The sequence below is a fragment of the Paenibacillus sp. J22FR83 genome (assembly GCF_059691955.1).
Genome location: NZ_JCAUAM010000012.1, coordinates 57,672 through 173,014 on the forward strand (window position 1 = coordinate 57,672; position 115,343 = coordinate 173,014).

The following is a 115,343-nucleotide window of genomic DNA, read 5'->3' on the forward strand; positions in this document are numbered from 1 at the left end:
GGATTGTCATACCCAATAATTATAGACCCTTCAGTTAATGTTAGCATCTTCAGAATGGGAGCTATCGTGCGTAGTGGAGGCAGTTACCCTCCGATTCAACAACAATTTGTGACAAATTGTTATGGAAGTTGTGGATTTGCAAGTAAGTCAAAAAACTCTGGACAATTTGTAAATTCAACTGGGGTAATACAGTGGGATACATCAAGTATACCAAAAAGCGCTATGGTCAATTCAGCTACATGGATAGTACAAGGAATTGGATATAATGGTGATCGTGATAATAGATTATTAATTCTCGAGTGGTATAATCAATATTTTGAAGGTGCATACACAACTGACGCAAATCCGAGTGCGAATTTGATTAATATATATAACTTTTCCGGCACAACAATTGGTCTAGGATTAAATAATGCTAGTGGATTTATTAATAAATCGGGAATTACTGGGTTACGCGCCACGATAAGCGGCGGTGCTCCATATTCAAGTAATTATGTAGATATATTAAATAGTAATTTAAGTATAACCTACACTGACACAATTGTTGTTGATAATAATCCACCAACATTCGATGGAGTTGCTTTCCCACTTTCTGTGAGTCTTAGTAATGGTTTTTATGATTTACTGATCTCTGGCGTTAAAGATGCTGAATCTGGAGTCAAAGCAGTCAGTGGTTATACTCGATCTGAAATGGCAGGAACCGCTTGGGCTTACGATTCAGCAGTGAATTTAGGAAATGGAACTTGGAGAATGACCGCTCAGTTTAGTAGATTCAATAATAATCCAGGTAAGTACATTAGTTATTTTGAAATTATTGACAATAATTTCAATGTAACTAGATCTCCTGAATATGTTGTATATGTAGTTGATATTAGTGTTCCTTCTATACCTAGTAATCTCAAATCAACAGAACAATCAGCAACAAAAGTTAGTTTGACTTGGGACCCATCGTCATCAGTATCGGGAATAAAGGAGTATCGTGTTTTTAATGGATCCAATTTCATTGGTACTTCAACAACTACACAATTATTAGTCACAAATCTTACCGATAACACGTCATATAATTTCTCAGTTCAAGCAATTAGTAATTCAGGAGTTCAATCTGAAAAGTCTGCACCCATCACTGTAATGACAAAAAATATAACACCATTGAACTTATGGTCCAGATTACAAACAAAAACATCGATTACACTTTCTTGGGAAGTGACAAACCCTGAATTAGTATCTGAATATGAGGTGGTTCAGGATGGAATTTCTATCGGTAAAACCACCTCACAAGAATATGTAGTTAGCAATCTAGAAGAGTATACAGAATATTCATTTTTCGTAATGTCAAATGAAAAGGACACAAGTTATTTTTCACCTCCGAGAAATTTATTAAAAGTCAAAACGTTGGATGAGACTGCACCCACTGAACCTACAAATTTGGGTTGGACCCATATTACGGATACTAGTATTGACTTAAGTTGGACTCGTTCTTTTGATGAAGATTCCGGTGTTAAAAGTTATCTTATAATTAATAATGATATCGTAGTAGGCGAAACAAACTTGACAACATTTACCCTTAAAGATCTCGAGCCTGCAAGTTGGAATGCGTTTAAGATTAAAGCGAAGGATTACGCTGGTAATTTAAGCGAAAATACTTTGAGTTATTCAGTTTTTACTTCTGACTACACACCTCCAAGTCCTCCTATAAATGTACACATAATGAATAGCAGTAGCGATTCAGTAACAATTGCTTGGGACCCCTCCGAAGATAACAATAAGTTTGGTGGTGTTCCGTATTATGGCATTTATATTAACTCAGTTTATTTAGGTATTGTAACTACTAATTATGCAACAATTACAAATATGTCGGAATTTGCTACATGTGATATTCAAGTAATAGCATATGATTCTTCTCTAAATATATCTAAAAAAAGCAATTCAATTAAATGGGGTAATGGAGCACGCTAAACGAATATTATTTTAAAGGAGACGACTAGAATGCGATTGTTACGGAAATTGATCATTTTCATAGTTATAGTTGCAATGTTATGTACCTCATTTAGCTTTGCATATGCAGCACCTGTAAATGCCAGTGAAGCAAAATTATTAGATCTGGAACTCAAAGCTCTACCTATTAAACCTGATAAATCAATAAATGAGAATGTAGAAAAAAAAGAAGCAAAAGATAAGAAAAAGTATATCGTTTCATTTAAAAAGGAACACGATTCATCGACCTTTTTAAATAAAAATTCTAATAGTAAGAGAAAGAAAATAACTTCAAACCTAATCAGTGCTGAGCTTGATGAGAATGAATTAAAATCATTGGTGAGCGATAGTAGTTTAGATTTTTTTGAGTTAGACTCCTCTGCTCAAGTCTCGGAAATTAAAGAAATAGAATATAATGTAAATGAGACAAGTAGTAAAGAACAGTTTCCTTGGGGAATAAAGATGATTGGAACCGAATTAATTTTAAATAAGTATAGAGCCCCCAAAATAAAAGTTGCAGTAATTGATACTGGAATCGCCCCACATCCTGATTTAAGAATATCTGGTGGAATAAGTTTCTTGGACAATTCAAGCTACGATGATGATAATGGACATGGTACACATGTTGCCGGTGTTATTGGAGCCCTTCAAAATAATATAGGAGTAGTGGGAGTAGCACAAGATGTGGAGTTATATAGCGTCAAAGTGTTTGACTCGAACGGACAAGGTAATTACAGTAAGATTATTCAAGGTATTCAATGGGCAATAAATAATGGAATAGATATAATAAATATGAGTTTCGGTGGAACTAATTATAGTCAAGCACTTCATGATGTCATTAAAGATGCTGATAAAAAGGGTATACTTATGGTTGCTGCTTCTGGTAACCGGGGAGTAGGCAATGAAACTGAAACATACCCTGCATTATTTCCAGAAGTAGTATCTGTTGGAGCTGTGGACGAAAGCTCTAAAAGAGCTCAATTCTCTAGCACTGGAAAAGAAATTGATCTTGTTGCACCTGGAAATAATGTTTTAAGTACCATTCTTGATGGGAAATATGGATTAATGTCTGGTACATCTATGGCAGCACCACATGTTACAGGTGCAGCAGCTGTTGTGTGGAGTAACTTTCCCAACTACACTGCCTCGGAACTTAAAAATAAGCTGTATGAGAGTGCCGGTAAATTGGGAAATGTCGTTGAATATGGTAATGGAATACTTAACGTTGCGAGAGCTCTAGGAGTGCTTCAACAGGAAAATCAAGACGTATCAGCGTCTGGTCCTGAGATAAAGCTAGTTGAAGGTGAAAATAATCCAAACATCGAGACTGAATATGATGTTTTTTATCAAGAAATAAGTAAGTTACTGAGAAAGCTTACGAAAATTAGTGATGCCATTGAAATCGATACTGAAAGGGAATATTTATTAGCACAAATTATCGAGAAACGTGACCTGTTAGATAAGCTAATCGAAACAATTAAGACTGCAAAAAAATATAACGATTTGAATAATCTCTTACAGGATTGTGTGAATATTTCATTAAAATACAGAAAACTACAAAGTGATGATGGGTTTATTGATGAAGTATTCCTTGCAAGCGCAAATCCAAAAAACTTTACTACTACTCCTGATTCTGAAAAAACAGCAATTTTTAATAACAATGAATATCACGTATATACATTTAAGGCAGACAAGAGTGGTCAAATTAAAATTTCACTAGATAGAACAGCATATTCCAAATTAGAGTTTTATAGTAAGAATGACGGGAAATTGTTATTTGAATCGTCTTCATATGCAAAAGGAAAAACTGAAGCCTTCCCCCAAGTTGTCGATGGTTTCGACTATGAGGTGAGAGTTAAACCAACTGAGGAAATTGATAGTGCATCAAATTATACTTTTTCTATTAGTGATACATATACCCCATTACCGAGAATTAGTAATATTGAAATAACTCGCTATAATGGAAACAGTGTAACATTAAAGTGGGGATCAGTTCCCGGAGCGAAATCTTATAATGTGGGTGATAGAATAACAAACAGTACCGAATACACAATTTATATGGATTCAGGTACTACTCTAATAACCTTCCTTAGTGCAAACGACAGTGAGGGGCGTGCGGGACAGTCAGTTTTCATTGCAGTTGGTACAAACCACTCTACGCAGCCAATATCAGTGAATCAGTCTGTTAATCTCAGCGAGAATAATGCGCAGTCAAGACTTTATAAATTCATACCTAGTGTATCTGGGTCTTATACTTTTGAAACTAGTCCTTATGATGGCACAGGTGCTTCTAATGATACAGTTATAGACCTGTTTTCTGATGAAGCTCAGTATAATTTGTTGTCAACGAATGATGATTTAATGGTAGGGAATCGTTTTTCAAGTGTAAGGTATAATTTAATAGCGAATACACCTTATTTCGTGAGAGTTAGACCTTATTATTTTTCAATCTCACACAAACTATATTGTAGTTTTAAAATAAGTTCGGATACACCTAGACCTGTTGCAGGAACTATTTCCCCCGACCAGCTACTTGATGTTTCAGTCGCATCGAATAATGCTAACATTTATAAATTTACACCAACGGAAGATGGCAGCTATTCTATATACACTATGCCTTTGAACAACGTTGTCAGTGATACAATGCTAGAAATTTATGATGATCCTAATTTAAAAAACAGAATTGACCAAAATGATGATAGTAATGATATAAAATTATCATATATACGAAAAAAATTAAATGTTGGGTATACTTATTACATTTTAGTAAAGGGAGCATCAAATGAAGCCATAAGCACCCGATTAGGAATCGTAAATACCCCCGAATGGTACTACACTACGGTAATAGATCGACAAGGAATAAGTAAAAGAGTTTATATTTCGAATTTTGATGAATATGCAAGAAACCAAAAAGCAATCATTATTTCAGATAATAACTCTCTTTTAACTGAATACCAACATTACAACAGTGGTTGGACAGTAACGAGTAGATATGCTTATAATGGAGGGATTGATCATCCATCAAATGTAGCTGCTCTTTCAATGGATGAGAATGAAGCTAATATAAGCGGTTTTTGGAGTAATCTTAAAGAACTTGACTTTCAGGGTATTGTTGATGATATTTGTAATGATATTTTAAATAAAGTTAATTTAAAAACTAGCGATTTTCAGGAAGAGGACGATTTATATTACTTTAATCAAGGAATAATGGTTGGGGTTGATGACCATTTATTTTCAGGCTTTTTTGGGGAACATATATTTGATTTTGATACCTATGAAGATGAATCCTTATATTTAGCAGGTCATATTCTAGTTGGTATTGCATCAATAACCACATGGGCAAGTGCAGCAACTGGATCGAAGATAGCATCTTATGCTGCACAGGCTACATCAATAGCTTCCGGTACTGTTGCGGTTCTATCGGCTGCTTCAGTGGCAGGTTCACCCGCGTCAGTTCCTGCTGCTGGAATTTCAATTACAGCTAATCGTGCTAAAGTAATTCTAAAGGCGGTATCTGTATTCGCTACAGTAAGAGCGGGTATATCAACTGAAGTGTTGCTATCAACTAACGGAAAGTTACAAAATGCACCCAAATATACTTACTCAAATAAGAGAGATAATTTAATTAAAGAATATGGAAAGTTCCCACAAGACGGAAATAAATACCATGCACACCATCATTTCCCGAATAAATTCAGAAGTTTCTTTAAAAGTGTTTTTGGATCTGATCAAGAAATTCATAAACCTAAGAATTTAGATTGGATTGAAGCCACAAAACATCTACGTGATAAGTCAGCTTTAAATACAGAATGGCAAAATTATATAAATGCTCTTAATGGTGTGACGCCAACAGTGGCGGAGGTACTTGCAAAAGGAAGAGAAATCGCTAAGAAATTCGGATATTTAAACCGATTCTGAAAGGAGTTAAATATGAAATTCTTTTATGTATCCCTTAGCCAAGGGAACAAGCCAAGGTTTGCTTATGGTACAGAGGTTGCAGATTTGGGTAATACTGAAGAAATTGACTGTTCTGATTGCAATAGGCAATGGAGAAGGTCAGTCGTACCAGAGACATATGAAGTCGCACTAACAAATACTAACTATCCAAATTTTTTATCTACTTATAAATTTCCTCTTGTTTTAGAAAAAACAAGTCATCTTATGCGTGAAAACCAAATTTCCGGGTTTTCCACTATGTCTTTTCCGGTAATTTCTACTAATAATTTAACAATAGAGCAAAGGAGATATATACGTGAAACAGGGATAAATGTTAAGAAAATGGCAGATAATCCCCCAGTTTACGAGAGATTTGATATTGTTTCTACCGTTCACTTTCACCCTAGCTCAAATGTGGTTACAGAGGATTGTAATAAATGTAGCTACAAAAGAGCATATTCACCTGGTAATCAGGTTGTAGATTCATTTACTTCATTTAAACTTGACTTATCAACTTGGAATGGCAATGATCTTTTTAGAATCCCCTATTTTTGGCCAAAAGTGATTTATTGTAGCGAACGTTTTTTGGATTTTTATCACGAAAATCAACTCGTTGGTCTAGCATTTGAAGAAATTGAAGCAATTTAGAGTTAAAAGATTTCTTGCAATATCAGTCATGTAACAAGAATATGCTACATGATACTTAGCTTGAACCTGTTGAGAAAACCTCAACAGGTTCATTATCATAATTATTACTTCGTATATCCGATGCTCTGGTGTTATAAGATTATCCCGATTTTTCAGTGGTGGAATGTCCAAAGACGTAAAAATTCGGGTATTTCAGTTTCTATGAACATGCGATAACTCTCAACGACTAATCCCCCTTTTGTCCTTCAAAAACATTATAGACACTTAGCAGCGGTTCTTAATCGAGTTTCCCATATCTTCAAGTAGAACATACGCAAATGCTGGAAACAGCTTCCTCAGCCCTAATAAAATGGCAGGATTAGTTTCACTGCTCAATATGTGGTACATATCAAAGAATTTGCTGTGCCTTGTGGATTTGAATTCCAAGTAATCAACATGTGCCTTTTCTATATCAACAGAAACCACTGGAATATCCATATATGCACCTAACTTCAAAATCAATATATTCTGATTATACTAGGGACTCAAATTCATAGAAAGAGCCTGCAGCTGCAGCTGGTCTTCCTCCATCTCGCTTCTTAATACATACTCTAGCAGCTCTTCCTGCCGGGCTTGTCCCATGCTAAGCCGTTACAATGACAAAATTTTAATAGGACTCTTATATTTCGATTGCTCATGGCTGAGGGGATTTCGAAGTATAGATCCCGAATGCCGAGGCTACATAACGGCTGTATATCAACAAAGCAAAATTCAAAATGAAAGAGCCGAGAGGATTTATTTGAATGAAAGATCTACCATTACGGAGAAGCAAGCTCGTTACAACGTTTTGGCCGAGATCACTTGTTGTAAGTCCGAAAGGAAAGACGGCCATGATCAGCTCTCTAGGTAAATGGTTTCTTAATCAAAAATGCGGAGGGCTAGTTCTATTAATGATTACGAAGTACAAGAGCCGCGGCTGAAGTCCTTATTAAAAGTAAAGAAACTGCTCTTGCCTCCAGATTTCCGCCCTGAACAGACGGGATATTAGAGAAGTTACAAAAAAAGGATATTCAACTCTTATTGAAAAACATATTATCCCGGAAGTTGGGCGTATTAAGCTAGTAAATATTAACGCGATGACCATCGAAAATCTTTTAAGTACAATCGAGGAGAAGGGATTATCTGAAAGTTTTAATAAGAATGTCTTTAAGGTGATTCATAAGGCACTGGCTGATGCTGAGTTGAAGTTGCTAATTCCACGTAACCCTGCTGCGCTCGTATCGAAGCCTAAAGTTTCAAAGAAAGAAATGGCTCACTGGAGTCCAGATGAAGCCAGAGTCTTTTTAGCCGCGACATCCAATCATAGACTAGCAGTAATTTTTGTACTTGCGCTACATTGCGGTATTCGCCAAGGGGAGATACTGGGATTAAGAATGTCTGACATCGATCTACAGAATAAGAAGATATACATTCGCAACATTTTAAACTTCAAAAGGGAGCTACAAGTTGGAACTAAAACTGCAGCTGGTACACGCTCCATCTCAATATCATCATTTGTTATAGACTCTATCAACAAAAGAATTCGTATCATCGCGGAAGAAAAGCTACACTCTGGTGACAAGTACAATGATGAAGGTTTTCTTATAAGCACAAAGTATGGACGTCCTCTTCCTAAACATGATTGTCATAAGCTCTGGAATCGATTGCTTGATAAGACTGAAATGAGAAAGATCCGGTTCCACGATCTCAGGCATACCTCAGCATCAATTTTACTAATTTTAGGAATTCATCCGAAAATCGTACAAGAAAGACTCGGTCACACAAGCTATAAAATAACTATGGATTTATATTCCCATCTAATGCCTAATATGCAATCTGATGCATCAAATGCTTTAGAAAACCTCTTGAAATAACCTTTAGTTCCCCTTCTCATCCTAGATCATTAACATTTTCCTTCACTCTGATTGGATAGGTACGTACTATCTCCACAATCACTTTCAAACAATCGCTACTTAATAGATCAGCATCATAGACATACCCTTCTATGTATTGCGTAACTTTTTTATGAGAAACTCTTCTGTCTCCTGGTTTTCCATGCACGCAGCTCCTTACCTGTCACTATTAGATGTTGCTTAATTTCCCCAAATAGAATAATAACAGTCTAATTGAACCTGTTTTAATCAACTAACTGCCAAAACTAATCTGCTATAAACCATCATTACAAAAGGATAGAGGTTACAAACAAGGCTTTACAGGAGTCCTTACGACTTGCCAGATAATTTTTCAACCAGACCTTGCATCGAGAGTCTACCAATACCGATATAAAGAACCACCCCGTGAAAAGTCACGGGGTGGTTCTTTATACATATATTATCTAGTAGCAACAAATTTTATTACTCTATATTTACTTAATAAGCTGTAATCCTCTCTGTTAGGGTTACCCCAGAAAAGAGCCACATTTCTAAGCGGACTGAAAGTAATACTTGGTTTACCATTAATACCCACAATTGAAGGAGTCTTTCTTAGATCTTCCCACTCCCATTCCCCCCCAAAAGTATGTATTATTAATTGACCTAAATAAGCACTAGCTCCCATAATATAATCCCAGTCTTCAGTTAATAGCATTGCCTTTCTTTTAAGCAGTAAGCTTTCAACAATAGATATGCTCGCTTCTTCAGATAAATTTAATTCAAACTCTTGAGCAAATTTGTAAGCCACTTGTTTAGGATTATCCAGTAATTTCCTTCCTAACTCTTCTGAAGGACAAAGATCTGGTATGCTTAAAACTTCAAGCAGAGGAATTGCTTTCTCGATCAGAACGTTGGTTAATTCAAAAACGATATCCGCTAGGGAGTTTTCATCGGAGTACTCCCACCATTCCTCCACTCGCTTTTCTAGTTGATTAGCATAAATAGGGGTATTAGGGTTAAGAGATGTTCTAATGTCAAACCTTAGAGCAGAAAAGTGATTACTTTTTTGGAATGTAATAAACTGCTCTATCCCACTCACTTCTCGAGTATATCTCCACAGAACTGAAGCCAGTTTACCCTCAAACAAAAATCCATGTTTAGTCTTGCTCCAGCAATCCTTTCTAGCACATTCTTTATTGAAAACCTATTCTTTGGTTGAATGTCCATTTAGCTATACCCTCCATTTTAACACACTAATGTGTGACAATTCTAATCAACCCTGGAATAGCGGGAGCGCCAGCTCCATCTGATACAACAGTTATTAAACCCCTAGAGCCACTGCCCCTGCTACAGCTGCAATGGTTTGGACAGCTTTCCAATCTATTTCAGACCTCTTCGACCTGTTCAATGTAACGCTAAAGCGTTATTTAGGGTATATTATTCAAACGTATTTGTGCGTACAAACTAATTAACAAAATCTTCACAGAGGTATGACATAGGTTATATGTGTTATATTTACAGCGCTAAATTCATTCCGCACTAGGTGGGGTCTATTTGACTAGCCGCCACTCTTACTCTATGAGCGGTTATTTTTTGTTATTAGCGATACAGCGGCAGACAAAAAGAAACCACCCTACGATGGTTAGTCGCAAAGGTGGTAATTTGTATGAAATTCATATCTACAATTCTTCCATCTTCCATTCTAATACACTTATTTTCTCACAATTAAAGATATCTAAGATATCCTGACAAAACAATTTTAGCTCATCAACTTCATTATCTTTTTTAATCAACTTTATTTCTGCTACAAATCCTTTTTCAGCAGATTTAAAGTCAATTAATCTAAACGGCTTCACGTTCTTACCACTCTTAGGGTATGACCAATTAGTTATAAGATTAGGAAGATTTCTTATATGATATCCATCTAACTTTTGATCTATTTTTACCATAACCTTAATTGTAGGAGAATGCTTAACCTCAAAATATGTTGGAAAATACAACTGGTTAATATCATCGAACTGCATAGCCATCCTCCTTTCATCAATAGCCTGGGGATAGTTTTCCACCCCATGGAGTCATTTTTAATAATAATCTAGCTACTACATATGCCGCACCTACTGTAGTTAACCCTTTTATACCTCCATCCTCATTTTGATAATATAAAGAATAATTAACCTCTCCATTTGCTGGAAATGATACATTCATCTTAACATTACCAAATACAGTTACACCATTGATTGGATTAAACATATCCCCTTCGACTAGATTCCCTGCCTTTTTATAAAGTTCTAACTGTGGCTTTGGATCTTCTCCATTTAATGGTTTTACTTCCCAAACTTTATTTCCTAAAACGATATCGGCTTTATAATCCCCTTTGCCTTCCCCTGCTGGTTTACTAATACTTTTTTCTAATGTTGCAGACTTTCCATATTTATCATAAATTGCTTTTGCAGCTTGTACTTGCGCAATTTCATGAAAAGGAACAAATAATTGACGGAAATTTGCCTCTGCATCAGCAAAATCTGAGAATTCAGGTATAGCAGCAGAGAGACCATTAGCCCCAAATACTAAAAGTGATGCATTAGCAGTATTGTAAGCATCCTTATTGTAACCTTTAGAAATCAAATTAAGAGACCATGCATATGAGTGTCCTGTTGGGTCAGTACGAGTCAACGGATTATTCTCCACATATGTATACAAATTCAAACTCAGCGGATTATCAATCCGCCCCTCATACGTATCCTCATTTATAAATCTACCAATAGTGGGATCGTAGTACCTTGCCCTTAAGTAATATAGACCTGTTTCTTCATCGTATTGTTCACCTGCATACCTGAATGAGTTCTTTACACCCTGGGCTTCAATCTTATTTAATATATTACCCCACTCATCATATTGGTAGCTATTCTTTACAATACCATTGGTATCTACTATCTGAACAACATCTCCATGACCATTGTATACATAGTAATACTGAGTTGTTGTAGTACTACTACGATCGATTTTTACTAATAAACGGTCTGGCCCCCATACATAATTGGCTTTTACTACATTGTTAGTATCAGACTCCGCAATTACTTTATCCGAAGAGTTATACGAATATCTGACCGTTTCAATAGGGGACTCCTTTTTTATACGCATTCCTTCTTGGTCATATTGAAAACTTGTCATACCTGCCGCATTCACAAATTGCGTAAGACCATTCCAAACATTATATGTGTAATTAACATCACTCATTTCTATACTATAATGGCTGTCCGACAATGTTTTACGATTTCCTCTTGTATCGTATGAATACGTTACTCTATTACCATTCGGTCGATAAATTTCGGTTAGGCGGTTTAGCTTATCATAATCATATGTTGTTTTTCCTGTCGCATCTTCCACCGACTTCATATTTCCATTTGCATCATAAGAATAATTATACTGGGAAATTATCTGCGATCCTTTGGTATTAGTAATACTGAGTAATCGGTTTATTTGATCGTATGTATAATTAGATTTTAAATATGAATTGTCACTTAATTTAGGATAGGTAACAGATTCTAAATTACCTTTTGGAAAGTATGTATATTTAGCGTATTGACTATCGCTAGTTGCCGGAACATTTTGACCATCTGTTTGCACCTTATCCAATCGACCTTTGTCATAGGAATACTTGGTAATATAAGCAAAAGGATCTTTTTCACTTATTATTCTCCCCAATGTATCATACTGGTTGGTAAGTGTGTTGGTATATCCCTCATTTGTAACTGACTTGGTTCTTAACAGCCCAGTTGATGTATAGCTATATTGCAAAGAACGAAGCAAACTATTTCCATTGTTAATGTACTCTTCAACTTTTGTTGCTCCAAAAGGACTATTGCCATAGTAAGTCTTAAAGCTACTACTGCCTCCTATATCTGAAGCAAATTTCTGGCGTCCCCATTCATCATTAAGATATTCAAAAAGAATATGATTGGGGTCAGTCCTTCCCGTGACTTGCCCTAAATCATTGACTTTAAAACTTTCCTGCACACCTGCTTGATTTGTTTTTATTTTTAAATTCCCGACTTCATCATAATCCTTTCTTTTAAACCAAGTCTTTTCTTCATCCCCTTGTTGAGAACTGTTCAATTTTCCTAATAGATTATAATTATACTGAGTTGTTTGAAGCTTAGGATCAATAACCTTAAATAATCTGTCCATTTTATCGTAGACATATTGGATTAAATTACCATTAGGGTCTATATAACCCACCATGTTACCAGCGATATCATATTGATACGATTCTGAAACTAGATTAAGTGTTCGATTAGGAAAATTAGGATAAGCAGCTCGCGTTTTAAGTTTACCCCACTGGTCGTAGCTTGTGTCTAGCAAATTTTCTTTAATAATTACAATCTTTGATCCAATGCTGATTGTATCCAAGTTTGGTTGGGAACGATAAGAGGCTACATTAGCATTAGCAACAAAAAAGCTAGACGTTTTGCGTTGATACAAATCTCGATCAGTGTGATACACATTCCCATATTCATCGATATTCTCCGATATGCTTCCCCAATCATCATATTTTGCAGATTTAGTATTTCCTTGGTCATCAATTACATTGATAGGACGACGTAAAGAATCGTAATGGTACTGCGCTTCTTTAATCCAGATTACGGGACTTTGATTGATATCTGCAAATTGTTGGTAAATGAGTTTTCCAAATGCATCGTAATACACGTACCGTTCAGAATACGTTTCAGTAACGTCTTGATTGAAGCTTGCATCGTGATATTTAACATTTGTATATGTTCGGACTTTAGTGCCAACAAGATTCTTGTTCTCTGTATCAAAATTGGAATCAGTTGCATTAGAAGTGTATTCTATTTTTTGCTCTGTTGAATACGTAACCGTATCAGCACCCGTATAGTTTGGCATAACGGTAGAAGTTAATCGACCTAAGTTATCATATGAATATCTTTTCAGGTGATTACTATTATCCGTTTCGGTATTGATTACATTAAATAACAAATCGTACGTTTTATTTACCTCAGTTGAAACAAGTGCCCCGGTATCATCAGTGTAGAACTGTTTGATTGTTGTCGGGAAAGTTTTTAATCCAGTTAGAGCATACTTGGTTGTCGTCTTTGCTTGTTTATTATTTTCCAATGGCTTCGTAGCGTCAACCTGAAAAGTCCCATCCAGTAATGTTGAATACACAATACTGGTGGTTTCTCCAGCAGAATTCATACTAGATTGGAGCCTTCCATCCGTTGTATAGGACGAAGATTCGGTTAGTAGTGTAGAAGAATTCTGATACCACTTTTTCGAGGTAATAAAGTGATACGTTGGGTGATATTCATATGTGGTCGTATATTGTGCTTTTTTCACACTATCATTTATTTCCGTAAGCGTAATTGGTTGGGTAACTGTTTCTAAGCCGCCCCATGGAGTATATGTCTGATCGACGTAAAGCACATTGCAAGAAGTTCCATTTATTGCACATGTGTCCATTTCCACTCTTTTTGGTAGAAACTTAAACCTCGAGTCAAACGTCATGTTCTTTGTGATTTTCTTTTCACCATTATTTGCAGTAGTTTGTACTTGAATTTGTTGTTTTTGTCCATTAAAGGTTGTTTGAGTTTGCAAATTAGTAGATACAATCTTCGCAGTAGTATTGAACGAATACGTGCTTGGTAAACTATCTGGGTTTGTATACGATGGATAACCTGTTAAGTCTCCAAAGTATGTGTACGCTATTTCATTTTGTTTTATTGTCGCTTCATACCATGAACCATTATTTCTAAGTTCTTTATCGTAGCGCGATTTAACACGGAATGCATCATAAAGTCCACTACTGCCTAGATTTCGCAACAAACTTTCATATTCAAAATATGAAACGGAGTTTGGATAGGAAACCTTTGTAAGCGTTTCTTGATATAGCAAAGACGATGAAGAGGATAATACTTTACTATTGAAATCAAATCGTTGGGACCGCTTCTCATAGTCATAATAGACACTATATTCTTCCGGAGTTCCCACAGCGTAAGTGGTACGCCAAAGTTTGGGCTCATTTTGACCATTTACAGCTTCTCTGAGCTTTGTGTATTTAATTTTAAAAGAGCGATTAACATTCAACGGGTCTTGAATAGTTACTAATATCTGATCGGTCATAGTCGCTTGTCCATTTATGCTTTCAGAAACATTGTTTGTATAGTTGAAAGAAACAACTCTGCCTATACTATCTACAATCTGATTAATTTGTGGATATGAAACTCCATTAATCGTTCTGTTTGTATGTGTAAATTTAATTTCGTTCCCAAACCGATCTTTGATACCCAAAATACGCCCATCATCAGCAAAATATGTCTTTCTTTGATCACTGGCAATGAAAACATATGCTGAGATTTTCTGACCGTTTGTATAGCTCCCATTGTCTTGAAGAAATTGAACATCACTCCCCTGGTAATCAACTAGATTACTTCCACCTAGGGCAAGATTAATTTGGTAACTTCCCCCATTGCCATCATGAAAGTATCGATAAGTTGTCCCGTTTTCATTTTGAATTTGTACGGAAGGGAATGTTAGCGACCATCCTGCACCTAAATCAAACCTAGAATGAAGATAATTATCTTGCGAAACTTGGTTAGTGACTGTATATGTGACTCCTGTTGCATATACAGGACCTGAGTCAGCCCTATAAGCACAAATATAATACAAACTCAAACAAGAACCTAAAGAAGAATTTAAAGAGTTGTTCATAAGTTCTTCTGTATCATATGCTCCAGTTCTCATGTAATAAGTGTGGGCCCCGCTATTATATTCAGCCTGTGAACTGTATCCCCAGAGTTCAAAATAGTAACCAGTACCTATTTGATATTGATATGGAACTGCAGTAATCTGTACACGTTTACTTCCTATTTCTGATTGCGATGAATTATATATCTTACCAATTGAAAGATCTAATCCATCCTTACCCAACAAATTAAACTCTCTTTGCTTTAACGTTAAGGATCCAGATTGTTGATCAACAATTTCCTCCATCTGATTGCGATCTTGATACTCAGCTTTATATGTTTCATTGACAAGACTTGGTGTAGTTAAACCATTAAGTACACCTTCCATGTCTTTATCTATATCAGCAAAAGCCATACTAAATGATGAGAAAAAGAGCAGAACACTTAAGGTAAAAGTTTGCAAAAAACCAATAAGTGCTTTCATTATTTCTTAACCTCCTGTACAGTGTTGCTGTATACAACATTCTCAGATTTTATTTGAGACTTATCTAATTTTTTAGTATCTATTCTGGAAACTGCATAATCCAACTCCAGCACCTCGTCTTCGATTTGATTTATGGAATCTACTCCTGAAGTTTCCATGGTCTTAGCTGACCTTGATTCAATTTTCTTTTGCATGAGTACATCTTCTAGGCCCTTTTTACCGTTCTTTTTATAATTAGCAATTACTTCCTCAATAGAAGTTTCATCTACAAGTTTATCTAACATTATCCAAACATGGAATTGGCTATCAATGTCTAGATTTTCATTTTCGATTTTCTTTGCTCTAGTTGTGTTTAAAGGTTTGTACTTTTCTAAATATGTACGTTTCTTATCATATTTAACATCTGATTCGATTCGAGCCCACTCTTCACCTGACTTGCGTTTATCTAAAAGAAGAACAGGCTCGACGCCAAATTTATTCCCAATATCTACCGCTTTAATTATGTCTTCGATAGTATAGCCATCCTTGAACAAGTCAGTAATTTGTTCTTGTGTAAGGGAAAACTGTGGGGTCTGACTTCCAAATTGGATACTGTTCGTGATATATGTCATAGCCGACTGAGCTACGGACTCCTTTATTGTGGTTACTTCCGTTAATGCTGGAACAGGTGCATATACTTGAGCAACAATTGTAGTTTCAATTGCTCTTTGTCCCATTGTTATTGTACTAATTTTATTAACTGCTTCTTGGGCAAAACCAGAAGAAACAAAACTTGATAATAACAGACCAGCGCATAATGAAATAGCGATAAATTTCTTGTGATTCTTCATTTTTTAACCTCCAAGTGTGATAATGATTCTAAACCTGAATAAATTTCTAGGATTAACATCAACGCTTTACGAATGATGCAATGCAGGATTCGTCATTTACTTCGTGATCATTCCTATCTTTGTTAATTATTTCCTGTTACTCAAATAATACTGATAATCTAAATGTTTTATTATGTTCTTAATTTTCTAATACATAAAAACCTCAAAGTTGGTATTTGCCTTTCTCTTACTAATAAAGTTTCCATTTTTGTCATACAGGTATCTCTTATAATTAGTTCCAAAGGTAGGAAAGTTGTTATCAGGAGGGCTAATTATACCCATAAGCTTGTTACTAGCATCATATTTATAAACAAACGGTTTAACTAGATTCACAGAATATTCCAATACATTAGTGGATAAAGAATAAAAGTCGTAGTTAGTTGCACTTCTTATTCTAAAACTATAAATCTCTCCGGCATTTAACGTTATCGTTGTATTTAAACTACCTATCACCGTTTTAATGACTACACCATTATTCAGTACCTCAAAGTGATTAACTGAATCCAAATTTGTTGGGCTATCCCATTCAAGATACATTGTATTACCATTTACAACATATCCTCTTAAATTTGTTGCTCCATACAAATCTTCCATATAAACATCAATTTCATTGGAGTTAAGGCCGAAAGTACCATCTTTTAGTAAGGGGCGAACTTTAAATTTATATGACATATTTCGTATATTAGGCAAATCGGTTATATTTACGCTATTTAGAATTGTACTTCCGATGTAATTATCATTTAACAAAATCTCGTAATTACTTATCAAGGATTGATTTGCTGCCGGCGCCCATGTTAATGACACAATTGGTGCATGAAACTGCCCATATGTTACATTTGCTTGTAAGTTGCTAGTATTCGTAGGGGTTGGGTTATAAGTTATTTCTACAGAAAAATTATTAGTAAACGAGTATAAATAGTCACTATAGAAAACAAACCCGTAAATCTTTCCGTTTGGACCAAGAATGTTAGTTAAAAACGAGTTATTAATGATTGCTTCATTTTGATTGCCATCAAAAGAATTAGTTTCTGCAATCCAGCTTACATTTAGCCCTTCTTCATCAGGAGAACCACCTCCAATATCATTTGAATACTCTTGTTTTGCCGCAAACACCTTTGTCGGAAAATTTTGTATAGATACACCATTATAGGAACTATTGGATACTTTCACTTCTACAATTGATGACACATCAAAGTTATCCGTATCTACGACTACAGTATTTAAAGAATCGTATGGAGAAAATACGTGATAAGTTGTTGTCGGATCAATTAGTAAAGGATACTCTAAACCTTGATCATCTAATGTAATCTCTAGCAAATAGCCTGAACCTACTTGGACAATATTTGTTTTTAATTTATCAAAGTAGCGCTGATTGTTTTTAGAATCTTGAACCCACATTCTCGGAATAACAAATATTGTTTTATTATCCTTATCTATAAAATTAATGGTACCATCATCTTTTTGGATAGGACTCAAACTATTTGCCTCTATTTTAAAGTTAATTTTTTTAGGAGCTGAGTTTGAATTTAATAATAGATCCATTTTTAATTCGTTATTTAGAACATGGTATCTTAATGTTGCTGCATCCCAGACATTATTAAAATCAATAGTATTTTTATACACACTAGCCGATACCGATTTTTCAGTAATTGGCACGTAATTTATTGAATATTTACCTTCTGATATTGTTGTTGAAGCATTTGTTGTACGAAATGTTACGGAGGAGTCATTACGAATATTTCCATACACATTCTCGTAAATTCTTGTAATATTATTTATTTCTTCTTTAATACCGCTAGTATTTGTAGTTGCAGAATTTACAACGGTTAACGTATTATCATCATTTAAGTATGTTTTGCTATCTTTAGTGCTCTTAGAATATATTTCACTTACTCTTTTTCGTTTCTTCTTGATAACATTTACATTCTCACTGTTTTCTTTCAAATTTAGGTTATCAACTATAATTTCTCCTTGATTCGCCCTCGAGCTAAAAACAGTAGGCATTTCGCTTGCATTAAGGTTATAAGTATTGATAATAGATAGAAAAAAAATGATAGTCGTAAAAAATGTAACTATTCTTAATATTTTCGCCATGATAGTCTCCTCCAAATAAATATATGAGTCATCTTATTGCGATAAAAAATTTTACTCAAAGAAATAGCATTCTATTCTGATAAAAACACTTATATTTTGACACTACTCATAAAACATCAGTACTACGCAGATCTAAGTTAACATCGACTCTCCTCCTTTTAAATAAGTTCATTCCAACATTATCCAATATAACTCAAAAGAGATGTTTGTTTTTTTTTGTTTTTGTAAACAACTGTATTGTTCTCTACTTGTCAAGTTTTATTTTAGCGAATAGAAGCCACTAGCAGAAAATTAAAATGTTAAATATTACGAATAATAGTTAATTAAATAAAGGGTAAGCTTCGCTTACCCCAAAACCCAAAAAACCTATAAATTCTGGTGGAAAAATAATTTTATCTTTATTTCATTTTGGAATACTGAAAAAAGTGAACAGATCTACAGTTGAAACTGTGATCCCCTCACTTGGTGATTAAAAAAGTTCTTCTGGGTTAACTCTGGTCATATCGAGGAAGAAAGACTTCGTTCTGGTAATAAGTATAATGGGGAAGGTTTTCTTATATGCACAAGTATGGACGTCCTATTCCTAAGCTCTGGAATCGATTGCTTGATAAGACTGAAATGAGAAATCCGGTTCCACGATTCAGGCATACTCCAGAATAAATTTTACTAATTATACAATATAGGCTCGGTCACACAAGTTATAAATAACTATGGATTTATATTCCCATTTAATTCCTTTATGCAATCTGATGCTTCAAAAGCTTTAGAAAACCTCCTGAAATAACCTTTAGTTCCCCTTCTTATCCTATAGTTTGCCGACCAAAAACCGACCAATGCACGTTTTTTTGGTGTTATAGCCCCTTCTGACCATCCACAAACCCTTATCTACCAACGGTTTCAAACACAGACAAAAAAAAGGAACCCAGCCAACGGGGCCGGGTTCTAAAAGTTTATATTAAAAAGGGGGTCTTGTTTATTATATTACCAAGTGAACATTATGGAACCATAACAGGAATATTTCATTTCTGTTACAAATTAGAAAACGCTTTATATTCTAATTTGCTGTCTCTGGTCTCTCGTCTCCGTTCCACTCCTCCCCCACCTCACATTCAAATTCCTCCCCAATTCCAGTTGCACGTTTCCCCCAAGTGGCATATACTAAGTATATACTAATTAGAATAATTCTAAATAAGGAGGAACCCTATGAGCGTCGAGTATGACTATCATCATCTCCACCATGTGAAAGAACAAAGTAAGTCAAGAAAAACCCTGTGGGTCACCCTCATCTTAACGGCATTTTTTACCCTGGTTGAAATTATCGGTGGGGTGCTTTCGAATTCCCTTGCGCTATTATCCGATTCGGCTCATATGATTTCAGATGTCTTTGCGCTTGGCCTGAGCATGGTCGCCATCCAACTTGCTACGCGTCAGCCCAATGCCCGCTTCACATTCGGATTCCTGCGTTTTGAGATTGTCGCTTCTTTTCTCAATGGATTGGCGCTTTGCATCATCGCATTGGGCATTTGCATCGAAGCCATCCAGCGTGTCCTTCACCCCCAACCGATCCAATTGGGACTCATGCTGGGCATTGCCTCGATTGGTTTCGTCGTTAACCTCGTGCTCACGTTGGTTCTCCATAACAGCGTCAAGGAGGAAGAGAATCTGAATGTACAAAGCGCTCTCTGGCACTTTTTCGGAGATTTGCTAAGCTCGGTTGGTGTCATTATTTCGGCGATTGTTATTTATTACTCAGGTCTTCTCTGGTTCGATCCGTTGATTTCAGTTGTGATTGGGGGCATTATTTTTACAGGTGGGGGCAAAATCATTCGAGAGTCCTTCATGATCCTGATGGAATCCGTCCCTGAAAAGTTTAATCTAGACGAAATCCGCTCTGTGATCGCAAAGGTTGAAGGCGTAGAAGATGTCCACGAAATGCATCTCTGGGCCGTCTCGACCGACCATTATTCCCTGACTGCGCACGTGTTTATCAGTCCTAACATTCAACCCTTTTGCGTTATACTCGCGATTAACGAGACGCTGAAAACCAAGTATGGCATCGAGCATGCCACGATTCAAATCGAACACGCGGACATTAATCCGCACGGGGAGTATGGGAAAGATTTTCTGCGGCAGCAAAAGCAGCTGAAACAACAAAATCACACAACCGTCTAAACGATCGCTAATGATCGCGTTAAAAACAAACAAACCGTTAACCACCTTCCCAAGGTGACTAACGGTTTATTTCATTCTGCGTAGAGTTACGCACAACCATCTCCATATCAATGAGCAAATCATGCTCATTCCTCTGAGCCAAGTACGCATCCAGCTCCTTCGCGCTTTCCTCGTCGATTTCCTCACCCATCTGCCGCATCAGAAAGGCCGCCACCAAACGCGTTTGCAGCTCGACTGGCATCTCGAAGCTTGTAATAGAAGGAATGCTCGCCTTCGCAAAATGCTCATTATCCATCCCTATGAACTGTATCTCTTCGGGAACACGGATGCCGCGCGCATGACATTCAGCAATCAACTCCAGCGCCAGCGCATCGTTGAACGTGTAAATACCGATAGGCCGCAACTCACCGCTCACACGCAGTGCCTCGTCCAGTATCCCAGCCACACCCAACTCTCCAGCATCCAAAAGCGCATGCACCACCGTCTCCGCACGGTCACCTAGTCCCGCTAGAAATCCCTCGATGCGCTGCTCGTTCGCGCCCATTCCCTTACGTCTTCCCGCATAGAAAACAGCTCGGCAACCATGCGACAGAAAATACTGAACAGCCTGGCTCGACGCCTTGGCAAAATCCAAATTCACAGCAAGCTTCGTTATCTCATTCGGCCAACCCCAGCCATTAAAGATGACAAGCGGCGTCCCCTCGCCCACTAATTGCTGGGTAGAATGCATGCTGATCGCCAAGCCATGTGAAACTAGTCCGTCTACGCGTCGTTGCAGTAAATGCTCAATATGCCGCGTCTCCACCTCAGGATCCATGCCCGCTGCCGAGAATACAGAAAGATGATACCCGTAGCTATGAAACCTCTGCTCCAGCTTCTCAGCAAATCTGCCATAATACCCGCCAAAATGCGGGAGAATCAATCCTAACTCATTCGAGCGCCGCCGACTTAAATTCGTGGCCATAACGTTCCGGCGATAACCTAATCGTACAACGGCTTCTTCTACTTTACGGATGGTCTCCGGTGACATCGGAACCTTCCTACGGTTAATAACATTCGACACCGTCGCAATGGACACACCCGCCTCAGAGGCAACATCGACGATGGTAGCTTGTTTACTTTTTTTCATCCCATACCCTCATTCTTGAAACGCTTAAACTAATTGTAGCTAGAAGGGGATTGCTCGTCAAATCTCTGTCCCATTGTCGAATGACTGTTGCTGCTATAGGGTAAAATGAATAACTGGAAAAACTCCACCTAAATTCCCGATTTATTTAGGAAAATTGGGATTAGATGGATTTTATGTAGGTAATTTTTCCATTTCTACTGTTTTCGAGCGAAACATTTCTAATTAGCTGTACTTTTTCCATTTATCTCAGTAAATACCGATTATCATCTCCAAATAGCTGGATAATTTCCAGTTATTTCGCCATCCCATCTATCTCATCAATACCACCGATTAAACAAGCTGCGCTTTTTTAAATACTCCCCAACAATACCAAGCACAAAAGGCACCACAACAGAGTACCCTGCCATGCCTATAGCCCTCGCTCCTCTTACTCGTCGTGATGCCCAATCAATGAAATGATCTGTTTCTTCAGCTTCACGAACGCTTCCGAATCCTTCACATCCTCCACGTGCCGCAGCCCGCGCGGAATCGCAATCTCACTGCGAATCGTGCCAGGATGCGCCTGCATCACATACACTCGCTGCGATAGGAAGATGGCTTCTTCGATATCGTGCGTGATGAACACAACCGTCGTTTTCTCCTTCTCCCAAATGCGCAGCAGCAGCTCCTGCATAGCGTTCTTGGTTTGCGGATCCAATGCGCCGAATGGTTCATCCATGAGCAGCACATCCGGATTATTCGCCAACGCTCGCGCGATTGCGACCCGCTGCTTCATCCCGCCTGAAAGCTCCTTCGGCAAGGACTTCGCGAACTTATGCAAACCGACTAATTCCATGAAGTGGTCGGATATGGCCCTCTTTTCGAACAGGGGAACACCCTTCAACGTCAATCCGAACTCGATATTCTCTCTGACCGATAACCATGGGAATAACGTATAGCTCTGAAAGACCATCCCTCTGTCCGCGCCAGGACCTTCAATCTCATGCCCATTGATGCTCAGATCCCCCATCGTCAAGGGCTCTAAGCCAGCAATAATGCGTAGCAAGGAAGATTTTCCGCAGCCGGAAGGCCCGACGAAGCTGACGAACTCATGCGCATCCACGTGAAAGGACACACGATCCAGGGCTACGAATTGTGACTTTTTCGAACTGTACACCTTCGTAACCTCAGCGGCTTCGATTTTCCGCACACCAACACCTGCAATTGTCCCCTCAGAAGGCACGTTGCTGTAATCTAGGTTCAATGCTTCCATCTTAACGCCCTCCTTCCAACCATGGGAAAAACCGTTTATGACAATAAGCAAATGTGCGATCCGTCAATAAGCCCAGCAAACCAATCGCAATAATGCCTACAAAAATTTGATCCGTGTTCAAGAACCGCTGCGCCTTCATAATCGAAAATCCAAGACCACTGCTAGCCGCAACCAGTTCGGCAACAACTAGATAAGTCCACGCCCACCCAATGATTAACCGCAGCGTGTTCATTAAATCTGGAAGCAGTGCAGGAATCAGCACCTTCTCAATGACTTGCCAGCGTTTCGCACCGAGTGTATATGAGGTCTGCAATAAATCATTCGACACCGACCGCGTATTATCTGCAACCATCAGCATCAATTGGAAGAAACATCCCAGGAAGATGACAAGGACTTTCGCCCACTCGCCGATCCCCGCCCAGACCATGATTAAGGGAATGAACGCCGTCGCAGGCATATAACGAATAAATTCAGTAGGTGGTACTAGGATAGCTTCAGCAAACCGATACGTACCCGCCAGAATCCCCAGCGGTATTCCGATGAGACAAGCAAGCAAGAATCCACCGCCCACTCGGAAAATACTTATCCAAACATTTTGCCAGAACACGGGGTTCTGTAATTGAATCCCAAACTGCCGGAGCACCTGATCCGGTGTGGGTAGGAAAGTTCGATTGACCAAATTACCATAGCTCATCATGCTCCAGAACAGCAACACTACCGCAATGATAAGCACGACACCTGACAAATATGATTTACGGCTAATTTCACCTCGTATGGCAAACAAAGTGGACTTGCGTCTTTTTTTCACCAGCGTTTCCATCTGCAGCACTCCCCTTCAGCCTTTACTTCTTACGTTCTTTCATGACTTCCTCCACAAAATGACCATCTAAGAAGGTTTCCGCTTTGGGAATTGTGCTCAGCATATCTAAGCCTTTCAAGAATTCGGCAGTCTTGCCTGACGTAAACGCAAGTGATTCGTAGGAATCCCCTTTGGTGAAAGCTTTGATGTTATCCTCCAGTTGGAAAATCTTCACGCTGTCCACGCCAGCTTTGTATTCATCAATCGGCGTCTCAGCCGCTTTAGCCATAATTTTCAGTGACTCTTCTGGGTTCGCTTTCCAATAATCCAAGGCATCGAACCAAGCGTTAATGATTTTCTTCACATCGTCTGGGCGATTCTTCGTAATCTCTTCTTTAAACACGAGCAAGTCAGGAATCAATCCTGGTGTATCCTTGGATGAGAAGAGCAGTTTCCCTTTCCCCTCTTGGATGGCTTTGTTTAGGAATGGCTCCCAGAGTACGGCTGCATCTAGATTACCCGCAATGAATGCCGGCCCAGCATCGTTGACTGTCATATTCGTATACGTGACATCTTTCTCTGCTAATCCTGCTTTCTCAAGCGCTGTCAGCATTAGAAGATGATCAACCGTTCCAAGCTCCGTTGCCACTTTCTTGCCTTTCAACTCTTTCAAAGAGTTAATGCTTGGCTTCACGACAACACCGTCGCCGCCGTTGGAATTATCATTCACCAGCACTGCTTTCAGCTTAATGCCTTTGCTTGCCGGAGCTAATGTATCGCTTAACGTTTGACTATTCGCATCCACTTTCCCTGAAGCTAGCGCAGATAAGGAGTCGCTATATACAGGGAACCAGACCAGATCGACATTCACGCCATTTTTCTCAAAAAAGCCCTTCTCCTTCACGAGGTACCACACGAACCAACCCGGCCATGGACTAAGCGCCAACTTGATCGGCTCCTTGCTCCCTCCTGCTTGCGTACTCGCCTCTTTACTTCCACACCCGCTGATAACTGTAAGAGTTAATAATACCGCCAACATCAGAAATATTGTCTTTTGTCTCATTCTCCGAACTCCCTCTCTGTCTAAAAATGATAAGGAAAAAGCCCGGAATGATATCATATCCTGATATCCTCCCGGGCTTTTATCCCTCCGTGTGCACGATGCAATAAGCATCGTGTGTCTTCTCTTGGACCTGACCGATAGCCTTCATTCTATCGCGGAACCCTAGAAAACAAGTTTGCTATGCGGTTGTTTCTTCGTTGTCTTACTTTTGTTATTATCATACTTAGATTAGCTTCATATGTCAATATATATAACATAATTAAATTAAACTTGTTGAAAACCACCTTTTGCGTTATGTTATGTGACATATACTAGTCCTGATGAGGGGATGCGCGATGCATTTAATTCTTTTCCGCATTCAGATGTTAGATAAATAACCTGCTCAGTCCGCTTTTCTCCAAGCCCTTTTATTCTTGGAGCAAATTCGGCCAAACGAAAATGTCACTATGTTCAAAAAGCCCCTTCGCATAACTGCGAATGAGGCCTTTGGCTAGTCGAACTAAGGCTGTAACAGCCCCACATGAACTTTAACTACCGCTTTTTTGATTTTCGATGATTGCCCCATGCCAGGTCTATGAATATCGTTAGGGAAAAAGACAGCGAACATGCCTGGTTTGAGATGAAGTAAAATCTCGTCTGCCGATGGATCATATAACGCATAATCATGTTCACTCTCATAGGCTTTAACCGCACGGATTTCTTCCCGATCCGCAAACCAACCAATCGTCTCTTCACCATCGATTAAGTAGTGAATATCAATATACGACTCGTGCTTCTCTGCAAGCTGCTCGTCCATCGGCTTAGCATCGAATGCCATAAACGATACGTACATTTGATCACCTTTGATCTCTTTTCGACCTTCAGGCGCGTCACCTTTGAGCAGTAGATTAAGTTCCTCTAAGGCTCTTACGATAACTTTATGCTCAAATTTACTTTGTTTTTCCCACAATGACATCGTACCTAAAATCATGGACTATTCCCCCATTGCACATGTGTAATCCTTTATAGCAATTTCACGACCACGGACTCCGCTGTATGTTCCTTGTTCCTAATCGATTCCTCGTAGGATCTTTTGAAATATTCCACATATAAGACATCCAACAAATAGAGCTGCGAAATTTTCGCCGACAAGGAACCCCCTTGCAGAGGTCCTTCATTAGCTCCACATAACAGCGTAAGATCAGAATACGATGTTAATGGCGACTTGACAAAGCGGGTAATCGAAATGACGGTAGCCCCGCTTTCCTTCGCCTTTTTGGCCACCTCAATCGTATCCTTGGTTGAGCCCGAATACGAGATAATCACGGCCACATCCCGTTTGGTCATCAACGCCGCCGACATCATCTGAAGATGTGAATCGATCGTGCATTCCGTTTTGTTGGTGATGCGCATGAATTTAATTTTCGCTTCCATAGCTGTCATTAAGGATGAGCCTACACCGAAAAATATGACTTTTTCTGCTCCAAGTAAGTAATTAATGGCTTCATCGATTTTGGAGCTATCAATTAAGTTAAACGTTTCGTTTAAAGCACTTATGTTGGTTGACAGAACCTTGGATGCAACTTGTCCGATGGAATCATTCATCAATACCTTTTCCGTCAGCTGCGGAATTTCATTTTCCACGGTGATACTATGTGCCAGGGCAATTTTGAAATCTTGGTAGCCCTTGTAGCTCAAGGACTTGCAAAACCTGAATATACTAGATTCGCCAACCCCGCAAACATCTGCAAGATCTGTAATTGACATGTAGACAACACTGTCTATGTTCTCCAGAACATAGTCCGCCACTTTTTTTTCGGTCGTTGTTAGGTTGTTATATTTAGAATGAATAGTTGTAAAAATATTGATTGCGCGCACACGATCACCCTCTTAGCCTCAAGATTCAGACATGATGCGCAACAATGATGCGAATGCGCCTCTTTCAGCGTAAGAATAATGAGGCCGCACCCAATAAACCAGCCTTATTTCCCAGAGAAGCCTTAAGAATTTTCACGTCTGCAAAACTTTCCATGATCAAATCTTGCGTTTGTGCCTCGACTGCACGAACGAGTTCCTCTTGCTCCATCACACCGCCCCCTACAATAATAGCCGAGGGATTAAAAATATGAATAATTGAAGCCAAGCCAACGGCTACTTCTGCCGCCCAAGCATGCAAGACCTGCTGTAATGGTTCGTTTCCTTCTCTTATTTTACCAAAAAAAACCTTCCCGTCCACACATTCTGGATCTACGTGCCTCGCCATCCTAACTAATGCAGTCGTGGAGGCGTAGCTTTCATAATAAGGCTTTCTCTCTCCACCGCGCGTGTCGGGTAAAGGGTGCGTAATGATATGACCGAATTCCGCAGCTACGCCCTTAGCTCCTCGGTAGATCTGGCGATCGATAACGATCGCTCCGCCGATACCTGTCCCGAACGTAAGACATAAGAAATCTTGAAACGATTGCGCTGCGCCGAAATAGGCCTCGCCCAAGGCTGCCGCGTTGACATCATTTTCAACTCTAACAGGCTTCTTGAATTGATTTTCAACAATATCTCTGATTTTCATTCCCGTGTAAGCTGGAATATTCTCATTTGCATAAACAATATACCCTTCTTCGGAATTAACTTGTCCAGCTGTGCTTATGGCAATCGCATCGTAATCCGCATACGCCGCAAGCTGGAGCAGCAATTTCTCTATGACATGAGGGCCTCCCTTGAGGCTTTCAGTGGGATATTCCTTATATTGATCGACATTCCCTCGTTCATCGCAAATACCCATCTTGGTATTGGTACCGCCAATATCTGCCGCTAAAATTTTCATAGGCTATTGGATCGCCTTAACGAATCGTTTGGTAATCTCCATCGGTCGTGTAATGATGGATCCTACGACAGCCGAGTAGATACCTAGATCAAATAATCGCTTCAATTCTTCAGGTGTCGAGATGCCACCTTCAGCAATAATGGGAATGGATAATGTCGTCACGAGTTTCTCGGCCAATTCGAAATTTGGCAAAGACTTATCTTTCGTTGCTTCTGTATAACCGCATAATGTTGTACCCACACAGTCAAAACCGAGTTCGACCGCAGTGACCGCCTCTTCATACGTCGAGCAATCCGCCATAAAGAGCTGATTCTTATATTTCTTTTTAATTTGCGGAAATACATCTGAAATCGTGGAGCCATCCGGTCTTATGCGGTCGGTTGCATCCATTGCTATCATATCTAAGCCTTCCTGACAAAGCGCATCGACTTCTTTCATGGTAGGCGTGATGAAAACATCCGATCCATCGTATACTTGCTTGATGATCCCGATAATCGGCAAATCGACACTTTTCTTAATTTCATGAATATCCGCTACGCTGTTTGCTCGAATTCCCGAAGCTCCGCCTAAGTAAGCCGCATAGGACATTCTCCCCATAATAAATGGACTGTGCAACGGTTCTTCAGGTAATGCTTGGCAGGAAACAACCAATTTCCCTTTAATCATTTCCAGAATTGTTTTATTTGTATCCATCCGTTCCCCACTCCACACCTATATTTTTATTCCTTCACTGCGCCAGCCGTCATGCCTTGAGTAAAATAACGTTGGAACAAGACGAATATTAACAGCATTGGAATTGCAGCAACCGTGGCTCCTGCCATCTTATAGGCAAAATTCGGATTAAGGTCCTGCATCAAAGTTGCCGTACCTACCATCAGAGTTTTCATATTTTTCTCTTGTCCAACGACGGACTGCCATAAATAATCGTTCCATACTTGTACAAAGTTTAAAATAAATAGTGCACCAATACCAGGTTTAACAATCGGAAGCATAATTTGCATGAAGGTCTTCCACTCACCAGCTCCGTCAATTCTCGCCGCTTCTCTTAACGCATTTGGTGCTGTATCGAAAAACCCTTTTAACAAAAATACACCAAATGCAGTGGCAACGTTCGGCCAGATCATGCCGTTATAACTGTTCACCATCCCGAATTGCTGCGTGATCCGGAATAGCGGAACGATCATGATTTCTTTCGGAATCATCAAGCTCGCTACAAAAATAATGAAGATGATATTACTGCCTTTGAACCTAATTTTCGAAAAGGCATAAGCAGCCATAGCCCCAACACCGATTACAAGCACTGTGGTGACACCAGAAACGAACACACTATTGAATACCCATCTCAGTGCTGGTTGACTTTGAAATACGTCTACATAGTTAGAGAAAGTAATCGTGGTCGGCCACCAGTCAGGCGGCATTTTCACAACATCCGAGCTATTTTTAAGTGAACTTGTAAAGAGCCAATATAAAGGAAACAAGTTAAATATCGCGAAGATGAAAATGATCACATTTGATATGATATCAATCCGCTCCATTTTCTTCTTGCTGTTTGATTTCGACATGCTGAATACCCCCCTTTACTTCTCCTTGACTAAGCTTCTTAATTGAGGCACGGACAACAATAATGTAATCACGAACATGATTACCCCAACAGCTGAAGCCATACCAAGTTGATTATATTTAAATGCGTTATTGTAGAGATAATACATCAGTGTTACGGAAGCATTATTCGGTCCACCACCGGTTAAAAGCTGGATGACTACGAATATTTTCAAAACAGCAATGATGTTAATGATCACAATATAAACCGTTGTGGATTGGACAGAAGGAATCAATATTTTGAAAATGACCTGCCATCTGCTCGCCCCGTCCACTTCCGCCGCTTCAAATAGATCTTTCGATACACCCAGCATCGCGGCGATATAGAGAATGATCGCTTGTCCCACATTTGTTGCGAATGTTACGAATATAATAACCGGCATAACCGTTGTTGTTTTCCCTAATAAATTAACATTACCCAAACCCATTTCCTGAGAGAAATAAGAAATCAACCCATTCGCTGGATTCAGTAAGAAACTCCACACCATACTCATGACAACCATTGAGACCATTACCGGTACATAGTAGCTGCCTCGAATGAATGAAACATACTTGGCATTCTTGTCAAATACAGCGGAAGCTACGAACAGCGCGAAACCGACCGTAAGAATAACGATAAACACGACGAACACAACGGTGTTTATGAGCGCTTTGAAAAATACAGGATCGTTAAACAGCGCCACATAATTATCCAGTCCAACGAACTTTTCAGATTGATAATTGATCCGATACAAGCTAAGTCTTATACCTTCAATAATCGGATATACCAAGAAAACTAAGAAAATCAGCATCTGTGGTGAAATAAACAGGTAACCGGTGATACTATCTTTGAGGGATTGACTGCGTATTCTCATATCGGTTTTCCTTTCTAATTAGCAGCCTTAGGATCACTCGGATCCCAAGGCTATTAATCGGTTATTGATGAGTCATTTACTTCGTTTGATAGATAACTGAGCTCTCTTTATTCGTTTGAATAACCTTGTTGCCTTTGGATTGATAATCCTTCACTGCCTGTTCAGGCGTTTTGGCATTTGTGTATAGGGCTTGAAGCTCAGGGTAAAGCACTTCTCTTAATTGGCTATAACCTGGAACGTTACCACTGAAGTTAAATAAATACTTAGAGTTTGCGTCGTAAGCAGCAAAGAGCGGGTTCACGTCTTTGAGTTCTTTGGAAACCGAAGTTCTTACTGGGATACCATTCTTCGAAGACTTCACCAATTCAGAATCTGTGGAGAAGAATTTCACAAAATCTTTAGCTACTTCGACTTTCGCTTTGTCTTTATTTTGGAATACGCTCGCGCCAACTACGTACGTAAAGGACAATGGATCTCCGCTTTCGGACGGAATATTAGCTAGGCGTACATCGAACTTCACGCTCTTGCCGCTAGCCATATCCGCTTTGGTGTTGTTGAACAAGATCGGATTCGTAAAGGAGATCGCTAATTGCTGATTGCGGAACATGCCGTTGGCATCATTGGACGATACCGATTCAGGACCTGGATTCGTATAACCTGCGTCCCTGATTTTCTTCAACCAATTAGCAGCTTTAGCACCGTTCGCATCATCAAGCACGATATTCCCTTTATCGTCAAAGAATTTATTACCGAACATTCTCATATAGGCAAGGTTCCACGTGTCCCCTTGATTATTTACAGCATAAAGTGACATCGGATAAGCATTGGAATACTTATCTTTCGGCAGGTTGTCTTTCAGACCTTTTAGAATTTGCTCATACTCGGCTAATGTCCATGTCTTAATATCATTAGGTCCGCCAATGAATTTCTCTAGACCGGCTGCTTTGAGCATATCCGCGTTATAGACTAAAGTTCCTGGGTTATGTTGGAACGGATAGAAATAAACATCTTTACCGAAAGTCACCGCATCCCAAAAGTTTTTGGCAATGTCGGTTTTGGATGCATCATCCACAATATCAGTTAACGGCACTAAAGCACCGCGATGAACATAATCCCCCATAGCAAAAACGCTTTCAAAAAATACATCTGGCGCCGTTCCACTGCTTAAGTTGACATTCAGTAATTGGTCGCGTTGATCGCCTGCAATCACTTCTACTTTGATTTTGGCATCATACTTTTTGTATTGCGCAGAGAACTTCTCAGCCGCAGCTTTCAAGAAGCTGTCGTAGTCAGCGCCTGCCTCTGTAGAATCTAGAACACCTTTCCACTGTGGTGTCAGCCAAACTTTAAGCTCTACCTTTTTCCCAGCAGCTTCTCCGGCATTGCTAGTACTAGTGGCTTCTTTATTACCGCTTGTACATCCCGCAACAATTGAAGTCAACATCGTCAGAGCCAAAACAGCTATTGGAAAGCGTTTAATTTTCATCATTAATCTACCCCTTGTCTATTCTAGTTGTGACCTGACTCCATATGAATTTCGCCATCTCTCGGTGACCATCTGCATCTAGATGCAGATAGTCAATCTCATTCATGGCAACTTCATTCTTGGAATCTGCATAATGAATGCCCGTCCCTCTAAGCAATGTCTCCAAGTGTCCCGCCAGCTCCAACGATTTCTCGCTGCAATGGCTTCCCATCGCTTCGCCTATTGGCGTATCGATGTACTTCTCCCTTATGGGAGGTGGAGCAATCACTAGAACTTCTGGTGTCTGACCGCCAATTCCTGACTCAATCCCTTTAGCTTTTTTCGCCAGTCTGACAATCCCTTGCGCAATATTATAAGAAGTAAGACCGAAGCGTTCTTTCGTGTCGTTAGTCCCTAGCATGATCACTACCCAATCCAAGAGAGAATGCGACATCAGACATGGATAGAGATACGGTAAACCCGACAACCCTTCGAACAACGGATCTTCACAAACACTTGTCCTACCGCTGAGCCCCTCTGCTATAACCGTGTACGAACTCCCTAGATGTGAAGCGAGATGGCTCGTCCATCTCAACTCCTCATCGAATCTTGCACCCGTTTCTGCATTGTAGCCCCATGTGTTGGAGTCTCCAAAACATACAATGGTTTTTTTCATCATTTGCAGAATTCTTGAACCGCTTCATCAATCATCGTCACAATGCTATCTATGCGTCCTAAATCTTCAGTGCTGATACCTTCTAGCGGCCCTCTAACACTGCCAATGTTCACGCCTCTGCGATTCAGAACTTCTTTAATAACGGCATACATGGATCCATTCTGTGAGCATAGCGCGATAATGATGTCATTAATAGAGCTTTGGATGCGTTTCGCTTCTTCAAACTTGCCTTGAAGGAAGAATTCATTTGCTTGTAAGAATAATTCTGGCATCGCCGCGTACGTACCGCCGATTCCACCTTCAGCTCCCATAATTCTTCCAGCGACATACTGTTCGTCAGGGCCATTGAATACAACAACATTGTCTCCGCCGACTCTTTTGAATCGTTCGATATCCATCGTTGGCATGGAGGAGTTTTTCACACCGATTACTTTCGGGTTAGCAAGAAGCTTCTCGAATAGCGCCGTAGTTAATGTATAACCTGTTGTTTGAGGAATGTTATATATAATAAATTCCAGTGGAGTTGCTTCGATAATTTCATTCCAATATTTATAAACAGAACTATCTGGCAGCTTGAAATAGATAGGCGGGATTGCAGATAGGGCATCATACCCCAACTCTGCTGCATGTTTCGCCAATGCAATACTGTCTCTTGTAGAAGGTGCCTCTACATGGGCAATCAACGTCATTTTGCCTTTCAAACGGTTAGCCACATAACTAAGCACCGCTTTGCGTTCGTCAAGGTTTTGGTAAATACATTCACCGGAACTTCCTCCGACGTAGACCCCATTCACTTTTTTCTCATGCAAATAATCACATAATGCGTTGGTTCGGGCTTCTGAGATATCACCTTGATCGTCATAGCATGCATAAAATGCTGGTATGATGCCATGGAATTTTTCTAATCTCAATGAATTCCCCTCCTCGTGTTTATAATGTTTGGCAAGATCAACATTAACATATAAATTTCATTCTGTAAATTAATTTCACCATTTTTTAATTATTAGAAAATATTTTCACCAAAGACTTCCTCCTCTGGATTTGCTAGGTTACGCACCGAATTTGTCATATTTCTCACCTGCAAGTAGTATTTCCCTATTTACTTTCCCAAAACCAAAAAAAGGCCCAGCACCAGAGGTGCTAGGCCTTTCTATCTGTCAGCGAAACTAAACTTATACGCCTAACCATTTCTTGAACAAGTGCTTCGTCGTGTCCATGTTCAACGCTGCGATTGATGTTGTAAGTGGAATCCCCTTCGGACAGGAACGTACGCAGTTCTGCGAGTTACCGCAGCCTTCGATACCGCCGTCTGTCATCAGCGTATCCAAACGCTCGTCTTTGTTCATCTCACCTGTTGGGTGAGCATTGAATAGACGAACTTGGGATAACGCGGAAGGCCCGATGAAGGAGTTCTTGTCGTTAACGTTCGGACAAGCTTCCAAACAAACGCCGCATGTCATACATTTGGACAACTCATAAGCCCATTGACGCTTCGACTCAGCCATACGTGGTCCAGGACCAAGATCATAGGTTCCGTCGATCGGAACCCATGCTTTAACCTTTTTCAACGCGTTAAACATACGTCCACGATCGATAACAAGGTCACGCATAACAGGGAATGTGCTCATTGGTGCTACACGAATCGGCTGCTCCAGCTTATCTACAAGCGCGGAACAAGCTTGGCGCGGCTTCCCGTTGATGACCATCGAACAAGCGCCGCATACTTCTTCCAGACAGTTGGATTCCCAACATACTGGTGTTGTTTTCTCGCCATTCGCATTCTTAGGATTACGTTGAACTTCCATCAAACCGCTGATCACGTTCATGTTCGCACGGTAAGGAATTTCAAACTCCTCTGTATATGGTTTGGAATCCGGACTCTCTTGACGAGTCACGATAAACTTCACGGTTTTCGTTGCGCTTAGTGTCTCTGCCATGATCAGGATCCCTCCTTTTTCTTCTCCGTAGAGTAGTCACGTTTACGAGGTTTAATCAACGATACATCGATTTCATCATACGAAATCTTAGGACCATCTGGCGTCCAATCCGCGATCGTCGTTTTCATGAAGTTGTCATCATCACGCTCAGGGAATTCTGGCTTGTAATGTGCGCCACGACTCTCATCACGCATCAAGGCACCAACTGTCATCGCTTCAGCAAGCTCAAACATGTTCCACAGCTGACGTGTGAACGCAACCCCTTGGTTGTTCCAACGAGCCGTATCGGTGATGTTAATGTTGTTGTAACGCTCTTTCAAATCTTTGATTTTGCCGATCGTTTCATTCAAACGATCGTTGTAACGAACAACCGTCATATTCGCATTCATCATGTCGCCAAGCTCTTTGTGAAGCACGTACGCATTCTCCGTACCGTTGTTCATTTTGAGCAAGCTCTCATAACGATCTTGATGGCGCTTCTTCTCGCGATCATAAATGATCGAGGACGTATCATCTGCATGCTTGGATAAGCCGCGGATATACTCAACCGCTTTAGGACCAGAAACCATGCCGTCATAGATAGCGGAAACGAGGGAGTTCGCACCCAAACGGTTTGCACCGTGATGCTGGTACTCGCACTCACCTGCCGCGAATAGGCCAGGGACGTTCGTCATCATGTTATAGTCAACCCACATGCCGCCCATGGAATAATGAACCGCAGGGAAAATCTTCATTGGAATTTTACGCGGATCGTCGCCCATGAATTTCTCGTAAATCTCCATAATACCGCCAAGCTTAATATCAAGCTCTTTAGGGTCTTTATGAGAAAGATCCAAGTAAACCATGTTCTCGCCGTTAATCCCTAGCTTCTGATCAATACACACGGAGAAAATCTCGCGCGTTGCAATATCACGAGGCACAAGGTTACCGTAAGCTGGATATTTTTCTTCAAGGAAGTACCAAGGCTTACCGTCTTTGTACGTCCAAATACGTCCGCCCTCACCACGTGCAGATTCGGACATCAAGCGCAGCTTGTCGTCTCCCGGAATCGCCGTTGGGTGAATTTGAATCATTTCACCATTCGCATATTTAACACCTTGTTGGTAAACCGCACTTGCTGCTGTACCTGTGTTAATAACGGAATTCGTTGTTTTCCCGAAAATGATACCAGGACCGCCTGTTGCCAAGATAACCGCATCCGATGGGAATGTTTGAATTTCCATGCTGCGCAAATCTTGTGCTGCGATACCACGGCATACGCCTTCATCGTCAATAACGGAACCCAGGAATTCCCAGTGTTCGAATTTCGTTACAAGACCTGCTGTTTCCCAGCGACGAACTTGCTCATCCAACGCATACAGGAGTTGTTGACCTGTCGTTGCCCCAGCGAATGCTGTACGGTGATATTTGGTACCACCGAAACGACGGAAATCAAGCAAACCTTCTGGTGTACGGTTGAACATAACGCCCATACGGTCCATCAAGTGAATAATGCCTGGCGCTGCGTCGCATAATGCTTTAACAGGAGGTTGATTCGCTAAGAAATCTCCCCCGTATACTGTATCGTCAAAGTGCTCCCACGTGGAGTCACCTTCACCCTTCGTATTCACCGCACCGTTAATGCCGCCTTGCGCACATACGGAGTGGGAACGTTTCACAGGAACTAAGGAGAACAATTGTACATGTACCCCAGCCTCTGCTGCTTTAATTGTCGCCATGAGTCCCGCAAGGCCTCCGCCGACGACGATGATTTTTGAATTAGCCACTTCTGTTCACCCTCCCTTATTTCCCCGTATGCGCTTCTACTGGAACTGAAAACTCGGTACCTGTAAACGCAGTTAATGACATAATAAACATTACCGTCATTAGAACGAACAAGCCCATTGTAATAATAGTCGAAAAGCGTTGCGCACGCGGCCCAATTGTAATACCCCAGCTCACTAAGAATGACCACAAGCCATTGCAGAAATGGAACGTTGCGGAAACAATCCCTACTAAATACAGAATAAAAATAACAGGATTCGTCGCAATATCATGCATCGTATTGCCGAGAGCTTCATGCGCTACATTGCCTAAGGCAACTTGAACACGAGTCTCGAATAAATGCCATGCAATGAACAAGAAAGTAAGTACCCCTGTCACACGTTGCAACATAAACATCGTGTTACGGAAATATCCGTAACTGGATACGTTATTACGTGACTGGTACGCTACATAAAGTCCATAAACGGCATGGTAAAGAAGTGGAAGCCAGATTCCCACGATTTCCAATAACAGTCTTAGCGGCAAATCGTTCAACCAGTTAATTTGATCCAGGAAGGCTTCAGGTCCTTTGGTAGCTTCATAGTTAGTGAGCAAATGCTCAATAAGGAAGAAGCCCACCGGAATGACACCTAGTAACGAGTGGATCTTTCGAAAGTAATACGAATTACTCATAATGTAACCAATTCCCCCCTCAACAAAATTCAATCCCTGCTAAAACCAGACAAGTTTTGACAAAACAAGCCACATACCATTGTACTCTCGCCGCAAACGAGCGTCAACCCATAATCATCCACGCCTATTTTGCCAATTCAGTCAATGATTATACACAATGGTCCACGAAATATAGATAATTTGTGACATGTACATCGTACCTCTTTCACGCTTATAATGGAAGTGCCGATTTTTTATATCCACTTATAACTATTTCACATATAGAAGGCAGGTATACCTATGGAGTTATTAGATGTCTTTGCCATCGTAGTCGAACAAGTCAGCCTGAATAAAGCGTCACAATTGTTAAACATTTCACAGCCTGCCCTATCGCGCAAAATTATGAAGTTGGAAGAAGAGCTTGGCGTGGAGCTTTTTATCCGGAAAGGGAAAAGACTGGAGTTAACGAAAGCGGGGCAAATTTGTTATGACCATGCCTTAGAGAAGCGTCATTTGGAGCGGAAGTTCAAGCAAGCACTTCATAGTTACAAAGCCGCGGGCAGCTTGTCATCACTTACGATAGGAGCCTCTCTGACAACACTCCAATCTACGTTGCCTGATCTCATCACCGTTTATTTGCAAGACTATCCACTCACAGATATTAAGCTCCTTACCGGCAAGACACATGAGATTGTATCCTTAGTCAAAGACAACAAAGTAGATATCGGCATCGTTGCCTCACAAATTAATGCGACAAGCCTTCACTGTGAGCCTTTGTTCGACGACCATCTCAGCCTGGTGCTCCCAGCCGGACATCCTTTGATCGATCGGACTGAGATCACGATGCAGGATTTGAATGAGCTGCCCATGATCCTCTTCTCCAAAGGTACATGGTATCGCATACTAATGGACGAGCTGTTCAATCGCTTCACGATATTCCCCAATGTTCAAATGGAGATTGATTCGTTCGAAGCGATCATACGGCTCGTCTCCACCTGCAAGACGGCAACTTTATTGCCCAAATCCTATTTACGCCACGATTTAATTCAGAATAATGAATTATTTCTAAGAGAACTTCAAGAATTGGAACAAACGAAACGCACAACCTCCCTCATCTACTCCGATCATTCGGCAGATAATGCGGAGTCCATGAAATTCGTTGCCCGAGCGATTGCCTATTTTGCGAAGAACCGTTAGCTCGAAACGCTACATGTGTACAAATTTATATCCAACACCCCAAACGGTCCGAATCCATTTCGGTTCTTTGGGGTTGTCTTCGATCTTTTTGCGAAGATTAGCGATATGTACATCAATTGCCCTGTCCGTGACGAAAGAATCAAATCCGCGCACGGTTTGCAATAAATCTTCTCGACTGTATACGCGGCCTGGGTTATTAACAAAGCATTTCATAATTTCGAATTCCGAGTACGTTGTCTCAACGATCTCACCATACACAATCATGGAACGTGTGTTCGTGTTGAGCGTTATCTTGTCCTGCTTATCCATCACAGCCGCAAATGCAGTTGATTTAGCGGGTTTTACTTCTTCCTTTTCCTCGTCCTGTTGTCTCGGCTGCGTCGTAGGCAGCTGATTCATAGATGGAAATCTCTGCGCGCGACGTATAAGTGCATGGGCTCTTGCAATCAATTCATGCATGCTGAATGGCTTGCACATGAAATCATCTGCGCCCGCCCCTAGGGCGTTAACCCGCTCAACGATTTTGTTTTTCATCGAAACAATCATAATCGGTACACTGGAGGTCTCACGAACTTGACGACAAATCGCTAGCCCGTCCATGTCAGGCAGCACCCAATCGAGCAGAATCAGATCAGGTTGAAATTGCGGTATTGCTGCAATCCCACTAGTCCCATTCTCCTCTCGGATGACCTGGAAACCCTCTTCCTTCAAATACATCGTGACCATGTCACCAATCATCGCATCATCTTCGATCATGAGTACCTTATACATGCGTTGTCCACCTTCATAAGAAATTCCCTTGCTGCAGGACATGGTATGTGTGCGGATCAGCCGATAACTTGACTTTCAAAATCGTTAATTTGGTTGTTCGTTCCAATGATAACCATAATGTCATTTTCATTCACAACATCACCTGCTTGCGGCGCAATGATAACTCCTGACTGCTTGTTGATGGCCACAACACTGCAGCCAAACTTCGCTCGCGGATCTAACTGTTGAATGGTAAACCCACACAATCGCTTCGGCACTGAAAGTTCTACGATCGTGTAGTCTTTGGAAATTTCAATATAATCTAATAAATTAGGGGTGACCAATTGATGCGCTACGCGGATGCCCATGTCCCGTTCCGGATAAACAACGCGATCTACCCCTAATTTCGTCAGAACTTTTCCATGAAGCTCGGATAATGCTTTGGCTACAACTTGGGTAACACCCAAATCTTTCATCACGATTGCTGTCAAAATGCTGGATTGAATATCATCCCCAATGGCGATGACGGCACAATCAAAATTACGAATGCCCAATGATTTCAATACATCTTCATCCGTTGCGTCCGCGACAACTGAATGCGTTAATTCATCACTCATGTCATTCACGACTTCCTCGTCCAAATCAATCCCCAAAACTTCATGTCCAAGTTTCATAAGTTCTCTAGAAAGACTTGACCCGAATCTACCTAAACCTACCACAACGTATTGCTTCTTCTTCATCTTGTTCTACACCTATCCAATCGTAATTTTCCCCTCAGGGTATCTAAATAATTCTTTTTCTTGCTTAGGCTGTAAAGCATAGGCCAATGTGACCGTTCCTAAACGGCCAGCAAACATCGTTAAACTGATGAGCACTTTCCCAAATGTCGTTAATTCCGGCGTCAATCCCATGGTCAGACCCACAGTTCCGAATGCGGATGTGACTTCAAATAATATTTTGATAAAAGAAGAATCTTGGGTAGTTGATAAAATCATCGTGACGATAATCACTAAGAATAAGGACATCATGGTTAACGTAATGGCTTTGAGAATGCGATCTTTGGCTAACCGGTACCGAAAAACAACAATATCTTCTTTTCCACGAATCATGGTAATAATGGCACTGATCAGAATCGTAAAGGTAGTTACCTTGATACCTCCGCCCGTTGAGCCTGGAGAAGCACCAATAAACATAAGAATAATCATCAGAAATTGGGATGCTTGACGTAACGCACTAATATCGACCGTATTGGGTCCTGCTGACCTTGTTGCGGCAGATTGGAAGAAGGATGATAACAATTTTGAGCCAAAATCCAAGGAACCTAAGGTTCTGATATTCGTAAATTCGAATATAAAAATACCAAGTACACCTACCACTAGAAGTAATCCACTCATGCTGAGAACAACTTTGGAATTCAGTGAAAGCTTCTTCTTCTTACGAAACTCAATCAAGTCGGAAATGACTATGAAGCCTATCCCGCCAAGTATAATCAGCATAATAGATACAAAATTGACCACAAAATCACCAACATATCCGGTAAGCGATACGAAAGGAGCATCCACCGTACCGAACAGATCAAACCCAGCGTTATTAAACATGGATATCGCATGCCAAATGCCGTAATAAAGTCCTCTGCTAAAGCCGAATTCAAACGAGAACCGAATGGTAAATAGGACAGCTGCAACAGCTTCAATCGTTAAGGAATAAATGATGACTTTGCGAATTAATCGAACAATGCCTTCCATACTGCCTTGATTCAAGGCCTCCTGCAGGACAAGTCGCTCTTTCAATGTAATCTTTTTTCGGAAAACGAAAGCAACTAACGTAGCCATGGTCATGAAACCAAGCCCGCCTATTTGAATTAAAGCAACGATTACAATTTGCCCAAAGGTTGTAAACGCGCTGCCCGTATCTACGACAACCAGCCCTGTCACACAAGTAGCCGATACGGATGTAAACAACGCATCAACAAAGGACATCGACTGTCCTGTCGTCGAAGCAAAAGGCAGCATCAATAGCCCCGCTCCAATTAAAATGATAACAGCAAATCCCAAAACCAGTATCTGAGGAGGTGTTAGCTGCCAAATATTCAGTTTTTTATTCATCGTGCCTCCTGCATGTGTAAGAAAATACCCTAACTACGATTTGGCCTTACGGATAGAGTTCCCCGTACAATTGTAGAAATTCCATCAAGTAGCAATTCAAAGGTATTATATAATTGTTTCAGAATGTTTACCAGTAAATTGGTTTTCTTTTTAAACTATGATAACGTAAAGAAATGATTAAGAATCGTGAATTCAGAAGGGAATGGACTATGCATAGGCTGAAATTTAATCGTTTCCTGCTCCTCTTAGCTTGTATTGGATTGTTCCTTTATTTGGGCGTTTCGATGTTGTACGGACTGCGTGATGAGGAACCTGCGGCAGCGGACATGCCCTCGATCACCAAGCAGCAAGCAGCCGATAGTGCGGCAGCCTTCATTCGTCAGCGTTATGAGCTGCACAATCCACAAACCTATGTCGTCTATCAGTCCAAAAAAGAACGAAGTGGCTACTTTCAAAAAGAGCACTTATTAGAAACTTATACCAAGCAATATGGCGAACGTTTCCCCATTGATTATTATCAAGTTAGCGTCAAAGATGCCACAACTAAACGCCAGTTCGAAGTCGATGTCAATTACACGAATGCTAACATCATCGGCTGGCATGAGAACCTCGCCATGACGCCAAGGAAGCCTTCTACGCCGATGAGTACAACCAAAGCAGACACATTAGCGAAGCTGGAGCTTCGTCAGATGGGCTTTGATCCAGAGGACTTCAGCCAAGTCCAACAGACACAGAACGATTCTCCCGCAGATTCAATGACGCTTCAATTCGAGAAACGTACGCAACCGATCGGTGAAGCGAAACTGAATGTTCGCGTAAATTTCGATCAAACGAATCTTACCGGTTTCAACGTAAGCTTCGGGCTGCCTGACTCTCACTTAGCATGGCTCAACCAACAAGATGATTCCGCTTCGCGTATGACCTGGATTTCCATGGGATTCACCCTATTGATGACGCTTGCTGCGATTGTATTTGCCATTATATATAGGAAACTAATTAAATTCAGCAGAGGCTTGCTATTAACTACCCTTTTCTTCGTCATTTATATCATGAACAATGTAAATATGTATCCAGCGTTCCGTGTGATGGGCGGGGATACGAACAGCGATGCGGCTGTATGGTTCACCATTATATTTATGAGTGCCGTCACGGTCTTACTAGGGATATCGCTCTATCTATCATTGGCGGCAGGTATTGGACTATGGAACTCCATCGGCCAGAATAAATGGACGGCTTGGAAAGAAGACAAGTTCGGCCAAGATGTGTATGAAGGGATGGGGCGAGGCTACTTGCTCGCACTCTTCATCCTTGGTATTCAGCAAGTACTATTTTATACAGGCGAAGTGAAATTCGATGTCTGGTCGGTCAATGACCCTGCAGATTCCGTACTCAACATGCTCGAGCCACGATTATTCCCGCTTATGGCATGGGTGGCGGCGATTTCGGAGGAAGCTACCTTCCGGTTCTTGGGCATCATACTTTTCAAAAAATTGTTCCGCAACAATTTCATTGCCATCTTGCTCCCGAGCGTGATCTGGGCAGCTAGCCATACGCAATATCCGATTTATCCCGTGTACACACGACTGATCGAAGTTACCATAATCGGTATCATTCTTGGATATGTGTTCCTGAAATATGGGCTAATCACAGCGATATTCGCCCATGCGTGTATGGATAGTATTCTGATGGGATTGTCCCTCTTCTCCTTAGGCCACGTCAGCGATGTACTCGCTGGTATTCTGTACCTTCTACTTCCTGCATTGGCTGGACTTGGGATCGCTTGGCTGCATGGAAAAAGGCGAAAGCCCCCTATTCCTGGGGAGCCGCCGCCTCGCCTTGAAGTGCTTTGATAATTTCACTCGCTAATTTCTCACCAATACCTAGAGGCTTGAAGTCCGCGACTTCGGCCTCTTTCATTTTGCGCACGGAGCCAAAATGCTTCAGCAGCGCTTTGCGGCGCTTCTCCCCGATGCCAGGAATGGCATCGAGTTGGGAGACGACCATCGACTTGGCCCGCGTTTCTCGGTGAAACGTGATGGCGAAGCGATGGACTTCGTCTTGGATCCGCTGGAGCAAATAAAACTCCTGACTGTCCCGCGGCAGCGGAACAATTTCGGCAGGATCACCGATCATCAGCTGAGCTGTCTTATGCTTGGCATCCTTCACGAGTCCGCAAATCGGAATATATAAGCCTAGTTCATTCTCGAGAACGTCAATAGCCGCGGAAATTTGCCCTTTGCCTCCATCGACGACAATCAAATCAGGCATGGTTAGCCCATCCTTCAGAACACGCTCATAGCGTCGTCTGACGACTTCCCGCATGGTTTCATAATCATCCGGTCCGACGACCGTCTTTACTTTATATTTGCGGTATTCCTTGCGATCCGGCTTCCCATCCACGAAGACAACCATCGCCGATACCGGATTCGTCCCTTGGATATTCGAGTTATCGAATGCCTCAATACGGCGAATCGTGCCAATGCCAAGCCACTCGCCTAGGTTCTCGACCGCCTTCGTTGTCCGACGCTCGTCGCGTTCGACCAGCTTGAACTTCTCATCCAGGGCATTCACCGCGTTGTCTCTAGCCATATCGACCATTTGCTTCTTCAGCCCGCGCTGCGGCATGTGCACCTTCACCTTGAGCCAACTTTCCAAGGCTTCGCGAATCTCTTTCTCTTCACCCTCGGTACGTCTCACACCGTCTGCCAGCGCTTCTTGCTGCGGAACTTCCGGCTCTGGCATTGTAGGCAAGAAAATCTCCTTCGGCAATGCCGGATTATCGCTGTACACCTGCGTGACATACGTCATGAAATCGTTGTACTCATCGCCGTAGTAAGGGAAGAGCGACACGTGCCGCTCGATGAGCTTGCCTTGGCGCATGTACTGGATGTGCACGGCCATCCAGCCCTTGTCGACGGCATAGCCGAATACATCGCGATCCAGCGCGTCGGCCGTCGTAATCTTCTGCTTCTCCATAAGCGCATCGATGCTCATGATGTGATCGCGCAGCTCCTTCGCGCGCTCGAAGTTCAGTTCTTCCGCTGCCGCCAACATCTTGGTGGTCAGCTCTTCTTTAATAACCTCGTGTCCTCCGCTGAGGAAACGACTGATCTCTTGCACCATCCGCTCGTTCGTCTCCGCGGTTACCTCTAGTGCGCAAGGCGCAAGACATTGCCCCATATGATAGTATAGGCATACTTTGTCGGGCATGGTCTTGCACTTGCGCAGCGGATACAACCGGTCCAGCAGCTTCTTCGTCTGCTGCGCCGCGAAAGCATTCGGATAAGGGCCGAAATACTTCCCCTTATCCTTGTACACCCGCCGCGTGACTTCTAGGCGCGGCTGCGCTTCATGTGTAATTTTGATATAAGGAAACGTCTTATCATCCTTCAGAAGTACGTTATAGCGCGGATGATGCTGCTTAATCAAATTACACTCGAGGATGAGCGCCTCCATGTTCGAGGAGGTAATGATATATTCAAAGTCGCGAATTTCGCTGACTAGCTTCTGTGTCTTAGCGCTGTGACTCCCCGTGAAGTAGGAGCGCACACGATTCTTCAATACTTTGGCTTTGCCCACATAAATTATGGTGCCTTGGTGGTTCTTCATAATATAACAACCCGGCTTGTCGGGGAGTAGGGATAGCTTGTGCCTAATCATTTCTAGGCTCTGTTCGCGGACGTCTGCGTCCTCTTGCTCCAAATCAGTCATAACTCCAATCTCCTTTCAGAAAAAATCAGCACATGAGAAAAAGCTCTTTCTCAGCATAGCAGAAAAAGAGCTTTTTCTCACGAACAATTGTTTCTAGTTTGTTAACGCGTATTTCTTATTGATGACGGGTAACAACGTTTTTCAACGCGTCTTTGGATTGGAAACCAACCACTTTATCAACCGGTTGACCATCTTTGAACACGATCAACGTAGGGATACTCATAACGCCAAAGCGAGCAGCGGATTCTGGGTTGTCATCCACGTTTACTTTTGCGATTTTCAAAGACTCAACTTCTTTATCTAGCTCTTCCAATACAGGAGCGATCATTTTGCAAGGTCCGCACCAAGGTGCCCAGAAGTCTACAAGTACTGTACCTTCTCCTTCAACTTCTGTTTTGAAACTGTTGTCAGAAACATTCACGATTGCCATGATAGTTCCTCCTTCTAAGAATGAATTTGATTTATAAGGTGAAAAGTAAGATTAAGTTGTCACTTAACTTGCTTCGCATCACGTCAACATACAAAGTATACCACACTCATATGCCTTTTCAACCAAGCCATAAGTTAGCAAACAGGGTATCCTTTGGTCTATATCGAGGGTAATCCAACAGGCAGCCCTTGGCGTCGCTGTTCCTCAATATAGGAAATACGATCCTTGAGATTCGCCTGGAGAAGTTGCAGCATCTCCATCTGCTTCTCAATCTCTTGCAGCTTCTCGGTGTACAGCGGCAGCAAATCATCACACTGTGATTCTTGATTCTTCATCACACAGTTCAGAAAGCTTTCGATCTGCTCGGTCGTAAAACCGAGGCTCAAGTAGAACTGGATGGTCTTCACGCGTTCAACTACCATCTGATTGTAAACCCGATAGCCGTTCTCTTCGCGTTGTGTGGCGATCAGCCCTTTGGCTTCGTAGTAGCGCAAGGACCGAATACTTGCTCCGGTAAGCTTGGATAACTCACTAATCCGCATGGACTTCACTTCTTTCTGATTCCCACATACTTGGAGGGATGTCTTTATTGTAAACCATAACACTAATGTCAGAGTCAAGAAGTATTTTACCCATTTCGCTCTATATTGTGATTGTTTGCATAATTGTCACTAGGATTAGCTTTACAACTTTCGACGAATTTGGGTATACTAGGCTTACAAATACGAATGTCGGACGTTAGGGGGTAACCACATGAGCAATCAACACCCTGAGCATCACGTGTACGAAGAACCGCGTAATGATTTCATGGATGTAGGCATAGGTTTCGGCGTATTCTTTGGCGCATTGTTCGTCATTGCAGTCATCGCTACCGTCATCCAAGTGATGAAGTAAGAAATAGTCGTTACAGATAAGCCGCTTTACACCTCGTTGTGAAGCGGCTTTTTTCCTGCAATTTTCTAAGTATATATATCTAAAGGGGACTCTTATCCATGATTAACGTACAGCCAGAACGCCAGAAACTCATTACCTATATTGGCTTAACGAACGAGGATTTACAACTGTTGAAAAGTAAAGAAGCCTCCTTCAAACTTATCGTAAATCAACTCGTTGAAGAATTATATGCAGACATCATTACTTGGCCTGAACTCAGGGCACTCATTGAGAAACACAGCACACTGGAACGGCTGAAAGAAACGCAGCGCTGGTACTTCATGTCCATGACCTCTGGCGTTATTGATGAAGAATTTATTTCCAAGCGTCTATTTATCGGCAATGTTCATTCCCGAATCGGTCTAACAACTTCCTGGTATCTAGGAACTTATCTCAAATATACAGATTTGGCTACAGCCCATTTCAAACACATCCTGCCAGATGATTGGGCTGAGGTCATTTATTCGCTAAGCAAAATGTTCAATCTAGACTCACAACTTGTCCTTGAGGCCTATGAGCATGACGAGAAACAAAAGATACAAATACTCGCTGACGAACAACGTCACATGCTGACTACGATCTCAAGCGCAGTTCAAGAACTTGCCTCTATGATGGTCGAACTCGGGGGCAGCTCTCAAACCGTTGCGGACACCGCGATTCAAACGGCAGAATCACAAGAACTCTCCAATTCCCGGATCGATGAATTAAACAATGAGATTAAAGATATTTCCAAAATGGGCTCCGTCATGAAAGAAATATCCGAACAAACTCACCTTCTCGGATTGAATGCAGCCATTGAAGCTGCCCATTCCGGTGAGTTTGGCCGAGGATTCGAGGTTGTTGCGAACGAAGTGCGCAAACTTGCTTCCAATTCGAGACAAGCCCTTGACCAGATTCAAGACAAGCTCAAACTCATCACACAAAAGCTAGAATTAGTACGAAAAGGCTCTGAGGAGACGACTCACTACGCTCGTACGCAAGCTGCAAGCGCGCAAGAACTAACATCGTTCGTACAAATGATCGAGAAAGTTACCGCTGAGCTTGAAAAATTAAAAAAATAAATACGAAAACAATTAAATAATGGATTGAAAAGGAGTTAAGCGGCTTGTACCTGCTTACTCCTTTGTTTTAATCCGAAATAACCCAACTATTCTCACCGTCCGCATAAACAATCTTCAATTAGTCCGAATTCCCCCAACTAAATCTCCCCCAACGGCCACCACCCTCGAAAAACAGGCATTTAGTTCGGCAGAATCGGACTATTCCTACTTTTTCGCATGAAATCCCCGATTTAGTTCGGAAATTTCAAACTAAAGCCACTACAGGCGACTCGCTACCTCATACCTCGCTAAAAAAGAAATAAGACCATCTCAAGAGAAGTCTACGTAGACCTTTGAGATAGCCTCTTTATTTATTGCTTTATTGTCCGCGTTTGTTCGTCCCCGTTACCTCAACCACATCAACGAATGGGCGTATCCGGTCCATGATTCGTTGCCCTTTATACTCTTCATCACCATCTTTGTTTGTGAAGCTGAAATGCTTCTCCAAACCAGATAAAGCATAATTGGACGTAAAGAACGTTGGTTTTCGATTCATCCGATGATTCACGATAGCGCCGATAACATGATCTCTCAGCCAAGGGTTCAAGTTCTCCGCCCCGATATCGTCGAATACGAGCAAATCCGTTTCCTTGAGCAGGTCAATCGTCTCCTTGAGCTTATACGGCTCTTGGAACATCCCCTTCAAATCTTCGGCAAAATCAGGCATGTAGACGATAGCGCCCGTCATTCCGACCTTCGCCAACTGATGAAGCATGTAGCCCATCAAGAACGTTTTCCCTGTACCGAACGATCCAGACAAGTATAATCCTCGCGTCTGAAGACCTTCTTCGATGGTCAGGTTCACATAGTCGTTGATCTGCATTACTGCTTTCGCCCGATCCAGATCCGTCTCCAAAATATCTCCAAAGGAGAAGCTTCGCGAAATCATCCGCGGGTCCACATGAAACGTACGAATCCGGCTGGAGATGGCGTCCTGCTGCCCTTTGGCAATAAACTTCTTGCATGCCACTTTCTCTTCATGGATAAAAGCCGCATGGCCTTCCACCGATTGGGCCGAAATCATCGTATAATGGCCTGTCATATCATTCGGACATTGGTCCAAGCCAGGACAATTGGAGCAATTCTTATATTCAGTAACATGCTGATACAGTTTATTCATATTTATTTTAATCGCATAGTCATCCACGAATGGATACTTCTGACGAAATTTAGCAATCAAAGGATCGGCAAGAACGCTTTGAATTTTCTGTTCAGCCTTTCTTCTCCATTCGGTTTCCGGTAATGATTTGAGTATATGTGATAAGGAATCCATCATGTTCGGCACCTCCTAACAGTTCCATCATGCCATCCGAAGATCAGCCTCACTAATTTTTCCGGTTAAAACGTTCATCCAACTTCTGCGCCATCCGTCTAGCCGCCTCCAGCTCCTCTGCAGACAGCCTAGTAGACGCTGTAGTCCCTGTATCGGGCAATACGATAGGAATATGAGGCTTCTGTGTCTTGCCTTGACGTCCCCGTGTAGCAGAGCCTCCGCCCGCTTTGGCAGATTCCACCTTAGAGGCTGCCTTCTGCTTGTAATTCATTTTTTCACGGACATACTCAACCGCTTGTTCATACGTACTAATTTGCTTGCCAAGCATGTCAGAGGCTACAGCCTCAATCGAGGATTTGGCCCAAGAGCGACGATCGATATGCAAGAAATGTATCAGGACATTAATGATTTCTTCTTTTAACTTATAATTCAGATCGATTTTCTCAAAAATATTAAGTACGCCATCAGGTATCGAACCTTGTGTGAAAAACATTTTCAACACAGCCGTGTATGGCTCATTTCGCATGATGTAATTGTACTGATGATCCGTGCACTCGCCGCGCAATTGCTGAGGTACTTCCAAATAGTAAGCCATCTCCACGGACTGCTCTTCCGAGGCTTGGACTTCATCCTCAGACTTTGATATCGTGCGCTCCCGTTCCTCATCCCGCTTCTTGCTCTGTCTGTAGAACAGATTCGCATTGTATTGCATGAGATCCATGACAAGCTCACCTTCTTCCGTGAACACGCCATCCTCATCAAGCAAGCGACATGTCTCTTGCAGGGAGAGATTGTACTTCTTCGCCACAATATTAATGGCTATCATATGCTCTGGCTTATGCTTCAACGCTTCAACGAACACGCGATTACTCGAGCCACGCGGGAACCTCATGATGATATCCGCATACTTGAAGCCTTTGGTCGTCACGTCCATCCGTGCGTCCCCTTGCTTGCTTGCAGAAGCCTCATAGAGTGCTTGTTCCAGCTCATAATCCACAACTTGTGTGTTCAAACGGAACAACTCATAAAAAGGAACCGACAAGTTCTCCTCGACCGCCTCACGACACTCCTCTGGTTCAGGTGAAAGCAGATCTTCACGCAGCGAAAGCAGCATGAATTTCCCAACCTTATCGCGCAGCAGCAGCGTTAAATGCTGATTTCGGAAAAACTCATTCGGCCCTAAAGGCGCGAATAATGTATAGACGAACACATAATCTTCTTCCTCTGGCACGAACTTCCGAGTCGTCTGCAGAAGTCCGATTGCCTCCAGCTTGGAGGATTGTTCAATAATATACTTGCGTCCGCGCTCGTTCTGTTCCAAATCTAGCAGAAGAAACAACTTGCGTTGCTGCTCCATCGGCGAGAAGCCTACTTTCTCTGCACTCATCTGCTGATAGAGGGCTTGATAGAAACTGATCGCCAAGCCGCCTATCATCGGTTGATACATCATCGCTAACATTTTATAATCTAAACTGCTCAAAGAAAACTCACGGTTCACACAAAACCGGTGATTCTCGGTGAAATGCAGCATATTCGTCATTCTCATCCCGTTACAGCACCATCCTGCCTCAGCTCGACTGAGAGATCGCTCACGATCGAGCTATCCGTTTGTCTCAGTCTCTCTCTATTAGTCTACCACAAAAATCGACAATCTTGGTATCTACAAGAGAAAAGATAATTTTACCTTTCGGGCAAGAAAAAGATTCCATCGCCATGTTCACTAGCAATGGAATCTTAACAAAAATCAGTTAATTGTGCGTGTCTATGAGGTGTTCTCCATCATTTGGATGCTGGTCGACGTTCCCATAACGCTCCGGATGAAGCTTCTGTGCAATAGCCAGATCAAGCTTCCAGCGTTCATTCTGTTCCTCATCTTGGGGGCTGTGGAGACTGTCTACCCACAAATGAATGATGTCGTTCATACGGGCAGCGCTTTGAATCGGTACAGGATGCTTCGCATCTCGAATGAAAAAGAGAGAACTATGAGGCAATCCCTTATGGAGCATTTGAGCATAGGGATGGAAGACAGTGTCTTTCTCCCCATAGATCAATAATACGGGTTGCTTAATCTCGGAAAGACTGCCTGTGCAACTGTAACGCAAGGACTCTTCGAAATAGGATTTGACATTCTCCGACATATCCTTCATAGCATGTTCTTTTAACTCCTGGTAGGTTGTCTGTTTATCGGCATTGCCATACGTAATCGCTCTTATCAGAAAATTCATAATTCGATTAGGATTCGCCAGTCGGATGGCAAGCCAAATCCTAATTCGATTATACGTATCTGTTAATTCTGACATGCCGCTGACGATAATCCCTCCCAGCAGTCGATGGGAATGCGTTAGCAGTGCCTCCAGTGCAACCGTTCCTCCGGTTGAATACCCACAAAGAAAGGCTTCCTCGATCCCTAAGAAATCAAGAAGCCCTATCATGTCTTGCGAAATAAGTTGGTAACAGAGCGGTTGCTTCGAACTCGCACTTCCTCCATGTCCTCTAATGTCAAAAGTAATCACTCGGAAATGGTCGCCTAGTTGCTCCTTCTGATACCTGAACGCTTCAAGCGTTAGCAGCGGGGGATGAATAAAGACGATAGGTATGCCCGATTCTGGACCCGTCATCTCATAATGCAAGGATGTTCCATTCACATTTGCCCAAGGCACCGATCATATCTCCTCTGTAAGTGAAGTGTAATTAACTTCTCTTAGCGTGACCCAATTGCCTCGGTACTATTAGAACATTTTGAAGCCGCGAATACGCAGTGCTTTAATAGCCGATCCGCTCAATATTGCGCCTACTAAACCGCCGATTGCTGGAATTATGTCAACAATGGTGAAGCTTTCGTCACTCGACATGAAGGAAGACTCTCCCATATAGCCATAAATGATAATCCCAATAACCAATGCAATGAATGCATACAGTGGAAACCACGTTGTCTTCATCAGCATATTCAGAATAAAACCGATTCCAAAGAATAACACCATCATTAAGACAGTGGCGATAACCATTTGCAGCACGATAGTTCCCCCTTAAATATGTAGAAGCACTTCCTAACTTTGGCCTCTATAGCTCTTATTATTGTAATCTACGGAAAGGTGCCAGTAAAGTGTACACAAATTGAACAATTCTTTGGACATTTCTTATACTTCACCCCTCCATGCATTTGCCCTTTCCCCATGAATTGGATACAATGTAGGGGATATTAGCCCTTGAATGGAGGAAAAACAATGAGTGAAGCCGTACAAACGCTGGAAGGCTGGTATGCGCTCCATGACTTCCGTCTGATGGATTGGAATGCATGGCATGCTGCAACCCCACAAGAACGCAAGCATGCAGCGGACGAGCTGCAATCCTTCTTGTCCCAGTGGCAACAAGTGGAGAACGATAAACTAGGCAGCACTGCCGTTTATAGCATCGTTGGCCAGAAGGCTGATTTTGTTTTCATGCAGCTGCGTGAAACATTGGAAGAGCTTAACGAGCTTGAAACTGCTTTTAACAAATCAAGCTTTGCTGCTTTTACTATACCTGTATACTCCTACGTCTCTATCGTAGAATTGAGCAGTTACTTGGCGAAGCCAGGTATCGATCCTGCGCTGGATCCTGAACTTCAAGCACGTTTGAAGCCGATTCTTCCTAAATCCAAGCACATCTGCTTCTACCCGATGAATAAGCGTCGTGAAGGCAATGACAACTGGTACATGGTTCCTGCGGAAGATCGCAAGACGATGATGCGCAGCCATGGTATGATCGGTCGTACATACGCCGGCAAAGTCAAACAAATCATCACTGGCTCTGTTGGATTAGATGATTGGGAATGGGGCGTTACGCTATTCTCCGATGATCCGCTTCATTTCAAGAAGCTCGTGTACGAAATGCGCTTTGATGAAGTTAGCGCGCGCTTTGGCGAGTTCGGTGATTTCTACGTCGGCAACGTTATGCTACCTGAGAAATTCGCATCATTTATCCAAATATAAAAACTATGGAAGAGCAATGGACCACGATCCTTTGCTCTTTCTTGCAACTTCCACGATGAAAAAGAAGCACTGCTCAATGAAGAGCAATGCTTCTGTGGGTTAGTTAATCATCATCCTCGTCGTCACGCAGCGCAGCTGCTAGTTCAGCTTCCATCTGTGCTTTACGAGCTAGATACGCTTCCGTATCACGGTCACGCTGGCGACTCTTTTCCTTCAGACGTTCAATCGCAGGAAGAATGAGGATATCAATTTCCTTTTGAACAACTGCGACATGATCGTAACGTTTCTCGGCCTCTAAGAAGTGACCAACTTCGATCAACGCATTGTAACGATCCAGTTCATCCCGGGTAAGAAGTCCTCTTACTTGGACACTACAGTGTCGCATGGCAATCCCCCCGCTAGCGTTCCTTGACTAGAAACGACCTTTACGTATAACTAGTGGAATTCCGCCAATAATGTATAGGTATCTCATATCAACCACTTTTTTCATCATCGCTGCGACATTCCCTTTCAATTTACGGGAACCTACGATACCGATTGCTTGACCTTTACCAAGGGAAGCCACTGTACCTTTGTTCGAGTATTTGAAAGTTTTCATCTGCGAACCACGGATGGACGCGATCAAGTTATGCGCAACAGCTTCACCCTGCTGCATAGCAATTTGTGCAGTTGGTGGGTATGGTCTGCCTTCATCGTTCATAACTATAGAACAGTCACCTACAACATAGATGTTATCAAATCCTGGTGCATGAAGATGCTCGTTTACTTTAATTCTGCCGCGCATCGTTTCGAAACCAGCTTCGTCTAGCATATGGTTACCGCGGATACCGCCAGTCCATACAACGGTTGCTGCTTTGATGAACTCATCGCCAGCGATAAGAACGCCTTCTGGTGTACATTCTTTAATGGCTGTACCAATTTTGAAAGTAATACCTTTGTCTGTAAGAACTTTCATTGCATACTCAACAAGCTCAGGATCGAAACCTGGCAATGCTGTTGGCGCAGCTTCAATATTATAAATCTTCACAAGAGAAGGATCCACGTCGAACTCTTTGCATAGTAATGGAATACGATCAGCAAGTTCACCAATGAACTCAATACCCGTAAATCCAGCGCCACCGATAACGAATGTCAGGTAATCTTTGCGATCCGGTTCACGCTTAAACTTCGCGAATTGGTATTCAATGTGCTCACGAATAAAACGAACACTGTTAATACTGCGAATATTCAGCGCATTTTCTTTCAGACCAGGAATACCGAAAGTTTCCGCTTCGCCACCAAGTCCGATTACTAGGTAGTCATAGGAAAGGGTTCCGTCTTCCAAAATAACCTTTTTCTCATGTGGACGAATTTGAGTAACTGTCGATTTCACGAAATCAACTTTAAATTCATCAATTAATTTTAGAATGTTCACGCGTGCATTTTCAGGATTATCTGTCCCGGCAGCAGGCATGTGAAGATGTGTTGTAATGTAGTGATAGTCATGCTTGTTAACAAGCGTAACGTCAGCTTCGTTGTAGTTCAATTCCTTCTGCAAGCGAATTGCAGCAAGGATTCCGCCGTAACCGGCTCCTAATATAACGATTCTTGGTATTCTACTCATGTCTCTCTCACTTCCATATCCATATTTTGTCCCATGGTCTCTCTATCTTGTGAAAAATAACACAAACAGCTTCAAAAGTATTATATGCTACTAGTTTGCTCGCTTTCGAAGTGAATTATGATGAAACAGGCGGAAATTCGTCACAACATGGTAAACCGATTCTCATGATATGATATAATTTTAATAAGTAAATATCAAGTGTCATTTTGAACAAAAAATCTTGTATTATAGGCGTTTTGACCCCTATCATCCATGTAAGCATTTACTTATTATATCTATAGGTAATTTATATGAAGAAATCGAACTTTTCTGTTTCCTTCATTAATAGTGACGTTTATAATGATAATGATTATCGCTTTATCTGCTTACTTACACATATTGGACCAAATCGGAGGTTCTCATATGAAAGTGACTGAAACAAAGCAAGAAATCGTGGATATTATTGTAATCGGCGGTGGCCCAGCTGGTATGTTCGCATCCTTCTATGCAGGTATGCGCCAAGCATCTGTGAAACTTATTGAAAGCATGCCCCAACTCGGCGGTCAACTCGCAGCGCTATACCCAGAGAAATATATTTATGATGTTGCTGGATTCCCCAAAGTTACAGCCCAAGAACTCGTAGAAAATCTGTCTGCACAAATGAAACACTTCCCCATCCACATTTGCTTGGAAGAAAAGGTTCATGGGGTTGTTAAGAAAGAAGAGCGTCTGTTTGAAATTACGACAGACAAAGCTGTTCATCTAAGCCGTGCCGTCATTATTGCAGGTGGTGTTGGAGCATTTGAGCCGCGTCGTCTTGAATTGCCGGAAGCTGCCCAATTCGAAAAGAAAAATTTACATTACTTTGTAAGTGATTTGCATGCATTCGCGGGTCAAAAAGTGATCATTAGCGGCGGCGGGGATTCCGCAGTAGACTGGGCGCTGATGCTCGAGCCGATAGCTGAGCAAGTGACTTTAATCCATCGCAGAGATAAATTCCGTGCGCATGAGCACAGTGTCCAAAACTTAATGAATTCGAAGGTTAACATTGTTACACCGACCGAAATCACTAAACTTCACGGAACCGATCGCATTGAGCAAATTACGCTTAAACATATAAAATCAGGCGAAGAAAGCATCCACGATGTCGATGCAGTGATTATCAATTTCGGCTTCGTCTCCTCCCTTGGACCGATTTCGGAGTGGGGTCTTGCTATCGAAAGCGGCTCCATCGTAGTAGATTCCCGTATGGAGACGAACATCCCAGGCATCTTCGCTGCTGGCGACATAACGACTTACCCTGGTAAATTGAAATTGATTGCAGTTGGCTTCGGTGAAGCGCCTACAGCTATTAACAATGCCAAAGTTTACATTGATCCAAGTGCTAAGCTTTCACCTGGACACAGCTCTAGCTTGAAGTTGTAATGATTAACTATGAAAAGGGGTATTCTAACCTAATCTACGGATTAGGAGGAATACCCCTTTGTCATCTATATGTCCAGTTTGTAATGGCATGCAAGAATTGCAAACCAACTGTCCTGTGTGCTCGCAGCGTATGTGTGACCATGGTAAGCTGAGTGACTTGTTCGGTCCTTATTCGCCTTACGAGATGAACAACATGTCCTTAACCAACCAGGAAGGCGATGAGCAAGAGCTCTGCCTTCACCTCTTGAATTGCCCCGAATGCCATTCTAGCTATACCCTGCCAATACGTGTTGAGTGAATGTTTAATTAAGTGGAGCCTCGTCCTTAACAGTCACAGATAGCTTTAATTTGCGTCGCTGTATTTCCGCGAGCAATAGTTCAAGAAAATCGGATTCTAATCTTAAATCTAGTGCTTTGTAATAAGAGTCGATCAATGTCTCATCGCTAATTTGTCTCACTGAAATCACCCATATTCTTTAAGTTAAACTAATAGTAACATGGGGTTTTTGATAGAACAAGCGTTCCGTTATCCACAGATAAGTGTGCATATCCTGTGGGTAAATTGTTAATATGTACCATAAAGGCAGACAAAGTGTAGGGGGATAATGTGTATAAACTTATGCACATCCAAAACTTGTAAAATACCGATAAAAAAAATTGATCACTATTTTAGGCATTTTTAACGTTCATTTAACATAACCTTCATCTTATTCACAAATTTGAAAAGAAATTTTAATCATCCCTTAATAAACATCGCATACAATAAGAGTAGAAAGACAAACCCAAAGGAGATGTAGGACTATGATCGTATACGATATCGTATTAAATGGTGAAATTAAAGAAACCATTAAACCTCGCAAGAACCGTTTGAAAGAAATTTATGCGTACATGCAAGAGCAAACGAAGTTAATGCAAGCGAAATATGGTGAAAACGTTAGAATTAAAGGCCGAATGGTTTACTAACCTCATTAATGCCCCTTTCGGCCCCTATGATTTCTCCCACGTTTCACAATTAAATAATACCCTTGCGATGTAACACTGTCAGTAAGCGGTAGAAATCATAACTCCCTTTCTCAGGAGTATCAATCAAACCGGCCTTAACTGCCGCATCCACGGCTGATCTCGCCCATGTTGGTACGACCGTCAAAGCGGCCTGTTCTTCGAGCGAGTGAACTCTACTTGTTAATTCTGCCATCTGCGCTTGTAACTGTTCTAACATCCGAATGACCTCCTCATCGAAGAAAGTTAATCCTTCCATCGCTATAATCGAATTTAATTTACTTGTATAGGCAGGGTCAGTGGCATACCCACTCTTCTGTAAAGCAGCAGTTTGAGATTGGGGAGTGCTTGCTGACCGAACTGCCGAATAACGAGCAGCTTGAAACAACAAATCTTGATCACGAAATCCATCCTCGATCGAGTTGTATGCACGGAAATCCCCCGGTACATTCGTCACATATTCCTCATTTATGAATTCCCATGTACTTACAGATACACGATCTCCTCGCCAATACGGTGTTTGTACGCCACTCCCAACTTTATATCCAACCAAGTTATTCCATGCGTTTATTTTACCTCCAGTTTCCAGTAAAGCCTGTGCTATCCGAACAGATGGGAAAATTGGCGAACCTTCTAAACGAAGCTTCAAAGCAATCGGTGCAACGAGATCGATGAAATCTTTTCTAGTTGCCATTTGGCTCCCTCCTTTCAAACAACGTCTAGTACTATCTTTATAGTATATTCCACAAATTGGTAATGAGAGACGACTCCTAACCAGCTCATTCATACGATTTGCAACTTTACTTTTCCCCTACGTTAATGTTTATTTAAGGGGAGAGAAAGGGTGAAGATCATGCAAATTAAAGATGTTGCACGCAAATTAAATATTTCGCCGAGAGCCATCCGCTTTTATGAAGATAAAGGACTGATTTCACCGTCTAAACAAGAAACGAATTCATATAGAACGTTTACAGAAGAAGAAATATGGCGTCTGCAAACAATTATTTCACTGCGGGAATCAGGTATGTCCGTTGCCGATATTCAAAAAGCACTGCAAGAAGTTGATGCCGATGACAAAGCGCAGCTTCAATACTATTTGGAAATACAGCGATCGGTTGTTTATGCTCAGTGGCTGGAGTTCAAGCACATTATTGAAACGACTGATACGATGATTAACCTTTTAAAACGGAATAACTCGCTTCCGATAGATGATATTTTCACGCTTGCGGAAGGTTCTAAGCGACTTCGAGAAATCCGCAAGAATTGGAAAGATACTTGGAATTTTGATCAACAAGCTTTGACGCACGACGAACGGGTTTTGCGTAATGACGATGAGTACAAAGGATATGAGGAAATTCTTGATCTTACATGGCAATGGGTCAAACCAAGGGTAGGCGAAAAAGGGCTGGATCTGGGCACAGGCACAGGTAATTTAGCCCATCGATTTCTCCAAAATGGCATTCACATGGCTGGTGTTGACCAATCCAAAGAAATGATGAAGCAATGCCAAAGTAAACATCCGCAAATGGACATCAAACTCGGGAATTTCCTGGCGATTCCTTTTATGGATAACCAATTCGATTTTGTCGTTACCTCATTTGCTTTTCACCATATTTCTAACGAACAGCAACCTCTTGCACTAGATGAAATGCGCCGCGTACTCAAGTCGCACGGTAGAATTTGCATAGCCGATATCATGTTCGAAACGGAAACAGCTCAAGAACAATACATGAATGAATTACGAGCGAACGGGCGAACAGAACTACTTACGGCCATGCAAGATAAGCATTATGCCATCTGTTCTACCCTCCTAGCTTGGTTTGACGAAAATGGGTATATCACCAAACATAGGAAAATCAACGATTTGCTCTATATCGTATACGCGGTTCCTATCCAACCCTAAACGGTGTCTTGACCTTCTCCTTACGTTACACATTACGATGATAATGTCTAACATTACCCTAAGGAGGCAATTATTCCATGCCCAATCATGCACACATTTACGCCAATCAAGCAGAACTGTATGAACGACTCGTTTCCAAACAGCCCAGTTTATACGAGACCATTCAAGCCATCGTCCCCGTTGCAGGTCTAGATATCCTAGACATGGGGGCTGGTGCAGGTAGATTAACCCGCGTTCTCGCTCCTCATGCAAAGTCCATAGCAGCTTTAGATGCATCCGAATCGATGCTGCAAATTACCGCAGATCATCTTGGTGGGGCAGGTCTACACAATTGGAGTACACACGTTGCTGACCATAGGCAATTACCTGCCGAAGATCAGAGTGCAGATCTAATCGTATCCGGATGGAGTATATGCTATCTTACAAATTCGGATGACGATCGTTGGGAAGCCAACCTTCACCAAATTATAGGCGAAATCAAGAGAGTTCTGCGCCCTGGCGGTACGATCATCATCATCGAGAACTTCGGAACAGGCTCGGATACGCCCAATCCTCCGCAATTCTTGATGAATTATTATAAACTGCTCCAATCTGAGTTTGGATTTTCTCACACATGGATACGGACCGATTATACGTTTGAGAGCGTAGATGAGGCTGAAATGCTTACGCGGTTTTTCTTTGGCGATGGAGTCGCCGACAAGGTTGTTCAGGAGCAGTTGATTGTGTTGCCTGAGTGTGCGGGGATTTGGTGGCTGCAGGTGTAGCCGAATATGGAGACAAAAACCCTCCATGAAAGTATCTGAGGTCGTGCACTTCATGGAGGATTTTCCGACCTTTACCTCGCAAGCCTAGAGATAAGGACACATTTGTATACAATCAAGTTTAAATTGACAAAAGACAATAAACTATGTGGAAAATTAGAGTTGTTGATTACTAAATATATTGGAGTATCCTCACCCAAAGCTTGTGAAATAAAAAGATGCAATACCTTAATTTATAAAAGCTGTGCCGTCAGATTTTTTAATTAAGATTTGTTAGTTAAATACTACTCGAGGACAATGAATCAAATTTCTGAATATCACGGTGTATTAATATATATTAGATTGGATAAAAAAGGGTTTTTAAATAACAACTCGAATTAATCTTATATCCTGTTCTTTCAGTTTTCATCCTGGGTATAAGTAAGTAAATTAAAGCGAGGGTTAGAGTTAATGAATAATATTTCTTTAAAGGAAGTTTTTGGAGTTTCAAAAGATATACTACGTAGTTATGTATCTAGAGACGAAGTTGATACTGAATTTATAGATAAATTAGAACTTACTGATCACCATATCGTGGTTTTCGGCGAAACAAAAGTTGGTAAAAGTTGGATACGAAAGAAATATGTACAAACAGTAAATGATGTTGTAATTGTAGATTGTACTAAGGGAGTTACTTTAAGTGATATATACATGCAAATTTTATATAAAGCTGATGTACAAGTAACAGAAGCGATTACAAGGTCTTTTGAAGAAGCTGAAAAAAACAAAGGGGAAATTCAACTTAGCTTTATTGAATTACTTAAAAGTAAAGTAACAGGTGAATTTTCGAAAAAAGAAGTCAATACAGAAACAATAAAGCCATATATAACAAATACTATTAGCGTAAGAATCTCTAATGAACTGGAAAAAGTCGGGAAGAAAATAATAGTTCTTGATGATTTTCATTATTTGAGTCTAATTGAACAATATCAGCTTGCATTTGATTTGAAAATGTTTTATCAAAATGGAATTAGGTTCATAATTATAGGAACCAAAATAACTTCTGGTTACTTTGAGAAGTTTAATGGTGAACTTTCCCACCGAATAGATTATATAGATGCAACACTATGGAAAAACAGTCAGCTTCAAGAAATTGTAACAAAAGGTTCATGCGAACTTAATATAACGATTTCTGATAATGTAGTAGAATATTTTATTGAAAGTGCAAGTGGAATAGTTTCTGTATTTCAAACCTTTTTGTTTGATTACTGTAGAGTTAAAGGTGTAAGATCTAGAACAGATTCCATAACTAACTTAACTGATTTAGACTCAGCAAAAAAATGTGTAGAAAATTATTGGAACAAAATAAGTGAAATGTACTTCAAAAAAATAAAAGATATTGCAATTGGTGGAAGACGCAGAAAATTACAACTTTATTATTATATTATGAACGTTGCACTCTCAAGTGATCTGAACATTTTAAAGTCTGGACTGCCTTTCCAATTCTTGTTTGACAAAATCCTTTTAATACATCCATTAAGGGATAGTTTAAATCAAGGATCGCTAACTTCTGTTCTAAATCATATTGACGACTTACAAACAGATAAAGATATTTTCCCTAAAGTATTTACTTACTTTGATAAACGATTATCTGTAGTTGACTCAGAATTTTATTTCATCATGAAACATTTCTCTTTCAATAAAATTGATGAACTATTACCTCCTCATGAGTACAAAATACAGTTAGATAGTAGAGACAATGATGATGAACCAGACCTACTGGATTTAATAAATACTTATAATAATTAAGCCGAACTTTTTTTGAAAATAAAAAGCTTATTCTCTGAAAAGAATAAGCTTTTTTAGCGATTCAATCTATTATTCATAAATATATAAAGGTTACTCATAAATCCTATAAGTACCTAATCATCATTCTTTTTTTAAAAAAAGCTCAAACTATTTTTGTTTTTTACTTTCCTGTAAAGAAGTCCAACCCCATTTTTGCAATAGCTCCAGTGATCCAGCTATGTTTTTGCATTGACTCAGAAAATTTAGATAACGAACCTTTTTTTATTTTTTCCGAATCTTCAAAAATTTCTTTTATTTCTAATATCATCTGTTTTAACTCTTCTTTATCTTCTCCTCCTTTTTCCTCTATCATTTTTTCAACAGCTTCAAAGTTAAAATTATTAGATATATAACTATTGTCACCTGATCCTAATACTGACCCGTAAACATTTCCAATATTCCATTGATGAGTACTTTTTTCTTGCTCCTTATTTTTTTGTTCGAATTGAATCTTAGTTAAATAAAATCCTTTCTTTTGAAATGCTTTGCCTTGTATAACGTCTGTACTAATATCCTCAACAAAATACTCATTTCCTGAAACATTACCAACAACCCAATCACCTTCACGAATATCAGTTTCAGGATAAAATCCAACATACTTTCTGAGACTTCCTTTTTCAGAGTTTGGTAACCCATCGACATTATTAATTTCTATTCCTGAACGAATTATTTTGAATTTTTCTCCACCTAAATCCATGAAATCTTTCAAATTCATTCCATCATCTCCTTAAAAAATTCTAATTAATTTCTTATACATATCCATCGATAACATTTTTAAATCATTACTTCTAATACTTTTATTTCAAGAATTACCAATAAAATCTATTAAGGGTTGTTAGAGAGTCCAAATGAATAACTCCAAAAAATTCATATTACAAAATTATACATTATAATAGTATATTCTGCATCTCAAACATAGTAGGATCGATATTTTCAACCTCAAATCAATCTAAAGGTCTATCTACCCAGTCAATTCACAAAATTCCTTGACTGTCTTAGTTAATGAATTAAAAGCACACCATGGCATATAAATTCACTTTCCATGTAATAGTTACTTGGAAATTGGTAGATTTCTGTTCATCTGTATATAATTTTGCTTGCTCCTCAATTATCAAATTAACGTGGAGACTCCTGTTAGTCAGGACGATTTCCATTTGACTCTACGTTTCTTCTATCAACACAAAAAAACCTTCTAGGTCTACACAAGCCTAGAAGGTATATTATCCGAATCTAAAATCAACCGATGATGTTATCTTGCATTCCTTCATCTACACTTACTATCATTGTTCTCATTAACACAAGCGAAAAATCCGCTTAAAAGCCCCAAACACTTTATCAAGCCTCAACCTTATCATCACAAGGCTCAGGTGTTCCCTCATAATCCGCTGGCTTGAAGGACGATCCGCAACCACACGATGCTACCGCATTCGGGTTGTTGATGGTGAAACCGCCGCCCATGCCTTTGTCTTCGAAGTCGATTTGGACGCCGTATAAATATTTAGCGCTCTCTTCATCCACAACTACTTTCACGCCATGAATGATAAACTCTTTATCGTCAGACTTTTGATCATCGTCGAAGCCCATTCCATACGAAAAGCCGCTGCAACCACCAGCTTTTACGCCAAGGCGTAAGAATAGCTTCGGTGATTCTTCAGATGCCAAAAGTTCTTTAATCTTATCACTAGCTGATTCACTTATGTTAATCATAATGGAAATCCCTCCTTGGTTTCTCCCTATTCAGTAAGGAAAAATAGCATTGGTATTCGAAGTGCTTACTATATAAGTATACTCCTATTCGATCCGATGCTCAAGGGCAGCATTCACTGTTTATTACGACTTGTGGCATAGTACTGCAATAGCAGTTGATCCAGATCTTGACTGCATTTCTGCACGTCAGGATGAAGGAAACCATGCGATGTGCCTAAACTAACCATTTGGCCTCGAAGTTGTTCAATTTTGATATGAAGTCGTTCCTGCGGTTCGGTCACGAATAATGGTAGCACGATTATTATCACCTTTAGCCCTTACGTAATCACATTGCAATAGTATACAGGAATTTGTTAATATTGGGAATAACATTTCGCCAATTTCATCGAAAAAATATAGGTCTTGGATAAGATTGTCGATTTATCTTCAACGTTCTGATGTTGCCCCTCCCAAGTAGGAGGTTTATAATAAGATGGATAGATAGCTTGTATCGATATAATCTGGTTGTGAATTCCTTCACCGAACGGGTTGACAGGTACGCGAGCAACTCACACCAACCTAACGCACCTAGTTCTAACGGCTGGCTGCGTCGTTTCATTATGCGGTTTATTTTATTTTCATAGGAGGCATGGAGCATGAGTATTACGACAGTAGACCCGATCAAACGGATGGCTGAGATTGCTGACAAGGTTGAGAACGGCGAACGGCTGAGCATGGAAGATGGACTGTTTTTATATGAATCTGACGACCTCTTAACCATTGGTCAATTAGCAAATAAAGTGAATACACGGTTGAATGGGAATAAGGTTTATTTTGTACAAAATATGAGCTTATATTTCACGAATGTTTGTGAGGAACATTGTTCCTTTTGTCATTTCCGCCGCGACGAAGGTCAAGAAGGTGCTTACACATTAACACCGGATCAGATGTTAGATTATATTGCCGAGAATTTTAACCCTGAAATTAAAGAATTCCATATTAGTCAGGGTCATAACCCCCATCTGCCTTTCGAGTATTATGTAGATTGTATTCGTCGATTAAAGCAAGCTTATCCTGATGTCACAATTAAAGCTCATACCGCGGCAGAAATTGAATTTTTCTCACGAATTAGCGGACTTAGCTATCGGGACGTGCTTAAAGCATTAATGGATGCTGGACTTTCCACGCTGCCAGGTGGTGGTGCCGAGATTCTTACAGAACGTTACCGTTCGAAAATGAAGGTCGAAAAAGCTTCCACGGAAGAGTGGCTGGATGTTCACCGTCAAGCTCATCTTCTAGGGATGAAGACGCACGCGACCATGCTATACGGATCAATCGAAACGAAAGAAGAACGGATTCGCCATATGATGCTGTTGCGCGAGTTGCAAGATGAAACAGGCGGTTTCCTTGTGTTCATTCCGAATTCCGTCCAACCAGCAAGCAAAAATGCAAGTCTTAAACGCTTTGTTCCCGCTTGGGATGAACTCAAAACGATGGCGATTAGCCGCTTAATGTTGGACAATTTCCCGCATATCAAGGCATATTTCATTAATATCGGAACGAAACTTACGCAACTTTCCTTCACATTCGGTGCTTCAGATGCACACGGAACGATCGTGAAAGAGAAAATCTCACATGCAGCTGGTGCTCTTTCACCAGAAGGTTTAACAAGGGACGAGATTGTATGGCTCATTCAAGGTGCAGGACGCGTCGCAGTAGAGCGAGACACCTTTTATAATGAAATCAAAGTATATGAGAAATAATACGAATAGATCATCGTTCAGAAGGGATATTGGTTCGCTATGAAAAAGTTTGTCATTCTCGGAGGAGGCTATGGCGGTCTGACCATAGCTTTAAACCTGCTCGAAAAGGATTTACCAGACAACACCGAACTTATTATGATTGATCGCAGTCCATTCCAAGGCCTTAAGACGGAGTATTACGCTTTAGCTTCCGGTACCATCGCTGAAACGCACATACGTGTATCGTATCCTGATGATTCGCGCCTTCAGCTTGTTTACGGAGAAGTGTCAGATGTGAATATCGAGACGAAACAAATCAACTTCCACGACAAAGAACCCATCTCCTACGACTGGCTAGTCATTGGATTGGGTTGTGTGGATAGTTATCATGGGATTACGGGTGCGCAAGAGTTTTCATCCAGTATCCAAACCTTAGCTCAAACGCGTGCAACGTATCAGAAAATAAATAACATCAATCCCTACGGGCAAGTATCCATTATTGGTGGAGGACTTAGCGGTGTAGAGATGGCTTCCGAGCTGCGCGAGAGCCGCCCTGACTTGAATATTCGTTTAATCGATCGTGGACCAAGTCTGCTCTCTGCTTTCCCAACGAATCTCCAGCAGTATGTGCGTGAATGGATGATCGAACACCATATCGAGTTGCGTACGCAAGTATCGCTTGTTCGATTGGATGGCGGCGATTTGTACAACCAAGATGAAATTATCCGAACGGATGCAACGATTTGGACAGCAGGTATACAACCAACACCAATTGTCGAAGCTTTAGATGTACCCAAAGATCGTCAAGGACGTATTATATTAAATGAGTTCCATCAAATCCCGAACTTTGAGGAAGTTTTCGTCGTTGGCGATTGTGCATCGCTGCCGTTCTCACCAAGCGCCCAAGCCGCACAAGCACAAGGCAAGCAAATTGCTGAAGTGATTCAAGCGATTTGGAAAGGCGAAGCACCTAAGCTCGGCAAAATCAAACTGCGTGGAACACTCGGTTCACTCGGCAAGAAGAGCGGCTTCGGCATCATGGGAAAACGTACGCTAATGACTGGGAAAATTGCTCGTATGTTGAAGAGCGGCGTGCTTTGGAAATCCAAACGCCACTTCGGTTAAGAGAGTTCGATCGGCTTATTCACTAAGCACATCATACATGGCCTCAATCTCTTTGATTTTTTCTAAAATGAGAACATAGAGGCTCTCGGCGTTTTCGGCGGCAATGATTTCACCGTTGACTAACGCATATGGCTCCATGTAGCATTGGCCACAGTTGCCTAGACAGCCGTACTCCATGACATCAAACTCCGGATTAAGCTCAAGATCTTTCATCACTTTATCTGTTCCTGTGTGCATATTGCTGGCACAAAATTCTATAATTGGTCGCATATAAAAATTTCACCCCGTGCTGATAGTTTCAAGCCCCAAACCATTTTCATTTAAAGCGTATTGTACTATAATAGATAAAGAAAGGAGATGAATCAAATGACAGAAAAAACCAAAGAAGCGATTTATGATGAAGTTCTTGAGGTTTTAGATAAACTTCGTCCTTTCCTACAACGCGATGGCGGTGACGTCGATCTAGTTGATGTGGAAGACGGAATCGTAAAACTTAAACTTATGGGTGCCTGCGGCAGCTGCCCAAGCTCAACAATCACGTTGAAAGCGGGTATTGAGCGCGCACTTGTTGAAGAAGTAGAAGGCATAACAGAAGTCGTACAGGTATTCTAATTACGACTATATCATAAAGAAAGAGCTTACCTCTATGGTAAGCTCTTTTTGCCATATTGCGTCGGCTATTCGGACTTACGTTGTTTAAGTACGGGAATCGGCTGAATAGGATCCAGCGCACCCGAGATATCCATAATGTTGCCTGTGATGAAATCCGAGTTAGGCGAACAGAGGAAATCAATGACACGGGCGACATCCTCACCCGTTCCCGGCCTGCCAACAGGCGTCTCCCCATCCACTTCTAAGCGTGCCTCTTCCATGGTGCGCTCTTTGTTCTTCCCGCGAATGTCACCTGGGCATATCATATTCACCGTAATCCCATGTGCGGCTTCTTCTTCGGCTAATGTTTTGGTGAAGGATACTAACCCTACCTTGGCAGCGGCATAAGCAGCTCTGTGCGTCCAACCTCTCGCTTCTGCCGCTTTCCCAAAGCCAAAATGGATGATGCGCCCCCATCTCCGCTCTCTCATCATGGGCAGCACAAGGTGATCCAATTCCATTACGCCGATCAGGTTCCCTCGCATTAAATAATCAATTTCGTCGATGTTGTAATCCTTGAAGAACCGCCGTTCACGAACAAAAGGTCCTGCATTATTGACAAGTATATCTATCGGCCCCAACTGCGAGACCGTTTCTTCAACCATGCGAGTGATGTCCTCGCGCTTGGCTACATCCCCTTGCACAGCGATACTGCGAACGCCCATGTCGGTCAATTGCTGAACGAGTTCTAGCGCTTCCTTCTCGCTTGTTACATAATTAACAGCCACCTGACAGCCTTTCTTGGCTAGAGTCAATGCCGTCATTTTGCCCAAACCCTTGGCACTGCCTGTCACAAGCACTGTTCGACCTCTTAATGGCATGGTCCCCTACCCCTTTGTCACATATGCCGTGATATAAGTAAATGCTATTGTTAAGGTTCGGCATACCATGTCAAATCCCTGCTGCAAATCTGATAAATTCAGCTTCACATCCTCAATGTGAACACGTTCACCGAGCAACGGCTCTTTCTGCATCAGATCGTCTAACATCTCGGCATTAATATAATGCATTTCCATATTACGCAGATTACGAAGCCGTTCTAACGGCGCTTTATAGGTCATCTTGAGGGTATAAAGTTGCAATTCTAATGAGCCATGAAGGTGCTTCTCATGCATATGACGGAGTACTGTAAAATACGAAAATCGTGATTTCACGGTCTCGGTTTTCAAGGCGAAGAGGTCATTCATAAACGTTCCTAGTTTATCTAAAACTGAAAACAGCCGGATGAACGCATTTTTGTAGAAATAGACGAATCGTTGATAATCATCTGTTTCTTGCGGGGTCATTTCTTCCAAGAATCCTTTGACAATCCGCTCGCCATATCGCTCACTACAATATTTGCTCTGTTCCAGCTCATCTAAGGCATCAATAAAACCTTTGCTCCATATCGCCTGCCGATGAAAGATCGAATGCGTCGTGGAGAGCTGACTCTGTTCCGTTTGGATTTGTTTCATATAGCCTCTCACTGCATCAAAAGCTTCCAGCAAGAGTCCGCTGTCGATACGTTCCGGCTCATTAAATAACACACGAAGCATACGTTCACCACCCTTTTTACCTAAAATAAATTAAACTAATCCAACCCGTCTGCGAGATCGCGGCTCACAATTTGGAAACGAAGTGACCGAGAACGATAATAAAAGTAAGTATAGACCCACAGAATCGGAATCATACTCGCAAAACGCAGTCCGTTAAAGACGAGACTGTCCCGAGCTCATCTGGATAGCCTGGTTTGGAACCAGGGGACTTTCCTCCTTTAACTATGGTATAGTTACTCATTCTTTCGAGATGAAAAAGGAAATGGCCTTCCGTTAGAAGGCCTTGTTGTGCCCGTGCGGCAGGATGCTGCTAGGCTTTGCGATCATATAGCGTAAGTACACACAAATAACATAAGAATCCAAACATACACGCCACAATAACGGCATGAATCATACCTGTGAATAAATAAGCGACTTCATTCCCCATTGACCAAGTTACGACTGCGCCGCTAATGACTTGAAGCGAAACGGTAATTAATGCCCATTTGCTTCCGAACCACAGCTTATCTGTCTTCTGATAGTGACGTCGTGCCTGCAGGTACAGAAATAAAATACAAACAAAGAGCAGCAAAGCGGCAACCCGATGTGTAAATACGATTCCTGTTGCTCCGCTCAGTTCTGGAATGACTTCGCCATTGCATAACGGCCAGCCCGAGCAGCCGCCGGAAGAAACGGTATGACGAACGAACGCTCCTAAATAAACAACAATGTAGCTATAAATAGCGGTAAACCAGACGATGACTTTAAAGCTAGTATGAATCTGCGTGGTGCGTACAAATTGTCCCCACGGGGTGAACACGAGTGCAAGCAGCAGGGAGAACGCAAAGGCGAGCAAGGATAATCCGAAATGAAGTGCCAGAACTAGCGAGGATTGCGGCCAAACAACGGCCAACGCACCCATTGCAGCTTGAATTAATGTCATGACTACTGTTGCTGTGATGAAGAATTTGGCATCATTACGCTTCACGTAGCGGAAAACTAAGTAAAACGTTGCAACAAGTATCATAGTAACAATACCTACAACTAAGCGATGACTATACTCGATAAACGAAGAAATGGTGTGTGCGGGAATGAATTTACCGTGACACAACGGCCACTCATCTCCGCAGCCTCGACCTGCGTCAGCCTTGGTGACTAACGCCCCCATAGCAAGAATAAGAAACATGCCAATGGCTGATAAATTAGCTAATCTTGGGATCCATTTTTGCATAATTGCACCTACTTTTATGTCATATCTACTGAGGATCATGTCGAATACTGTAGTTCCGCTTTCAATTATAGCTGTAATATGTAGGCATTTCCATTCGCAATTGTTACAAAGCTCTGAAACCACCTTAATTGTTACAAAGCTCTGAAACTGCAGGGAATCGGATTGTCGGTTTAGCGGCTAATCTCCTTGTTGCACCCAACACTTGGAAATAACAGTATAGTGTGTGTAGTATGGGAGCATTTATTCGGGATACGAAAAATGGCTTTCCAACCTGTGACCGTGAGGCTATTTAGTAATCAATATAAAAAACACCGCGATCGGAAATGATCCGACTACGGTGTCCGCGTATGTTTACTTCATCTAGAATTCTTCTTCTGCCTGCTTACTCCATCTGAAAGTGCTTCACTCCTAACGCCTTCTTATGGAGCTAATGCATTCGAAACTTCAATTGCACGGTCAAGGAATTGCTCAATCTCTTCTCGTGTCTTACGCAGCTTGCTGACGAAACGAACGACCTCTTGGCCGTTACGGAATGCAATGAAACTCGGAATGCCTAGGATGTTCAATTGTTCGCACAAATCCGGAAACTCATCGCGATCTAGTTCGATGAACGTAAGCCGGCCTTCATAAGCTTGTTCTACGGCAGGCATGAAAGGATCAATATAATGGCAATCCTTACACCATGTCGTTTTGAAAATGGCTACGGTCACGCCAGACTGCGAAATCTGCTCTTGAAATTGTTGCTCCGTCGATACTTTACGCATGGGACACCTCATCACTTCTAGAATTTACTCTCTTATAGCATGTGAGAAAATTGGTGTCAAGCACCTGGCGTTATTCAGGAGGAATTAAGCTATTCCGCTGTCGATGTTTAGCGTTTATTTTCTAACTTCATGCCAGGCAAAATGAGGTCTAGTATCTGGATATCCGAATTGTTTGCGATATTTTTTTCGTTCTTCTGTGAAATCAAACCAAGATTTATCACTCCTAGGATGATTGGCATGATGAACAATGCACCGAAAAGCATCCTCCAAACAGGGATCTTCCCAGTATCCACACTTCTCTTCCCAACGATTAATTAGCTCATAACCCTCCATGTTCTTAATCTCCTCAAGCGAATAGTAACCTAAATCTACTACCTTTTGGGAAACTTTAGGGCCAATGGAGGGTACCGATTGAAATATAGCTAAAGCACGCAAATACTTGGACCTCTCCATGGAGATTCCTGAGCATTGCGCAAGTTCAACTAAATTCATATTTGCAATATCGTTTACTTTAATTTTGAAAGTTCTAAATTTGGCTTTTTCCTCCAGTGTTAAAGGAAGTTTGACAGAAGAATTGGGCATGAATCTAATCCCTCCTAATTATATATGTTATCTCTGAATAAATATTGTTAGTGGAAGTCCAGTAATTCCTGAATTTCCTCAATTGTTACTTTCAAGTAACTATATGACTTGAAAGTGCGTACTTTTCTTCAGTGCTCCTCTCTCTCATAATGAACGTTATAAGAGAAGGAGGAGTACCCTATGGAAGCAAATGAAATGAAAGCAAATAAAACCGCTCTTGTCGTTGGAGCTAACGGAGTGATCGGAAGGAATCTCATTGACTATCTGATAACACTCCCCGAATGGAATATCATTGGCGTTTCAAGACGTGGCGGTATGAACGCCGACCGGTTACGATATGTGGCGGCAGACCTACTTAATGAAGAGGATACATTTGCGAAACTTGGCAACCTTACTACAGTCACTCATATCTTCTATGCTGCTTATCAAGATCGTCCTACATGGGCCGAACTTGTTCCCCCTAATTTAGCCATGCTTGTCAACGTGGTGAATGCGATCGAACCGATTTCCCCAAACCTTACACATATCAGTCTAATGCAAGGCTACAAAGTGTACGGTGCCCATCTCGGTCCCTTTAAAACACCAGCGCGGGAGACGGATGCCAACCATATGCCTCCCGAATTCAATATCGATCAACAGCAATTTCTTGAACAACGTCAACCGGGATCCACGTGGACCTGGTCGGCCCTTCGCCCGTCAGTTGTTAGTGGGTTTGCATTGGGAAATCCGATGAACCTTGCGATGGTTATTGCGATTTATGCTTCCATGTCAAAGGAACTCGGCCTGCCGCTTCGTTTTCCTGGGAAACCCGGCGCTTATAACAGCCTACTAGAAATGACGGATGCTAACTTATTGGCTCGCGCAACAGTCTGGGCAGCAACCGATGAGCGTTGCGCGAATCAGGCATTTAATATTACGAACGGTGACTTGTTTAGATGGAATGAACTTTGGCCGAAGATCGCGGAATTTTTCGAACTCGCAACCGCTCCTCCGTTACCGATGGCTTTAGAGGTAGTCATGGCTGACAAAGAAGCTCTATGGAACTCCATGGTGGAGAAATATGATTTAATGAGGAATAGCTATCAGGATGTTTCTTCCTGGCGGTTCGGGGACTTCGTTTTCTCTTGGGATTATGACTTTTTCTCCGACAGCTCGAAATCTCGCCGCTTCGGCTTTCATGAATTCGTCGATACGGAAAAGATGTTTATCAACATCTTTGAACAATTCCGCCAACGCAAGGTAATTCCATAAATAGAGGATACACTCGCCATATCGGTTCCTGATAGTTAGGGGCCGATTTTCTATTTTATATTCCTGATTGTGGCGGTTCAAATAATACTTTTCCTCTATCGCCGTATACCTTTTCGATATGCGTATCTCCCCATCTGCACATAAGATGAAGAATATCTTTTAGGCTCCAGCCGTAGTCCGTCAACTCATACTCGACCTTGGGTGGCACTTGGTTATAAGAAATACGGAATATAATTCCATCATCTACTAATTCTCCAAGTTGTTGAGTCAGCACTTTTTGCGTGATAACAGGCATTAGGCGCTTCAATTCGCCATTACGCCTTTTACCAAACGTGAGATGGAACAAAATAACCGGCTTCCACTTGCCTCCGATCACTTCAAGCGTGGCTTCTACCGCAGTGTTATAAATTTTCTCGGGCTCCTGCATATTATATATCCCCCTGCAAATTGCGCTATCGACTCTCGCTAGCTTAATCATGCGATGTCTCATCACGTTAGATATGTATTTCTACTCTCTCATCAATAGCACTATAATTGGTAATTGTCTGACGACGACTTTTCTGCCAGTTCTTTAAACTCTTGTATTCCTCTTGGGTTTCTTCACTAATCATAGTCATGCTCCTCTCTTAGATTGTATTCTATCCATATTCTTTAAAACTGATGGTTTTCCTTTATTTGAAACAAGCTTCCGAATATTGTAACGCCCTAGTATCGACCCTAAATCGTACAAATCGAAAATAATTTATACTTTGTGATTTAAATCACATACATGATCTTTAGTGCATGATATATTAAAGATGTAGAAAGGAAGTAAACATTGTAATCGAAAGGGAGATGTAACATGAAAACACAAAAACGATCCCGTTCTTGGCTGAACTAGATTTTTTCAGTAAACCTTGTGAAAAAATTCACCACTAAAAATTAGGAGATGATTATTATGTTAGGTAAATGGCTTAGAGAAAACAAATACGCAGCTGGCATCCTACTTTTCATCCGTTTGTATATTGGCTATGAATGGCTCACTCATGGATGGCAAAAGTTAACCGGCGGATTTGCTGCTGACGGATTCTTAAATAACGCAATCGCCAAACCGGTGATCGATAAAACAACAAATGAACTTGTGTATCCGACCTTCACCGCATTCATACAACATTTTGCTGTGCCGAATGTAAAAATAATTAACATCGTAATTCCGTTCGGCGAATTCTTAGTTGGTCTTGGTTTGATTCTCGGTGCTTTGACTACGGCCGCAGCATTCTTCGGACTTCTCATGAACTTCATGTTCATGTTCGCTGGTACCGTAAGCACGAACCCTTGGTTCATTCTTATCGGCGGGATCCTGTTCATGGCTGGAGCAAATACCGGCAGATTCGGTTTAGACTACTACCTGTTGCCGTACCTGCGTAAGCTGTTCACACATAAAAAAAACGACGCTAACCGCACAGCAGGAACAGGAACGGGAACGGGAACAAATCATAAGACGGCACATGCCTAACCCCTAAGAGAACAATTCAAAAAGGATCCGCAATTGCGGATCCTTTTTGGGCATTACAGAATCTATATCTGTAAAAAGTACGAACTATAAGCCTTTTAAACAAAGAAACCGAAAGTCAGTAGTCATCAGTCAGTTGATACCTAAATTTATATAGATAAGTTCGGCTAATTATATGTATACTAATAATAGTATATTTTAATTCGCCAAATAAAGGAGACTGCACTTGAACATTTCTATACATCTAAAAAATAATTATACGCCTGGAAGATCAGAGATTCCAACCTTCAACGGAACGAATGATCATCATAAAACAATCAACAACCACAAGCGGAATGAACATGATGACAGTATCTCGATTAGCCCACAAGCACATAACTTGTTCAGTAAAAATGGTTCGAAGCAACCCCTACTTGCACGTTTAATGGAACATAAACAGAATATTATGGATCGACGCAATGAATACATATCAAACGGCCTAGAAAAAGGAGCTAGTCCCGATGAAATGAAAATAGAGCTTGATCAAATTGATAACCAAATCCAAGATATTAATAAACAAATACAACAATTACAGCAAGAGGATTTCCGAAAAGCGACTGGTTTAGGTGAAAAGGACCTCGAAGAAAATAGTCGAGCCGGGGACAAAGCCGTTAAGGGTACCGATTCATCAAACACCCAACCTGCTTCTATACAACTTACTTCTAACATAATGAAGGCACTTATTTCTATAAATAATGAGATTAAACAAGTCAAAAGCATTAAAATCGCTCAATTAACACTTGAAAGCGAGTCATTAAATTGGGCAAGCAACCCCGAACGCTCCGCGCAACTAAAAAATAAAGCTGCTCAATTAGAAGGTAATATGATTAACTCATCCCATAATGTAGTGAGTAATCTGAAACAAGCTATTGAAAAAGATAACGAAGATAGTCAGCAATTACCATTAATCGAAGATAGCATGATTGTTAAACCAGCCGCTGAGCATCTTATTGAATCAAGTATAATCTAAGATATTTTCTGAAATAATTAAAACCAACTTAAAATAAATAACCGTATCTCTTGTCAGAGTATGGTTATTTACTTTATGGTTGAGTTCCGCTTGTTCCAGTAACCCTATTAGACTTTCCGCTGCCCAATTTATATTTTATTCTATAATATCTGTTACTGCACCTTTAGATGCAGAGGAAACAAGTCTTGCATATTTGGCTAGTACGCCCGAACTTACTTTGAGTGGAGGTTGTACCCATGCACGAGACCGTGCAGCCATCTCGTCGTCGGACACATCAAATTGAATCTGTTGCGTTTCGCTGTCGATGATGACGGTGTCGCCGTTCCTCAACAAAGAGATCGGTCCGCCGACCTGTGCTTCAGGTGATACATGGCCGACTACAAATCCATGCGAGCCACCTGAAAATCTGCCATCCGTGATCAAGGCAACCTCACCGCCAAGCCCCTTACCAACAATCAGGGCAGTAACGGACAGCATCTCCGGCATGCCCGGTCCGCCTTTCGGACCGCAATAGCGAATGACCAATACATCCCCTTTGTGAATTTCATTTCTCATGATGGCTTCCGTTGCATCATTTTCGTTGTCATAGACTTTGGCAGGTCCGACAAACCGCTCTTTCTTCATCCCTGACATTTTGGCAACAGCCCCTTCAGGAGCAAGGTTACCTCGGAGCACAACCAAGGGTCCATTCGACTTCAACGGATTATCCAACGGGCGTATGATCTCTTGGTCTTGTTGAAGAGGAGCTGCTTGGGATAAGTTTTCAGCCAAGGTTTTTCCAGTAACGGTGAGGCAATCTCCATGCAATAGCCCCTCAGCCAGCAATAGTTTCATTACACTAGAAACGCCCCCAATATCGTTCAAATCCTGCATTACATGAGAGCCACTTGGCTTCAAGTCTGCCAGATGAGGAACACGAAGCCGGATCCGCTCAAAGTCGTCCAATGTTAAATCAACGTTGACAGAATGCGCAATAGCAAGCAAATGTAGAAACGCATTGGTGGAACCGCCTAAGGCCATAACGACTGTAATGGCATTCTCGAATGCTTTTTTCGTCATAATATCCCTCGGGTAAATCTCCTGTTCCAGCAGGTATATGACTTGCTTGCCTGCCTCGGCGCATTCAACTGATTTATCAGGCGAAATAGCTGGTGTAGAAGAAGAACCCGGAAGGCTCATGCCCATCGCTTCCGCAGCAGCAGCCATTGTATTAGCAGTGTACATTCCTCCACAGGCGCCTGGCCCCGGACATACACTGCACTCCACCTTATGAAGCTGTTCATCTGTTATTTTCCCCTCATGATATTGCCCCACTGCTTCGAACGCCGAAACAATATCAACGTCTTTTCCGTCGAGCTTACCAGGTTGAATCGTTCCGCCATAGACGTAGACGGAAGGAATGTTCATCCTTCCGATAGCCATGAGACAGGCCGGCGTGTTCTTGTCACATCCACCTATGGCTACCATACCGTCGAAGCGCTCAGCACCGGCTACAATTTCAATGGAATCCGCAATGGCTTCCCTACTTGGAAGTGAGTAGAGCATGCCTTCATGCCCCATCGAGATGCCATCCGAGACAGTAATTGTATTAAAAATGAGTGGCGCACCGCCAAAGTCACGTGTCCCCTGCTTCGCTTGATTAGCCAGTTCATTAATATGCATATTGCACGGGGTTACTTCACTCCAGGTGCTTGCGATGCCTATCATCGGCTTTTTGAAATCCTCATCAGTAAAACCAACGGCACGTAGCATAGCCCTGTTTGGTACCCGATTGACACCTTCACTAATTACCTTGCTGCGAATACGAAGATCCTTTTTGTTAGCCATTGTTCCTCGCTCCTATCTGTTTAAAGTAGGTCATACAGTTCCTTCATTGGACGGATGAAATTTTGCTTCATCATTACCTCAGCGTGATGACTATCGTTCTTCTCGAAAGCTGCAATAATCGAAGCATGCTCATCGACTGACGATTGTGTAGCAGTGATTGGCTGCTTTAAAAACACGTATTTAAAGCGTCGGATATGAATCTGAAGCGATTCGCTAAATGAGGCGATATAAGGATTATTCGAAAGCTCAACAATAAGGTTATGAAACTGTTCATCCGCCTCCATTGCTTGGTAAGCTTGACCACTTTTAATGGAACTTGCAAAGTCTAGATTAATCGCTCGCAGTTGCTCAATTTGCTCTGGAACAATAATTCTTGCGGTAACTTCAGCTGCTAGAGCTTGAAGAGCGGCCATCGTCGAATACATTTTGAAGATATCGTCCTTCTCAATTTCCGTTACTTTTGTTTCTTTTCCAGGATGCGTGGAAACTAGCCCTTGTACTTCAAGCAGCTGAAATGCTTCCCTGATAGGTGTGCGGCTTACGCCAAGTGACTCCGCTAATTCCGCATCGATAAGTTTCTCCCCTGGCTGTAGGGTACCATCGATAATCCATCTTTGAATTTGAGAGAAGGCTCTTTCTTTTGCGGACATCCGTACAGGCAATACAAAGTTTTTGGGAACTGGCATTATTATCATCCTTATTATAAATTATATTATATGCAATATATCGCATACATATATTAAGTGCAAGGAATTTTTATATTAGGCTAATTTTATTCCTAAATGCTGCCAAGTGGTGAGCTGCTCTTTGCTTATCCTCATCATCATCTGATCCAGGAAAATAAAGTTCGTTAAATTCACTCTATGGTTTTACTTCATATTATGTAGTAACAGGGCTGCCGAATTGAAATAGCAGCTCGCCAGGTATTTTTGAACTAACGTTCCCAGGTAGCGTAACGATACATTGGATATCAGTCTTTCGAATTGTACTCATCTAAGTCTCTTGCGTCTTTGAAAAAATCCATAAAGCTTTTAACTAAAGATTGGTATTAATGCTTATTAAGCTTGTCAGTTGTTTACCTGAACTCCAGTATTTGTTGTCTCTATCCCAAGGACCTTTCTTTATTTCATATTCTTCAAAGTAGTTTAGAAAATCATCTGGCATCCAGTTAAGTTCTAAATCAGTTAATAACCAATTGTAGTCAAACTGTCGATTTTGAATCGCCTCGAATATTGATCCAAGATGTGTATAATATTGAACTAAATCAAAAAAAGAATCCCCACCGCTTGCGTAGGGATTCTCACTATTACTTATTGTCTACTTAGGGCTAATACCATGCTTATTCCAAATTCCAGCCGGCAATTACTCTTTTGGCGTCACTATTCGCTTTGGTTGTAGCCAAGTTTTCGGTGGTAATTTTAGCGTCTATTCTCTTCCCTTCTCTCTTCAAGCCATTATCCACAGTAATTCGTATCGGCTCCCCTGTTCGGTAATGAAGCGCTGATATTTCAAGTGTATCTGATTGGACCGTCATAGTCCTTCACCCGCCAATTTCTCGGCACTGGTACTAACGATTATATCCTGTTGTTCTTGTCATCTACTATTTAAGAATCGATTGCAATACAGGGGTTAAGCCATTGGCCATGCGGAAGAAGCCCAGATCGGTCGGGTGTACGCCGTCTACGGTACATTCATGATAATCCGCATCTCCTAACAAATGTTCTCCGTCCAAGAAATGAAGATTGCAATCACCATTCTCTGTCAACGCCCGAACCGTTTGAATAGCAATTTGATTCATTCGTAGCCTTCGTTCCAACAGCTCGGAATTACAGATTTCCGCTGCATACTGTATTTTGGATACAACTAAGATAGGCACAATAGGGTGTGCCTCGCGGAAAATTCGAATAAACTTCGGCAATGTTTCAGAATACTGCTCGCAGGATTGCACATTTGCTTCGTAATCGAGCACAAGCAATGCAGGAGAGGCAATTCCGCTTATGATTCGAGCAACTTCTGGTTCACCTTTGCCATTTCCTGAGAATCCCAAATTGATACATTCAAGCGGTATCCGCCTGCTCAGAATGTTGGTATAAGCCATCCCCGGCCGACTTGCGCAGCCGCCCTGAGTAATTGAGGTTCCATAGAAAAGAATCTTCTCGCCGCTTGCATAAGGGATTGGAGCTAATAGAGAAGCACCCTCATCTATACCAACGGAGACTTTCCCCACCCCTTGGTATAACGGAAAGTTTAATGTCACATGACGAGTTTCGCCTTTCGGCAATTGAAAGAGAATGACTTCATAGCCCTGATGATGATGATCGAATCGCGCTGTCGAAAGAAATTGTTGATGTCCAGGCTCTCCAACATACACATCAAATCCGCATTGCCCAGTAGCTGGCATATGATACATATTCGCAGGCGCAGTCAATTCAACAGATATCGCAAGGCGAGCCGAATCCGTTCGAAAGCTAATTTGGCCGCCTGCCGTACAATTGGCAAGCTGATGCACCGCATCAGGCATATTTACACTGGGATCTATAGGCATTCTCCGATACATATGGTCCTGCTGGTACCATGCAAACCCAGAAATACGTATGGGACTTTCATCCGGCGAGTGCCACACGAATCCACGCAATACGTTGTCCTCTAGCCTCAAATTGGGATCCAGCTTTTCAGGACTTACTTCGCCAGCTGCGGTTGTTTGATCTGACACAGGGTTTGGACCTCCTTATTGATTTCGAAATTCTATTGAAACAGGCTATAAGAGGTTGTTCAAAAAGTCCACTATTGATCATGAAGTATACAAAGAAACTTATTCGACATCGAATCGTGCATTCAGTCTTTGGCGCCTGCCCAAAAACCGCCCCTTCGGATCACATTTTCAATCGTTAAAACGATTGTTAGACAAATGTTCCTCAGGATCATTGATGGGCGTCAGACTCCATCAAATAAGTTACGTAGGAACATCTTTGTCATTTGTGATCATATTCCGGATTATGCCCAAGACCAAACTGGGACAAGCGATTGCCTACAATTCAAAAAGGGGGGTCCCTTTATGTCTGACTTTTCATTGAAACAAAGCTATTGTCCTTAATAAAACTGTTGGTTATCGCACCGAGATTCTCAATCTCCACCGTAACACTGTCCCCCTCTTTGAGGTAGATCTGCCGATCAGGCGGAAACCCCAGTACAACACCCTCAGGTGTTCCTGTCAAAATAACATCCCCAGGCTCCAAGGTCATGTGGTGAGAAATATAGCTAATAATCTCATTACAATGAAAAATCATATCGGACGTATGCGAATTCTGACGCACCTCGCCATTCACAATTGAAGTGATCGCCAATTGGTTCGGATCGCCAACTTCATCCGCCGTAGTCACATAAGGACCTAGCGGGCAAAATCCATCGCAAGACTTGCCTACTAACCATTGCGAAGTTTTAAGCTGCAAATCCCGCGCTGACAGGTCATTGGCGGGACAATAACCAAACACATATCCAAGCGCCTCTTCCTTGGATACGTCCTTGGCCCGCTTGCCGATAACTATGGCTAATTCTGCTTCGTAATCGAGCTTTTCCGTCTCTAACGGGATTATGATCCGCTCACCGTGCCCCGACAATGTATTGCTGAATTTGCTGAACAAGATCGGACTCGTCGGAATTGCGGCATTCGTTTCCTCGGCGTGCTTACGATAATTCAGACCTACACCTATTATCTTACCCGGTTGGGTAACGCAAGGACCATATTCGAGCGAACTCTCGTCTAGCCATCTCGCGTTGTCCAAGCTCTCGACCCACTGCCGCAAACGGCTCAAGGCCTCTTCTCCCTCTTTAATAATCGCCATGATATCCGTAGAATCAAGTCCATGAATTTCCCCAGTACTCTCGACGTGCAGGGAGCCTTGCTTCGTTTTGACTCCTAATGCATATTTGTCCCCATCCCAAAAAGTAAATAATCTCATCTCCGTCATCCCCTAGCTTTATTCAATTTGGTTGATCACCCGATAAAGGAATACGATTCGGCTCCGCAAAGTATCCAATTTCACGCTCTTCATGAACCGCATCTAATGAATAGTAGCTTACAGGACCTGCTTCACGGCTGATCCATTTGCCTTTGGTGAAGTCGGGGATAGCGACCGGCGCACTGCCTAGTGCAACAGATTCCTCCGACAATACTGTTATCGCCATCCATACCGCCGTATCGTACACATCAATCGGCGTCTGAGTCTGGTTCATGACGCTCTCTGCAAATGCGCGGAGTACCAAGTAATCCATCCCGCCATGTCCGCCGCGTACACCTTCATCCAGGTACTGTTTCCAGATTGGGTGCTCATATTGCTCACGGTATTCATCGAATGACTCCCACTGATGCTCTGGACTTCTGCCCTCGATATGGATCGAGTTGTTATCCTCCATCCATATGCCCTTGGTCCCTTGCACTCTCCCCGCTCTCGAATATGGACGCGGGAGGGTCGTATCGTGAATAATATGAATAGTTTCGCCGCCGGCGCATTTGATCATCGTTGTCACGATATCGCCTTGGGCGAAGTTGATCTTGGCGAGCGGATCGGTCTCTCCGAACTTCTCAGTCGCCAAGTGCTGGATTCCGCGAGCTTTGGATGACATGGACGTTAAGGTCAACAATCGGTTGCCTCTGTTAATATCTAATACCTTGGAGATTGGACCGAGTCCATGGATCGGATACAACTCACCGTTACGGTTCAAATAATTGTGGTAGCGGTTATGTTTTCTCTGCTCACCCAACGCTACTTCATCGCGCAGATCATGCTCATACCCGCATTGACAATGAATCAATTCGCCCAGTAGTCCTTGCTTCACCATGTTCAGCACGGCAAGCTCTTCACGGCCATAGCAGCAATTCTCGAGAAGCATGCAAGGCATACCTGTCTGCTCCGAGGTTCTGACCAGCTCCCAGCACTCTTCCAAGGATGCTGCTCCTCCCACTTCGATACCGGCATACTTGCCTGCCTTCATTGCCGCAATGGCAATCTCTGCATGAGTCACCCATGTGGTAGCGATAATAACGCCTTGAAGATCCTCACGAGCGAGAAGCTTCTTGTAGTCCGAATAACCGTCTGCTAGAGTTCGTCCTGATTTCTGTACGATTTCAAGTCCGAGCTCAAGCCTTTCCTCGTATTGATCGCATATTGCCGTAATCTCCACATCTTCCATCCCAAGCAAACATTCAAGCAGACCTCTACCGCGTCCACCCAATCCGATGACGCCTAATTTGGCTACAGCATTCGTTTTCCCCATCGCTCTCTATCTCCCTTGGCCGCAAATATTGAAATCAAGCACTTCTCATGTTGTTACAAATCACACACAATCAATCAAATACAAATCATACGATCAATCAATGCTCAAAAACAAACAAAATTTCGACTTTAAGGTCACAAACGTTCTACCATATTAGAGCAGACATAACTATTAATCACGGTATGTTTCTCGTCAATCTGCAGCTTCCGTCCTGACACACGCTTCAATTGCTCAACCCCTGCAAGGAAGTGTTCAAGGATAGCAGGTGACATTACCCCTTTTCGAACACATCAAGTCCTGCACCGGCAATCCCTTTATTCTTAATCGCTTTTATCAGTGCACTCGTATCCGTCGTGCCGCCTCTTCCGATATTGATATAATAGCCCGATGCTTTCATGGCCTGAAATTGTTCGGCTCCCATCAGATGTTGCGTATCTTTGGTCAAAGGCAGCGTGTTGATTACATAATCACTTTGAGCAAGCATTTCGTGCAAGCCCTGACGATCGTACATTTGATCTTCAATTCGTGGGCGACGTGGACAAGAAAATCTATAATATCTTTAATTTCATATTAAACGTTTTCATATTGTACTGTGAATTCATAGAATTTCATTTTCATATCCAAAATTACATTTTGTAATGAGGGCTCGAACGTGTCAGAATGGATGCCGGAAATGGTAACCCACACTTATGGGGAAAGAAGGGCAAGTTTTCGTATGATACAGATACTTATTTGACATGGGTACTCTTTGCTGTTGAGGACGCTCGATTCGAGTATCAGATCGGGAATGAGTATGGCGAAGCCGTATTCGGGGATATCGTCCTATGTCCCCCTTACGTAGCATTTTATCGCAACACATTGTCCCCCATAAGCTTTCACGCAATAACGATTTACATTCACGAATGACAAGAATCAGTCCCTGTCTAACCTATTGCCCGAGCACAAAATTACAGTACAGCAAACTAAACGCTTATCCGAAAACTATCATCATTTAAGGGGTGCCGATCAAGTGATGCACTATAATTTGAATAAATCAGCGATTGAAGCAGCATTACTTTGTGGATTTGTGGCTTATGATCATTCAACAAAACATGCAGCATCTGGATATGAACCCACTTCCATCCTGAAGAAAACGCTATTTCGGCGGCAGCGCGATTTCATGACGGACGAATCCTCCTTCCTTTTGTGAATTCTTAGCCACTCGGAGTACATGGTGATAAGGGGCCATCAGAAAACGAAAAGCCCGTCATGGTATGAATTTACCTTGATGGGCTTTCCTATTTGGGTTTAATCACTGGCCAAAGGCAGATTCTCCCTGAGCGCTATTTCCGCCATACCTAGACTTGTCATCGCCGGATGACGGGTCTGCGAAGCTGGACAGGGTTTGTAGAGTTTAATCTGAATTTATGACATCAATCCTGCATTTCTTAGTTTTAACAGAAGAGCATTGAAGTCATCTTTTAATGTTGCAATGTCTCCTGCCGTACTGTCGTTTTGTGCGGCGGCTTTTTGCGACAGCAGACTAACCATAATATTTTTCGCCGCGATTTCCCAATAACACAAAAACACTGCCGGCCCGCCGAAACCGCTGAATGATGCGCTGGATGTCCCATTTACTTTCCAGCCGGAAGGCGGGTTAAACGTAAACGCCCCGCTCGGCGCGCCATTCGTACCGGTTCCAATGAAACCGATCATGGCATCGTCAACACCCTTGTATTTATTTGCCGTTTCTGCATTAAGCAAGTTGATCGTCCACGAATTTTTTTTGTATAACCTGGGTACGACACCTGTTGGCGAAATCGATATAGAGGCACCTACCAAATCCTGGTTTCTGCTTTTCCCCTTATAGTACGCGCCATCCAGCATATTATCGAGGGAATTTGGCATGTAAAAGCGCTTCCAACCGATCGTATCCGCAAACGCGCCATAATCGCCGGTTCGATTGTTTGGCGCTATTCGCTCGCAATTGATGAACGGCTCCCCGTTCAACGAACCGTACCGGTTCAAAATCTGGCACGAACCCGACCCTATAAATACGATGTTTCGATAAACCGCTTCTGTGTAAAATCCGATGTAGGCACTCGTTTGCGGGGACACGGATGAGCCCGAATACCCGACAACAGAACCGATGCCGCAAAATTGCGTCGTGATGGAAGTCACATTTACCCCGTATAAAGCGGCATCAAGCACACCCATACCGCATCGAATCGCGTCAATCAAACCGATTTTCGTCGGTCCGGCATTTGGTCCCACACTGAACAAAGCGCCGCCGAAAATAAATTTAATGGCTCCGCTTGTCGGTTCTGCGGTTTCCATCCACGGGAATAACGCGACCGTTTTGTTTGTAAAATCAGTTGCTTCTACCTTGTAGGTGATCCCATTAATAACAGCAAAAACAGGATTTGTTATGAGGTTACTGTCATACGGAAGCCCGGAAACCGTAATGGTTGTTCGTTGGTTGGCCGTTCCGGACGTACCGGTATGAACAGGATTGAAGTACGTATAGGACGTATTGTTATTCGACCACGGCGCGATTTGACTGCAACCGCAATCCCTCGCCAACATACTGTCAATCTCGGCGCAAGTGTTGTTGTGATAGGCGGGCGATTGAACCGGAATGCCGATTAAGCCGTTTTCATCCATGACAATACCGAAGTACTTCATTAGACTTGTTTTTATTTTCGGCAGCTTTGAACTTTGCACCCCGTTCAGTACAACGCCATACTCAACCGTCATGGCGCTAAACGTACCAATCGTGCCCGTCCCGACAACTTCAATCGCTCCCGAACTGACAACCTTTGAACCTCGCAAAGCGAGCATGTAACGCATAGCATTCAAGGCTTTTAATTTAAGATCCCAATGAATAGACGCTTGTCCGGTACAGTCAAAATCCAGCGGTCTGCTAATCGTAAAATTGCCGACAACTCTTATTTGCGTCTTGCCATTATCCGTCTTCACAAAATCTGCAAAGCGGTCAAGCGCATCGCTTGCATTCGTGTTATCTACCGCTCCCGCGTGATATGGCGTAATGACTTCATCCTCCGCTCGCACCCATCTTCCTGTAGAGATACCGGGTGGCGAAAAAACGGTAACGCCATTGTCTGTCGCAGTGCTTGCCGCGTTCCACGTAAACATACCGCCGCCTACATGATTTCCAGCGGAATAAGACTTTACATAGACACAAGCGCATTCCTCCGGATTCACGATCGATAACATGTCCGCAATGCTTTCCAAGCATGCCGGTTCCCATACCGGCTCCCCATAAACCGCTCCTGTAACCGATGCGTGGGAAGCAGCTTTTCCCAAAGCGGCAGGCCCCGAAAACGCAATAGCGGCACCCGCTATGCCTAAGGAGGCGAGCAGCTTCCGGCGCGTCATCTTGCCGTTCGTTTCCGTTGCATCTTCAGAAGTGTGTTCTTGCACGTTCGCATTGTCTGGTATCCGATTATCCGACATGTCGAAGCCTCCCTAAAATTCCCATGATTTTTGGCCAACCGTAATCGATTAAAGCAACAGGGCAATAGTCACATGCTCACACTTGCCCCGTTGTACCTGCTTATTATTATTTAGTCATGGTGTTGTAGAGTATCTGCACAAATTGCGCTCTGCTTGCCGAATCCTCCGGTAGAATGTTGCCATCGTTCCCGGCGATAATTCCGGCTTTCACAAACAGTTCAATTGCATGATTTGCATAATCGGCAACCTTCCCTGCATCCTGGAATTCTTCCAGGTTTTTGACGTTGCCTGCTGCCGGCAATTCATTTATGTTCTTAAGCGTATTGTATACCAATACGAACAATTCCTGCCGGGTCACTTGTCTGTCGGGGTCGAATTTGTTGCCGCCCACGCCGCTGGTGATTCCCACTTTCTTTGCCTCCGCAAGGTATCCGCTGTAGTAGGTGTTCCCTGCGTCGCTGAAATTGTTTTCGATGTTTTCGTTCGGACTGATGCCAAAGGCTCTCATAATCATGACCAGGGCTTGTGCTCTGGTTACACTGTCAGTCGAGCCGAAGTTTCCATTGCCCACTCCTGTGGTCATTCCTCTTGCTGCCGCAAAGGTGACTGCATCATAGTACCATACACCCTCTGCCACATCCGCAAAGTCAGCCTTGTTATATGCGACTGCAAACTTCGAGGCCTCTTTTACCTTGAAAGTCAGTGTTCCTGTTGCCGGGTCATATATGCAATTGGTCACTATTTCAAGTTTCCCTGCCGCATTAATGGTATAGGCGACAATTGCATTTGGATTTTCGCCTGCCTTAAGTACATAAGGAATGGTTACTTCCGCTTTACCGCCAAAATGTACGATCTCCTTTTCCCTTCCGGTAACATCAAAGCTCACAAACGGTCTGTCTCCGACCTTATTCCGGATTTCAGCCGTCAACTCTGATGTTTCAACCTTCGTGGCAGTCATCGTAATGGTTCCCGCCGACTGTTTTAAAATGCCCTCCGCAGCCTTTTTATTAAAGGTCATGGTTCCGAACGGTGTAGAAATGACCAAGTAATCCGCATTGCTATCTACGAATGTTTTCAAAGCTGCAACTGTCAGGCTGACACCTGCGGTCGTGGCATCAGTGCCCTCATTCACTTCGATTTTAATCGTTGTTTCTATCCCTGTACCCTGCTTAGCCGCCTCAGCCGCAGCCTTTGCGATTGCATCCTCCAACTGTTTCTCAGATATTGGTGCTACAGCCTTTCCGGTTGTATCCGTCGCGGGCTTTGCGAATATCGTCGTTGTTACCTGCCCATCCTCAACCTTCGTTTCAGGCACCGTTGTCGGTGTCGGTGTTGGTATTGGTGTTGGTGTCGGTGTCGGTTCCGGATTTGGCGTCTCCTTCACTGTCCACCTTGCATACAGTGTTATATCACTAGTCACTACATCTGTCGTAAAATTCCATGCTGTTTCTAACACTTCATCCTTGTACCATCCGGCAAAAGTATATCCTTCTCTGGTAGGCAGCGTCGGTGCTGTGATTGCACTGCCGCTTGTGACGTCGGTAATCGCTGATACCCCATTGCCCCCATTACTGTTGAAGGTAACTGTGTAGGCCTTGTCAACCGGTATCTCAGTTCCTTCCTCAACTACTTCCACTGTAAAGGTGGCTTGTTTGCCGCCATCCGTGGTTGTAACGATGATTATAGCCGTTCCTTTTGTGTTTTCGCTTGCGGTTACAAGACCTTCGGTACTGACTGTTGCAATATTTTCATCGCTTGATGACCATGTGACAGATTTATTTGAAGCATTTTCCGGTAACACTGTTGCTATCAGCTTTACAGTTTCCCCCTGTTTAAGTGTGGCATTTTCCTTATTAAGGGTTACCGATTCAACCGATCCATCCTGCGATACCATTTGTATTGTCACTACATCCTTAATCCCGGATATATTTCCGGCAGCATCGATGGCCTTTACCCTATACCTGCGTTCCATACCGGGTTCCAGTCCGGTGTGAATATATGTTGTTGAATTCGTTCTGACCGTTCCGTTAATTCCTCCTATTGATGCAGGGTTCAACACTTCCAAAATATATCCGGCAACACCTGCGTCATCAGTGGCCGGTGACCAGCTTACACGCACTTCACTCCCGGAAATTTGCTCGGCTTTCAAATTCGCTGGAGCTGTCGGCGGTGTAACATCCAATTCCGTATTGAGTTGCCAAAGCATGGCAGGCCCCGTTATCCCCCCGGTACCAAGCTCATCCAGACTGTCATTCCCCACATCAACAACAATCAAATTCGGTTCGCCAAATTTAATGGCCGGCGTAGCGTCAAACTCCCACGGTTTCATCATCGCATTGCCCTTGCCGTTCGCTGACAAATTCAGCTCTATCCCATTCATCCAGACCCGGGCTGTCTCATCAAGACTGCTGAACCAAAGCCGAATCGGTTTTCCTGTATTGAACTCCGGATTAACATCAACCGTTGTTCTGTACCAGGCATGTCCTTTGTAATACCCAATCCCCTGATCGGACCAGGACTCCGAATAGGTTTTCAGTTTCATCCAGGATTCCGTTCCCAAGCCGGGTTTCCAGAACCCCAATTTATCCCCGGAGCCATTTGGAAACAGCATAACATTCCATTCGTCCGGCAACTCGGCAACCATTCGGTTTCCATTGCTGAGCCGTTGACTTCCCTGATTTGTGATTTTATCAAAAAACCAATCTGTATAATTATAGGAAGCAAGGGTGTTGAGCGCGACAGGAGAGTGCGTAACAGCCTCTTCTCTTATTTTAGAAATTTGATCAAATGTTTGTTTTGCCTCAACAAACTTAAAGCTGTTAATCAGCTCCTTCATTTGAAGGAAGTTGTCGCCAAAGCGAAAAGCAACACGCACCATATTGACCCGGCTGGCATATACGGAGTCCGATGCCCCTTGCGCCGCATCCTCCGCTTCCGTTAGCGACTGCTCCATCGCCTGCATGACAGTGCCCGTCAAAATATGTTGAAAATCATTGATGCTTCCCGCATAATAATCTGCTTGGGCAAAAGCATTTTCCAAAATGTCGAAATGCCTTTTCATCGGCTCTGCGGCAGGTCCATAAAACGTTGTAAAGTAGTCCTCCAGCAAAGCGTCCACATCCAGATCGGGGTTCCACATCATCTTGGCTGCCAAGTAGAGCGCAGGTCCATGATACGCCCACGCCGGCAGCGCCTCACCGCGTATGCCGATAATACCCTGGTCTTTGAAATACTTGTATTCTGTTCCTATTCTTTCTGTCAGTGAAAAAGGCAGCCCCGGATCGGCAAGGTTATAAAGATAATCATAGATCATGACGTTAGGGCTTACCCTTTTCCAGCCGTCAATTATGTCTTTGATGTGCTGCCTCTCCCACGAAAGCGGATTTTCAATGCTTTTCATCCTATCCGTTCTGATGGAAGCGATGATCGGGATGATCCTCGGGTCCGGCATATGCTTTACCGGCGGATAATAATACTCGTCATAAGCGAAGAAAGAAATTTTTACATCATGATATCCGGCAGCATCAAGCTTTTCCAAAACAAGATTATAAAATTTCACATAACGGTCCGTTAACGATAATGTTCCTCCATGTATGGCACCCTTAACATTCCCGTCCCACTCCGGGTTAGGCTGGAGTACCAACACAGGTCCGTCATTGGGTCCCATTCTCAAATATTCAAGCTTGGGGTCTGCATTCAATCTTCTGATTGCCTCTGCCACAACAAGGTTCAGCACCTCCGGCTTGGTCACATCGTATTGTCCGGTCGGATTTCCTTTGGCATCGGGCAGAAATAAATCAGGGCGTTCTTTATTCGTAGGAGATGTAATGAGTAATCCATGATTTCCCAAAGTTCTCTGATTCAGACGCACATGTTCGACCCAGGGCGTACCTTCTGTCAGATTGACACCCACCGGCAAACCGGCGCCCACGACATATGGCGCAACAGCTTGCAAAAAGCGAAAATCAAAACCCGGGTGCTGGATGGTATCCTGATAATCGACCGCAATTGTACGCATCGACGGAACTACGGTTCCGATCTCACCGGGCATGAACCACCGCACACCCATTTGCTCGAGGAGCTCGTAAGCGGCATACAGGCTTCCTTTGTCGTTGTCATCCAATCCTGCCAATTGAATGACTCCCTCCTCAACATACAGCCGGAATGCATCGGGTTCATTTCCCTTGTCACGGATTGCCGCCTTAGCTGCATCAAGGTCTGGAGCGGCGCTTCCGATATAGATCTTTGTTCCCTCCACCTCGGCCGCGTCCTCAGCAACAGGCAATTCCACTTCGGATATTTGCCGAATATAGTCTTTGAGTTCCTGCATCGCCTTCTTTTCATATTCGGTTGCTCTTTGCGGCAAGATGATCGTGGACCGGGATTCTCCGTTCTCGACCAATACGAGCTTAGGACCCGTCTCAGGGCCATTGGCAGCCAAAGCCTGGGGCAACGAAGAAAACAACAACGCAATGATTAATCCCCAGCAAAGAAACAGCTTTCTTGTCAAAACACTCAACTCCTTTTGTCAATCATTTAGGGGTCATTTGGTCTGCATGATGATCTCCACTATGTCACTGTAGCTTACATTTGGGAACGCCGTACTGTAGTTATCAATTGCCCTTACCCTGTATCTTAGCGTCTTCCCGTCAACTGTCAGTCCGGTGTGGGTATACTCCGTTTGTAACGCTCTCATTAATTCTTTGTTAACTCCTCCCGGAGGGTCCGGATTCAGCAATTCCAAAACATATTCCTTCATTCCGTAGATAGATTCGGATGCAGTCCAGCTTATTTTCACCTCGGTGCCGGAGATTTGCTCAACGGTCAGCGCAGGTTTTGTAGGCGGGACTTTTAGGGTAATGAAAGCACTCGCAGCAGATTGGCCCCCGGCATTATCTACGGCCAGCACCCTTATCTTGCGTACGATGCCAATTTTAAAATAATCGGTGAAGGTATAGTCATTTGTTGTTGCTTCTGCCGTCAAAAGTCGTCCTGCACCGCCGTCTACATCCCATACCTCCAACATGTATTTAGCAATTCCTATATCAGATGTCGACGGATTCCAGCTTATTTTCATCGCACCATTAGCGGCCGGCTCCGATTTCAAACCCGTTGGGGCTGCGGGCGGGGCTGCAGGCGTTACATTTTCCGACATGGTCACCTGCACTACAGCGCTATAGTCAGCAGACATATTTCCGGCCGTATCGATTGCCTTCACCCTGAACCTGCGTATCATACCGGGTTGCAGTCCGCTGAGGGTATATGCATTCGTTGACGTTTTGATCGTTTCAAGCACTCCCCCCGGAGGATTCTGGTTCAGCACTTCCAGGCTATACCCGGCAATTTGGAAATCTGCATAAACGGTAGCTGGATTCCAGCTTATATATACCTTGTCGGCGGAGATTTGCTTCACCTTCAGACCCGTCACCGTTGAGGGCGGATTCATCGTTACGCGTGCATAAGCACTATAGTTAACCGATTTATTTCCGCCGGCATCGATTGCCCTTACCCTGTACCTGCGTTCCATGCCGGGTTTCATTCCGGTGTCGATATATTCATTTGTTGTCGTTATGACCGATCCAAGTACGCCCCCTACGTTCTCCCGGTTCAGCATTTCCAACTGATATTCTGTAACTCCCATATTATCTGCGGGTATATCCCAGGTTACTTTCACGGTGTCGGTGCCGGGGATGTGCGCGGCTTTCAAGTTCTTCACATCTCCAGGCGGGAGATAATCCAGTTCCGTATTGACCTGCCAGAGTATTGCAGGACCCATGATCCCCCCGGTACCCAGTTCATCTATGTCTTCATTACGCACATCAACAACAATCAAATTTGGCTCGCCAAATGTAACCGCCGGCGTAGCATCAAATTCCCAAGGTTTTGTCAAACCCGTACCCTTCTGCACCAATGCCAGCTCTTTGCCATTCATCCAGACCCTCGCTGTCTCATCGATACTGCTGAACCAAAGCCGAATCGGTTTTCCGGTGTCAAATTCCTGAGCGACATCTACCGTTGTCCGGTACCAGGCATGTCCCTTATAATAACGAAGCCCTTGATCGGACCAGGTCTCGGAATAGGTTTTCAGCTTCCTCCAGGATTCCGTCCCCAAGCCAGGTTTCCAAAGCCCCAGGTCAGCCCCGGACGCATTAGGGAACAGCTTGACATTCCATTCATCCGGCAGTTCAGCAACCAATCGGTTTCCATTGCTGGTCCGTTGTTTTCCGCCATTTACCATTCTGTCAAAAAACCACTCTACATAGGTATAAGCTTTATAGCTGCTTAAAATGGAAGGGGAGTGAAGAGCAGCCTGTTCCCTAAAGTCATAAACATTATCGAGCTTTTCCTTTGCCTCATCAAAATGGAAACGGTTGAATTGCTCGATCATGTCAAGGAAATTATCACTGAACCCATAAGCGATGCTGATCATATCAATCCGTTTGGCATATACCGAATCCGATACCACCCTCGCCTTTGCTTCCCCAAGTGTTCTTGCCATCTCTTGCATGACTTCATCGGTCAAAATGTGTGGAAAATCATAAATGTTTCCGGCAGAATAATCCGCTTGTGCAAAAGCTTTTTCCAAGATGTCGAAATGCTCCTCCATCGGCGCTGCCGCAGGTCCATAAAACATTGTAAAGTAGTCCTCCCGCAAAGCTTCCACATCCAGATCGGGGTTCCACATCATCTTGGCTGCCAGATAAAGTCCCAGGCCGCCATACCCCCACTCTGGCGTAGTCTCAGCGCGTATCCCTACAACACCATGATCTTTAAAATACTTGTACTCTGTGCCTACTCGTTCTGCCAGTGAAACAGGCAAGCCCGGATCGGCAGGGTTATAAAGATAGTCATAAATCATCACCGTAGGGCTTATTTTATTCCAGCCGTCAATAACTTCTTTAAGATAGTTACGCTCCCAGGCAAGCGGATTTCCGATGCTATGTATCCGATCCAGGGTGAGGGAAGCAATCATTGGCACAATTCGTTGATTTGGCGTCCACCGTACCGGCGGATTATAGTAAGTGTTATAGGCGTAGAAAACAATTTTCACATCGTTATAACCTTCTTTACCAAGCTCCTCCAAAACAAGATTAAAAAATTTGATATAGCGATCCGTCGTTGATAATGCTCCTGTTAATACATCCCGATCATCCCCATCCCATTCGGGGTCAGGCTTGAGTACCAATACATGTCCATCGCTAGGTCCCATACTCAAATATTCAAGGTCGGGATTTTTCCGCAATTTAGCAAGCGACTCTGCTACAACAAGCTCCAACACCTCCGGTTTCGTCACGTCGAGGTGTATCGACGGTGTTCCGTCGGCGTTAGGCAAATACAGATCCGCGCGCGTTGATCGCGAAGGAGAGGTACTCAACAATTCATGCGCACCTACTGTCTTTTGATTCAGGCGCACATGCTCGACCCAGGGTGCAGCCTCATCCAGATTGACCCCCATCGGCATACCGGTAGCCCATAAGTATGGCGTGGCCGCTTGGAAAAAACGAAAAGAAAGACCCGGGTGCTGGATGGTGTCCTGATAACTGACCTCGATGGTTTCCAAATCCGGAACGACCGTTCCGATCTCGCCGGGCATGAACCATCGTACGCCAATTTGCTCGAGGAGCTCGTAAACGGCATAAAGGCTTCCTTTGTCGCTATCCTCCAATCCCACCAGTTGGATTGCCTCCTGGGTTACATGCAGCCGGAAGGAGTCGGGGTCATCTCCCGCGGCTCGGATTGCCTCCTTATCGGGGCTTGGGGCGGCACTTCCAATATAGATCTTGGTTCCGGCCACGCCTGCAGGATTGTTGGCAACAGGCAGCTCCGCATCGGATATTTGTTTTACGTAGTTTTTGAGTTCCTGTGCCGCCTTCTGTTCCGGTACGGTTGCATTTGATGAAAGAATAATGGTTGACTTCGCGATTCCGTTCTCGACCAAGACGAGTTTCGAATACGTAACATTCTGCACGGTTTGCAAAGCTTCCTTCGAATACGTAGCATTCTGCACGGTTTGCAAAGCTTCCGTGCTTGTCTCATCGGGTAACCCGTTCGCGTCATTTTCCGCCAAAACCGAGGGAACGAAAGAGAACAACAGCGCAATGATCATTCCCCAGCAAAGAAAACGCTTTATTTTCAAGTTGATCGACTCCTTTTCCTATTGATTCGAGGTTCTTCGCTTCGATGACCGGAGGAGGATGGGTATCCATCAACCAGAATATCTAAGCGATTACATCGGTAATCGACAGCTGCCGAATATCGTTTTTGGGCATGTTTTTAAAGCCTCCCAGAATGAACATCCGAGAGGCTCGAGCCTGATTGCCAGGATTTTTATTGTTTCACCCCAAATATGGAGTGTGAACAATCTTTCCGTATTACTTCTTGCTTTCCATTTGACCGATATAATCGTTCATTTCCTTCAGATACGTTTTGCCGAACCTCGTATTCCAGTCCTGCAGCACCTTCTTGTACTCGGACGGATCTGCATCGCCGATAATGATTTTCGTCGTAACCTCGCTGAACTTTTTGTTGAAATCCAGGTAAGGCGGCGTCTTCGCGATCGGTGGCGTGAAATCGCGGTCCTTGGACATCACAATTCTTTTTACGGCCTTCTCGATATTCGGCACGAGCTTCTTCTTCAGTTCCTCCGACATAGCCGGGTTAATGAAGAACATGTAATCGTTGGCGCGGCGGACCATATTTTTACGGACGAATGTTTCCAGCGCCGGCTCCACATAAGTGCGCTTGTTGTTTTCCACCTTGTAATCATTCCCTTCCACGCCGGTGTAGATGGAATCCCAGCCTTTGTCCGATAGCATGTAGTCGAATACGTCGACAACTCTTTGCGGATCCTTCGCATTGCGCGTTACCGCCCAGAAGCCCCACAACCCCGTTCCCTGCCCCAGTCCCTTCATCTCGCCTTGCTCGTTCTTAACGAATACATAGGCAAGATCGAAATTCGGATTGATCTTTTTACCGTCATTCAGGAATGTTTCGTAATGACCTGCAAACCCGTCGATTGCACCCGTTTTGCCGCTTTTAAACCGTTCCAGCGTTTTAGCGCCGTCGATCGAAGGCGAATCCGGATCGATCAACCCTTCTTTGAACAACTTGGCCGATAATGCCAAAGCCTTCGTATATTGATCGGAGTTCACATCATACTGGGGATTCATGTACTTATACTCGCCCCCGCCGGACTCCTGCCAGCCGTAAAGACCAAGCTCGTTCTGGAAAATCGGCTTGAGCGATTTATCGACGCCTGCGGCCGTCCCAAAGCCGTACGTATCGTGCTTACCATTGCCGTCCGGGTCTTCCTTCGAAAATTTGCGCATGATCTCCAACATTTGATCCAGCGTAATTTCGTTATTATCCGGGAGCTTGATATTCAATTTATCGAGCCAGTCTTTTCGGAGCCAGTACCCGTCGGAGCGGACAACGGTCGTCCGCGGAATACCGTAAATTTTGCCGTCATTGTTTACCCGCAAGGCGTCCCAGGATATGTCGTATGAATATTTTTTAACGTTGTCGGCTTTCTTCAGATATTCATCGATCGGGAGGATAACGCCGTCCTTAACCGCTTTCAAGAACGCGGCATCGCTGGTACTCGGAAACCAGACGACGTCGGCAAAATCGCCCGTTGTCAGCGATAATTGAAGCCGCTCATTGTAGCCGGTCGACGGCGGGATGTCGAATTTGATCTCCGTATTCGTCGCCTTCTCGATGGATTGAAAAAGCAGCTTGTCCGTTTCCGACAGGTTGGATGATGCAAAATTGCCCATAATCTTCATACTTACTTTGGCTTTGGCTGTATCCGCCGCCGACGGCTTCGGATCGCCGGTTTCCGCCGGCTTGTCTTTGGTTCCGCATGCGGTAACTCCGGCGAGCAGCACCGTAGCAACTACCCCCACCAATACTTTCTTAATCATCTTGTTTCAGCCTCCCTTTGAATGTTTATCTATGACAAGGGCCCTTTGGATCAACCTTTTACGGACCCCAGCATAATTCCTTTGACGAAAAACCGTTGCAGAAACGGGTATACCGACAAAATCGGAAGCATGACGATCATGATCGTCGCGTATTTTAGCTTCTCCGGCATGACGTTCATATTGCCGATCTCGGCGCTGTTGCCTCCCGCAGAAATTTGCATCATTTGGGCGCCTACTATGACCTCCCGCAAAAACAGCATCAACGGCCAGTTTTCCACGCTTCGGATGTAGATGATCGCCGAGAAAAAGCTGTTCCAATAGCCCACCGCCGCGAACAGCGTCAATGTGGCGATAATCGGCATGGAGAGCGGAACGACGATTTTGAACAAAATGTACGGCTCGGAGGCTCCGTCCATTTTGGCGGCTTCCTCCAGCTCCTCAGGAATGTTCTGCATGAAATTGACCATCAGGATTAAGCTGAACGCGGAGAACAAACCGGGAAATACAAGTGCTGCCAGCGTATCCAGCATGCCGAGCGAACGAATCAAATAAAAGTTCGGAATGAGTCCGCCGTTGAACAGCATCGTGAAAATGACCAAATTGATCAGAATCGATCTGCCTTTCAGATGCGTTTTGGAGAGCGGATACGCCGTAATGATGTATAGAAAGATGCCTAACGCCACGCCGCTGACGGTAACAATAATCGTATTGAGATAGCTTCTGGCAAGAACGGGATGCGAAAGGATATCCTTGTAGGCGTCGAACGATATTTCGCTCGGCCATATGCGCATTGGGTTTTGTATATAAGCGCTGTGCGAGCTGATCGAAACCGCGGCGACATTCAGCAGCGGGTATAGCATGACCACGCAAATCAATGACACGATTAGATAGATGGCGATGTCAAAAAGCTCGATTCTCTTGTGCATATTCCTCTTCACCTCCTACCACAATGACTTTCCGAATAGACGCGCAATCCGGTTGGCCAGCACGATCATAACCAGTCCGACTACCGATTTGAACAAGCCGACGGCAGCCGTAAAAGAGAGCCTTCCTTCCAATAAACCGACCCGATAGGTGTAGGTTTCAAAAACATCCGCTACTTTGTAGGTAGCCGGATTGTACAGCAAGAAAATTTGCTCGAAGCCTATATCCAAAACGCTGCCGACCCGCAAGACCAAAATGATGACGATCGTGGTCGCTATGCTGGGAAGCGAAATATACCATATTTTTTGCACCCGGTTGGCCCCGTCGATCGTTGCCGATTCATAGAGGGACGGGTCCACGGACGTAAGCGCGGCCAGGTAAATAATCGTTCCCCATCCGAGCTCCTTCCATATTTCCGCGGAAACCAGTATCGTCCGGAAATATTCGGGCTTAAGCAGAAAATGAATCGGCTCTCCGCCGAAATCGACGATCAGCCGGTTGACCCAGCCCGACGACGGGGACAACATGTTGATAATGATGCCGGATATGACTACCCACGAAATGAAGTGCGGCAAATACAGCACCGTTTGGGCGACTCTTTTGAACAGCAGATTCCGAATTTCGTTCAGCAGAATGGCCAGCATGATCGGCGCGGGAAATCCGAATAGGACCTGATAAAAGCTGATGAGTAACGAATTTCGTAAAATCGTGAAGAAATCGTCCGACTGAAAAAGATATCGGAAATTTTCGAAGCCGATCCATTCGCTTCCCGATATGCCTTTCAGCAAATTGAAATCCTGGAATGCTATGACGATGCCGAACATCGGAATGTACTTGAAAATAAACAGATATACAAACCCCGGTATCAGTAAAAAATACAACCACTTGTTTTTTCTCATATATAGCCAGACAGGACTGACTTTGCTGTTATTCATCCCATTCTCCTTCAGAGAACGCTACCGCAAGCGGAGTTACTCGCAAACGATTTCAACCACTCGCGCATGGTCCAAACCGTTCGTAGAGATTACCTCCAGCCGGAGCGTCTTCAGATTTTTCAGCGTTACCGGCAGATGGATCATGCGTTGAAAATTGTCTTTTATATGTGCGATTTCCATCCTCCCTCGTTCGTCATGCGCGATCAGCTTAAACTCCTTCAGCGTTTCGGCTTGCGGCCGCCCCCACTGCATATACTTTTGAATCACGTCCAAATGGCATAGCATGAGCAAACGGTGAAGACCGGTATCCAGAACGATCGTAATCCGGGAAACCGTTACCGGATCCTCCCACTCCAGCTCCAGCCAAGGACTGCGGTCTCCCGGATCCGACATCCAGCGATGCGTGCCGGCCGTCGTCAAGTCGGGTCGTACCCCCTTCTCCCCATGGACAGCGCGAGTATGCCCGTCCACAATATTACTGCATGTTCCTTGCTTTTGCTCGGATGAAGCGGAAATCCGGGCAAGCTTCGCGAGATTTCCTTCCAGCATCATGCCGGGCAAAAAAGCTCCCTGCCGAAGTAATTGCTGCTGAGCCTCCTTCACGACAACGCTTTGGCGCCACGCTTGTCCCAGCGGAAGCTTGCGCTTCACCGCCGTTGCCGCGAACGTTCCAAGCCCTTCCCCCATGACCGCGCATGTCGCCATGACCCTGGTGCTGGAGAAAGCGATATGGGTAGCCGATAAATTGCGGCCGGCGAACATCAAATTCGAAATGTTCCTGCTAATCATCGAACGCAGCGGAATGCCGTACAGATAAGGCGTAAACGGCTGATTGCATGGCTCCTCGTCTTTCGCATCGATGCCTTGGGGCGGATGGGTATCCATCGACCAGCCGCCGTAAGCGATCACATCATCAAAGTCGATGGCCTGCTGAATATTGTTTTGGGTCAGCACGTGCTCACCGATAAATCGTCTGGACTCTCTTTTGCCCGGAAGAAAGCCGAACCAATCCAGCGCCCAATTTTCGGAATCGCGGTGATTGCCGCTATTTTTGATGTGATCCCACACCCCAAGCATGATCGCAAGCAGTTCGTCCCGGATATGCTCGTTATCCTTGATCGTATCCAGCGTGCCGCCGAATTCCACCCACCAATATCCGAACTCCCAGGTGTCGTGGTTTCTAAACTTCAAATCTTCCTCCGTAAACTTGCGGGCCCATTTCGGCGGGGTAAACGGCATCGGGCGCCCCATGTCCTTCGACGTGAACAAAAGAGAGGATCCGAGACGATAAGCGTCCCTATTGAAACTTGCGCCTGACTCGTTATATTCTACACTCGCTTCTCGGCCGGTCGTTAAAGCGGCCCCCGCTTCAAACCCCAGCCTGCCGTCGCCCGTACAATCCACGAATATGTCGGCCCGAATCGTAAAGCTTTCCTCCGTGCTTTCTCTCACCGCATAAGCGGAACAAATACGGGAGTCTTCGACATCGGCTGCGATAACCGTCGTATTCAGCAGCAGCCTCAAATTCGGTTCGGCGCGGCATTTCTCATATAAGATCAAGTCCAGCATACTCGCGCTCCGCTGCGGATTTCTGACCGAGCATTCAAGCATGATTTCTTCGATTATGCCGCTTTCCCTGCGCTCCGTCTCCAATTCCTTCCCGATTGTGGATGAGCCGGATATATTCATGCGAATCTCCGACGAGGCGTTCCCGCCAAGAACGGAACGGTCCTGGCATAAAATTACCCGGGCTCCGTTACGAGCCGCAGCCAATGCAGCAGCTACCCCCGTCATCCCTCCGCCTGCGATCAAAATGTCCGTATCCAACATTTTCGTATCAGTCTTCCCCATCATCCATTGACTCCTCTGCATTCTATGATATCTTTAATTACATACTACGATCTTTCATTACACATTTGAATTCATAAAATTACTATTTTTCATATCCAAAATTTCATGTCCGACGAGGTGAAGCGAGATGCCCGCAGGCTTTCCGGAAAACGCCTATCATATGTACTGGCTCAAAAAAGTAAAATTCTTAATGGAAACGGATACCTATGTGACTTGGGTTCTTTTTGCGGTGGAGGAAGGAAGGTTTGAATACCAAATAGGAGATAATTACGGAGTGGCCGAGTTCGGAGACGTGGTCGTATGCCCGCCCCAAATTGATTTTCATCGAAACGTGCTGACGCCCTTAAGCTTTCATTCGGTTACGTTCACCCTCCCCGAAGGAGAGCCGCAGCAACTTATGCCTCTTTTGGCTCAACGGAAAATAAAGCTGCCGCAGATCCGGCGATTGTCCGAAAACTACACTAGCTTAAGGCAGGCGGATCAGCAGATATCCTTTAGCTCCGATAATCAAAAGCTGAAGCAGCACTATTTGGCGGATATATGGCTGATGATCACACAGCAGGCGATGGAATCCCCCGATACCGAGCCTTTACTGGAACATGACGAACTCATTCGCGATGTCGCGATATATTTGATTCACCATGCCCATGAAACGATCGAAATCCGGGATGTCGCGCATCAGTTCGGCATGACTCCCGTGCAGCTGATCCGCAGATTCAAAAACGGCTACGGCGTCAACCCTTTGCAATATTTAACGTCGTTTCGGGTAAAGCAGGCATGCAGACTGTTGCTGACAACGGAGTGGACGCTCGATGTTATAGCCGGAAAATGCGGCTACGAGAATGGCTTCTATCTCAGCCGGGTGTTCCGCAAGGCGATGGGCATAAGTCCTTCCGAATTCCGCAAGAAAAACCGGTATTAGCGGCGAATGCTCAGCGTGCGATAACGAATCCATTTCAACCAAAAGTCAGGCAGCAACTCTGCAGGAGACGAACGTCATAGCATGGCGCAAGAAGTGTCTTGCGGTGGCCGCGCCGGGGATCGCTCAAAGAAATTTATGTCGATGTCCCCTCTTCCTACCGATTTTCGATGAAAATTGATATAGAAGACGAAAAAATGTTCATGATGCAAGCCTGCCAAGTTCGCAGGGCAAGGAGAGCGCCAAGTATCCCGTTGATCATTCATCCTTATCTATGGAAAAGGGGCAATTCCTCAGTCATCTTTCATGACCAAGGGATTGCCCCTTTCTAGTTCTGAATTGTCTTCAGTATCAAGCTTCAATAGAAGCAAACGCTTGCTTCAAATCATTGATGAGATCATCGGGCTCCTCAAGGCCCACGTACAATCGAACGATTACCCTATTATCGGGCTGATTACGCATGTACACCAAGCTCTCGAAGCCGCCCCAGCTAATGCCCTTGCGGAAGTACTGCAGCTGATTCGCCCAACACCGCATGCTCTCCATCGGGATATGGGTTTCGAAAGAAAAAAGACTTCCACTACCCGACATTTGCGAACGATACAGCTCATGCTGGGGATGGCTTTTTAAACCGGGATGGTTCATTTTTATGATAAAAGATTGATTTTCCAAGTAATGAGCAACCTTCAATCCATTTTCTTGAAGTTTATGCATCCTGAGTGGTAAGGTACGCAAGCCGCGCATAAACAAATTGGCGCTTTGCGGATGAAGGATGCCGCCGAATAGCTGGAATTCCAGACGGAACAGTTGATCCAGATGCTGTTTTGCGCCAATTACGACCCCGCCGATCAAATCGCTATGACCGGAAATATACTTAGTCATGGAGTGTACAACCATATCAATTCCATGAGACAGCGGGCTTTGGAAGCAAGGGCTCGCCCAAGAACCGTCAATAATTGTCTTTGCTCCAATCTTTTTGGCAAGCGCTGCGAATTGCTCCAAATCCTGAAGTTCAAATATCATGCTCGTCGGGCTCTCCAAATAAATTAAACGAGTGTTCGGACGTACAGCACCCAGAACTTGCATCAAATCTTTACCATCAACAAAGGTAGTCTCAACTTGAAATTTCACCAGATATTCTTCCATCAGTCTTCTGGCTGGACCGTAACAACCATCCACGCACACGATATGGTCGCCCGCTTGTACCGTTGACAGAACCGCAGCCGAAATCGCTGCCATTCCTGAGGCAAAGCATCTCGCTTCCTCTCCGCCTTCCAACTCCGCCAAACGCTCTTCCAATGCACGAACCGTCGGATTGTTGCCGCGAGTATAAATTATACTACTCGCTTCAAAGGCAAGCGCCTCTTCCAATTCTTCATGCGTTTCAAACGTGAACAAACTGTTCTGATAAATCGGATGCGTGACCGCACCGTAATGTCGCCCATCATGCATATCATGCGTGACGATGGTCTCCTTGCTGTATGTCTGAATCTCTTGCATATTTTCCTCCAACTTCTCCTAAAAGCTTCTATGATCTATGATTCTATGTATAAATTAGCCTTTTTCGGCGCCTCGTCTAGCCATCTCGCGTTGTCCAAGCTCAATTTGGTTGATCACCCGATAAAGGAATACGATTCGGCTCCGCAAATATCCAATTTCACTCTGAATAGACCGCCTGACAATGGATATTGACGCAATAATTCCTCACTTAACCACTCTCTTGCCGTCGTAATATAAAGCTCATTGCGATTCTTGCCGCCAAATACGCATGAGGTTACATGAGGAGCCGGCACGGATAGACTTTGCAACATCTTTCCGGTACGCGGGTTCCAACGAGTCACCTGATACCCGCCCCAATGAGCGATCCATAACATCCCTTCTTCATCAACGGTCATACCGTCAGGCGCTCCAGCTGTTCTTGGAATGTCAATCAGCAGACGCTTACCGCTGATCGAACCGCTAGCCAAATCATAGTCAAAAGCAGCAACGGAATAAGTAGGTGTGTCAATGAAATACATCGTTGTTCCTTCCGGACTCCAGCCCATACCGTTGGATAAGCTGATCCCCTCCAAAACCTTCGTAATACTCAAATCCGGATCCATTCGATAAAGGGCGCAGTCCCGGGGTTTCCCAGTCATTGATAGCGTACCCGCCCAAAATCTTCCTACGGGGTCGCATTTGCCGTCGTTGAACCGGTTATCCAGCTTATGAGCTTCCGGGTCATGAATGGAAAGCCATTCATTCGTCTCTGGCCTAAAGCTATAGAAGCCGTGCTGCATCGCTAAGATGAATCCACCCGATTGTCTTGGAACTACGGCGCCCAACAGTTGGTCGGATTGATATTCATTCAGCTTACCATCCGATGGGTTGAATTCATAAAATCTTTTACCTAATATATCCACCCAATAGAGGACTTGCCTGTTACCATCCCATGAAGGACCTTCCCCAAGCGCTGCTCGAATGTCGGTTATGAGCTCCAAGGTACACCCCCTCTTTTAGACATAGCCGAGTTTCTGAGAAATACGTTTCGCTGCCTCTTGGATATACCGCGCAATGTGCTCCAACTCCTCATCCGGAAACCGGTGCTTCGCACCCGAGAGGCTAATTGCCCCTTCGATCCGTCCAAACATATTAAAGATCGGTGCGGCGATACAGCGTGCACCTTGTACGATTTCTTCGCGATCCACCGCGTAACCAGACTCTTTAATCATGGCCAGTTCACGCAGCAATTGCGTTTCATCCTGAATGGTAAAGGGCGTATAAGCAGGTAGTCCAAATTGGGCGATCATCTGTTTAGTCTCTAGTTCTGAGAGATGCGCTGTGATCATTTTTCCTGTTGCCGTAGCGTGAAAAGGGGCTTTAGAGCCTACTTTATCCGTCATACGAAGCGCATAGGTGCCCTCGATGATTTCCATATATAGTACTTCGCCCTCCGAAAGCACGCACAGATTGACCGTATCGCCATGTGTTTCGACCAGTTTGTTCATCTCCGTTAATGCCGCAGTGCGCAGTGAGCTTCGCTCCAGCAGGTTCTTCGTAATGACCAGTTGCTTGTAACCCAGGCAATATTTCCCGTCCTCGTCGCTGCGGCTGAGAAACCCCCTTTTTTCCAATGTAAGAATAATGCGGTATAGAGAGGACTTAGGTTGCTTCACCAGTTCCACGAGTTCGATCAGGCTTAGAGAATCATGCTCAGATAGCGCCTCAACGACATCCAGCGCCTTCTCAACGGAGTGAATCGCATATCGGTCCTGTTTATCTTTTGCATTATCGGATTTATCCGGTTTGATTGGCTCCATAACTATTCCACCTTATTGTACGAATTGTGGACAGCGATTAAGATAACCTGCTCAACTGTCCGCCGTCGACGACCATGCAGTGACCTGTCATATAACGGGACTCGTCGCTGGCCAAATAGAGTGCCGCATTCGCGATATCCTCCGGTTGGCCGACCTCCTGCATGGGAATCGTCTTTAAGTATTCCCCGATTGCCTGAGGATTGTCAAGAAGCGGCTTTGTCAGCCGAGTTTCGATGAAACCGGGGCATAACGAGTTGACACGGATTTTGTCCTTGGCCAGCTCAAGCGCCATCGACATCATCAGAAGATTGATGCCGCCCTTGGTAGTGTTGTAGTGAGCTTGATCTGCTTCTGCGGCAAGGCCGTTAACGCTTGACATCTGTATAATCGAGCCTCCCCGGCCCTGACGTACCATTTGTCTTGCTGCAAGCTGGGATACTAGGAAAGTGGCCTTGAGATTGATGTTCATGTGACGGTCCCATTCCTCTTCGGTAATGTCCAGGAATGGAGTAGGCTTGCAGATGCCAGCGTTGTTTACCACCACATCAAGGCATCCCCATCTTCCGATTACACTGTCTAACACACTCTCCATCTGGATTTTGTATTGGACATCGGACTCGAACGTCATAACTTCGCCGCCTTCCCCAGATATGAGGTCGCGCACCTCATCCAGCATATCTTTTTCTAATCCGATCACCGCCACCTTAGCGCCTTCCCGGGCAAATCTCAAGGCAATGGCACGCCCAATGCCTAGGGAGCCTCCGGTAACAAGAGCTACCTTATTCAGTAATCTCATAGCGACCCTCCTTCTAACTGATAAGTTTACACAACGCCCGATCAACCGCTAGCAGCGTGGCCTCAATATCAGCCTGTTCATGAACGGCCGATATATACCAAAGTCCATTCGGCCTTAAGAGCACACCCTCTTCCAGCATCAGCTCGGCGAACTTGACATATTTGCCGCCGTCTCTGCGGTTGAACGTATCAAAATCGGTAACTTCCTTCACATCGATAAACATCATATGGAACACGGGGCCAACCTGATTCACAACTCCTGCAATACTGTGTTTGTGCATCAGCTCACGTATGCCCTCCGAAAGTTGGATAAATAAGTTCTCCATACGGTCGTAGACGACTCCGTTATCACATTTCAGCTCACGGATAGTGGCAAGTGCGGCTGAAGTAGCAACGCTATTACCATTCAACGTCCCCAAGTGACTTACAGCGGCGGTATCGATATGCTTCATCAGCTCAGCACTTCCCCCCACGGCGCTAATCGCGATTCCTCCACCCATCGCCTTGCCGATTGTCACCAGATCGGGCTTAATTCCAAAACGTCCATGCGCACCACCCAAGCTGAGCCGGAATCCTGTAATCACTTCATCCAGAATGAATACAATGCCAAGCTCCGTTGTTAAGCTGCGAAGATACTCCAAATAGCCCGGCTTCGGCTGGATACATCCTGAATTGCACATGACCGGCTCGGAGATGACCGCTGCGATTTCATGTGCCCGTACGCGTAATACATTCTCAAGCGCAGCAAAGTCGTTCCATGGCAAAAGTATAATATCCGCCAAGCTGTTCTCGCTTTGACCTTGCGTACCCGGAGGTACTGCAGCGGTCTGCCCGTCGTTGTCCGATTGTGCCAAACCCGCTCCCGGAAAGGAAGTGAATATCGAATCTGACCAACCGTGATAGTGACCGTGGAAGCGGACGACCTTCCTTTTTCCCGTATGAGCACGGGCTAACCTCAGCGCCAACATGACCGCTTCTGTACCTGAACCACTTAAAGCGACCTTGTCCGCACAGGGAAGAATGTCAATCAGGACATTGGCAAGTTCGATTTCGCCGTCATGCTGCAAGCCGTAGGTATAACCTTTGCGCATTGCAGAAAGGATGGCATCCGTCAATCCGTCATGCGCATGACCTAGAATAAGAGGTCCGTATGCCAACAAATAGTCGATATATTCATTTCCATCCACATCGCGGATGCGGGCACCCTTGGCGGACTCTGCATAAAGCGGAGTCGGTTTTTGAGAAGCGCGCAGCGAGCTGGCAACACCTCCTGCAAGGTGTTTCTTGGCTTGCTCGTATTTGGATAGCGATTGGTCTATTTTTAACATGATTGAACTCCCTCCCTATGTTTGTGAATCGAATGGGTAGATCGGACGCCTCAGCTGTTCGTATTGAAAGTTCCGCAAATTGGAACCGCAGCAACCCGGTGTATCTACAGGAATTATGTCTTTGCATATGTTTCCGAACGCCGTCTTCCAAGCTATAGCTGATTTCACGACGATTACATGATAGTCCTGCGGATGAAGATCAACGGAGCTGACGTGGCCTGGGTCCCATGGAGCCGTTCTTTTTTCCGTACATATGATGGTCAACAGTCCGACTTCAATCACAGCCGTTTTCCCCATATCCGCCCATTGACCGGTCATATAAGGGCCTGTATGCGTGTACTTGCCGTCGGTCAAATTTCGGATCGTTCCCTGAATGGGAACGGGATCACCATGCAGCCTATCGCTCTTGCCCCCGATCGCTCCATGGAACGTTGCGCCTACACCAAGGCGATGGGCCTCTAGAGCGGCTTGCGCGTCGCAAATGACGATTAGACTTTTCTTCGGTGGATTGACAAGATGCCTGAGAAGGTGTGTCGCATCCGCAGGTGAGCCTCCTCCTACATTGTCGGACCCCTCTACCAGGATTACGGGGCCTTCTTGTATGGCCATTGCTCTGTCGATGGCTGTCACTGCGGAATAACCCGCATATTCGAACCGATCCCTTCGCTCCCAAGCCATTTGCTTGAGCTCTTCTGCATAGTGTTCTGCGAGTGAGGGATTACCGTTTGTAGTCACGATAAAAGCTACTCCGGCTTCGGGCACATCACTGTAAGGGAAACCTCCGGCTACCGTTACATTCAGCACACAAGGGTCGCGTTCTATATCAAAAGCCCGATCCATCATTTCTTTCATTGGCCCATCCTCGTCCGTCAACATCATCTGTGGAACGATGAGCATTCCAGGCTGCGAAAAAATCATGACAGGACTGATCTCGCCTCGAACGGTACGGACAAGCAGCTTCACCGCTTCAACCGCTCTCTCATACGCATCGATGTGCGGATACGTATCGAAGCCGACCAGAATGTCTGCGTTGTACACCATCTCGCGGCTGATGTTGGCGTGAAGATCCAATGTTGCCGCAACAGGTATAGTCGGACCTACACGTTCCCGAATACGCCGGAGAATTTCACCTTCCATATCCGGATATCCTTGGGCTACCATAGCTCCGTGCAGCACGGCGACTACGCCGTCTACCGAAGCTTCCACCGAGTTGACGATCGCATCCATGATCGCCTCGGTCGCCCCGCCGATGACCAATCCGCTTGGCGTCGCCCCCGTATGCAGGCCACAGATGATCTTCGCGCCTTCTTCCTGCAAGCCGTCCAGGACACCGCCCATCGAGGTACGCGTTCCAGAATAGCGCTCCAGGTAAGCATCGTTCCCCTGCACCCACTCCGATCTGAAGGCATCCAAATCCGTTAAACCAGGCGCGAATGTATTCGTTTCATGAAACATGCCTATAACCGCAATTATCACCTTTATCATCCTTTCGCTGGAAGCAAGCCACACCATTTGATAATTAACTCAGCATACCAACGTATCAATTGCTCATACCCTTCAAGATCGAGGTATTCATCCGCTGCGTGGGCATTCGCCCCTCCCGGACCTAGAATTAAGGCGGGAGTATCGCTGTATAAATTAAACATAAAGCCGTCGCAGGCAAAAGGTGATCCTTGAGGCGGGCCGACTGGTCGGCCGAGAACTCTGAGGCCCGTCTCCGCCGCTAACTTCAGTAAGTCTTTGGTGTTGTCGTTCTGCGCCATTTCACTTCCACTCAAGTATCGGATCAGCGGCTTGATAGTCGGATGGCATTTCTGCAACGAGGGGTAATTAAGACGCTGATCTTCATAATAGGACCATAGGTCGGCGATAATCTCCTCGCCCGTTACACCCGGATACGCTTCGATCCAGAAGTTGATCTCCCCAGTTGCGGGCAGTTTCTCTTGCAACTCGCGGGAAGCGTCTCCCGAATAGATGGACAAGAGCGTAACTTCCGGAACTTTGCCGTTAACCCACATGGGATGCTTCGGCTGCTGTTGCATACGATATGTCCCAAAGGCGCGCAGCAAATTTGCGAATTCCACCGTAGCTTCCAACGCACTGACCAACTCTTCGCCATTAAATCCGATTCCGCTTTTCCCTTCGAAAGTTGCCTTCCAAATACCTCCACCCAGGTGAGCCGGATACAACTTAAGATTGGAAGGCTCGGGGATGATGGCTATGTCCGGATGCGGCCCGCGAAGCCTCCCGGCCAATGTCCCGTTTGCGCCGCCGTGCTCCTCGTCAACAACGCTTTCTATGTATACTTTTCCTCCAATAGGGATAGCCAGAGCCTTCAGACATCGGACAGCAATAAGCGCCGCCGCCATCCCCCCCTTCATGTCGTACGCACCGCGACCGTATAATTTGCCATCGTGAACTTTGCCCGAGAACGGTGGAAAGTTCCAAGGTTCATGGCCTTGGTACACCGTATCTGCATGTCCCGAAAACATAATCGAGCGACCAGAACCCCCGAAGAAGCTCCCGACAACATTGGGTCTGTTGACATAATTTCTGCCAGACATATAAGCCGGATGCTCCTGTAGGCCAGGAACCTCATCGAGCTCATAACTATCCACCTTCGCACCTTCCTCTTTCATCCATTCGGCCAAATAGCGTTGATATTCCGCTTCATCTCCATTCGGCGGGTGATTCACGCTCGGAATTTGTACGAGCTGGGCAATCAATCCAATCGCTTCCTCACGATGATCTTCCACCCACAAGCGTATCTCTTGCGATAACCGGCTATGGTCCATTAGCTTATGTGTCCTCCTTAGCGTTAGCTAGTCGTTCTCAACCTTATACCCGTTTGGAAGGTGCATACGCAATAACATCGATTTCCACCAAATATGCTCCCAGATCGACTGGTGCCGTCGTGCGTGCTGGATACGGCTGCTGGAACACTTCCGAGTACGTCTTGTTGTAACCGGTGAAGTCCTCGGTGCGACTGACGAAAGCGTTCGATTTAATCACATGATCAAGGGTTAAACCCACAGACGCTAGTATGATTTCCACATTTCGCAAACACTGGCGAGTCTGCTCTTCAATGGTCGGACCGGCAATTACCAGGGTAATGGGATCTACCCCAACTTGCCCGGAAACGTAAATGAAATCTCCAGCTTGAACCGCGTGAGAAAAAGGTAATGGGAACTGCGGAGCTTGTGGAACTTGAATAGCTTTTGACATGATTATATTCCTCTCCTTGGTTAGATTAATTGATTTTACCGCGCGCATCGACGTAGATATCCTGAAGCACTTCATCGCCGCACACTCCTAGAAGCTTGTTATGCAGATTGGACACGGTGCAACAATGATTAGGAATAAATTCGAGACGCTCTCCTATCGAAAACGTAATGCCAGCAGGTAGCTTGACAATTCCGTGCTCCTCACTTAATCGTTCAATATATACGTCAGGATTGTTTTTGAGGCGGCCATAACCCGGACAGTGTGGGTTCGTATCGATACTGAAAGTCTTGGAGCCTGCATCGATAATAACCGTCCCTTCTCTTGGCGTGCTTACAACCGTTGCCAGTATGCTCATGGCCACTTCGTTCATGCTGATTGAACCTATTGCCAGCTGCGAAATATCACCATATACATAAGCGCCCGGTCTCGTTTCCGTCGCACCGTGCTGTTCTGCAATAAACTTGGACGTTGGCGTGGAGCCGACGCTGATCTCGGGAATGGTTATGCCATCTTGAGCAAGCAGATGCTGCGTTTGAACAAGCACTTCAACTTCAACGGCCGCCGTCTGACGCAGTTCTTGAAGATTACTGGCACCGTAAGCATGACCGCCGTGTGTCATAAGTCCACGCACCTCGACTCCCGGCAATGCGGTGATTTCCTTGACCAACTCCGCAGTTGGGTTCCCGGGTTCCAATCCGCAACGGTTCAACCCCGAATTCACGTCAATGTAGAGGGGGATGCGTGTGCCTAGAGATTCGCCTAGGTCGGATAATCCTTTGGCAACAATGACATTATCCGTACTGACAGTTACCTTAACTTTCCGGTTAATCAATGCAGCCAGCCTGAGCAGCTTAGATTCGCCAACAAGCGGAAAAGCGATCAGGATGTCATTGATCCCAGCTTCTGCGAGCACCTCGGCTTCACCCAACTTGGCTACGGTCATGCCGCAAGCTCCGTACTCCAGCTGCTTCTTTGCAATCCATACACTCTTGTGCGTCTTGAAATGGGGACGCAGCCTCACGCCCGCTTGGCGGGTTAACTCAGCTGTATGCTTGAGATTACGGTCCAACACGTCAAGGTCAATTAGGACCGCTGGCGTCTCGATATGTGAGACTTTCATAAGTTCCTCTCCTTCGTGTAGCATTTCTTTGGGTTGTCTTCGAGAAAGACATCTTTGATGTAATAGGTTGGTTTCATTTAATAAAACTAATGTTTCATATTTATCATAATCCATTATTCTCATGTTTGTAAATACGAAAATGGTATATTTAAAAAAGGAAAAGAAGGTAAGAGATAGCAGTGGTTGCGCATCGATTCAATCCCTGTCGTAATGATGTGAGCCGCTTCAGCTGGACTTGCGGTTGTCGCTTCCTGCCCCAATTTTTCTTGCGACACTTACCGAATATACTCGCTCGGTCGGAGCGCGATTCGGAAGAAAGCTGTGACCGCAAGAGATTACGAATCGGCAAATAAAAAAGAAGCCTCCAAACCGCTATCAACAGGGAATGGAGGCTTCTATTCTATGAATTCAATACTCCATTTTTCAAGTTTCGAAACCCGCTTCTTGCAGCATCCGCTCAAGATTGGCGCGCGCCTTCGCCACCCGTTCTTCCGGTATCGGAAAGTCTGCCTCGGCGCGGGAGCCCCGGTGTGTTTGCCTTACTAAACAACCGTTAATTCCATTTTACATTTAAAGTAAAAAGTGATATCATATAAATATCAAAACAATATACAAACGGGAGGTTTTTCAACGTATGAAAGAAATGAAAGCAGGGTCATTCAATGGTTTTATTGGCTTACTCTTATTTTTCATCGCACTTGGGCTAGGCATCTACAGTTTTACACAACAGAGCTTTCTCATTGGGGCTATATTACTCGTAGTTAGTATCATCTCCCTGACGTCATTTACTGTCGTTCAGCCGAATCAAGCCACGGTTATTACTTTTTTCGGTAGCTATCTGGGGACCATTCGCAAAAGCGGTATATGGCTTGTTATTCCCTTCTCTTCTCACAAGAAAATATCGTTGCGGGTACGCAATTTTAACAGTGTCAAATTAAAAGTGAATGATATCGATGGGAATCCGATTGAAATTGCCGCTGTCATCGTGTTTAAAGTTGTTGATACGTACAAGGCATTGTTTGATGTAGATAGTTATGAGAAATTCGTTGAAATTCAAAGTGAAACTGCACTACGTCATGTAGCTAGCAAATATCCTTATGATCGTTATGAAACAGAAGGCTATTCATTACGAGGAAATGCCGATGAGGTTGCGGCTGAACTCAGCACAGAGCTTCAACATCGTCTTTCCGTTGCAGGCGTTGAAGTGATTGAGTCGCGCCTGACTCACCTAGCCTACTCTACCGAAATTGCCAGCGCCATGCTGCAGCGCCAACAAGCATCAGCGATTTTATCCGCACGCTCCATTATTGTAGAAGGCGCCGTTGGCATGGTTCAAATGGCTGTCGCACAATTGGAAGCCCAAGGATTGCAGCTTGACGAGGAGCGTAAAGCTGCCATGATCAACAATCTCCTCGTTGCGATTGTATCTGATCGTTCAGCGACTCCGGTCATTAATACCGGTACGTTGTACTAACGAGGCCATGGTATGGCTCCCAAGAAAAACTTCCCACTTCGACTAGATCCGAAGCTGCACCAGGCTCTTGAGCAATGGGCAGAGGACGAGTTCCGAAGTGTTAACGGACACATTGAATATCTACTACGCGAAGCGCTCCTTCGTTCGGGACGGCTCTCCAAATTAGGTGCCGCGCAGCAAACGAATGAAGAATTGGACAACTAAAAAAACATCTTACATGATACTCATGTAAGATGTTTTTTTGTTTTTATTTACGTTGTAACATCAATCGCTGGTGCTGAAATGGTCTGTGGTGTCGTAATTGCGGAAGTCGTATTTGAGAAATCTGCAACTTCGAGAATGACAGGTGTACCCGCTACCGCTAAGATCGTATCTAACACCAAGGAAGCCGTCGTAAGCGTCGAGAGACCCTCCTGTTGTAACACGCCATTGACATATACGTTAATGTATCCGTCAGTAGGCACGGCTGGTAGTGAGTTTGCTTGTACAGGATCGCCATTGTCATCAAGAAAATCTTCTGCCAGAATCGTTGTTTCCGTACCGCCAATCATACCTACCGTAAGCACTGCATTGTATCTCGTTACTTCAGGGTCTACGGTTGTTGTCACAACACCGCCCGAAGCTACTGGAGGCGTAGCCAACGCAGCTGTAATAAAAAGTTTAATCAGTGAGGCTGCCATCTATTTCACCCCCTTCCCAATCTTCGCTTGAAAATGCGAATGCTTTGCACGATGATGGGAACACCTTTTTCAGGTACATCCTTCGAAATTAACGTTATCGTACCTTTATCTATCTGATAGAGCGTACTAGGCTGAAGAACACCATTAACGAATACTTGTGAATAGGTCACAGTTTTCGGGTCAGGAATCGCTTGAGCGCCGTAACCTTTGGTACGATCCTCTTCCGTATAACAACGCTTGTCTCCATCTGAAATGGCGTAAAAGAAATACGTTTTGGATCCATATTTGGACATACATACCCGTTCTTTGGTCCTTTTCGGCTTTCGGAGAGTTGGTTCAAGTCGTTTGCGCTTCCGGATGTGAATCACCTCACTTACCGCTCGTAGATTATGTTATTCTATGCGAGAATCTTTACCTGAAATTGGATATTTCACGCCGTACGTATCCCCATTTATGACATACAAAACCCCCTGATCATAGTGATTAGGGGGCCTCTGCTGTTTTATTTCTGAATTTTGATTCCGTTCGCATTGATATATCCAATACTCTTCAGATTCTTACGCTCAATTTCTCCCTGATAGAGGATGTTCCCCGTTTGCAGCTCAACGATTACCGCGGCTGGTTTGGGACGACCGGACATGAGGAGGTACAAGCGATCCTTCTCTACTAGGCTATAATTGATTCTGCCCCACTCTTTCTGAAGAGCTTGAAGCGGTAATTGCACATCACGAATCACTCTATTCTCCGCCATATTTACCACCATAACGTGAGTGTCTTTACTCTCCGATATAGCAGCTAATGATAGCTCCTGATTGGCATACTGGATAGACATCCCCATCGAGTTATCCTCCATCAAAAAGCTATGCAGTGGCTCACTCTGCAGTGTCCGCCATTGTCCATTCCAAATATCGTATACCCGAATTTCCCGGTTCACTAACCCTTCATTTCTCTTTACGGTCTGTCTTTCGACGACCTTATCTATGATTTTATTTTCACTGCTATCAAATATCGCATATCCACTTGGGCCAATCTGAGCATTCCCCGTGATAAACCATGTGGTCGTTCTTATTTCATTCGACTGTGTCTCGGCAGCCAGGATCTGCTCGCTTTTCAGCAAGCTTTTGTTTGATAGATCAATCGTATACATATCGTATCCAACATGATAGAACTGCGGATATTTGTCGGTTCGCATACGATTAACAAGTACCTTCATGATCTGATCTTTGACCTGAACATCATGGATATTTATATACTCGTCATTTTTCTTGTCTGTAAGAACCTGAAATGAAGATGTTTCTTCGTCCAATTTTCCCATTATTGAGATGGTTAACTGGTTAGATTGCTTCTTCGATACATCATTGTGAGCTTCAGTAGCCGCATACGCAAGGACCCGATCATCCTCATAGAAAGCATTCACATCATTCTTCCCTCGCATGAAAGAACGATGCTCTTTGACAAGCCTTTTCAAGTCGTCCTCATAGTAAGATTCAGCATCAAGCCTTCCCAAATAGGAGAGTTGCTCGACATCCGAATCGCTCCCTTTCGTAGAAACGGTTGTCGTGATGCCATCCGTATTTACCTTGATTTGCAGCCCAGCAGCATCGCTTTCTGAGCCTTTCATCGTTTTCAACACATATTCCGGGTTCTGATCACCAGTACCTAACACATAATACGTTCCCATAGCTATTACACAAAAAGGTATCAGTGTAGCAAGCAGCCAGTATCGTTTCATGCGTGCACCTCCTTAGCATTGTCTTTGAAAGCCCTTCACCCGAATTTCGAGAATTCGAGAATTACACCGTTACCTTTTTTCGCAGCAAATAGGAACTAAATCCGATTGAAACGGCGATCATACACAGTCCGATGAACACCTGCAACAACACGATTTCACTTGGAAATAGCGGGAGTGTAACTCCTAATTGACTTATTTCTTGCGGCAAAACGATGACGATCAGAACGGCTGTACCGTACAGAATTCCCGCAACAATGCCCTTCCAACGATAACTTCGTTCCAGTAGTATAGCTGTAAAAAGTACAAAAACACCTAGAATGCCAGCTCCATAATATAAAATCAATTGCATAACATAGCTTGGCATAAACAAATTCAGCAAAGGATCTCTTCGAATCAGTTCTCCAATCGTAACCTCTACTCGTAGTTCAGCTGGAATGATGGCAAGGAAGGAGGCCAGTTGAAGCGGAATGATCACAAACTGTAGGGAAACAAATCCAAATACAAACAACACAATTGCACTTAATTTAGCGAAATATACATTCATCCGTGATGTTGGCAGCATAAGCAGTCGATACGCAAACGTATTCCGGCCGAACCATTCCTTGTACCAAATCATGAAAACATAAAGGAGCAGAACGATTGCACATAAACTGATGGCTCCTTCGTACCAGACCGAATGAAAAATATTTATAAGATTCAATTTTTGAAAGTTTTCCGCGTACTGCGCTTCGGTTCCGCCATTTCTGTCCGCCCACGCATGTGCATCACTGAGATAGGATTGGGCCGTTAGCCAAATCCCCACAAACTGAGATACCACCAACAGAAGTGCCAAGGCACCATATAGTTTGCTAAACCGTACCAGTTCCCAGTTCAACAATTTGATAAAAAATTTCAAGTCACATACACCTCTCTCATGACATCCACAACGGACTTTCCTTCATTCGAGCGCACTTCCTCAGGATAAAACTGTTTGCGAACCCGTCCTCCATCCAGCAAAACGACTTTATCAATGAGATGCTCAATATCTTGAATTTCGTGGGTAGTGATCAGGACACCGCGGTCTTCCATCAAATGGCTTGTGAATACGGCTGTAATTTGTTCGCGACTGAACATATCAATCCCTGAGAATGGCTCGTCCATGAGTAAATAATCCGCATCCAATGAAAGTCCTAACAGCAGATTCGCCTTGGCTGAGTTTCCTTTGGACAAGCTCGAAAGTCGATCCTCAGAATTCAATTTGAAAAAGGTGATCAACTCTTCCGCCCGCGCCTCATTCCAGTTTCCATAGAAATCCTTCATAAATCGCATAGCTTCTTTGATCTTCATGTTGGATGGCATCGTTAACGTATCAGGAATGAATACAACTTTCTCGTACGTCTTCGTAGTTGGAACTTGACCATCCACACGAATAGCTCCACCTTGAATGGGGGTTAGCCCCATAATCGCCTTCATAATCGTAGATTTGCCCACGCCGTTTATCCCAATTAAACAGGTGATTTGACCTTTCTCCGCGGTAAAGGAAACCTCATCCAACACATTTTTCCGCCCATATCGCTTCACAAGTGCATCCACTTCAATCATTCCGCAATCTCCCTTCCACGTTCTGCCTCATACTTTTCTTTCACAACACGCAGCAATTCTTCCGTTGGCAGCCCAATCTTGCTGATGGATTGAACGAACACCCCAACGGCTTCTTGAATGAGTTCTTCACGAATGGTATTCAAAATATGCTTATCCGTCGTTATCCGACTCGGGGAATTACCTGCTGTTGTAATCAACATCTGCTCCTCCATTTCTTTATAAGCCTTCTGTGCGGTGTTCGGATTAATTTGAAGCAGCCCTGCTAGCTCTCGTCTTGACGGAATTTCTTGCCCGCCTACCAGCCTGCCTGTGGCCATTTCCTCTTTAAAATACCTGACAACCTGCAGATAAACGGGATCGCGATTATTAAACGTAATGTTCATCTACCCATCTCCTATGTGCCTTTCTAGGTAAAACTGGAATAATTTAGTGTGTGTACTAAATAGTTCATACACTACAGGTGTACTATACTACTCATACACTCTTCTTGTCAACATTTGGATATCATTACAGCGCTCACTTCGTTATTTCTCACCGGTTGACATACCTGACTGGTCACATGCAAATAATAGAAAGAAGGATTCCAGTTCCAGAAAGGAGGCCATGATGAAAGTCAATCTACCACCGAAAAGCAACGATAATCAAGGGTTTTACGGTAAAATGCGAGGACTGCCAGGTGCAGTTGTAGAGCTGGTTAAACAGCAGGCTGCCAAGTTCATGAATTCCTCAGAGCTTGCTGAACATCATGGACCGTCGACTGCCTACATCGAAATCCCTCCTGCTACACAAGCTCGATTAGAGAAAGCGTTGCACCAACAAATAGCCTTACAACAAGGAGGCGTCACTTCTCCCTCTCCTACTATCCAAGAACAACAAATTCTCGAAGGTATCGTTGCCCAAACTCGCTTGCACAATCGCAATAACGTGACGCGTACACAGGCTTACTGGGTGATCTATCGTGAATATCCCGAGCTGCATTGGGCGTTGTTAGCCCATATGGTCTCCCGCAATGGAGGCTGGTCTATGACTGATCTACGCGGTGAACTTGTGCCACATCTGATGAACAATGAAGCCTCTGAACATGCATTTTCCTTTCTTGAGCGTGCGAATGCCCTTATTTTTCAAGATGCTTACCCGCAATTGCTGTTGTATGCTGAAAGCCGAAAAAGAAGACAGCGCTTATTCCATCTTCTACCGCATTTACATATATCCACTTGGATGCTCCCCATC

Annotated in this window: 102 protein-coding genes and 1 riboswitch (2 of these 103 cut by a window edge); of the genes, 27 read left to right on the forward strand and 75 right to left on the reverse strand. The window is 43.6% G+C overall.

What is annotated here, in order from left to right; translation table 11 throughout:
- The 5 genes from AC58PV_RS21605 to AC58PV_RS21625 form a co-directional block, all read left to right on the forward strand.
- A protein-coding gene (locus tag AC58PV_RS21605) for a fibronectin type III domain-containing protein (RefSeq protein WP_497434490.1) crosses the window boundary here: on the forward strand, positions 1 to 1,953 show its 3' portion. 927 nt of this gene lie to the left of the window's left edge; only the last 1,953 of its 2,880 coding nucleotides appear in the window; the start codon falls outside the window, past its left edge; the stop codon is at positions 1,951 to 1,953.
- 30 nt (positions 1,954 to 1,983) lie between these two features.
- A complete protein-coding gene (locus AC58PV_RS21610) occupies positions 1,984 to 5,889 on the forward strand; it encodes a S8 family peptidase (protein WP_497434491.1) in 3,906 nt (1,301 codons plus the stop codon).
- 12 nt (positions 5,890 to 5,901) lie between these two features.
- Complete coding sequence (locus tag AC58PV_RS21615; RefSeq protein WP_497434492.1) at positions 5,902 to 6,555, forward strand: hypothetical protein; 654 nt, start codon at positions 5,902 to 5,904, stop codon at positions 6,553 to 6,555.
- 782 nt (positions 6,556 to 7,337) lie between these two features.
- Positions 7,338 to 7,514 (forward strand): hypothetical protein, encoded by a 177-nt coding sequence (locus AC58PV_RS21620; protein ID WP_497434494.1) that lies wholly within the window; start codon positions 7,338 to 7,340, stop codon positions 7,512 to 7,514.
- Positions 7,515 to 7,670: 156 nt separating this feature from the next.
- Positions 7,671 to 8,447, forward strand: a complete 777-nt coding sequence (locus AC58PV_RS21625; protein ID WP_497434495.1) for a tyrosine-type recombinase/integrase — start codon at positions 7,671 to 7,673, stop codon at positions 8,445 to 8,447.
- A gap of 457 nt (positions 8,448 to 8,904) precedes the next feature.
- Here the strand turns inward: AC58PV_RS21625 and AC58PV_RS21630 are convergent, their stop codons facing one another.
- The 5 genes from AC58PV_RS21630 to AC58PV_RS21650 form a co-directional block, all read right to left on the reverse strand.
- Entirely contained in the window at positions 8,905 to 9,543 is a 639-nt protein-coding gene (locus AC58PV_RS21630) for a hypothetical protein (protein WP_497434496.1), read from the reverse strand.
- Positions 9,544 to 10,123: 580 nt separating this feature from the next.
- Complete coding sequence (locus AC58PV_RS21635; RefSeq protein ID WP_497434498.1) at positions 10,124 to 10,468, reverse strand: hypothetical protein; 345 nt, start codon at positions 10,466 to 10,468, stop codon at positions 10,124 to 10,126.
- Positions 10,469 to 10,484: 16 nt separating this feature from the next.
- Positions 10,485 to 15,632 carry an RHS repeat domain-containing protein gene (locus tag AC58PV_RS21640; protein ID WP_497434499.1) on the reverse strand — a complete coding sequence of 1,716 codons (5,148 nt, stop codon included), beginning with the start codon at positions 15,630 to 15,632 and terminating at the stop codon, positions 10,485 to 10,487.
- Positions 15,632 to 16,462 carry a hypothetical protein gene (locus AC58PV_RS21645; RefSeq protein ID WP_497434500.1) on the reverse strand — a complete coding sequence of 277 codons (831 nt, stop codon included), beginning with the start codon at positions 16,460 to 16,462 and terminating at the stop codon, positions 15,632 to 15,634. The genes AC58PV_RS21640 and AC58PV_RS21645 overlap by 1 nt, the downstream gene beginning before the upstream one ends.
- Before the next feature lie 186 nt (positions 16,463 to 16,648).
- Positions 16,649 to 18,595, reverse strand: a complete 1,947-nt coding sequence (locus AC58PV_RS21650) for a hypothetical protein (RefSeq protein ID WP_497434502.1) — start codon at positions 18,593 to 18,595, stop codon at positions 16,649 to 16,651.
- 1,203 nt (positions 18,596 to 19,798) lie between these two features.
- On the opposite strand from AC58PV_RS21650, the gene AC58PV_RS21655 reads away from it, so the two are divergent.
- Positions 19,799 to 20,767: a cation diffusion facilitator family transporter gene (locus AC58PV_RS21655; RefSeq protein ID WP_497434503.1), complete on the forward strand. Its 969-nt coding sequence runs from the start codon at positions 19,799 to 19,801 to the stop codon at positions 20,765 to 20,767.
- Between the two features lie 58 nt (positions 20,768 to 20,825).
- On the opposite strand, the gene AC58PV_RS21660 is transcribed toward AC58PV_RS21655, so the two are convergent.
- From AC58PV_RS21660 to AC58PV_RS21735, 16 genes are all read right to left on the reverse strand, one after another.
- The gene (locus AC58PV_RS21660) at positions 20,826 to 21,896 is read right to left on the reverse strand and encodes a LacI family DNA-binding transcriptional regulator (protein WP_497434505.1); all 1,071 of its coding nucleotides are present in this window, start codon (positions 21,894 to 21,896) and stop codon (positions 20,826 to 20,828) included.
- A gap of 427 nt (positions 21,897 to 22,323) precedes the next feature.
- Entirely contained in the window at positions 22,324 to 23,148 is an 825-nt protein-coding gene (locus tag AC58PV_RS21665) for an ABC transporter ATP-binding protein (protein WP_497434507.1), read from the reverse strand.
- A gap of 1 nt (position 23,149) precedes the next feature.
- On the reverse strand, positions 23,150 to 23,968 hold the full coding sequence (locus AC58PV_RS21670; RefSeq protein WP_497434508.1) for an ABC transporter permease: 819 nt from the start codon (positions 23,966 to 23,968) through the stop codon (positions 23,150 to 23,152).
- Between the two features lie 22 nt (positions 23,969 to 23,990).
- A complete protein-coding gene (locus tag AC58PV_RS21675) occupies positions 23,991 to 25,010 on the reverse strand; it encodes an ABC transporter substrate-binding protein (protein WP_497434510.1) in 1,020 nt (339 codons plus the stop codon).
- Between the two features lie 66 nt (positions 25,011 to 25,076).
- A riboswitch (guanidine-I (ykkC/yxkD leader) is annotated at positions 25,077 to 25,187 on the reverse strand.
- Between the two features lie 322 nt (positions 25,188 to 25,509).
- Positions 25,510 to 25,980, reverse strand: coding sequence for a NanQ anomerase/TabA/YiaL family protein (locus tag AC58PV_RS21680; protein WP_497434512.1), 471 nt, complete (start codon positions 25,978 to 25,980; stop codon positions 25,510 to 25,512).
- A 32-nt stretch (positions 25,981 to 26,012) separates the two neighbouring features.
- Positions 26,013 to 26,867, reverse strand: a complete 855-nt coding sequence (locus tag AC58PV_RS21685) for a MurR/RpiR family transcriptional regulator (protein ID WP_068664463.1) — start codon at positions 26,865 to 26,867, stop codon at positions 26,013 to 26,015.
- Between the two features lie 64 nt (positions 26,868 to 26,931).
- The gene (locus AC58PV_RS21690; protein WP_497434513.1) at positions 26,932 to 27,810 is read right to left on the reverse strand and encodes an ROK family protein; all 879 of its coding nucleotides are present in this window, start codon (positions 27,808 to 27,810) and stop codon (positions 26,932 to 26,934) included.
- A gap of 3 nt (positions 27,811 to 27,813) precedes the next feature.
- Positions 27,814 to 28,503 (reverse strand): N-acetylmannosamine-6-phosphate 2-epimerase, encoded by a 690-nt coding sequence (locus AC58PV_RS21695; RefSeq protein ID WP_497434515.1) that lies wholly within the window; start codon positions 28,501 to 28,503, stop codon positions 27,814 to 27,816.
- A 26-nt stretch (positions 28,504 to 28,529) separates the two neighbouring features.
- Positions 28,530 to 29,372: a carbohydrate ABC transporter permease gene (locus tag AC58PV_RS21700; protein WP_068664458.1), complete on the reverse strand. Its 843-nt coding sequence runs from the start codon at positions 29,370 to 29,372 to the stop codon at positions 28,530 to 28,532.
- 15 nt (positions 29,373 to 29,387) lie between these two features.
- On the reverse strand, positions 29,388 to 30,263 hold the full coding sequence (locus AC58PV_RS21705; RefSeq protein ID WP_171631912.1) for a carbohydrate ABC transporter permease: 876 nt from the start codon (positions 30,261 to 30,263) through the stop codon (positions 29,388 to 29,390).
- Positions 30,264 to 30,339: 76 nt separating this feature from the next.
- Positions 30,340 to 31,752, reverse strand: a complete 1,413-nt coding sequence (locus AC58PV_RS21710; RefSeq protein ID WP_497434516.1) for an ABC transporter substrate-binding protein — start codon at positions 31,750 to 31,752, stop codon at positions 30,340 to 30,342.
- A gap of 4 nt (positions 31,753 to 31,756) precedes the next feature.
- Positions 31,757 to 32,407, reverse strand: a complete 651-nt coding sequence (locus tag AC58PV_RS21715) for a GDSL-type esterase/lipase family protein (protein ID WP_497434517.1) — start codon at positions 32,405 to 32,407, stop codon at positions 31,757 to 31,759.
- Positions 32,404 to 33,315 (reverse strand): dihydrodipicolinate synthase family protein, encoded by a 912-nt coding sequence (locus AC58PV_RS21720; protein WP_497434518.1) that lies wholly within the window; start codon positions 33,313 to 33,315, stop codon positions 32,404 to 32,406. The genes AC58PV_RS21715 and AC58PV_RS21720 overlap by 4 nt, the downstream gene beginning before the upstream one ends.
- Positions 33,316 to 33,576: 261 nt before the next feature.
- The gene (gene sdhB, locus AC58PV_RS21725) at positions 33,577 to 34,341 is read right to left on the reverse strand and encodes a succinate dehydrogenase iron-sulfur subunit (protein WP_068664450.1); all 765 of its coding nucleotides are present in this window, start codon (positions 34,339 to 34,341) and stop codon (positions 33,577 to 33,579) included.
- A gap of 2 nt (positions 34,342 to 34,343) precedes the next feature.
- Complete coding sequence (sdhA, locus tag AC58PV_RS21730; RefSeq protein WP_497434520.1) at positions 34,344 to 36,107, reverse strand: succinate dehydrogenase flavoprotein subunit; 1,764 nt, start codon at positions 36,105 to 36,107, stop codon at positions 34,344 to 34,346.
- Positions 36,108 to 36,123: 16 nt separating this feature from the next.
- A complete protein-coding gene (locus AC58PV_RS21735) occupies positions 36,124 to 36,780 on the reverse strand; it encodes a succinate dehydrogenase cytochrome b558 subunit (RefSeq protein ID WP_157264774.1) in 657 nt (218 codons plus the stop codon).
- 276 nt (positions 36,781 to 37,056) lie between these two features.
- Here AC58PV_RS21735 and AC58PV_RS21740 point away from each other — a divergent pair, with 276 nt between their 5' ends.
- A complete protein-coding gene (locus tag AC58PV_RS21740) occupies positions 37,057 to 37,953 on the forward strand; it encodes a LysR family transcriptional regulator (protein ID WP_497434522.1) in 897 nt (298 codons plus the stop codon).
- Between the two features lie 9 nt (positions 37,954 to 37,962).
- Here AC58PV_RS21740 and AC58PV_RS21745 read toward each other — a convergent pair whose 3' ends face one another.
- The 3 genes from AC58PV_RS21745 to AC58PV_RS21755 are packed head-to-tail and all read right to left on the reverse strand — an operon-like array spanning position 37,963 to position 40,808.
- Positions 37,963 to 38,724, reverse strand: a complete 762-nt coding sequence (locus AC58PV_RS21745; protein WP_497434524.1) for a response regulator transcription factor — start codon at positions 38,722 to 38,724, stop codon at positions 37,963 to 37,965.
- Positions 38,725 to 38,780: 56 nt separating this feature from the next.
- On the reverse strand, positions 38,781 to 39,443 hold the full coding sequence (locus tag AC58PV_RS21750) for a potassium channel family protein (protein ID WP_497434525.1): 663 nt from the start codon (positions 39,441 to 39,443) through the stop codon (positions 38,781 to 38,783).
- A 12-nt stretch (positions 39,444 to 39,455) separates the two neighbouring features.
- Positions 39,456 to 40,808, reverse strand: coding sequence for a TrkH family potassium uptake protein (locus tag AC58PV_RS21755; RefSeq protein ID WP_497434526.1), 1,353 nt, complete (start codon positions 40,806 to 40,808; stop codon positions 39,456 to 39,458).
- Positions 40,809 to 41,017: 209 nt separating this feature from the next.
- Here AC58PV_RS21755 and AC58PV_RS21760 point away from each other — a divergent pair, with 209 nt between their 5' ends.
- Positions 41,018 to 42,658, forward strand: coding sequence for a CPBP family intramembrane glutamic endopeptidase (locus AC58PV_RS21760; RefSeq protein ID WP_497434528.1), 1,641 nt, complete (start codon positions 41,018 to 41,020; stop codon positions 42,656 to 42,658).
- Here AC58PV_RS21760 and uvrC read toward each other — a convergent pair.
- The 3 genes from uvrC to AC58PV_RS21775 form a co-directional block, all read right to left on the reverse strand.
- Complete coding sequence (gene uvrC / locus AC58PV_RS21765; RefSeq protein ID WP_497434529.1) at positions 42,618 to 44,519, reverse strand: excinuclease ABC subunit UvrC; 1,902 nt, start codon at positions 44,517 to 44,519, stop codon at positions 42,618 to 42,620. The two genes, AC58PV_RS21760 and uvrC, sit on opposite strands and share 41 nt — an antisense overlap.
- A gap of 115 nt (positions 44,520 to 44,634) precedes the next feature.
- Entirely contained in the window at positions 44,635 to 44,949 is a 315-nt protein-coding gene (gene trxA / locus AC58PV_RS21770) for a thioredoxin (RefSeq protein WP_497434530.1), read from the reverse strand.
- Positions 44,950 to 45,107: 158 nt separating this feature from the next.
- Positions 45,108 to 45,491, reverse strand: a complete 384-nt coding sequence (locus tag AC58PV_RS21775) for a MerR family transcriptional regulator (protein ID WP_056613610.1) — start codon at positions 45,489 to 45,491, stop codon at positions 45,108 to 45,110.
- A 211-nt stretch (positions 45,492 to 45,702) separates the two neighbouring features.
- Between AC58PV_RS21775 and AC58PV_RS21780 the strand changes: the two genes are divergently transcribed.
- Positions 45,703 to 45,843, forward strand: a complete 141-nt coding sequence (locus AC58PV_RS21780) for a YqzM family protein (protein ID WP_082595384.1) — start codon at positions 45,703 to 45,705, stop codon at positions 45,841 to 45,843.
- A 98-nt stretch (positions 45,844 to 45,941) separates the two neighbouring features.
- Positions 45,942 to 46,943, forward strand: a complete 1,002-nt coding sequence (locus tag AC58PV_RS21785) for a protoglobin domain-containing protein (RefSeq protein ID WP_497434532.1) — start codon at positions 45,942 to 45,944, stop codon at positions 46,941 to 46,943.
- A 358-nt stretch (positions 46,944 to 47,301) separates the two neighbouring features.
- Here the strand turns inward: AC58PV_RS21785 and dnaI are convergent, their stop codons facing one another.
- The 4 genes from dnaI to AC58PV_RS21805 all read right to left on the reverse strand — a co-directional run bounded on the left by dnaI (position 47,302) and on the right by AC58PV_RS21805 (position 51,269).
- The gene (gene dnaI / locus AC58PV_RS21790; protein ID WP_497434759.1) at positions 47,302 to 48,255 is read right to left on the reverse strand and encodes a primosomal protein DnaI; all 954 of its coding nucleotides are present in this window, start codon (positions 48,253 to 48,255) and stop codon (positions 47,302 to 47,304) included.
- A 52-nt stretch (positions 48,256 to 48,307) separates the two neighbouring features.
- On the reverse strand, positions 48,308 to 49,801 hold the full coding sequence (locus tag AC58PV_RS21795) for a replication initiation and membrane attachment family protein (RefSeq protein WP_497434533.1): 1,494 nt from the start codon (positions 49,799 to 49,801) through the stop codon (positions 48,308 to 48,310).
- 202 nt (positions 49,802 to 50,003) lie between these two features.
- Positions 50,004 to 50,915, reverse strand: coding sequence for an alpha/beta fold hydrolase (locus tag AC58PV_RS21800; RefSeq protein ID WP_497434534.1), 912 nt, complete (start codon positions 50,913 to 50,915; stop codon positions 50,004 to 50,006).
- A gap of 69 nt (positions 50,916 to 50,984) precedes the next feature.
- Positions 50,985 to 51,269, reverse strand: a complete 285-nt coding sequence (locus AC58PV_RS21805) for a YuiB family protein (RefSeq protein WP_497434535.1) — start codon at positions 51,267 to 51,269, stop codon at positions 50,985 to 50,987.
- A 210-nt stretch (positions 51,270 to 51,479) separates the two neighbouring features.
- Here AC58PV_RS21805 and hemQ point away from each other — a divergent pair, with 210 nt between their 5' ends.
- Positions 51,480 to 52,226: a hydrogen peroxide-dependent heme synthase gene (hemQ, locus tag AC58PV_RS21810; protein WP_497434537.1), complete on the forward strand. Its 747-nt coding sequence runs from the start codon at positions 51,480 to 51,482 to the stop codon at positions 52,224 to 52,226.
- A gap of 103 nt (positions 52,227 to 52,329) precedes the next feature.
- Here the strand turns inward: hemQ and AC58PV_RS21815 are convergent, their stop codons facing one another.
- Together AC58PV_RS21815 and AC58PV_RS21820 are read right to left on the reverse strand one after the other, a co-directional pair.
- Positions 52,330 to 52,611, reverse strand: coding sequence for a hypothetical protein (locus AC58PV_RS21815; RefSeq protein WP_497434538.1), 282 nt, complete (start codon positions 52,609 to 52,611; stop codon positions 52,330 to 52,332).
- Positions 52,612 to 52,638: 27 nt separating this feature from the next.
- Positions 52,639 to 53,829, reverse strand: a complete 1,191-nt coding sequence (locus AC58PV_RS21820; protein ID WP_056613596.1) for an NAD(P)/FAD-dependent oxidoreductase — start codon at positions 53,827 to 53,829, stop codon at positions 52,639 to 52,641.
- Positions 53,830 to 54,231: 402 nt separating this feature from the next.
- Between AC58PV_RS21820 and AC58PV_RS21825 the strand changes: the two genes are divergently transcribed.
- Positions 54,232 to 55,233, forward strand: coding sequence for an NAD(P)/FAD-dependent oxidoreductase (locus AC58PV_RS21825; protein WP_497434539.1), 1,002 nt, complete (start codon positions 54,232 to 54,234; stop codon positions 55,231 to 55,233).
- Between the two features lie 302 nt (positions 55,234 to 55,535).
- Here the strand turns inward: AC58PV_RS21825 and sda are convergent, their stop codons facing one another.
- Positions 55,536 to 55,700 (reverse strand): sporulation histidine kinase inhibitor Sda, encoded by a 165-nt coding sequence (sda, locus tag AC58PV_RS21830; protein WP_497434540.1) that lies wholly within the window; start codon positions 55,698 to 55,700, stop codon positions 55,536 to 55,538.
- A gap of 334 nt (positions 55,701 to 56,034) precedes the next feature.
- Here sda and AC58PV_RS21835 point away from each other — a divergent pair, with 334 nt between their 5' ends.
- On the forward strand, positions 56,035 to 56,196 hold the full coding sequence (locus AC58PV_RS21835; RefSeq protein ID WP_068664416.1) for a mechanosensitive ion channel protein MscL: 162 nt from the start codon (positions 56,035 to 56,037) through the stop codon (positions 56,194 to 56,196).
- Positions 56,197 to 56,245: 49 nt separating this feature from the next.
- Here the strand turns inward: AC58PV_RS21835 and AC58PV_RS21840 are convergent, their stop codons facing one another.
- A complete protein-coding gene (locus AC58PV_RS21840; protein WP_497434542.1) occupies positions 56,246 to 56,926 on the reverse strand; it encodes a glycoside hydrolase family 73 protein in 681 nt (226 codons plus the stop codon).
- Between the two features lie 159 nt (positions 56,927 to 57,085).
- Here AC58PV_RS21840 and AC58PV_RS21845 point away from each other — a divergent pair, with 159 nt between their 5' ends.
- From AC58PV_RS21845 to AC58PV_RS21855, 3 genes are all read left to right on the forward strand, one after another.
- Positions 57,086 to 58,135 carry a MerR family transcriptional regulator gene (locus tag AC58PV_RS21845; RefSeq protein WP_497434760.1) on the forward strand — a complete coding sequence of 350 codons (1,050 nt, stop codon included), beginning with the start codon at positions 57,086 to 57,088 and terminating at the stop codon, positions 58,133 to 58,135.
- 77 nt (positions 58,136 to 58,212) lie between these two features.
- Positions 58,213 to 58,899 (forward strand): class I SAM-dependent methyltransferase, encoded by a 687-nt coding sequence (locus AC58PV_RS21850; protein ID WP_497434543.1) that lies wholly within the window; start codon positions 58,213 to 58,215, stop codon positions 58,897 to 58,899.
- Between the two features lie 447 nt (positions 58,900 to 59,346).
- Complete coding sequence (locus AC58PV_RS21855; protein WP_497434544.1) at positions 59,347 to 60,684, forward strand: ATP-binding protein; 1,338 nt, start codon at positions 59,347 to 59,349, stop codon at positions 60,682 to 60,684.
- 160 nt (positions 60,685 to 60,844) lie between these two features.
- Here AC58PV_RS21855 and AC58PV_RS21860 read toward each other — a convergent pair whose 3' ends face one another.
- From AC58PV_RS21860 to AC58PV_RS21870, 3 genes are all read right to left on the reverse strand, one after another.
- Positions 60,845 to 61,438: a hypothetical protein gene (locus tag AC58PV_RS21860; RefSeq protein ID WP_497434546.1), complete on the reverse strand. Its 594-nt coding sequence runs from the start codon at positions 61,436 to 61,438 to the stop codon at positions 60,845 to 60,847.
- A gap of 620 nt (positions 61,439 to 62,058) precedes the next feature.
- Positions 62,059 to 62,430: a HesB/IscA family protein gene (locus AC58PV_RS21865; RefSeq protein WP_436234780.1), complete on the reverse strand. Its 372-nt coding sequence runs from the start codon at positions 62,428 to 62,430 to the stop codon at positions 62,059 to 62,061.
- A gap of 113 nt (positions 62,431 to 62,543) precedes the next feature.
- A complete protein-coding gene (locus AC58PV_RS21870) occupies positions 62,544 to 62,726 on the reverse strand; it encodes an aspartyl-phosphate phosphatase Spo0E family protein (protein WP_497434547.1) in 183 nt (60 codons plus the stop codon).
- Between the two features lie 339 nt (positions 62,727 to 63,065).
- Between AC58PV_RS21870 and mqnE the strand changes: the two genes are divergently transcribed.
- Positions 63,066 to 64,172, forward strand: a complete 1,107-nt coding sequence (gene mqnE, locus AC58PV_RS21875; protein ID WP_497434548.1) for an aminofutalosine synthase MqnE — start codon at positions 63,066 to 63,068, stop codon at positions 64,170 to 64,172.
- Between the two features lie 39 nt (positions 64,173 to 64,211).
- A complete protein-coding gene (locus AC58PV_RS21880) occupies positions 64,212 to 65,276 on the forward strand; it encodes an NAD(P)/FAD-dependent oxidoreductase (protein ID WP_497434549.1) in 1,065 nt (354 codons plus the stop codon).
- 15 nt (positions 65,277 to 65,291) lie between these two features.
- Here the strand turns inward: AC58PV_RS21880 and AC58PV_RS21885 are convergent, their stop codons facing one another.
- Complete coding sequence (locus AC58PV_RS21885) at positions 65,292 to 65,546, reverse strand: YuzB family protein (protein ID WP_497434551.1); 255 nt, start codon at positions 65,544 to 65,546, stop codon at positions 65,292 to 65,294.
- Between the two features lie 96 nt (positions 65,547 to 65,642).
- On the opposite strand from AC58PV_RS21885, the gene AC58PV_RS21890 reads away from it, so the two are divergent.
- On the forward strand, positions 65,643 to 65,888 hold the full coding sequence (locus AC58PV_RS21890; RefSeq protein WP_028558591.1) for a NifU family protein: 246 nt from the start codon (positions 65,643 to 65,645) through the stop codon (positions 65,886 to 65,888).
- Positions 65,889 to 65,953: 65 nt separating this feature from the next.
- On the opposite strand, the gene AC58PV_RS21895 is transcribed toward AC58PV_RS21890, so the two are convergent.
- From AC58PV_RS21895 to AC58PV_RS21915, 5 genes are all read right to left on the reverse strand, one after another.
- A complete protein-coding gene (locus AC58PV_RS21895; protein ID WP_497434552.1) occupies positions 65,954 to 66,748 on the reverse strand; it encodes an SDR family oxidoreductase in 795 nt (264 codons plus the stop codon).
- 6 nt (positions 66,749 to 66,754) lie between these two features.
- On the reverse strand, positions 66,755 to 67,462 hold the full coding sequence (locus tag AC58PV_RS21900) for a Cthe_2314 family HEPN domain-containing protein (protein ID WP_497434553.1): 708 nt from the start codon (positions 67,460 to 67,462) through the stop codon (positions 66,755 to 66,757).
- Between the two features lie 310 nt (positions 67,463 to 67,772).
- On the reverse strand, positions 67,773 to 68,672 hold the full coding sequence (locus AC58PV_RS21905) for a COX15/CtaA family protein (RefSeq protein WP_497434554.1): 900 nt from the start codon (positions 68,670 to 68,672) through the stop codon (positions 67,773 to 67,775).
- A gap of 419 nt (positions 68,673 to 69,091) precedes the next feature.
- Complete coding sequence (locus AC58PV_RS21910; protein WP_497434556.1) at positions 69,092 to 69,436, reverse strand: thioredoxin family protein; 345 nt, start codon at positions 69,434 to 69,436, stop codon at positions 69,092 to 69,094.
- A 114-nt stretch (positions 69,437 to 69,550) separates the two neighbouring features.
- The gene (locus AC58PV_RS21915; protein ID WP_497434557.1) at positions 69,551 to 70,018 is read right to left on the reverse strand and encodes a helix-hairpin-helix domain-containing protein; all 468 of its coding nucleotides are present in this window, start codon (positions 70,016 to 70,018) and stop codon (positions 69,551 to 69,553) included.
- A 180-nt stretch (positions 70,019 to 70,198) separates the two neighbouring features.
- On the opposite strand from AC58PV_RS21915, the gene AC58PV_RS21920 reads away from it, so the two are divergent.
- Positions 70,199 to 71,269 (forward strand): SDR family oxidoreductase, encoded by a 1,071-nt coding sequence (locus tag AC58PV_RS21920; protein WP_497434558.1) that lies wholly within the window; start codon positions 70,199 to 70,201, stop codon positions 71,267 to 71,269.
- 55 nt (positions 71,270 to 71,324) lie between these two features.
- On the opposite strand, the gene AC58PV_RS21925 is transcribed toward AC58PV_RS21920, so the two are convergent.
- The gene (locus AC58PV_RS21925; protein ID WP_497434560.1) at positions 71,325 to 71,696 is read right to left on the reverse strand and encodes a winged helix-turn-helix transcriptional regulator; all 372 of its coding nucleotides are present in this window, start codon (positions 71,694 to 71,696) and stop codon (positions 71,325 to 71,327) included.
- A gap of 510 nt (positions 71,697 to 72,206) precedes the next feature.
- Between AC58PV_RS21925 and AC58PV_RS21930 the strand changes: the two genes are divergently transcribed.
- Entirely contained in the window at positions 72,207 to 72,764 is a 558-nt protein-coding gene (locus tag AC58PV_RS21930; protein WP_497434561.1) for a DoxX family protein, read from the forward strand.
- Between the two features lie 223 nt (positions 72,765 to 72,987).
- The gene (locus AC58PV_RS21935; RefSeq protein ID WP_497434562.1) at positions 72,988 to 73,770 is read left to right on the forward strand and encodes a hypothetical protein; all 783 of its coding nucleotides are present in this window, start codon (positions 72,988 to 72,990) and stop codon (positions 73,768 to 73,770) included.
- A gap of 135 nt (positions 73,771 to 73,905) precedes the next feature.
- Here the strand turns inward: AC58PV_RS21935 and ilvD are convergent, their stop codons facing one another.
- The 8 genes from ilvD to AC58PV_RS21975 all read right to left on the reverse strand — a co-directional run bounded on the left by ilvD (position 73,906) and on the right by AC58PV_RS21975 (position 81,382).
- Positions 73,906 to 75,597: a dihydroxy-acid dehydratase gene (gene ilvD, locus AC58PV_RS21940; RefSeq protein WP_497434563.1), complete on the reverse strand. Its 1,692-nt coding sequence runs from the start codon at positions 75,595 to 75,597 to the stop codon at positions 73,906 to 73,908.
- 20 nt (positions 75,598 to 75,617) lie between these two features.
- Entirely contained in the window at positions 75,618 to 76,283 is a 666-nt protein-coding gene (locus AC58PV_RS21945; protein ID WP_497434565.1) for a GntR family transcriptional regulator, read from the reverse strand.
- Positions 76,284 to 76,936: 653 nt separating this feature from the next.
- Positions 76,937 to 77,131 carry a hypothetical protein gene (locus AC58PV_RS21950; RefSeq protein ID WP_497434566.1) on the reverse strand — a complete coding sequence of 65 codons (195 nt, stop codon included), beginning with the start codon at positions 77,129 to 77,131 and terminating at the stop codon, positions 76,937 to 76,939.
- 66 nt (positions 77,132 to 77,197) lie between these two features.
- The gene (locus AC58PV_RS21955) at positions 77,198 to 78,310 is read right to left on the reverse strand and encodes an SGNH/GDSL hydrolase family protein (protein WP_497434567.1); all 1,113 of its coding nucleotides are present in this window, start codon (positions 78,308 to 78,310) and stop codon (positions 77,198 to 77,200) included.
- 340 nt (positions 78,311 to 78,650) lie between these two features.
- Complete coding sequence (locus AC58PV_RS21960; RefSeq protein ID WP_497434569.1) at positions 78,651 to 79,556, reverse strand: fumarylacetoacetate hydrolase family protein; 906 nt, start codon at positions 79,554 to 79,556, stop codon at positions 78,651 to 78,653.
- Between the two features lie 22 nt (positions 79,557 to 79,578).
- Entirely contained in the window at positions 79,579 to 80,871 is a 1,293-nt protein-coding gene (locus tag AC58PV_RS21965) for a Gfo/Idh/MocA family protein (protein WP_063795679.1), read from the reverse strand.
- Between the two features lie 134 nt (positions 80,872 to 81,005).
- Positions 81,006 to 81,143, reverse strand: coding sequence for a hypothetical protein (locus tag AC58PV_RS21970; RefSeq protein WP_497434570.1), 138 nt, complete (start codon positions 81,141 to 81,143; stop codon positions 81,006 to 81,008).
- Positions 81,143 to 81,382: an NAD(P)-dependent oxidoreductase gene (locus AC58PV_RS21975; protein ID WP_497434571.1), complete on the reverse strand. Its 240-nt coding sequence runs from the start codon at positions 81,380 to 81,382 to the stop codon at positions 81,143 to 81,145. Before AC58PV_RS21975 ends, AC58PV_RS21970 begins: the two co-directional genes overlap by 1 nt.
- A 498-nt stretch (positions 81,383 to 81,880) precedes the next feature.
- Here AC58PV_RS21975 and AC58PV_RS21980 point away from each other — a divergent pair, with 498 nt between their 5' ends.
- Positions 81,881 to 82,060 carry a hypothetical protein gene (locus AC58PV_RS21980; protein ID WP_497434573.1) on the forward strand — a complete coding sequence of 60 codons (180 nt, stop codon included), beginning with the start codon at positions 81,881 to 81,883 and terminating at the stop codon, positions 82,058 to 82,060.
- 215 nt (positions 82,061 to 82,275) lie between these two features.
- Here the strand turns inward: AC58PV_RS21980 and AC58PV_RS21985 are convergent, their stop codons facing one another.
- From AC58PV_RS21985 to AC58PV_RS22015, 7 genes are all read right to left on the reverse strand, one after another.
- Positions 82,276 to 84,327: a putative phage tail protein gene (locus AC58PV_RS21985; RefSeq protein WP_497434574.1), complete on the reverse strand. Its 2,052-nt coding sequence runs from the start codon at positions 84,325 to 84,327 to the stop codon at positions 82,276 to 82,278.
- A gap of 106 nt (positions 84,328 to 84,433) precedes the next feature.
- A complete protein-coding gene (locus AC58PV_RS21990; protein ID WP_497434575.1) occupies positions 84,434 to 88,837 on the reverse strand; it encodes a DUF4838 domain-containing protein in 4,404 nt (1,467 codons plus the stop codon).
- A 33-nt stretch (positions 88,838 to 88,870) separates the two neighbouring features.
- Positions 88,871 to 92,464 carry a DUF4838 domain-containing protein gene (locus AC58PV_RS21995; RefSeq protein WP_497434576.1) on the reverse strand — a complete coding sequence of 1,198 codons (3,594 nt, stop codon included), beginning with the start codon at positions 92,462 to 92,464 and terminating at the stop codon, positions 88,871 to 88,873.
- A 235-nt stretch (positions 92,465 to 92,699) separates the two neighbouring features.
- Entirely contained in the window at positions 92,700 to 94,250 is a 1,551-nt protein-coding gene (locus AC58PV_RS22000) for an extracellular solute-binding protein (RefSeq protein ID WP_497434578.1), read from the reverse strand.
- A 50-nt stretch (positions 94,251 to 94,300) separates the two neighbouring features.
- Entirely contained in the window at positions 94,301 to 95,176 is an 876-nt protein-coding gene (locus tag AC58PV_RS22005; protein WP_497434579.1) for a carbohydrate ABC transporter permease, read from the reverse strand.
- A 15-nt stretch (positions 95,177 to 95,191) separates the two neighbouring features.
- Complete coding sequence (locus AC58PV_RS22010) at positions 95,192 to 96,109, reverse strand: ABC transporter permease (protein ID WP_236289375.1); 918 nt, start codon at positions 96,107 to 96,109, stop codon at positions 95,192 to 95,194.
- A 36-nt stretch (positions 96,110 to 96,145) separates the two neighbouring features.
- Complete coding sequence (locus AC58PV_RS22015; protein ID WP_497434580.1) at positions 96,146 to 97,963, reverse strand: FAD-dependent oxidoreductase; 1,818 nt, start codon at positions 97,961 to 97,963, stop codon at positions 96,146 to 96,148.
- Positions 97,964 to 98,087: 124 nt separating this feature from the next.
- Between AC58PV_RS22015 and AC58PV_RS22020 the strand changes: the two genes are divergently transcribed.
- On the forward strand, positions 98,088 to 98,882 hold the full coding sequence (locus AC58PV_RS22020; RefSeq protein WP_497434581.1) for a helix-turn-helix domain-containing protein: 795 nt from the start codon (positions 98,088 to 98,090) through the stop codon (positions 98,880 to 98,882).
- A gap of 348 nt (positions 98,883 to 99,230) precedes the next feature.
- On the opposite strand, the gene AC58PV_RS22025 is transcribed toward AC58PV_RS22020, so the two are convergent.
- From AC58PV_RS22025 to AC58PV_RS22065, 9 genes are all read right to left on the reverse strand, one after another.
- A complete protein-coding gene (locus AC58PV_RS22025) occupies positions 99,231 to 100,379 on the reverse strand; it encodes a trans-sulfuration enzyme family protein (RefSeq protein ID WP_497434583.1) in 1,149 nt (382 codons plus the stop codon).
- Between the two features lie 113 nt (positions 100,380 to 100,492).
- Positions 100,493 to 101,359, reverse strand: a complete 867-nt coding sequence (locus tag AC58PV_RS22030) for an SMP-30/gluconolactonase/LRE family protein (protein WP_497434584.1) — start codon at positions 101,357 to 101,359, stop codon at positions 100,493 to 100,495.
- Positions 101,360 to 101,374: 15 nt separating this feature from the next.
- A complete protein-coding gene (locus AC58PV_RS22035) occupies positions 101,375 to 102,178 on the reverse strand; it encodes an IclR family transcriptional regulator (RefSeq protein WP_497434585.1) in 804 nt (267 codons plus the stop codon).
- A gap of 37 nt (positions 102,179 to 102,215) precedes the next feature.
- Positions 102,216 to 102,974, reverse strand: a complete 759-nt coding sequence (locus tag AC58PV_RS22040; protein WP_056620558.1) for an SDR family NAD(P)-dependent oxidoreductase — start codon at positions 102,972 to 102,974, stop codon at positions 102,216 to 102,218.
- A gap of 13 nt (positions 102,975 to 102,987) precedes the next feature.
- A complete protein-coding gene (locus AC58PV_RS22045) occupies positions 102,988 to 104,301 on the reverse strand; it encodes an aspartate aminotransferase family protein (protein ID WP_497434586.1) in 1,314 nt (437 codons plus the stop codon).
- A gap of 15 nt (positions 104,302 to 104,316) precedes the next feature.
- A complete protein-coding gene (locus tag AC58PV_RS22050; RefSeq protein ID WP_497434588.1) occupies positions 104,317 to 105,777 on the reverse strand; it encodes a M81 family metallopeptidase in 1,461 nt (486 codons plus the stop codon).
- Positions 105,778 to 105,782: 5 nt separating this feature from the next.
- Positions 105,783 to 107,096 carry a M20 family metallopeptidase gene (locus tag AC58PV_RS22055; RefSeq protein ID WP_497434589.1) on the reverse strand — a complete coding sequence of 438 codons (1,314 nt, stop codon included), beginning with the start codon at positions 107,094 to 107,096 and terminating at the stop codon, positions 105,783 to 105,785.
- A 43-nt stretch (positions 107,097 to 107,139) separates the two neighbouring features.
- Positions 107,140 to 107,526: a RidA family protein gene (locus tag AC58PV_RS22060; RefSeq protein WP_497434590.1), complete on the reverse strand. Its 387-nt coding sequence runs from the start codon at positions 107,524 to 107,526 to the stop codon at positions 107,140 to 107,142.
- A 25-nt stretch (positions 107,527 to 107,551) separates the two neighbouring features.
- Positions 107,552 to 108,646: an alanine racemase gene (locus tag AC58PV_RS22065; RefSeq protein ID WP_497434592.1), complete on the reverse strand. Its 1,095-nt coding sequence runs from the start codon at positions 108,644 to 108,646 to the stop codon at positions 107,552 to 107,554.
- Positions 108,647 to 109,280: 634 nt separating this feature from the next.
- On the opposite strand from AC58PV_RS22065, the gene AC58PV_RS22070 reads away from it, so the two are divergent.
- Both AC58PV_RS22070 and AC58PV_RS22075 read left to right on the forward strand, forming a co-directional pair.
- Positions 109,281 to 110,120: an SPFH domain-containing protein gene (locus tag AC58PV_RS22070; RefSeq protein WP_068671497.1), complete on the forward strand. Its 840-nt coding sequence runs from the start codon at positions 109,281 to 109,283 to the stop codon at positions 110,118 to 110,120.
- Between the two features lie 12 nt (positions 110,121 to 110,132).
- A complete protein-coding gene (locus AC58PV_RS22075) occupies positions 110,133 to 110,324 on the forward strand; it encodes a type II toxin-antitoxin system antitoxin (protein WP_497434593.1) in 192 nt (63 codons plus the stop codon).
- A gap of 47 nt (positions 110,325 to 110,371) precedes the next feature.
- Here AC58PV_RS22075 and AC58PV_RS22080 read toward each other — a convergent pair whose 3' ends face one another.
- The 6 genes from AC58PV_RS22080 to AC58PV_RS22105 all read right to left on the reverse strand — a co-directional run bounded on the left by AC58PV_RS22080 (position 110,372) and on the right by AC58PV_RS22105 (position 114,496).
- The gene (locus AC58PV_RS22080; RefSeq protein ID WP_497434594.1) at positions 110,372 to 110,800 is read right to left on the reverse strand and encodes a DUF4183 domain-containing protein; all 429 of its coding nucleotides are present in this window, start codon (positions 110,798 to 110,800) and stop codon (positions 110,372 to 110,374) included.
- Positions 110,801 to 110,805: 5 nt separating this feature from the next.
- The gene (locus tag AC58PV_RS22085) at positions 110,806 to 111,093 is read right to left on the reverse strand and encodes a DUF4183 domain-containing protein (protein ID WP_497434595.1); all 288 of its coding nucleotides are present in this window, start codon (positions 111,091 to 111,093) and stop codon (positions 110,806 to 110,808) included.
- 209 nt (positions 111,094 to 111,302) lie between these two features.
- The gene (locus AC58PV_RS22090) at positions 111,303 to 112,532 is read right to left on the reverse strand and encodes a hypothetical protein (RefSeq protein WP_497434597.1); all 1,230 of its coding nucleotides are present in this window, start codon (positions 112,530 to 112,532) and stop codon (positions 111,303 to 111,305) included.
- Between the two features lie 61 nt (positions 112,533 to 112,593).
- On the reverse strand, positions 112,594 to 113,427 hold the full coding sequence (locus AC58PV_RS22095; RefSeq protein WP_497434598.1) for a hypothetical protein: 834 nt from the start codon (positions 113,425 to 113,427) through the stop codon (positions 112,594 to 112,596).
- Complete coding sequence (locus tag AC58PV_RS22100; protein ID WP_497434599.1) at positions 113,424 to 114,113, reverse strand: ABC transporter ATP-binding protein; 690 nt, start codon at positions 114,111 to 114,113, stop codon at positions 113,424 to 113,426. Before AC58PV_RS22100 ends, AC58PV_RS22095 begins: the two co-directional genes overlap by 4 nt.
- Complete coding sequence (locus tag AC58PV_RS22105; protein ID WP_497434600.1) at positions 114,110 to 114,496, reverse strand: GntR family transcriptional regulator; 387 nt, start codon at positions 114,494 to 114,496, stop codon at positions 114,110 to 114,112. Before AC58PV_RS22105 ends, AC58PV_RS22100 begins: the two co-directional genes overlap by 4 nt.
- A gap of 220 nt (positions 114,497 to 114,716) precedes the next feature.
- On the opposite strand from AC58PV_RS22105, the gene AC58PV_RS22110 reads away from it, so the two are divergent.
- A protein-coding gene (locus tag AC58PV_RS22110; protein ID WP_497434602.1) for a DUF2515 family protein crosses the window boundary here: on the forward strand, positions 114,717 to 115,343 show its beginning. The gene runs 681 nt beyond the window's last position; 627 of the gene's 1,308 nt are visible here — the first part of the coding sequence; the start codon lies at positions 114,717 to 114,719; its stop codon lies off the right edge, out of view.

Bases quoted from the DNA above. Each gene is read 5' to 3' on its own strand.
- AC58PV_RS21905 (WP_497434554.1), bottom strand. From the start codon at position 68,672: ATGCAAAAATGGATCCCAAGATTAGCTAATTTATCAGCCATTGGCATG.
- AC58PV_RS22000 (WP_497434578.1), bottom strand. From the start codon at position 94,250: ATGATTAAGAAAGTATTGGTGGGGGTAGTTGCTACGGTGCTGCTCGCC.
- AC58PV_RS22080 (WP_497434594.1), bottom strand. From the start codon at position 110,800: ATGGCAGCCTCACTGATTAAACTTTTTATTACAGCTGCGTTGGCTACG.
- AC58PV_RS21860 (WP_497434546.1), bottom strand. From the start codon at position 61,438: ATGAATTTGAAAGATTTCATGGATTTAGGTGGAGAAAAATTCAAAATA.
- trxA (WP_497434530.1), bottom strand. From the start codon at position 44,949: ATGGCAATCGTGAATGTTTCTGACAACAGTTTCAAAACAGAAGTTGAA.
- uvrC (WP_497434529.1), bottom strand. From the start codon at position 44,519: ATGACTGATTTGGAGCAAGAGGACGCAGACGTCCGCGAACAGAGCCTA.
- AC58PV_RS21640 (WP_497434499.1), bottom strand. From the start codon at position 15,632: ATGAAAGCACTTATTGGTTTTTTGCAAACTTTTACCTTAAGTGTTCTG.
- mqnE (WP_497434548.1), top strand. From the start codon at position 63,066: ATGAGTATTACGACAGTAGACCCGATCAAACGGATGGCTGAGATTGCT.
- AC58PV_RS21960 (WP_497434569.1), bottom strand. From the start codon at position 79,556: ATGAGATTATTTACTTTTTGGGATGGGGACAAATATGCATTAGGAGTC.
- AC58PV_RS22020 (WP_497434581.1), top strand. From the start codon at position 98,088: ATGCCCGCAGGCTTTCCGGAAAACGCCTATCATATGTACTGGCTCAAA.
- AC58PV_RS21965 (WP_063795679.1), bottom strand. From the start codon at position 80,871: ATGGGGAAAACGAATGCTGTAGCCAAATTAGGCGTCATCGGATTGGGT.
- AC58PV_RS22045 (WP_497434586.1), bottom strand. From the start codon at position 104,301: ATGTTAAAAATAGACCAATCGCTATCCAAATACGAGCAAGCCAAGAAA.
- ilvD (WP_497434563.1), bottom strand. From the start codon at position 75,597: ATGGCTAACAAAAAGGATCTTCGTATTCGCAGCAAGGTAATTAGTGAA.
- AC58PV_RS21675 (WP_497434510.1), bottom strand. From the start codon at position 25,010: ATGAGACAAAAGACAATATTTCTGATGTTGGCGGTATTATTAACTCTT.
- hemQ (WP_497434537.1), top strand. From the start codon at position 51,480: ATGAGTGAAGCCGTACAAACGCTGGAAGGCTGGTATGCGCTCCATGAC.
- AC58PV_RS21865 (WP_436234780.1), bottom strand. From the start codon at position 62,430: ATGATTAACATAAGTGAATCAGCTAGTGATAAGATTAAAGAACTTTTG.
- AC58PV_RS22010 (WP_236289375.1), bottom strand. From the start codon at position 96,109: ATGAATAACAGCAAAGTCAGTCCTGTCTGGCTATATATGAGAAAAAAC.
- AC58PV_RS21610 (WP_497434491.1), top strand. From the start codon at position 1,984: ATGCGATTGTTACGGAAATTGATCATTTTCATAGTTATAGTTGCAATG.
- AC58PV_RS22025 (WP_497434583.1), bottom strand. From the start codon at position 100,379: ATGCAAGAGATTCAGACATACAGCAAGGAGACCATCGTCACGCATGAT.
- AC58PV_RS21855 (WP_497434544.1), top strand. From the start codon at position 59,347: ATGAATAATATTTCTTTAAAGGAAGTTTTTGGAGTTTCAAAAGATATA.
- AC58PV_RS22015 (WP_497434580.1), bottom strand. From the start codon at position 97,963: ATGATGGGGAAGACTGATACGAAAATGTTGGATACGGACATTTTGATC.
- AC58PV_RS22060 (WP_497434590.1), bottom strand. From the start codon at position 107,526: ATGTCAAAAGCTATTCAAGTTCCACAAGCTCCGCAGTTCCCATTACCT.
- AC58PV_RS21670 (WP_497434508.1), bottom strand. From the start codon at position 23,968: ATGGAAACGCTGGTGAAAAAAAGACGCAAGTCCACTTTGTTTGCCATA.
- AC58PV_RS21795 (WP_497434533.1), bottom strand. From the start codon at position 49,801: ATGAGAATGACGAATATGCTGCATTTCACCGAGAATCACCGGTTTTGT.
- AC58PV_RS22035 (WP_497434585.1), bottom strand. From the start codon at position 102,178: ATGGAGCCAATCAAACCGGATAAATCCGATAATGCAAAAGATAAACAG.
- AC58PV_RS21690 (WP_497434513.1), bottom strand. From the start codon at position 27,810: ATGAAAATTTTAGCGGCAGATATTGGCGGTACCAATACCAAGATGGGT.
- AC58PV_RS21665 (WP_497434507.1), bottom strand. From the start codon at position 23,148: ATGGAAGCATTGAACCTAGATTACAGCAACGTGCCTTCTGAGGGGACA.
- dnaI (WP_497434759.1), bottom strand. From the start codon at position 48,255: ATGGATTCCTTATCACATATACTCAAATCATTACCGGAAACCGAATGG.
- AC58PV_RS21945 (WP_497434565.1), bottom strand. From the start codon at position 76,283: ATGCCAGTTCCCAAAAACTTTGTATTGCCTGTACGGATGTCCGCAAAA.
- AC58PV_RS21825 (WP_497434539.1), top strand. From the start codon at position 54,232: ATGAAAGTGACTGAAACAAAGCAAGAAATCGTGGATATTATTGTAATC.
- AC58PV_RS21970 (WP_497434570.1), bottom strand. From the start codon at position 81,143: ATGTCACCTGCTATCCTTGAACACTTCCTTGCAGGGGTTGAGCAATTG.
- AC58PV_RS21850 (WP_497434543.1), top strand. From the start codon at position 58,213: ATGCCCAATCATGCACACATTTACGCCAATCAAGCAGAACTGTATGAA.
- AC58PV_RS22085 (WP_497434595.1), bottom strand. From the start codon at position 111,093: ATGTCCAAATATGGATCCAAAACGTATTTCTTTTACGCCATTTCAGAT.
- AC58PV_RS22065 (WP_497434592.1), bottom strand. From the start codon at position 108,646: ATGAAAGTCTCACATATCGAGACGCCAGCGGTCCTAATTGACCTTGAC.
- AC58PV_RS21710 (WP_497434516.1), bottom strand. From the start codon at position 31,752: ATGATGAAAATTAAACGCTTTCCAATAGCTGTTTTGGCTCTGACGATG.
- AC58PV_RS21620 (WP_497434494.1), top strand. From the start codon at position 7,338: ATGAAAGATCTACCATTACGGAGAAGCAAGCTCGTTACAACGTTTTGG.
- AC58PV_RS22040 (WP_056620558.1), bottom strand. From the start codon at position 102,974: ATGAGATTACTGAATAAGGTAGCTCTTGTTACCGGAGGCTCCCTAGGC.
- AC58PV_RS21885 (WP_497434551.1), bottom strand. From the start codon at position 65,546: ATGCGACCAATTATAGAATTTTGTGCCAGCAATATGCACACAGGAACA.
- AC58PV_RS21845 (WP_497434760.1), top strand. From the start codon at position 57,086: ATGCAAATTAAAGATGTTGCACGCAAATTAAATATTTCGCCGAGAGCC.
- AC58PV_RS22055 (WP_497434589.1), bottom strand. From the start codon at position 107,096: ATGGACCATAGCCGGTTATCGCAAGAGATACGCTTGTGGGTGGAAGAT.
- AC58PV_RS21785 (WP_497434532.1), top strand. From the start codon at position 45,942: ATGATTAACGTACAGCCAGAACGCCAGAAACTCATTACCTATATTGGC.
- AC58PV_RS21625 (WP_497434495.1), top strand. From the start codon at position 7,671: ATGACCATCGAAAATCTTTTAAGTACAATCGAGGAGAAGGGATTATCT.
- sdhB (WP_068664450.1), bottom strand. From the start codon at position 34,341: ATGGCAGAGACACTAAGCGCAACGAAAACCGTGAAGTTTATCGTGACT.
- AC58PV_RS21880 (WP_497434549.1), top strand. From the start codon at position 64,212: ATGAAAAAGTTTGTCATTCTCGGAGGAGGCTATGGCGGTCTGACCATA.
- AC58PV_RS22070 (WP_068671497.1), top strand. From the start codon at position 109,281: ATGAAAGAAATGAAAGCAGGGTCATTCAATGGTTTTATTGGCTTACTC.
- AC58PV_RS21660 (WP_497434505.1), bottom strand. From the start codon at position 21,896: ATGAAAAAAAGTAAACAAGCTACCATCGTCGATGTTGCCTCTGAGGCG.
- AC58PV_RS21645 (WP_497434500.1), bottom strand. From the start codon at position 16,462: ATGAAGAATCACAAGAAATTTATCGCTATTTCATTATGCGCTGGTCTG.
- AC58PV_RS21840 (WP_497434542.1), bottom strand. From the start codon at position 56,926: ATGGCAACTAGAAAAGATTTCATCGATCTCGTTGCACCGATTGCTTTG.
- AC58PV_RS22090 (WP_497434597.1), bottom strand. From the start codon at position 112,532: ATGAAACGATACTGGCTGCTTGCTACACTGATACCTTTTTGTGTAATA.
- AC58PV_RS22075 (WP_497434593.1), top strand. From the start codon at position 110,133: ATGGCTCCCAAGAAAAACTTCCCACTTCGACTAGATCCGAAGCTGCAC.
- AC58PV_RS21695 (WP_497434515.1), bottom strand. From the start codon at position 28,503: ATGGATACAAATAAAACAATTCTGGAAATGATTAAAGGGAAATTGGTT.
- AC58PV_RS21650 (WP_497434502.1), bottom strand. From the start codon at position 18,595: ATGGCGAAAATATTAAGAATAGTTACATTTTTTACGACTATCATTTTT.
- AC58PV_RS21755 (WP_497434526.1), bottom strand. From the start codon at position 40,808: ATGAATAAAAAACTGAATATTTGGCAGCTAACACCTCCTCAGATACTG.
- AC58PV_RS21655 (WP_497434503.1), top strand. From the start codon at position 19,799: ATGAGCGTCGAGTATGACTATCATCATCTCCACCATGTGAAAGAACAA.
- AC58PV_RS21910 (WP_497434556.1), bottom strand. From the start codon at position 69,436: ATGCGTAAAGTATCGACGGAGCAACAATTTCAAGAGCAGATTTCGCAG.
- AC58PV_RS21895 (WP_497434552.1), bottom strand. From the start codon at position 66,748: ATGCCATTAAGAGGTCGAACAGTGCTTGTGACAGGCAGTGCCAAGGGT.
- AC58PV_RS21680 (WP_497434512.1), bottom strand. From the start codon at position 25,980: ATGATTTTAGGTACGATGTCATTGTGGGAAAAACAAAGTAAATTTGAG.
- AC58PV_RS21775 (WP_056613610.1), bottom strand. From the start codon at position 45,491: ATGCGGATTAGTGAGTTATCCAAGCTTACCGGAGCAAGTATTCGGTCC.
- AC58PV_RS21925 (WP_497434560.1), bottom strand. From the start codon at position 71,696: ATGCAGGAGCCCGAGAAAATTTATAACACTGCGGTAGAAGCCACGCTT.
- AC58PV_RS21760 (WP_497434528.1), top strand. From the start codon at position 41,018: ATGCATAGGCTGAAATTTAATCGTTTCCTGCTCCTCTTAGCTTGTATT.
- AC58PV_RS22105 (WP_497434600.1), bottom strand. From the start codon at position 114,496: ATGAACATTACGTTTAATAATCGCGATCCCGTTTATCTGCAGGTTGTC.
- AC58PV_RS21890 (WP_028558591.1), top strand. From the start codon at position 65,643: ATGACAGAAAAAACCAAAGAAGCGATTTATGATGAAGTTCTTGAGGTT.
- AC58PV_RS21715 (WP_497434517.1), bottom strand. From the start codon at position 32,407: ATGATGAAAAAAACCATTGTATGTTTTGGAGACTCCAACACATGGGGC.
- AC58PV_RS21820 (WP_056613596.1), bottom strand. From the start codon at position 53,829: ATGAGTAGAATACCAAGAATCGTTATATTAGGAGCCGGTTACGGCGGA.
- AC58PV_RS21745 (WP_497434524.1), bottom strand. From the start codon at position 38,724: ATGTATAAGGTACTCATGATCGAAGATGATGCGATGATTGGTGACATG.
- AC58PV_RS21705 (WP_171631912.1), bottom strand. From the start codon at position 30,263: ATGAGAATACGCAGTCAATCCCTCAAAGATAGTATCACCGGTTACCTG.
- AC58PV_RS21815 (WP_497434538.1), bottom strand. From the start codon at position 52,611: ATGCGACACTGTAGTGTCCAAGTAAGAGGACTTCTTACCCGGGATGAA.
- AC58PV_RS22005 (WP_497434579.1), bottom strand. From the start codon at position 95,176: ATGCACAAGAGAATCGAGCTTTTTGACATCGCCATCTATCTAATCGTG.
- AC58PV_RS21635 (WP_497434498.1), bottom strand. From the start codon at position 10,468: ATGCAGTTCGATGATATTAACCAGTTGTATTTTCCAACATATTTTGAG.
- AC58PV_RS21915 (WP_497434557.1), bottom strand. From the start codon at position 70,018: ATGCCCAATTCTTCTGTCAAACTTCCTTTAACACTGGAGGAAAAAGCC.
- AC58PV_RS21930 (WP_497434561.1), top strand. From the start codon at position 72,207: ATGTTAGGTAAATGGCTTAGAGAAAACAAATACGCAGCTGGCATCCTA.
- AC58PV_RS21985 (WP_497434574.1), bottom strand. From the start codon at position 84,327: ATGTCGGATAATCGGATACCAGACAATGCGAACGTGCAAGAACACACT.
- AC58PV_RS21920 (WP_497434558.1), top strand. From the start codon at position 70,199: ATGGAAGCAAATGAAATGAAAGCAAATAAAACCGCTCTTGTCGTTGGA.
- AC58PV_RS21750 (WP_497434525.1), bottom strand. From the start codon at position 39,443: ATGAAGAAGAAGCAATACGTTGTGGTAGGTTTAGGTAGATTCGGGTCA.
- AC58PV_RS21615 (WP_497434492.1), top strand. From the start codon at position 5,902: ATGAAATTCTTTTATGTATCCCTTAGCCAAGGGAACAAGCCAAGGTTT.
- AC58PV_RS21900 (WP_497434553.1), bottom strand. From the start codon at position 67,462: ATGCTTCGTGTGTTATTTAATGAGCCGGAACGTATCGACAGCGGACTC.
- AC58PV_RS21975 (WP_497434571.1), bottom strand. From the start codon at position 81,382: ATGTACGATCGTCAGGGCTTGCACGAAATGCTTGCTCAAAGTGATTAT.
- AC58PV_RS22100 (WP_497434599.1), bottom strand. From the start codon at position 114,113: ATGATTGAAGTGGATGCACTTGTGAAGCGATATGGGCGGAAAAATGTG.
- AC58PV_RS21780 (WP_082595384.1), top strand. From the start codon at position 45,703: ATGAGCAATCAACACCCTGAGCATCACGTGTACGAAGAACCGCGTAAT.
- AC58PV_RS21835 (WP_068664416.1), top strand. From the start codon at position 56,035: ATGATCGTATACGATATCGTATTAAATGGTGAAATTAAAGAAACCATT.
- AC58PV_RS21700 (WP_068664458.1), bottom strand. From the start codon at position 29,372: ATGTCGAAATCAAACAGCAAGAAGAAAATGGAGCGGATTGATATCATA.
- AC58PV_RS21740 (WP_497434522.1), top strand. From the start codon at position 37,057: ATGGAGTTATTAGATGTCTTTGCCATCGTAGTCGAACAAGTCAGCCTG.
- AC58PV_RS21950 (WP_497434566.1), bottom strand. From the start codon at position 77,131: ATGACGGTCCAATCAGATACACTTGAAATATCAGCGCTTCATTACCGA.